This window comes from Ewingella allii (assembly GCF_044430645.1).
Classification (GTDB): domain Bacteria; phylum Pseudomonadota; class Gammaproteobacteria; order Enterobacterales; family Enterobacteriaceae; genus Ewingella; species Ewingella allii.
This window is the reverse complement of sequence record NZ_JAWUDN010000001.1, coordinates 573,713-689,055: the sequence shown is the minus strand read 5'-3', so window position 1 is coordinate 689,055 and position 115,343 is coordinate 573,713. Positions and strand designations below refer to the sequence as shown.

Genomic DNA, 115,343 nt, shown 5'->3' with positions numbered 1-115,343 from the left:
CATCTCCAGCCTGCGCCGCATGTTGCTCAACTGGCCGCAGCCTCCCGAACATCTTTATGAAACGCTGGAAACCTTGATTGAGGCGCTGCGTGATCCGGAAAGCAACAAATACAAAATTGCCCGCATCCTCAGCCAAATCAAGCCGCACGACACCTCCGACTACCGTTATCAGGCGTTTTGGAAAAGGCTGCGCGACTTCTGCTGGCTCTATCTGCATAACGAGCGCTGGCTGCGTCGGGTGGAAAACACCAACGCGGCGCAGGTGGAATTCTTGCAGCCGCCGCGCGCCAGCCGCCTCACCGAGCACACCGACACCTACGAAGCGGCCTATAACGGCTTGCGTACCTTCCTGTGTATCGTGATTGCCTGTGCGTTTTGGATGAGCACCCAGTGGAGCTCCGGCACCTCGGCGGTGGCGCTGACCGCCGTCAGCTGCGTGCTCTACTCCTCCACCGCATCGCCAATCAGCAGCATTACTCTGCTGATTAAATCTCTGCTGTTGCTGTTTGTCGGCTGCTTCATTCTTAAGTTCGGGTTGATGATCCAGCTGAATGACTTCTGGGTGTTCTGCGCCTTTTTGCTACCGATTTTAGTCACCATGCAGATGATGAAATTGCAGTACAAAAAGTACGCCGGGCTGTGGGGACAACTGCTGGTGTTCAGCGGCTCATTTTTGGCGGTGACTAACCCGCCGAGCTACGACTACGGCGCGTTTATCAATGATGGGATTGGCCGGATCGTCGGCGTGATGCTGGCAGGCGTGGCTTTCCAAGTGCTGCGACCAAGCTCGGATAAACGCAAAAGTCGGCGCATTATCCGCGCCCTGCGCCGGGACTTCATCGACCAGCTAAGTCGCAAGCCGCAGCTGAGCCATTTGCAGTTTGAATCGCTGATTTATCATCGCATCAACCAGCTCAATCAAAGTAAAGATCAGGTTTCGCGGACTTGGCTGCTGCGTTGGGGCGTGGTGCTGCTCAATTGCAGCCATATCGTCTGGCAGCTGCGCGAGTGGGAGATTCGCTCGGACCCGCTTTCTGCGGTGCGGGATGTCTGCATTCACTGCCTGAAAGGCATCATGACCGAACGCGGCGTCAGCCATACGGTGCTGGATTCAAGTTTGGCGGAGTTATCGCGGATCAGCGAATCCTTGGCGCATCATCCTGATGAATCAGCGCGGGAACTGGCGGGGATTATTTGGCGATTGTATTGCTCGCTGTCACAGCTACAGCAGGCGATTTCTATCGAAGAAGTGGCGGCTGAGAATAATAGTTCACAGCCGACACAGGCATAACTCAGAGGCAATGGCGCTGTGGCAAAACGCCGCTACAGCGCCAAGGAAAAGCATTAATTAAGGTACATCGTAGCCCAAAGCCGCCTTGCGAATACGGAACCACTGCTGGCGCGTCATCTCCAAGGACAATGACTTCCACGCCGACTTCACGCGGTCGATTTTGCCAGAGCCAATAATTGGCAGCGGCTGAGACGGCAGGCGCAGCACCCACGCATAGACCACCTGCTCAATACTGTCCGCGCCAATCTCTTCGGCGACCTGTTGCAGCTCATCGCGCAGCGGCTGGAACTCAGCGTCGCTAAACAGACGGCCGCCGCCCAGACAGGACCAGGCCATTGGCTTGATGCGAAGCTGTTGGCAAAGATCTAAAGAGCCGTCGAGAATGGCTGGCTGATGGATTGGGGAGATCTCAAGCTGATTGGTCACTAGCGCGAACGGCAGGCGTGACTGCAACAGGGTGAACTGCGCCGGGGTGAAGTTCGACACGCCGAAATGCTTCACCTTGCCGCTTTTGTGCAAGCTGGTGAAGGCTTCTGCTACTTCGTCGGCATCCATTAACGGGTCCGGGCGGTGGATCAGCAATAGGTCCAGACGGTCGGTGTGCAGATTGGTCAGTGACTTCTCGGCGCGCTCAATAATGTATTGGCTGTCGGTGATGTAGTGGCCGATTTTATTCGCCGGGTCCGCCTTGGTGGCGATACCGCATTTGCTCACCAGCTCCATCTTTTCACGCAGCGCGGGCTTGAGGCGCATTGCCTCGCCAAAAGCCGCTTCACAGGCATAGCCGCCATAAATATCCGCGTGGTCCGCCGTGGTGATGCCCAGCTCAACGTGCTCTTCAATAAAGCTCAGCAGCTGTTGCGGGGTCATATTCCACTCCATCAGACGCCAGTACCCGCTAATCATGCGCGAGAATTCCGGGCCTTGGGTGGAGAGTAAGGTACGAGGATCCATGTTATTACCTCTATCGATAGGTTATTGAGTTAATAGTTGAAAGCTGAATAGTTTAAGCATACAGAATTGGCAGCGGCCTGTATTGATCTCCGCCACGCGAGCAAGTTGAAAGGTGAGCTGGTGCTAAAAATTAAAAAAGAGTGGGCTGTTCGGGCTGGGCGTCGTCATCGGGTTTCTTGGCGGCGCGCTGCAAACGCAACAGGCGCTGATGACACAGGCGCAGCACGTGGCGCTTTTCAGTGTCCGTCATGGTCATCCAGCCAAAACGCTCTTCGCGGCTGCGCAGGCAACCACGGCAGAAGCCGCGATTATCTGCCTGGCAGATACCACGGCACGGGCTGGGAATGTCAAAAAACTCTAACTGTTGAGCCACAGCGACTCCCTATCGAGCATTGAACTCTTATTGAAGACGCTTTAACGCATTCCCGCAACCCCCATTTACCCGGCGCCGGATTGCCCGGCGTCGCGCCAACGTGTCAAAATGTGCTCTACTCCACATTTAAGATTGACCTAGACTGATCGGTCTAATACTCTCAGCAGCATGAACAAGATGACACATTCACATTGCGATACACGCGAACATTTATTGGCAACCGGCCAGGAACTCAGTTTACGACTGGGCTTTAACGGCATGGGGCTGACTGAACTGCTGAAAAAGGCCGAAGTGCCTAAAGGCTCGTTCTATCACCATTTTCGCTCGAAAGAGGCCTTTGGTGAGGCAATGATTCAGCGTTATTACGACAGTTATGATGCGCATCTGCTGGCTATGTTCAGCGCGCCGCAGGGGAATCAGCGTCAACATCTGCTGAACTATTACGCGCAGACTATTACCAACTTCTGCGCCAGCGAGAATCACAATGCCTGTCTGGCGGTGAAGCTGTCGGCAGAGGTCAGTGACCTGTCAGAGCCTATGCGTCATGCCCTGGAACAAGGCACCGTGCGGGTGGTGGGTCGCTTAAAAGATGCGGTGGAAAAAGGCATTGCCGAAGGGTCGCTTCAGGTGCCGTTCTCCCCGGCAGCCACGGCGTCAGCGCTCTACTCTATGTGGCTGGGTGCGTCATTGCTGGCTAAGATCAAACGCTCTGTCACCCCGCTGGCTACTGCGGTAGAAACGATAGAAACTTTTTTGCAGGTTCCGAATAAGTCCTGATTGTCTTAAGACAGTCAGGGTAATGCGTCAACGGCGCGGTGAGTTGCCGCGCAGAAAACTTAATCAGGTCGAATTTTTGACCTCTTTTTTAAGATATGAATCAGACCGACCAGTCTATTACTCAGGAGTTTTAGAAAATGACCAAGCTTTTTACCCCGATTGTTGTCGGAAATAAAACCTTACCGAATCGCGTATTCATGGCTCCACTGACTCGTCTGCGTAGCATTGAGCCGGGTGATATCCCTACCCCACTGATGGGTGAATATTATGGCCAACGCCACACTTCAGGTTTGATCATCACTGAAGCGACTCAGGTTTCATTCCAGGCGAAAGGCTATGCTGGCGCACCGGGCCTGCACACCCCAGAGCAGACTGCTGCATGGAAAAAAATCGTGGCTGGCGTGCATGCCAAAGGCGGCCATATCGCCGTTCAATTGTGGCACACCGGCCGTATTTCGCACAACGATGTGCAGCCAGACCACCAAACTCCGGTGTCGGCCTCGGCTATCAATGCCAACACCCGTACCAGCCTGCGTGATGCACAGGGCAACGCCGTTCGCGTTGACACCCCGACGCCACGCGCGCTGGAACTGAGCGAAATCCCAGGCATCATCAATGATTTCCGCCACGCAGCGGCCTGCTCTCGTGAAGCAGATTTCGACTACATCGAACTGCACGCCGCGCACGGCTACCTGTTGCACCAGTTCATGGCTCCGGCTTCTAACAACCGTACCGACCAGTACGGCGGCAGCATCGAAAACCGCACCCGCCTGACGCTGGAAGTGGTTGATGCCGCTATCGAAGAGATTGGCGCAGAGCGCGTGGGTATTCGTATTTCTCCACTCGGCCCGTTCAACGGTCTGGACAATGGCGAAGATCAAGAACAAGCCGCGCTGTACCTGCTCGATGAGCTGAACAAACGCAATCTGGCATACCTGCACATTTCTGAACCAGACTGGGCAGGTGGCAAGCCTTACTCTGACGAGTTCCGTGCAGCGATCCGCGCCCACTATAAAGGCGTGATTGTCGGCGCGGGTGCTTACACCGCAGAGAAAGGCGAAGACCTGATTGAAAAAGGTTTCATTGACGCCGTGGCGTTTGGCCGCAGCTACATTGCAAACCCAGACTTGGTTGAACGTCTGAGAAACCATGCACCACTGAACGAACCACAGCCAGAGACTTTCTACGGCGGCGGCGCTCAGGGTTACACTGACTACCCGACGTTATAAAAACCGCGAGTCGCAATAAAAACGGCGAGTTCTTATAAAACGAAGAGTAACTAACGGGTTGGTTTAAAAGCCATTAGTGCAAAAAATCGACCCTTGCGGCAGCCGCCCCTCCGGCTGCCGCTTTTTTTGCCTGAATAGCGAATATCAGTTAGTCTGTTATCTATTACTTACCCCTGCATTCAGAGGAATTTATGCGCTTACTTCATACCATGCTTCGCGTTGGCGACCTGCAACGCTCAATCAGTTTCTATACCGATGTTTTGGGCATGCGCCTGCTGCGTACCAGCGAAAATACTGAATACAAATACTCTCTGGCCTTTGTTGGTTATACCGATGAAAGCGAAGGTGCAGTGATCGAACTGACTTACAACTGGGGCGTCGAAAGCTATGATCTCGGCACGGCCTATGGTCATATCGCTCTTGGCGTAGATAACGTTGCCCAGACTTGCGAAGACATTCGTAAAGCCGGTGGTAACGTGACGCGCGAAGCCGGCCCGGTGAAAGGCGGTTCTACCATCATCGCTTTCGTCGAAGACCCGGACGGCTACAAAATCGAGCTGATCGAATCTAAACATGCGGGTCAAGGTCTGGGTCACTAATCCCGCCTTCCGCTATCAAGGGCGCATAAGCGCCCTTTTTTGTTGCCCTTTTTTCCTCCCCTCCTGCAACTGACAGAAAAATTTGTCATAATGCCGGCTGAATTCGATGAAGATAAGAAACTAATGGCCGAGAATAGTGACATTAACGCCCTGAGAGGCCGATTTCGTGGTTTTTATCCCGTAGTTATCGATGTTGAAACCGCAGGATTTAACGCCCAGACCGATGCGCTGCTAGAAATTGCCGCCATTACGTTAAAGATGGATGACGAGGGTTGGCTGGAGAGCGACGAAACGTTGCATTTCCACGTCGAGCCTTTCGAGGGTTCCATTCTGGTACCGGAGGCGCTGGCCTTTAACGGCATAGACCCGACCAACCCCCTGCGCGGCGCGGTGAGCGAATATGATGCGCTACACGCGATTTTCAAAGCCATTCGCAAGGGAATGAAAGAGCAGAACTGCAATCGGGCGATCATCGTGGCGCACAATGCCAACTTCGATCACAGCTTCCTGATGGCTGCCGCAGAGCGCGCCGGGCTGAAACGCAACCCTTTCCACCCTTTTGCCACTTTCGATACCGCCGCACTCAGCGGATTGGTGCTCGGACAGACGGTGTTGGCGAAAGCCTGTATCAGCGCCGGCATGGTGTTCGACAGCAGCCAGGCGCACTCGGCGCTGTATGACACCGAGCAGACGGCCAAGCTGTTCTGTGAACTGGTAAACCGCTGGAAGCGTCTTGGTGGCTGGCCACTGCCGGTGGGCGATGAGACTGCAGCGCCGAGCGAGACAGACAGTCAGGCTGAATAAGTGGGCTTGGCGGAATTCGACAGATAAAAAAAGAGCGGCTCAGATGGCCGCTCTTTTTATTTGCTCTGCTATTACAGCGGGAGCCTGAAATTACTCAGGTTGCTGCTCTTCAGAAGATTTGTATTTCTCAGCAGTTTCTTTGATCAGCTGCTGTAGCTCACCGCGCTGGTACATTTCAATCACGATGTCGCAACCGCCAACCAGCTCGCCGTCTACCCACAGCTGCGGGAAGGTTGGCCAGTTAGCATATTTTGGCATTTCAGCACGGATATCTGGGTTTTGCAGGATATCAACGTAAGCGAAACGCTCACCACAGGCAGAAAGAGCCTGAACCGCCTGAGCAGAGAAACCGCAGCTTGGCAGCTTAGGTGAACCTTTCATGTACAGAAGGATTGGGTTTTCGGAAACCTGCTTCTGGATCTTTTCAATAGTTGGTGTGGTCATTTCTTGCTTCCTCAAGCCAAAGCTGGCTGTCACGGTCATTACTCATTATGCGCAGGCTGCTTATGGGAACCCGCAGCCTTTGTCGCTTGTCTTCTATTGTAACGATGGCTGGCATGGGATAAAAACGCCATTTTTTGCAGGGTTTTTCTCCACTGCGCCATGCATTATTCAACTGCCTGTGCCATTTTTATTAAAATGCCTCACAGGTCGCAAAAATAAACAGTCATTCAGAATAACATTTTTGCCTAACAAATTTAACTGCCGAATGAGCCTTCCGCACGGCATAGAGCATTATTTCAACTCACTGAAATATGGTGCTTTTAAAACCGTTTAATGACTATTTTCTCAGCATTTAAAATGCTATTAACTTTTTCTCACAATATGATCTAGAATCGAGGCATTTCGTGCTGTTTTGTCCGGTTCATTTGGGCAATACTCTGACATCTATGATGTTTAACTTTGGGCCAATATTGGTAACGACGCCATGCGTTTATTGATTACGCTTTCCGTACTGCTATTTACCCAGCTATTTCTTAATTTGGCGCACGCAGCGCCAAACGCTAACGTTTCCGCCGATCATAAGAAAAGCCACGTGAGTCAGGCTAAACCCGATGAGCGCCGAAAGCGAAAAGCCGTGGCCAAGACCAGTAAAAAGTCCAAGGCAGAGCCGGTAAAAGAAGAAAAAACCAAAACCAGTAAAACGAAAGAATCGAAAGAAACGAAAAAGGCCGCACCGGCCAAGCTTGCTCACCATCAGCGAGCTGAAAAGAAAATCACCAAAGTCGCGTTACGCAAAACCGAAACCAAAAAAGAAAGTCGAACGCTGGCCAAGAACGAAACCAAAAAGAACGGCAAAAAAGCTTACGGGCGTCACCGAGGTGACAAAGACGTTCTGGCAAAAAACAGTAAACCCATAACATTAAGCGCCGCGCACAAAAAACGTTACCAACACGCGCAGCAAACAGCGATGACCAAGTTGATGCATCAGGTTGGCAAACCTTATCGCTGGGGTGGGACTTCACCGAATACCGGATTTGATTGCAGTGGTTTAGTGTATTACGCCTATAAAGATTTGATTCGCATTAAAATGCCGCGCACCGCTAACGAAATGTACCACCTTCGTGACGCGGCGCCGGTTAAACGCGGTGAACTGGAGAGTGGCGATTTAGTCTTCTTCAGGATCAGCAAGCGCGGCGCAGCAGACCACGTGGGCGTGTATCTCGGCAACGGCAAGTTTATCCAGTCACCGCGAACCGGTGAAGATATTAAAATCACCTCCTTGGGTGACGATTACTGGCAAGATCACTATGTTGGCGCGCGTCGCGTCATGACGCCTAAAACGATTCGTTAAGTCGGCCCCACCGCTAATCAGTCACTGAATAGCATTTAACGAAACGCTTATGAAATTGTTGAGTCAAATTCGAGCACAGCAAGACGAAAACAAAAAGGGCGATCCCAGTGATGGGGTCGCCCTTTTCTCTATTTATTTAACTTTTCTAACTAGAACCGAACACGGTTTAACGCGCCTAAGCCCTACTCGGAATGAGAGGATTAGTGCATTACCGCCGTGAAGCTAAAGGCCAAAATCATTGCCAATGCGCCGACTGTCGTGATCAATGCGAATTTCAGATTGCTGTCCATGAAAACTCCTTGTGGATCAAATGCGGCCACGCCGTAAGCCATACAGTTTGTGTGCCAAAGCAGTTTCTCACAGTTTCCCGCTAAAATCTCGTGATCATTCCCTGCCTTAACAAGACTTTTTACTTCCCCTTTTCCGCGATATAAGAGAAAATTCGCGGTTACCACGCTGCGTGCCGGTCGATTCATCCCGATGTTCTTTCAGACAGCTGTCCTTTTCTGAAAAACCCACCAACGATTTCACTGCGCTTTTATTGTTCAGCAGTCAAATCCACGCAAGCAAACGATTAACATAATGCTAACGTGCCAGAGCACGTCGGTACAGGAGTCATTCTTTTCATGGCAACGATAAAAGATGTCGCAAAGCGGGCTGGCGTTTCCACCACTACCGTGTCGCACGTCATCAATAAAACACGTTTCGTCGCCGAAGAAACTAAAGCCGCCGTGCAGACTGCCATTAAAGAGCTGCACTACTCGCCTAGCGCCGTGGCTCGCAGCCTCAAGGTTAATAACACCAAGTCTATCGGCTTGTTGGCAACCTCCAGCGAAGCGCCCTACTTCGCCGAAGTTATCGAAGCCGTTGAAAATAGCTGCTTCGCCAAAGGCTATACGCTGATTTTATGTAACTCGCACAATAACCTCGATAAGCAACAGGCCTATCTGGCGATGCTGGCGCAAAAGCGCGTCGACGGCTTATTGGTGATGTGCGCCGAATACCCGGACGCCCTGTTGGACATGCTCGAAGAGTATCGCTCCATCCCTATGGTGGTGATGGACTGGGGCGAAGCGCGCAAGAATTTCACCGACAGCATTATTGATAACGCCTTTGAAGGCGGCTACATGGCCGGGCGCTATCTGATTGAACGCGGTCATCGCGATATCGGCGTGATCCCCGGCCAGCTAGCCCGCAACACCGGCGGCGGTCGCTTCCAGGGCTTCGTCAAAGCCTTAACCGAAGCCAATATTCCGCTGCGCGAAGAGTGGGTAGTGCAAGGGGATTTCGAGCCGGAATCCGGCTATCAGGCGATGCACAAGATTTTGATGCAGAAGCAGCGCCCGACCGCCGTTTTCTGCGGCGGCGACGTGATGGCGATGGGGGCAATCTGTGCCGCTGACGAAATGGGCCTGCGCGTGCCGCAAGACATTTCGGTGATCGGCTATGATAACGTGCGTAACGCGCGCTACTTTTCTCCAGCCCTGACCACCATCCACCAGCCGAAAGAGCGTCTGGGCGAGATGGCCTTCACCATGCTGCTCGACCGTATTGTCAGCAAGCGCGAAGAGTCGCAAACCATCGAGGTTCATCCGAAACTGGTTGAGCGCCGCTCAGTGGCCGACGGCCCGTATCGCGACTATCGTCGTTAATAGCGCGCCGCGAATAAAATAGTGAACCGACCAACGCCTGCTCCCATGCAGGCGTTTTTAATTGCGCAACCACTCCTGATTCATGGTTTCACTGTCGCCGAGATAGTCCAGCAGCCACGCCAGCGCGGGCGACTGATTGCTTTGGTCCCACGTCAGGCAGCAGGCGCTTTCCGGGAAATCCGTAGCCAGTTGCAAAACGCGAAGCTTATCCTGCTCGAGCCATTTATCCACCATATGGACGGGCATCATGCCGACACACAGCCCCGCGCACAGGCACTCAATGGCGCAGGTCCAGTCCGGCACCACCAGCCGACGCTGATTATCCAAGGTCCAGGTATCGCGCTTGGGTAAGCTACGCGAGGTGTCTTCCAGACATAGCGCGGGGTACTCTCGCAGCTGGTCGTCAATCAGCGGCGCGGGCAACGCCGCCAGCGGATGGCTCGGGCTGACCACGCAGTGCCAATCCATAAAGCCCATGTCGCGAAAGCTAAAACGCCCGCCGGTGGGCACCGCGCGGGTGGCGCCGATGGCGACGTCAGCGCGGCCATCAACCAGCGCATCCCACACGCCGTTGAACACTTCGGAATGAATAATCAGCTCGGTGTCCGGGAAGGTGCGATAGAAATCCGTCACTAGCCGCCGCGCCCTTTCTGGCTTAACTATACGGTCAACCGCCACGCTGAGCTGGCCGCGCCAGCCATTTGCCACCTGCTGGCACTGGCGGCGGGTCGCCATCATTTTTTTGATAAGCAACCGCGCATCCTCGACAAAAACCTGCCCGGCCGGGGTTAATTCCACATCGCGATGGCGGCGCTCAAACAGCGGCACGGCCAGCCACTGTTCCAGTTGGCGGACGGTATAACTCACCGCCGAGGGCACGCGGTGCAGCTCCACGGCTGCCGCGCTAAAACTGCCGGTGCGCGCCACGGCGTCTACCACTTCTAACGAGTATTCTGACCACATTTCATTCGCCCCCGGCTTGCTTTCAATATTTTTGATAGAACACTGCAAATATTAGCGTTTCACAACGCCTTTACCAAACACTTAAACTTCTCAGGAGTTTTCCTGCATTTGTTTGCCACCACGTAACGTCATTGATACATCGCATCTAAGAAGAGAAAAATGAAACCCTCCTTTGGATTTATGCTCTACCTCGCCGGGCTGAGTATGCTGGGCTTTTTAGCCACCGATATGTACCTGCCTGCATTCAGCGCGATGCAAACCTCCTTAGTCACCACGCCGGGCCTGATCAGCGCCAGCCTCAGTATCTTCTTAGGCGGCTTTGCCATTGGCCAACTGGTCTGGGGGCCACTCTCCGATCGCATGGGTCGCCGCCCGGTACTGATTGCCGGACTGACGCTGTTCGCGCTGGGCTGTCTGGGGATGCTGTGGGTTGAAAATATTTATCTGCTGCTCGGTCTGCGCTTCCTGCAAGCCATCGGCGTGTGTGCTGCGGCAGTGAGCTGGCAGGCGCTGGTGGTTGATCGCTACTCGTCTGAAGTGGCGAAACGCACCTTTGCGACTATCATGCCGCTGGTCGCGCTCTCTCCAGCGCTCGCCCCGCTGCTTGGTGCATGGGTGCTTAACCATTTCGACTGGCAGGCCATTTTTGCCCTGCTGTTGGCCGTCGGCGTGCTGTTGCTGGCCTTCTCTTTCCGCATTAAAGAAGCCAAAAAAGCCAGTGGCGAGAAAAAGGCTGACAACATCAGCTTCTTCCGCCTGATGGCTTCGCCAGCGTTTAGCGGCAACGTGATGATTTACGCTGCGTGTTCGGCCGGTTTCTTTGCGTGGCTGACGGGTTCACCCTTTATTTTGAGTGATATGGGTTACACGCCGGGAGTGATTGGTCTGAGCTATGTTCCGCAGACAATTGCATTTTTGGTGGGGGGCTTCGGCTGCCGTTTGCTGATCGCCAAAATTGACGGCAACCGCATTCTGCCTTGGCTGCTGGCGGGTTACACCCTGAGCGTCGTGGCGCTTTATCTGGTGGCAGCCCTGACTCACGCCACGCTAATCACCCTGCTCATTCCCTTCTGTTTAATGGCTTTGGTGAATGGTGCGTGCTATCCAATTGTTGTAGCAAATGCATTAATGTCATTTCCTGCTAATACAGGCAAGGCTGCTGCACTGCAAAATACACTACAATTAGGTTTGTGTTTTGTTGCCAGCCTGTTGGTTTCCACTTTTATTGCCCTGCCACTTCTGGCCACGGTGACGGTAATGCTTGGCACCGTTGTCTTGGTTGGACTGGGATTTTTTATGGCCAAAAAAGGTGAGAAACAGGCGACTGCGGTAGCGGTAGCTGCCGGAGGAGAATTATCGCGAAACGATGCTTAACATGCTAACGGATCGTCATAATTACCCTCTGTAACAATCACTTAAAGTATATGCTCGCCCCGCACGATTTATTATTGAGAATGCGGAAAGGCGGGCATATACTCAATCGAACCTAAAAAAATAACATTTTACCAAAACTTTTATCACAACTTGTTGTCGATGCGGGGAGTGCATCACACTTTATAAAATGGATTTTTCACCCATACTCTTGGTGGCAGTGGGTGTTCTTCTAATTATTTCCTCTGTTCATAGTCGCATATCAGACAAGGCGGATTAACCGTCTGTTCTCATAATGACCTGCATAAATTGCCTAATATTTTCTTGGCAGGTTAATAAGTCAGAAGAGAAAGTGATGGAGAAGCTATGAGTTCATCGTGTGTAGAAGACCTGAGTATTCAAGATAATCAATGGTATCGCATCGCCAATGAAATGCTCGGGATGGCCGATATCCAGATTAATGGTACTCGACCTTTTGATATAAAAGTAAAAAACCCTGATTTCTTCAAGCGTGTTTTACAGGAAGGTTCTTTGGGTCTGGGCGAAAGCTATATGGACGGCTGGTGGGAATGCGAACGTCTTGATATGTTCTTCCAGCGGGTCATTAACGCCGGTCTTGAGACTAAACTCCCGCGCCATTTTAAAGATACACTCCGCATTGCAGCCGCACGGCTAACCAATCTTCAATCCAGAAAACGCGCCTGGATTGTGGGCAAAGAGCATTACGACTTGGGCAACGACTTGTTCAGTCTGATGTTAGACCCCTATATGCAATATTCCTGCGGTTACTGGAAAGACGCGACCACGCTCGAACAGGCTCAGGAAGCAAAATTAAAAATGATTTGCGATAAGCTGCAATTGAAGCCGGGCATGCGCTTGCTCGACATCGGCTGTGGTTGGGGTGGGCTTTCGGAATTCGCAGCGAAAAATTACGGCGTTAGCGTTGTTGGAGTCACTATCTCTGCTGAGCAACAAAAAATGGCACAAGAGCGCTGCAAGGGCCTCGACGTCACTATTTTGCTGCAAGACTACCGCGACCTGAACGATCAGTTTGATCGTATTGTGTCCGTGGGCATGTTCGAACACGTGGGTCCGAAGAATTATCAGACTTACTTTAACGTGGCGAAACGCAATATTAAGCCAGACGGGTTATTCCTTCTGCATACTATTGGTTCGAATAAAACCGACCTTAACGTTGACCCGTGGATCGATAAGTATATTTTCCCTAATGGCTGCTTGCCTTCCGTTCAGCAAATCGCGCAAACCAGTGAATCACTGTTTGTGATGGAAGATTGGCACAACATCGGGGCGGATTACGACAGGACGCTGATGGCGTGGTATGAACGTTTCCAGCAGGCATGGCCTTCTCTGGCAGAACGTTACGGCGATCGCTTCTACAGAATGTTTACTTATTATCTTAATGCCTGTGCCGGCGCCTTCCGCGCCCGTGACATTCAGTTGTGGCAGGTGGTGTTCAGCGCGCAAGGCGTCGAAGGCGGTATTCGCGTTCCACGCTAAGTAACAGACGAAAAAAAGCCGGACAGTGAAGAGCTGCCCGGCTTTTTTATTGCGCTATTTTTTATTTTATAAATTAGTGCTCTTGCTGTTCGGCCAGCGCCTGCGCGGTAGCCATCGCGGCTTCGCGGCTTGCCAACACGCGCTCAACGGTGTCAACGATCGCCTGGGTCTGCGGGTCGATTTCAATATTGATTTTATCCCCCAGACGTTTCGCGCCTAAGGTGGTTCTTTGCAGCGTTTCAGGAATTAGATGCACGCAGAAACGGGTTTTGGTCACTTCACCGACGGTCAGGCTAATGCCATCAATGCCAATGAAACCTTTATGCAGCACATATTTCATTAAATCTTCGTGAGGCATGCGGAACCAGATTTGACGGTTATTTTCTGAGGTCAGAATTTTCGCCACTTCAGCCGTACAAATAATATGCCCCGACATTAAGTGGCCGCCGATTTCATCATCAAATCGCGCTGCGCGCTCGAGATTTACCTCGGCACCGGGCTGCAAATCACCCAGATTGGTCAGGCGCAGCGTCTCTTTAACCAAGTCGAAGCTCACCAGATCCCCCTTAACTTCCGTGACGGTAAGGCAACAACCATTGTGAGCAACCGACGCGCCAAGCTCGAGGTTGTCCAGCATATGGGCTGGCATTTTGACAACGTGGGTACGGAAGTTAGGTTTTTCATCGATGGACACTAGCGTTCCTGTGCCCTGAACAATACCGGTAAACATAGGTCATGCCTCATTAAATGCTTGTCTCTTATCCGTCAGTTTGCCGCAGAATTGAAGGAAAGCCAAATCAATGAATCTAAAATATCAACCCGATGTAAAAGCGCATTATTTAACTCGACATTAACAGCTTTATTGCTTAAAAAATCTTAAGATGTACAATCTTCGGGCTATTTCCCGCTATTTTAGCGTCATGTTTTCCATGACGTTTTCTTAATTTAATCACTGTCCAACGTGGTTGGAGTTTCGGCAATACAGCACGTGAAGCGCCTTTGGGAATGTTTATAGGAAATATTCCCCTCTCCGGTGTACGGCTCTCGACGCGATAACTTCAGGAACGAAGGATTAACCATATAAAGGTGTATACGTGCAGAAGTACCTTACAGAAGCGCGTGTCTTATTAGCGCTCGCTGTTCCCGTCATCTTTGCTCAAATTGCTCAAACCGCAATGGGCGTGGTGGACACCATCATGGCTGGCTCGGTCAGCGCAACGGACATGGCCGCGGTGGCCGTCGGTACCTCTATCTGGCTGCCAGCCATCTTATTGGGGCATGGCCTGGTGCTGGCGCTTAGCCCGACCGTGGCCCATCTCAACGGGGCCGGCCGACGGGATAAAATTGCCCATCAGGTACAGCAAGGTTTTTGGCTGGCGGCGGGCGTGTCGGTGCTGATCATGGCCGTCATCTATAATTGCGAGCACATCATCGGCCTGATGCATAACGTGGATGAAGAGCTGAAAGAGAAAGCCATTGGTTACTTGCATGCCATCATGTGGGGCGCGCCGGGCTACCTGTTCTTCCAAGTGCTGCGCGTGCAGTGCGAAGGGTTGTCGAAAACCAAGCCGGGGATGATCTTTGGTTTCGTTGGGCTAATGGTCAATATTCCGCTCAACTACATCTTCATCTATGGTCACTTTGGCGCACCGGCGCTGGGCGGCGTTGGCTGCGGCGTGGCGACAGGCACGGTCTACTGGGTGATGTTCCTGATGATGCGTTACTACGTGAAGCATGCTTACTTCATGAAGGACATTGTAGCGCAGAGCCGTTTTGCCAAGCCGGATTGGGCCACCCTTAAACGCTTAACCTCGCTGGGCCTGCCAATTGGTTTAGCGCTGTTTTTCGAAGTGACGCTGTTCGCCATCGTCGCGCTGCTGGTTTCTCCACTGGGCATTGTCGCCGTGGCAAGTCACCAGATAGCCCTAAGCCTAGGCTCGCTGATGTTCGTCATTCCGCTCTCTTTGGGCATGGCGACCACCATCCGCGTGGGTTCGCGCCTGGGCGAGTCCTCGGTGGAAGGGGCCCGCGTGTCAGCCCGCACCAGTATTTTCACCGGGGTGGTGATTGCCTGCTTCACGGCGTCTCTCTCGGTGATTTTCCGTGAACAGATCGCCGCGCTGTATAACGACAGCCCGGAGGTGGTGGCGCTAGCCTCCAGCCTGATGCTGCTGGCGGCGGTTTATCAGATCTCAGATGCCATTCAGGTGATCGGCACTGGCGTACTGCGCGGCTATAAAGACACGCGTTCTATCTTCTACATTACTTTTGTTGCCTACTGGGTGCTGGGGCTGCCGATTGGCTACACGCTGGGTCTGACCGACTGGGTAGTGCCGCGAATGGGGCCAAGTGGTTTCTGGTGGGGCTTTATTATCGGGCTGACCTTCGCGGCGGTGATGGTGTCGCTGCGGATTCGCTGGATCCAGAACCAATCTTCATTCGTCATTTTGGATAAAGCGCGCCGATAATCTGCTTTGCAGCACAACTTAGCCGCCGGACAACCGTTTCCGGCGGCTAAGCCTGCCAGCATTAATGTTTAAAAAATCAACGCAATGAACATTAGCGCACCACTCAGTCACAATATCGTCGTAAAATGTTTTTTTTCCCTTGCCAGTCATCGGGTAGGTCGCTAATATTCGTCCCCGCTGCCGCACTGGCAGACAGAAAACGATGCGTCCGTAGCTCAGTTGGTTAGAGCACCACCTTGACATGGTGGGGGTCGGTGGTTCGAGTCCACTCGGACGCACCAGATGAACACTCCTTCTCTCCATAACTTTGCAGTCACGTCTTCTTCGTATTCAAATCCCAACATTGTTCAATTTCAGTATTAGATCCTAGAACCCAAGCCACTCGTTAGCCTTTATCCTGCTCAAAATAGTACCTATAGTGATTTCTCCCCTGCCCGTTTCGGCGATTTGCGCAACGAACGCCTCTCAGATGCCAGAAGCTTGCGCAGCGTCATGTTTTTTATTTTGTTTCCCGCCGCTTACCCCCTATAATACGCACCGTCTCTTCGATTGAATGGTTTCAGCCCCTTGATCTGTCGATATCGTACGTATAAAAGCAGCACCTTACCCAAGACGATGATTAATCGTACAGAAAGCCATGCCTTGGCTGAACTTTACACACCATTTCTTCTCCAGTCGCCTACGCTTAGTATTGTTTTGAATCAACCAGGCACCACCCAAATTTCTCGTGGGCAGCAGCGCTGCCGGGCGAACATATTCCCAATCCATCACAACTTGTAGATAAAATCGTCATGAAAAAGACCAAAATTGTTTGTACCATCGGCCCAAAAACCGAATCTGAAGAAATGCTGACCAAACTGCTTGATGCAGGCATGAACGTTATGCGTTTGAACTTCTCTCACGGTGATTACGAAGAACACGGTCAGCGCATCAAGAACATCCGCAACGTTATGGCTAAAACTGGTCATAAAGCGGGCATCCTGCTGGACACCAAAGGTCCAGAAATCCGCACCATGAAACTGGAAGGCGGCAAAGACGCTGTGCTGGTTGCTGGTCAGACTTACACCTTTACTACTGACCAATCCGTGATCGGTAACAGCGAGCGCGTAGCGGTAACTTACGCGGGTTTCGCAGCAGACCTGAAAATCGGTAACACCATTCTGGTTGATGACGGCCTGATCGGTATGGAAGTGACCAACGTCACTGAAACCGAAGTAACCTGTAAAGTGCTGAACAACGGCGACCTTGGCGAAAACAAAGGCGTTAACCTGCCGGGCGTTTCTATCGCTCTGCCAGCTCTGGCTGAAAAAGACAAACGTGACTTGATCTTCGGTTGCGAGCAAAACGTTGATTTCGTTGCAGCTTCTTTCATTCGTAAACGTTCTGACGTGCTGGAAATTCGCGAACACCTGAAAGCACACGGTGGCGAGCACATCCAGATCATCTCTAAAATCGAAAACCAAGAAGGTCTGAACAACTTCGACGAAATCCTCGAAGCTTCTGACGGCATCATGGTTGCTCGTGGCGACCTGGGCGTTGAGATCCCAGTTGAAGAAGTTATCTTCGCGCAGAAGATGATGATTGAGAAATGTAACCGCGCGCGTAAAGTCGTTATCACTGCGACCCAAATGCTCGATTCCATGATCAAAAACCCACGCCCTACTCGCGCAGAAGCGGGTGACGTGGCTAACGCCATCATCGACGGTACTGACGCAGTCATGCTGTCTGGCGAAAGTGCGAAAGGTAAATATCCGCTGGAAGCCGTGACTATCATGGCAACCATCTGTGACCGTACCGACCGCGTGATGCAAAGCCGTATCGACGGTCAGAATGAAAACCGCAAACTGCGCATCACCGAAGCCGTTTGCCGTGGTGCCGTTGAAACCGCTGAGAAGCTGGACGCGCCTCTGATTGTTGTCGCAACTAGCGGCGGTAAATCAGCCAAAGCCGTGCGTAAATACTTCCCACACGCCACTATTCTGGCTCTGACCACTAACGAAGTGACCGCACGTCAACTGATCCTGACTAAAGGCGTGATCACTCAGCTGGTCAAAGAAATCGCTTCTACTGATGACTTCTACCGCATCGGTAAAGAAGCGGCGCTGGAAAGCGGTCTGGCTCAGAAAGGTGATGTTGTGGTGATGGTTTCTGGCGCGCTGGTTCAGAGCGGCACAACCAATACTGCATCGGTACACGTTGTCTAATTAGAAAAGTGACATCGCTTTCTGCCAAAACGCCGCGTAATGCGGCGTTTTTTATTGGCTGCAATGTAAATAATTAGACAAGACAGTAAAAACAGCTAACAAATAAATGGGACAAGTCTCATGGAATCCAGCTGTTTTCGCTGCATTTTTTAACTTTTTCGCAAAAAAAGATGCTTCTTTGAGCGAACGATCAAAATAAAGCGATTGCGAGCAAAAATTTATTCTCATTAGAAAAAGGTTTGTGTAATACTTGTAACGCTACATGGAGATTAACTTAATCTAGAGGGTTTTATAATGAATCGCACTAAACTGGTACTGGGCGCTGTAATCCTGGCTTCTACTATGCTGGCTGGTTGTTCAAGCAATGCTAAAATCGACCAACTGTCTTCAGACGTTTCTACTCTGAACTCTAAAGTTGACCAACTGAGCAACGACGTGAACGCAATCCGTTCTGACGTTCAAGCAGCTAAAGACGATGCAGCTCGCGCTAACCAACGTCTGGACAACCAAGCTCACGCTTACAAGAAGTAATATTACTTCAATAGTTAAATGGCGCACTCAGTGCGCCATTTTTTTTGCCTGTCGTTCAGCATCTCTCCGCTCCCCTCTTCCACATCTGACATTCCCCGTCTAAATACCCTTAAAACTCGCCACAGCACCTTCTACCAGACGAACATAAAAAAAGGAGCTGGTATCAGCTCCTTAATATGCAATGCCTCTCTGGGCCGTACAGCGCGATTATTGGTTATCGGCGGTCTGGTAAGACTGAGCCTGAGTAATAGAAGCACCTTGCGGCTGTGGTGCTTGTGATGACGGCGCTTCTTGCGCTGAGTCAGCATCAGTGCCGTGACTCACAATCACCGGCATACCCGAGCGGCGCTCGATGGCCTGCTTCACAACATCTTCATTAGTCTCTTTATTCTTGATGAACTTCTTCTCTGCGGCGGTCAGCGCAATCGGCTTGGTCTGCGGATCGTCCTTGTCGGTGTGCGACAGCGGCTGGTGCACCTCGATATAACGCTTACCGTCCGGCTCAACCGCCACTTTGATTGGCTGATTGATTATCTGCACGCGCGTGCCTTTCGGCACCATGTTGAACAGCGCTTCGATATCGTCCGGGCGCAGGCGGATGCAGCCCGAGCTGACGCGCATACCGATACCAAAGTTGGCATTGGTGCCGTGGATCAGATATTGCCCGGTGCCCGCGGACAGGCGCATGGCGAACAGCCCCATCGGATTATCCGGCCCGGCTGGCACCATGCCCGGCAGCTTAATGCCGTCTTTCAAGTAAGCTTTACGGATGTTGGCGGTCGGTGTCCAGGTTGGATTGGGGATCTTCTGGCTGACCGAAGTCACCATTTCCGGCGTATTACGCCCTAATTGGCCAATACCTATTGGCAGCACGATCACCTTATCCTCCCCTTTCGGGTAGTAATAAAGGCGCAGCTCGGCAAGGTTTACCACAATGCCTTCGCGCTTGGTGTCGGGAAGCAGCATCTGCGATGGAATGGTCAGCACCGTGCCCGGCTTCGGCAAATAAGGGTCGGTGCCCGGGTTTGCTTCCAGCATTCCAATCAAACCAATCTGATATTTGGCGGCTGCCGCTTCGAGAGGTTTGCCATCGTTTGGCACAACGTAGGTGGTGTTCTCACCGATAAGGCGGCTGTTATCCGGCGGCAGCGGATATTCTGCGGCGTTGGCCGCGCCGGTTCCGGCTGTTAGATAGCCAGCGAATAACATCCCCATCAGGGGTAATACACGTTTCATACTCATTCCTACTGATGATTATCGTAAGGGTTGAAACCCGATGCCAAGGCAGGTGCGCAGGCATCAACTTCCTGTTGAGTTTTAATAGTAGCAATGCCTGAAGTAAAGGCAATTAAAACGCTTAAAATCAAAGCGTTACAAAAGCTCGACGGAATGAAAATTAAGGCAAGAGAAGCGTTTTAAGCAGCTGAATTATCAGAATTAAATGGCAAGGGAGGATGAGATGAAGGAAGAAATAACGTTGCTCATTAGCAGAACATTCCTAACGAGCAACGTGTCGTGATTAGCTCAATTGCTGGGCATTAGCACGAATAGCGCGGATCATCGCTTCAAGCCCTTGCGAGCGGGAAGGCGTAAGATGCTGGCTCAACTCAAGGGCAGTGAAGAAAGGACGCACGTCCAGTTCCACCACTTCCTGCGCTGTCAGACCTTGGTACAGGCTGAAGACAATCGCCAACAGTCCTTTAACAATGGCCGCATCGCTATCACCCGCGAAGCTCAGCTCACCCGCCTCGTTAGTCTGCATTACAATCCAGACTTGGCTTTGGCAGCCGGAGATCAGGTTTTTATCTTGGCGATGTTCATCGGCCAGCGCGGGTAATTGTCCACCCAGTTCAATCACGTACAGGTATTTCTCTTCCCAGTTCGGGCACCGGGAAAAGTTTTTCACTAATTTGTCTTTATCTGGCAAAGCCATAAAAATAGATCCTGATAATAGACTGCGGATTAACCCAGCAGACGATGAATGCGTTGCAGCCCGGCGACCAAGCGATCGACTTCTTCGCGAGTATTGTACATGGCGAGCGACGCCCGGCACATGGCCGGCACACCGTAAAATGACATCAATGGCATGGCGCAGTGGTGGCCGGTACGGATAGCAATACCGTATTGGTCAAGGAAGCTGCCGACATCGTAGGCGTGGTGCTTGCCCAAGTTGAAAGCGATTACGCCGGAGCGAATTGCCGGGCCATAGATGACAATATCAGGGATCTGAGCCATAGCTTCGAGTGCATAACTCATCAGCGACTGCTCGTAATCATGGATCTCAGCAATGCCCAGGTCAGTGACGTAGCTCATTGCCGCACCCAGCCCCATGATGCCAGCCGTGTTTGGCGTACCCGCCTCAAAGCGCCAAGGCGCTGCGGCAAAGGTGGTGCCTTCGGTTAGGCTGACGTGTTTGATCATCGAACCGCCGCCTTCCCACGGTGGCATTTGATCAAGCAGGGCTTTCTTGCCATACAAAATACCAATGCCGGACGGCCCGTAGAGCTTGTGACCAGACCAGACATAGAAGTCGCAATCCAGCGCCTGCACGTCCACGGTGTGGTGCATTACGGCCTGTGCGCCATCAACCAATACCGTCAGTCCGGCTGCTTTAGCCTGCGGAATGATAGTTTCGATTGGGTTCACCGTGCCCAGCACGTTAGAGACGTGGGCCAGCGCCAGCAGCTTAGTGCGCGGTGTGATCAGCGTTTCTAGCTCCGACAGATCCAGCTCGCCGTTTGGCGTTAAGTGCCAGACGTCGATATGCAGATCGCGCTCTTTTGCCAGCATCTGCCATGGAACGATGTTCGCATGGTGCTCCATCTCAGTGATGATGATGCGATCACCGGCATGCAGCAACGCGCGGCCAAAGGTGTTGGCGACCAGATTAATGGCTTCGGTCGAACCTTTGACGAACACGATCTCTTCGGCAGAAGCCGCATTGATGAACTCCGCCGCTTGCTGGCGAACATTTTCCATCTGCTCGGTGGCTTCAGCACTTAACGTATGAATGCCGCGGTGAACCGCGGCATAGCCATGCTGGTAGAATTCAAGTTCGCGCTCGATAACCTGGCGAGGTTTCTGCGCGCTGGCCGCGCTATCAAGGTAGGCCAGCGGCTGGCCGTTAACTTCACGGCTTAGCAGAGGGAAATCGTTACGTACTCTTTCCAGTGGAAAACTCATTACTCACCTCGATTTAGTCGGCCAGCAATACGGGCAATGACTACATCGCGCAGGGTTTCGTTTTCGATGGCTTCGGTCAATTCAGCCGCGAAAGCAAAGATAATCATATGCTGTGCGTCCTGGCCGCTGATACCACGCGCGCGCAGGTAGAAAAGCTGTTCGTCATCGATACGGCCCACTGTCGCACCGTGGCTACATTTCACATCATCGGCATAAATTTCCAACTGAGGTTTGGTGTCCACTTCAGCCTGTTTGCTCAGCAGCAGGTTGTTGTTGGTCATTTTACCGTCAGTTTTCAGCGCATGTTTTGCCACTTTAATCATGCCGTTAAACACGGCCTTAGCGCGGTCACGCACAATCACTTTATGCAGCTGATTGCTGTTGCAATAGCCTTTGTTGTGTTCGAGATAAGTACGGGTATCGGCAATTTCTGCGTCAACCGGCAATACCAGACTATTGATGTCCAGATTGCTGTTTTCACCGTTAAGCTGCGCGCTGGTGTTGTTACGGGTCAGACCCGCACCCAGCAAGAAGCTGTGGCTGGCAACGCGTGCGTCACGGCCAATCACTAAATCATTGTGCGAGAAGTGGAAGCTCGCCTGGCTTTCAAAAGCCAGTTTGTAGTGAGTGAAATCCGCGTTGTCGCCAACGTTCACGGTCATACGTGAGCCGGTGAAATGACCTTTGTCACTCAGGCTAACGTAGTGCTCGATCACTTCAGCATTGGCGCCGCTTTCAATCGCCAAGTGGTAACGATGGTGAACGGTATTAATCTCACGTGCCTGCTCGCGACCGCTGCTGACATGCAGCAAATAGAGTGGTTTATCTGCTTGTTTACCGGCAGGCAAACGCACAGACAGGCCGTCTTGCGCCAGACTTTCGGTCAGGTGCAGGAAGACTTCTGACTCAATCGGCTCAGGCAGAGTCTGCTGAACGGACGGGCTCAGTTTTTCAATTTCAAACGCGCCAGTTTGCACATCGCTAAGGTCAGCATCAAAGCGACCATCGACGAACACCAGGCGGTAAGCATCCAGCGGCAAAGCCAGCACCTTCAACTCTTCAGCGCTCAACGCCTGTGGCTGCGGAGCAAAGAATTGATTACCGAGCAAAGAGGAAACCGGAGTGTACTTCCAGTTTTCAAGCTTGGCGTGTGGAAAACCAATACGCAGAACTTGCTGCCAGTGCGCATGTGCGTGGGCAGAGTTCTCGCCGCCTGCGCTTTCGAACAGGCGATACAACTGTTGCATGGCGTGCGAACTGCCCGCCGCAGGTACGTTACTCTTGGTCTGTAAGCCAGCCATAACCCTGCTCCTCTAACTGTTTAACCAAGGTAAAATCGCCGGATTTAACAATGCGGCCCTGCCACAAAACGTGCACGTAGTCAGGCTTGATGTAGTCGAGGATACGCTGGTAGTGGGTCACGATAACGAATGAACGTTTGCCGTCACGCAGGCTGTTAACGCCGTCAGAAACAATTTTCAGCGCATCGATATCCAGACCTGAGTCGGTTTCATCAAGGATACACAGATTTGGCTCAAGAGCCGCCATCTGCAAGATATCGTTACGTTTTTTCTCACCGCCGGAGAAGCCGACGTTGACAGAACGGGTCAGCAAATCTTCTGGCATTTTCAGCATGGCGATTTTTTCTTCGATGAAATCAGCGAAGTCAAAACGGTCCATTGGTGCCTGACCGCGGTACTTGCGTACGGCGTTAACGGCGGTTTGCAGGAAGAAGTGGTTGGTGACGCCAGGAATTTCAACCGGGTACTGGAAGGCCATGAACACGCCTTCGCCTGCCCGCTCTTCTGGGTCTAAGTCCAGCAGGTCTTTACCGTTGAATTCAACAGTACCGTCGGTGACTTCGTAGTCCTCGCGTCCGGCCAGCGTCGCGGAAAGCGTACTTTTACCGGAGCCGTTCGGGCCCATAATAGCGTGCACTTCCCCTGGTTTGATCTCGAGATCAAGCCCTTTAAGAATTTCCTTTTCTTCGACACGGACTTTTAAATTCTTGATGCTTAACATACGTATCCTTGAGTTTGCGCCTGCGCGCTCATAATTCTGTGGTTCTTTCACTGGTTCAGTCGTTCAATTTCCAGCGCTCGTCTAAATCGTCTTCTCACGGGAAAGAAGTGGGTGGACGAGCGGGAAAAGCGTCAGTTCTCTTTATATAGCGTTGTTATATAAGAGAAAGAGAATCACCCGACGCTGTGCTCAAGGCTGATAGCCAGAAGCTTCTGGGCCTCAACGGCAAACTCCAGCGGCAGCTCAGAGAAGACATCCTTACAGAAGCCATTAACAATCATCGAAATCGCATCGTCTTCGCTGATACCACGTTGTAAGCAGTAGAACAGCTGGTCGTCGCCGATTTTCGAAGTTGTTGCTTCGTGCTCAAGCTGGGCAGTGTTATTGCGCACTTCCACATAAGGGAAAGTGTGCGCGGCGCTGTCAGGGCCGATGAGCATGGAGTCACACTGAGTAAAGTTACGGGCATTCTCGGCAGTTGGCAGAATCTTCACCAGACCGCGATAGCTGTTCTGGCTGTGACCGGCTGAGATACCTTTAGAAATAATGGTCGACTTGGTGTTTTTACCAATGTGGATCATTTTGGTACCCGTATCTGCCTGCTGCTTGCCGCTGGTCAGCGCCACGGAGAAGAATTCCCCGATTGAGTTATCCCCTTTAAGGATAACGCTCGGGTATTTCCACGTGATCGCGGAGCCAGTTTCAGACTGCGTCCAAGACATTTTTGAACCTGAACCTTCGCACAGTGCGCGTTTGGTCACGAAGTTCAGTATCCCGCCGCTGCTGTCTTTGCTGCCGGAGAACCAGTTCTGCACGGTGGAATATTTCACTTCAGCATCTTTATGCAGAATGACTTCAACCACCGCCGCGTGCAGCTGATAGGTGTCGCGCACCGGGGCAGAACAGCCCTCGATGTAGCTCACATAGCTGCCTTCATCGGCAATCAGAATGGTGCGTTCGAACTGGCCGGTTTTCGCCGCGTTAATACGGAAATAGGTGGACAGTTCCATCGGGCAGCGCACGCCTTTTGGTACATAAACGAAAGTACCGTCAGACGCCACGGCGGCATTCAGTGCAGCAAAGAAGTTATCTTGCGCAGGCACCACGGTACCGAGGTACTTGCGTACCAGATCCGGGTATTCATGAATGGCTTCGCCGAAGGAGCAGAAAATCACGCCCGATTCAGACAGCTTTTCACGGTAAGTGGTGGAGACGGAAACGGAGTCAAAGATGGCGTCGACCGCCACTTCTTTGCCTTCACGCACCGGAACACCCAGCTGTTCGAAGGCTTTCTCAACTTCGCTGGTCAGGTAATTTTTGCCGTCAACGGCAGGCACGCCCAGCGCATCGGCCGGCGGCTGCTGCGTGGCACCCGGCTGAGAACCACAGGTATCGTCACAGCTGCCGCAGGAAGGTGCGGAGTAGTAGCTGTAATCCTGATAATCGAGGGGCGTGTAGTACGCTTTCAACCAGTGTGGCTCTTCCATTTTCAGCCAAGCATGATAAGCCTGCAGACGGAACTCCAGCATCCACTCAGGCTCATTGCGCTTCGCGGAAATGGCACGCACCACATCTTCGTTGATGCCAGATGCTAATTCATCGGTTGCCAGCTGAGTGAAGAACCCTTCCTTGTATTTCGTCTCCTCGCCGACCCAAGACTGCACATTGTCTGGAATTTCTACGTTGCTTCGTGACATGTTGGTTACATCGCTTCGTTTACAATAATGTTAGACACCAAAGCTCTCGCCACACCCGCAGGCATGTTGAGCTTTAGGATTATTGAATTTAAATATCTGATTCAGTCCTTCGCGGACGAAATCCACCTCGGTGCCATCAATGAAAGGCATTGCCTTCAACGGGATGAACAACTTGGCACCATCGTGTTCAAACACCAGATCATCGCCGGCTGGCTGCTTAGTCAGATCGAGGACATACGCGAAACCTGCGCAGCCTGACTGCTTCACAGAGAGCTGTAGCCCTTTAACTTCTGGATCTTGGTTGATGAGCGTTTTGACCTGCTTAGCCGCAGAGTCAGTCAACGTCACACCTTTCCAAATGTTCTCATCTAAAGAGAACGTGCCGACTGTTTCAGTTTGCATCTGTCCTACCTCATCGTTTCAGGGTCATAGACAAGACCTATTGTGCCTATTCTAGTGATAACAGGTATCACTTCAACCTCTTGTTTTAAGAGGGTATAGCGATTTAGCGTGAGGAACTTCACTCTACGCTTACGCTTTCCAAGGCTGGCCGCTGGCGGGTCTTCAACACCGCGACCATCAACTAATTGAATAAGTTGTCAATTTTTTGTTAAAAAAAATCTAATTGCCGATTTTCAATCGGAAAAAATAATGTTCCTGATCACTATTATAAAACATTCATCGGAAATACCTATTTATGAATTCGTTCTTTTATAGTCAGGAAATGCCTTTTTTCGCCCCTATTTCCGCACTTTTAACAGGGATATTCCGCTTATTTATAGGTCTACAAATCGATAAATAAAAATCCACTGGCTGATTGATCACCCGCCGCTTTGCAAATATGATAAGTTCCACTTTGATAATGGTTATCATTCACAAAATTGGACTGCTGCTAATGACTCAATCGGTTAATGCATGGCTGCAAACTAAAATCGACGAATACAAATTCAGCGTGCGTGATGCCACGGTAGATTTTTATATGGCGGAAGCCGCGCTGCAAAGAGTCGACGCCGAAATCAGCCAGCTCAAGCGCTTCAATAGTATCTGTCTGGACATGGCGAACATGTGCCTGCAAAACGGTGATGACCACAGCTACCTTCACGCGCTGTGTAAATTACATAACCGACTTATTTTAGAAATAAATACCGCCCACCGTAATGAGCTATTCCGCGTGCAGAGTTATCACTTTGCTCGCCATACGTTGAAACTGATTTGTCACTATTATGCCATGATGGGCATCTGGGAAAAAGCGACAGCCTTTCAAACTGACTTTGTTAAACGCGTCCCTTTTCAGCTTTAAAGACATTTCAATCGATTAGCCGCCAGGCTTGTCGCAAATAAAAGGCAGACATAGGGAAATATGTCTGCCTGATGCACTTCCATTAACATTTCAGTCGATCAATCGATGATCATCGTGGTTAGCCGCGAAATGCAGCACAGCCTCTCCTGCTCATCGAAAATTTCAATCTGCCACACCTGATTGCGCCTGCCGGTGTGCAGGGCGCGGCACACGCCCTTCACCCTGCCCTTGGTTGCCGAGCGCAGGTGGTTGGCGTTGATCTCGACGCCCACCACTTTCTGCTCGCCCTCGCTGCACAGGTAGCCCGCCATCGAACCCATCGACTCCGCCAGCACCACGGAAGCGCCGCCGTGCAACAGGCCGAACGGCTGGGTGGTCCTTTGGTCGACAGGCATGGTGGCCTCAAGATGGTCGTCAGCCAGCAGCGTGAACTCAATGCCCACGTGCCCGACCATGCAGCCCTGCCCGCTGGCGTTTAGCGCCTCAAGGGTGGTTTGCCGTTTCCACAATGTCATAGGGTTTCCTTTCCGTTAAGGGATCATTTCCAGCAAGGCTTGCAAAGGATGCCGCAGCCCATTGCCTTCAATACGTTTTACCTGACTGCGGCACGAATAGCCGGTCGCCAGACAGCGCTGGCGCGGCAGACGCTGTAAGGATTGGTGCCATGACAGCTCGTAAATACCTAGCGAGTTTTGAATATTCTTGCTCTCGTGGCCGTAAGTCCCCGCCATGCCGCAGCAGCCGACGCTGACGTTTTCCAGCTTGGCGCCGTAGCGGGCGAAAATATCCCCCCACTGCTTGCCGCTGGTTGGCAGCGCCGTGCTTTCCGTACAGTGGCCGAACAGATACCAAGACTCGCCGCTTTGCTGCTGCTCCGGGCGATCCGCCAGCAAGGTGCTCAGCCACTCGTGGACCAATTGCACCTCAAACGAGCCGCGAGCTTCGCCCAGGATCTCTTTGTATTCATCGCGATAGCAAAGCACCAAGGCAGGATCGACCCCCACCAGCGGCATGCCCAACTGCGCCACGCGGTTGAGGAAGATGGAAGTTTTCTTGGCGGTTTTGGCGAAACGCTGCAAGAAGCCTTTGATGTGCTGCGCCTTGCCGTTCGGTGAAAACGGCAGCAAGACGGGCTTCAAGCCCAGCTTCTCTACTAGCCGCACGAAATCGGCCACCACCTGTGCATCGTAATAGCTGGTGAAGGGGTCCTGCACAATCAGTACATACTGGTTGCGCTGGGAAGGACTAATTTTCTCCAACTGCTCCAGCGTCATGGTGGTCGCGTTATGCCCCAGCAGCTGTTGGCGCAGGGTTGGCGTAGATAGCAGCGGCAGATCGACCATGCCGATGCTTTTGCGACTCATCTCTCGCACCCAAGGCTGGCTAAAGAAGAAGTTGAACACCTTCGGCACCTTCGCCATCAGCGGCGTATAGCTTTCCACTCCAGCGACCAAATGGTCACGCATCGGGCGAAGATAGCGCGTGTGGTAGAGCTGCAAGAAGCGCGAGCGGAAGCCCGGCACGTCGATTTTTATCGGGCACTGGGTCGAGCAAGCCTTACAGGCCAGACAGCCGGACATCGCCTCTTTCACTTCATGAGAGAAATCGTACTCGCCCTTATTGGCATGCCAGGTATTGCGCGTCCGGTCGATAAGCCCGCGGAAGCTCACTCCTTGCTGCGGCAAGGCATTTTCCAGCGCCAGCGGATCTACGCCCTGCTCTGCCAGTAGGCGCAGCCATTCGCGCACCAGCCCGGCACGGCCTTTCGGCGAGTGAATGCGGCTGCCGGTAATTTTCATTGACGGGCACATCGGGCTTTTCACATCAAAGTTAAAGCACAGGCCGTTGCCGTTACACTCCATTGCGCCACGGAAGGACTGGCGAACCTCGAGAGGAATCCGTCGATCAAAGGTGCCGCGCTTGACCGCGTCCACTTTCATCATCGGCTCGTCGTTGTCTAAAGGCGCACAAATCTTGCCGGGGTTGAGCCGATTGTCCGGGTCGAAGACCGATTTAATGCGGCGCAGCTCGTGGAACAGCTCTTCGCCGAAGAACGCCGGGCTGTATTCGGCGCGGAAGCCTTTACCATGCTCGCCCCACAACAGGCCGCCGTATTTGGCAGTTAACGCCACTACTTGGTCAGAAATCTGCTTCAGCAGGACTTCTTGTTGCGGGTCACACATATCCAGAGCCGGGCGGACGTGAAGCACCCCGGCGTCGACGTGGCCGAACATGCCGTAACTCAGGTTATGGCTGTCGAGCAGTGCGCGGAATTCAACAATATAGTCAGCCAGATGCTGCGGCGGCACGCAGGTGTCTTCGGCAAACGGCAGCGGCTTGGCCTGCCCTTTGGCATTCCCTAGCAGGCCGACGGCCTTTTTGCGCATATTGTAAATACGCTCAATGCCCGGCAGGTCGGCGCAAATCTGATAGCCAATCACCCCGGCTTCGCCGTCGCTGATTAAACTGTCGAGACGTTCACAAAGCGATTCAACCTGACGCTCGATCAACACGCCGTCATCACCTGCGAACTCGACAATATTCAGCCCCTGCATGTCTTTGCCGGGGACGTCGGTAATGTAGTCACGCACGGTGTGCCAGACGATATCTTCCCGCGCCAGATTCAGCACTTTGGAGTCGACCGTTTCCACCGACAGGGCATTGGCCTCAACCATCAGCGGCGCATTGCGCAGCGCGGAGTTGAAAGAGTCATATTTAATATTGACCAGACGGCGCACTTTCGGGATTGGCGTGATGTTCAGCCGCGCTTCGGTGATAAAGGCCAGCGATCCTTCTGAACCCGTGAGGATGCGAGTCAGGTTGAAGTTTTGCAGGTCGTCGCTTAATACGTGGCGCAAGTCATAACCGGTGAGGAAGCGGTTAAGTTTGGGGAATTTTTCGATAACCAGCGCGCGGTTGTCGCGGCAGCTATCTAACACGGTGCGATAAATCCGACCAATCACCGAATTCTCTTCACCCAGCTTGTCAGCCAGCGCCGTCGGCATGGAGGTGGTGTCGAGCATCTCGCCGCCAATCACAATCGCCCGCAGCCCGAGAACGTGGTCTGAGGTTTTGCCATACACCAGTGAACCCTGACCCGAAGCGTCGGTGTTGATCATGCCACCCAGCGTCGCGCGGTTACTGGTCGACAGCTCAGGGGAGAAGAAATAGCCGAGTGGGCGCAAATAGTCATTCAGCTGGTCTTTAATCACCCCCGCTTCAACCTTCACCCAGCCCTGCTCGACGTTAACATCTAGGATGCGATTCATATGACGGGACATATCAACCACAATTCCCCGGTTTAACGACTGGCCGTTGGTGCCAGTACCACCGCCGCGCGGGGTGAATACCAGAGATTTAAAACGCTCCTGCCCGGCGAGACGCGCCAATAAGGCCACGTCAGAGGTCGCCATCGGGAACAGCACGGCATCCGGCAATAACTGATAGACGCTATTGTCGGTCGCCATCGTCAATCTATCGGCGTAGCTGGTTGTCACATCGCCGGTGAACCCGTCTTTTTTTAACGCTTCCAAAAAATCGAGCACCAGTTGAATGACGCCGGGTGCCTGTGAAATCTGTGGGATCATTTATTTCGACTCTATTTTGTTGTTGTTTGCCGGGCCCTGTTCATTACCCAACATAAAAACTAACATACTTCGTTTTCAAGCGCTTCGTCTGCGTAAGGTTGACTATAATCATCCACCGATAGCGCCTGCGCGCACAGATGTCTGGCGCAACAAAAAGTGCGATCTATTGTCCAAAAATGAAGAAATGCTCCATGCTTATCCAGTTATGAAAAGCAGTATTTGTCCGTAATATGTGGGCTTAAGCCTTGTTTTTACTATGAGAACCAAGAATGAATCTCCCGATGAAGCGTTATGATTTACCTCAAATTATGTTTGGGGTGCTGTTTATTGCTCTGATGACGGTGGCCAGTATTTGGGTTGTTCAACCCTTTATTTTAGGCTTTGCTTGGGCTGGCATGGTGGTTATCGCCACCTGGCCGTTAATGATCAAATTGCAAAGATTGCTCTGGGGTAAGCGTTTTCTGGCGGTGATAGTGATGACGCTGCTGTTAATTCTGCTTTTCGTTTTACCTATCGCGCTGCTGGTCAGCAGCGCGATTGAAAATGGTACACCACTGGTCGAACTCGCCAGCAACCCTTCAAGCCTGCATATGCCGGACTTTAAATGGCTACAGGCTATCCCGCTGGTGGGACACAAGCTCTACAGCGGCTGGCACTCGCTGATTAACGGCGGCGGTAGCGCGTTGATGGGTAAGGTTCAGCCATATGTCGGTCAGACTGCCTCGTGGTTTGTCACTCAGGCCGGACATTTGGGTCGCTTCATCGTCCACTGTTCTCTGATGCTGCTATTCAGCGCCCTGCTTTATAGCCGTGGCGAACAGGTTGGCATGGGCATCCGCCACTTTGCCATCCGCCTGGCAGCCGATCGCGGCGACGCGGCGGTTATCCTTGCGGGTCAAGCCATCCGTGCTGTCGCGCTGGGCGTGGTAGTTACTGCGATTGTGCAGTCCGTATTGGGCGGCATTGGTTTAGCCATCGCCGGTATTCCTTACGCTACCGTGCTGACCGTGGTGATGTTCGTTTGCTGCGTAGCGCAAATCGGGCCACTGCTGGTGCTGATCCCGGCAATCGTCTGGCTGTACTGGACCGGCGACAATACCTGGGGGACAGTGCTGCTGGTGTGGAGCTGTGTGGTGGGTTCACTCGACAACGTGCTGCGTCCGGTCCTCATCCGAATGGGCGCTGACTTACCGATGCTGCTGATTCTATCAGGGGTTATCGGTGGCTTGTTCGCCTTCGGCATGATTGGTCTGTTTATCGGTCCGGTCGTTCTGGCAGTCTCTTATCGCCTGATTTCCTTATGGGTTAACGAAGCGCCAGAACCTGAGAAAAATATCGATCAGGTGGTAAAAGCGCTCGACGAGTAAGACTTAAAAACGCCGCCTGCACGCGCTTTAAGCAAGCGTTTTGCAGGTGGCATTTTCTCTTCTTTTATCCCCTCGCAATAAAACTTCCGCGCAATTTCTCTTTGGCATTTTTCTCATTCATAAACCCAGTTAATTAGTTAACTATCGAAATAATTACTATTAAGAGTATTCTTACAGACTGAAAGACTATGCAACCCTAGTATTGTTAACAGTTTGGATTTCAACCTCCTGATTTATATGCAAGCTTTCCCCTAGCTGGCATAAAACGAAATTGCTGTGTGTAGTCTTTGCCTGTCTCCAATGACGGGCCTTTTTTTGTCCATCATTCAGCAAATCGCTCGAAAAACCCTCCTCTTATTTACCCCCACTGATCCCTTATTTTGCCCCTTTGGCCATAAAAAAAGCCGTGGCTTAGGGCCACGGCTTATAAGTGTTGGGTGTTCAGCAATACTTGCCGATTATTTCTTTTCTGCCAGCGCCAGCCAGGTTTGCACTACGGTGTCTGGGTTAAGGGACAAGCTGTCGATCCCCTCCTCCATTAACCATTGCGCGAAGTCCTGATGGTCAGAAGGCCCCTGCCCGCAGATACCCACGTATTTGCCCTGTTTCTTGGCGGCTTTAATTGCCATCGACAGCAGTGCCTTGACTGCCTCGTTGCGCTCGTCAAAGAGTTCAGACACCACGCCAGAATCTCGGTCAAGGCCCAAAGTCAGCTGGGTCATGTCGTTAGAGCCGATTGAGAAGCCGTCGAAGTGCTCGAGGAATTGCTCAGCCAGCAAGGCGTTGGAAGGGATCTCACACATCATGATCACTTTCAGGGCATTTTCGCCACGTTTCAGACCTTGCCGCGCCAGCTCGGCCACTACGGCTTCAGCCTGCGCCACGGTACGCACAAACGGGATCATCACTTCAACGTTCGTGAGATCCATATCGTTACGCACTCGCTTCATGGCTTCACACTCGAGGGCGAAGCAGTCGCGGAAGTTGTCCGACACATAGCGGCCCGCGCCACGGAAGCCCAGCATCGGGTTCTCTTCGTGTGGCTCGTACTTCTCGCCACCCACCAGATTGGCGTATTCGTTAGACTTAAAGTCAGACAGACGCACAATCACGCGTTTTGGCCAGAAGGCAGCGCCAAGGGTGGCGATCCCTTCCGTCAAACGCGCCACGTAGTATTCACGCGGGCTATCGTAACCTTGGATAAGCTTGCTGATCTCTTCCTGCAATGCCGGTTCCTGCTGGTCGAATTCCAGCAAGGCTTTTGGATGCACGCCGATCATGCGGTTGATGATGAACTCAAGACGCGCCAGCCCCACCCCTTCATTCGGCAGACAGGCAAAGTCGAAGGCGCGGTCAGGGTTACCGATGTTCATCATGATTTTCAGCGGCAGCTCTGGCAGTTCGTTAACTTCCGAACTTTGCACGCTGAAGTCCAGCTCATCTTCGTAGACATAGCCGGTGTCGCCTTCGGAGCAAGATACCGTAACTTTCTGGTTCTCTTTTAGCCTCTCAGTGGCGTCGCCGCAGCCTACCACCGCCGGAATGCCCAGTTCGCGGGCAATAATAGCCGCATGGCAGGTACGCCCGCCGCGATTGGTGACAATCGCCGAGGCTTTCTTCATGATCGGTTCCCAATCGGGATCGGTCATGTCAGTGACCAAAATGTCACCGGCTTTAACATGGTGCATTTCGCTGATGTCATGGATGATTTTCACCGGACCCGCGCCAATGCGATGCCCGATAGCACGCCCTTCCACCAACACTTTGCTGCTGCCATTGAGCTGGTAGCGCTCCATCACCTGCCCGTTAGAACGGACGGTCTCTGGGCGTGCCTGCACAATGTAGAGTTTGTTATTGTGACCATCCTTGGCCCACTCGATATCCATCGGCCGGCCATAGTGTTTTTCAATTAATAATGCCTGACGCGCTAACGCCTGAATCTCTTCATCGGTCAGCGAGAAGCGATCGCTTAGCTCAGCGGGCACATCTTCAATCTGCACCTGCTTGCCGTGCTCTTGGCTGTCGGCATAGACCATGCGGATCTTTTTTGACCCCATGGTGCGGCGCACGATGGCCGGTTTGTTTTTGGCAAGCGTTGGTTTGTGGACGTAGAACTCGTCAGGGTTCACCGCGCCCTGCACCACCATCTCGCCCAACCCGTAGGCGGACGTGATGAACACCACCTGATCAAAACCGGACTCAGTATCAATGGTGAACATCACGCCTGCGGCGGCCAAATCAGAACGCACCATGCGCTGAACCCCGGCGGATAGCGCCACGCCGCGATGGTCATAGCCCTGATGCACGCGATAAGAGATCGCACGATCATTAAATAAGGATGCATACACGTGCTTGATGGCCGTCAAAATGGCATCAAAGCCCTGTACGTTAAGAAAGGTTTCCTGCTGGCCAGCAAACGACGCGTCTGGCATATCTTCGGCAGTGGCGGAAGAGCGCACGGCGAAGGAGGCGTCTTTTTCACCTTCAGACAATTGCTGATAGGCCTGGCGGATATCTTTTTCCAGCTCTGGCTGGAAAGGTGTTTCCACAATCCACTGACGGATCTGCGCGCCGGCTTTGGTCAACTGGGCAATGTCGTCCACATCAATGCTATCGAGCAAATCGTGGATGCGCGTGTTGACGCCGCTCTGGTCCAAAAAGTCATTAAAGGCTTTTGAACTGGTCGCAAAGCCATTGGGTACGGATACGCCCAAATCAGACAGATTGGTGATCATTTCCCCCAAGGACGCATTCTTACCCCCGACCTTGTCAACGTCGTTCATACCTAACTGGTTGTACCAGATAACATTGCGTAAATCGGGTTCGAGATTGGCCATGAAACAATCCTTTCTTAATTTCAATAGGCTGCTGACGAATAAGCAGACTAATAGTTGATGTACGGAAATTGGCGTATTACTGAAAAACGGTCAGTTATTTCAGACTAGCATAGAGAACAATAATCTTTGGACAGGTGAATCGATCCAGCAACTGAAACTATTTCTGTTTAAGAAAATTCCAAAGCTGGCACCATCCAGCTTGCTGTAAAAAACCAGTAATTCCTTACAAATCAGGAAGACATGCAACACACTCTCCTCTTGCCAACCACCTTACGCCTAATGCTGAATCTCTGCTGAAGCAAATCAAAACTCTGCGTAACACCTCGGAAAAAATAAAATGTCATTTCATTTTTCTCAGTCAATTTGCGCAATATCTCGCAAAGTTTGCGCAATAAAATTCTTCTGCTTTTTATTTCCACCCAATAAGACTATTACTGTTTATCTAATGCGAAAGATAAATGAAAATGCTGGCTGAGCGAGCTTGCCGAATTAACGAAATTCAGGAGTTTGATGTGGATAGATGTGTATTTTACATTTCGGATGGTACTGCCATTACGGCGGAAGTGTTGGGGCACGCGGTCCTTTCTCAATTCCCGGTTAATGCGACAACCTTCTCGCTGCCCTTTGTGGAGAATGAAGGGCGAGCCAAGGCCGTCTGCCAGCAAATCAATGATATCTATGCAAAGACCGGCGCTCGTCCGCTGGTCTTCTATTCCATTATCTCGCGCGAAGTGCGCGATATTATTGCCAGCAGTGAAGGCTTTTGTCAGGACATCGTGCAGTCATTGGTTGCGCCATTGCAAAATGAGCTAGGCGTTGAACCTACGCCCGTTGCCAATCGTACTCACGGCCTGACGGCCAGCAACATCACTAAGTATGACGCCCGTATCGCGGCCATTGACTACACGTTGGCCCACGATGACGGCATATCACTACGCAATTTAGATCAGGCTCAGGTCATTTTGTTGGGCGTATCACGCTGTGGCAAAACCCCCACCAGCCTCTATTTAGCCTTACAGTTTGGTATTCGCGCGGCAAACTACCCGTTTACCGCCGATGACATGGACAACATTCAGCTTCCTCCGGCCCTTAAGCCTCATATGCATAAGCTGTTTGGCTTGACCATCAACCCGGAGCGCCTCTCCGCGATTCGTCAGGAACGCGTGGAGAACAGCCGCTATGCTTCGCTGCGCCAATGCCGAATGGAAGTGTCAGAAGTTGAAGCCCTGTTCCGCAAAAATCAAATACGTTATCTGAACAGTACAAACTATTCGGTAGAAGAGATTTCGGCCAAAATAATGGACAGTTTCGGCATGAGCCGCCGGATGTTTTAAGAGCTTTTAATGACGTAGACGGCATAACCTGCCGTCTACAGTTGAAATCATCTAGTTTTGCGTTATTGTGATCGCCATCACTTCCCGGTATTCCTGCCGTAGCGAAGAAACACATTTCGAGAATCACATGTCACAAACAGATGAACTGCGTACGACGCGCATCGACAGCCTGATCACACCTCAGGCACTGGCAGAAAAACTGCCAGTTTCCTCGTCGGTCGCCAACAGCGTGACAACGTCACGTAAGCGAATTGAACAGATAATTTCCGGTGAAGATCCCCGTCTTTTAGTGGTCGTCGGCCCCTGCTCTATTCACGATATCGAAGCTGCCATTGACTATGCCGGGAAGCTCAACGTTCTGCGTGAACGTTATAAAGACCGACTGGAAATCGTCATGCGCACCTATTTTGAAAAACCGCGCACCGTGGTCGGCTGGAAAGGATTGATCTCCGATCCCGAGCTGAACGGGACTTTCCGCGTCAACCACGGCATCGAGCTGGCGCGCAAAGTGCTGTTGGCGGTGAATGAGTTGGGAATGCCCACGGCCACTGAGTTCCTCGATATGGTGATCGGCCAGTATATTGCCGACCTGATTAGCTGGGGAGCTATTGGCGCACGCACCACCGAGAGCCAGATTCACCGTGAAATGGCGTCAGCTCTCTCTTGCCCGGTAGGCTTTAAAAATGGCACTGACGGCAACACACGCATCGCCATCGACGCAATCCGAGCTTCTCGCGCCAGCCATATGTTCCTCTCTCCGGACAAAACCGGGCAGATGACTATCTACCGCACCTCGGGCAACCCTTATGGTCACGTGATTATGCGCGGTGGGAAAACGCCAAACTACCACGCGGCCGATCTTCAGGAAGCCTGCCGCAATCTGGCCGAGTTCGATTTGCCTCAGCGTTTAGTGGTCGATTTTAGCCACGGCAACTGCCAGAAGCAGCACCGCCGCCAGTTGGACGTGGCTGAAGACGTCTGCCAGCAGATCCGCGCAGGTTCAACTGCCATTGCCGGCATTATGGCGGAAAGCTTCCTTGAAGAAGGCACCCAGCCGATTGTCGCAGGCCAGCCTCTCACCTATGGCAAGTCGATCACTGACCCTTGTCTGAACTGGGAAGATACTGAGACCTTGATCAACATGCTGGCCGAGGCGGTGGATAGCCGTTTTTGATAGTTATCCCAATTATCTGCGCTAAGTCACGCAAAAGGGCAACTCAGTTTGCCCTTTTCAATGAGCAAATTTTATCCCCACGGTAGAATATCTTTCGCCCCGCCCGCTGATTTTCCTCACAGTTTTTACCTTTCCCCTCCCCTAAATAGGGTTAACCCTCAGATAACTGACGATTTAACATCAGATTTCTCTTGATGTGTTGTGTCAATGATTTGATAATGATTCTCACATTGATATTAATTGCTATTAACATCTGTAACTATGAATGACAAAACTCAACCCATTTCGCCTCATGCTATCGGCAACTCGCCACTGGATAGCCATGGGGAAAATACCGAGGGTGCAATCTGCATTTCGAGTGCAGATCTGCTGGGTGATGCTGGCGTAGCGACCATTATCCATCAAGGGCAACGCTACCAACTGCGTCAGACCAAGGCCGGAAAACTGATACTGACTAAATAACCGGTTTACCCTTTTAACTTACCCGCCAGCCACCCAGGTCTAAGGATCAAGGCAGCCAGCAAATCTTATTGATATGTGAAAACATACGGAGAATTGCCCCATGCTTCATACCCTTACCACACGGCTGCGTTTTTCAACTTTGAGCCTGGCGATTGCCTGCGCTCTGCCGCTGGTAGCCCAAGCCGACACCACGCCTGCCCCAGCAAAAGACAGCAAAACCACGGCTGATTCCAACAAGAAAGTGTCTGAAGACACCATGACCGTTGCTGCAACAGGTAACCCACGCGACAGCTTTGAAGCCCCTATGATGGTGACCGTCATTGATGGCACCAGCGCGGAAAGCCTGACTTCCTCTTCTTCCGCCGACATGCTGCGCCGCGTTCCGGGCCTGAGCATTTCCGGCACAGGTCGTACGAATGGGCAAGATATTTCGCTGCGCGGCTATGACCGTCGCGGAGTACTGACCCTGGTCGACGGCATTCGTCAGGGAACCGACACCGGCCACCTCAACAGCACCTTTATTGATCCGGGCTTGATTAAGCGCGTAGAAGTGGTGCGCGGCCCGTCGGCCTTGCTGTACGGCAGCGGCGCACTGGGCGGCGTGGTCTCTTATGAAACCGTTGACGCCGCTGATTTGTTGATGCCGGGACAAGACATGGGTTATCGCGTATTCGGCACCGGCGCGACGGGCGACCATAGCCTTGGCATGGGTGCCAGTACCTATGGCAAAACTGATAATTTCGACGGTTTGCTCTCTTTCGGCACTCGCGACGTGGGTGATATCAAGCAGAGTGACGACTTCAATGCGCCTAACGATGAGAACATCGGTAATGTGTTGGCGAAAGGCACCTGGCAGCTCGACCCGGCCCAGTCTCTGAGTGCAAATCTGCGTTACTACAATAACAACGCGAAAGAGCCAAAAAACCCGCAAACCCCGGCAGTCTCTAGCGGCAACGTGTGGACCGATCGCTCAACCATTCAGCGCGACGCCCAGCTGAGCTACAACCTGAAGCCGGAAGATCAGAACTGGCTCGATGCCAAAGCCACTGCTTACTATTCGGATATCAATATCAATGCGCGCCCTGAGGGCACGCCGGAAGAGAAGCGCAAGCAAACTACCAAAGGCGCTAAGCTCGAAAACCGCTCTCGTGTGTTCACTGACAGCTTCGCCGCGAACTTGCTGACCTACGGCACGGAGGCTTATAAGCAGGAACAGACCCCAGGCGGCGCGACCACCAGCTTCCCGCAGGCGGATATCAACTTTGCTTCCGGCTGGTTGCAGGACGAAATCACCCTGCGCGACCTGCCGGTTTCCATTCTGGCCGGCACTCGTTATGACAACTATCGTGGCAGCAGCGATGGCTATGCGGACGTTGACGCCGACAAGTGGTCATCCCGTGGCGCATTAACCGTTAACCCGACCGACTGGCTAATGGTGTTCGGCTCCTACGCGCAGGCCTTCCGCGCCCCAACTATGGGCGAAATGTACAACGACTCGGTGCATTTCAGCATCCCAATGGGCCGAACCACCATCGTCAACAATTGGGTGCCGAACCCCAATCTGAAACCTGAAACCAACGCCACGCAGGAATACGGTTTCGGTCTGCGTTTCAACGACTTGATGATGGCCAATGATGATTTGCAATTCAAAGCCAGCTACTTCGATACCAACGCCAAGGATTACATCACCACGGCGGTAAACATGAAGCTTGGCGTTGGGCGCACCGGGCCTTACTGCATCGATTGCAGCACCTACTCCACCAATATCGACCGCGCAAAGCTGTGGGGTTGGGATGCCATGATGAGCTACAAAACTGATCTGTTCTCCTGGGACGTGGCCTACAACCGGACTCGCGGTAAAGATGAAGCCACCGGCGACTGGATTGACAGCATCAACCCAGACACCTTGACCAGCAGCCTCGACGTGCCTATCGCGCAGTCCGCCTTCTCTCTCGGCTGGGTGGGCACCTTTGTTGAACGCTCAACCCACGTCAATACCGGCACGGCGCAGCAGGCGGGCTACGCCATCAATGACTTCTATGTGAGCTATAAAGGTCAGGACAGTTGGAAAGGCATGACCACCGCCGTCGTGCTGGGCAACGCCTTCGACAAAGAATCCTATTCACCACAGGGCATTCCACAAGACGGCCGCAACGCTAAGTTGTTCGTCAGCTATCAGTGGTAATGGCACTGTAAGGCCCCCCTAAAATCGCCCGGCCTCGTTCCGGGCGCTATCAATAAAAAAGATGAGGAGAGAGCAATGAGTTCATTAAATTACCAGAGTTATCTGCAAGCTAAAGAAGCGAATCCGGGCAAGTATGCTCGCGATCTGGCGGAGATGATGGGGATCAGCGAAGCGGAACTGACCTCCCTGCGCGTTAGCCATGATGCGGGTCGTATGGATGTTGATGCCAGAACCTTACTGACCGCCCTTGAAAAAGTCGGCGTGACCAAATCCATCACCCGCAATGAGTTTGCCGTCCATGAGCAAATGGGCCGCTATGAGAACCAGCACCTGAACGGCCACGCCGGTCTGATCCTCAATCCGCGTGAACTGGATTTGCGACTGTTCCTTCAGCACTGGCAGCATATTTTCTGCATGACCGAGAGCCACCCGAAAGGCGACCGTCATAGCATTCAATTCTTTGATGCTCAGGGCAACGCGGTGCACAAAGTCTATACCACCGACGAAACCGACATGGACGCGTGGCATGCGCTGATTGCGCAATATCGCAGCGCTGAAAACCCGGCTCTTGAGCTGGTTCCTGCGGTGAAGGCCGAAGTGAAAACGCAAGCAGCCAGTGGCGATATCGACAGCGAATGGCGCGCCATGACTGACGTTCACCAGTTCTTCCAGTTGCTGAAACGCCACAACCTCAGCCGCCAGCAGGCATTCAAGGCCGTTGGCGATGACCTGGCTTATCGCGTGGATAACGGTTCATTGGCAAATATCCTCGAAGCCGCCCGCGACCAGCAGAATGAAATTATGATTTTCATCGGCAATGCGGGCTGTGTGCAGATCTTCACCGGCCAGATCAAAAGCGTCCGCCCGCACGGTGAGTGGATCAATATCTTCAACTCGCGCTTCACCATGCATCTGATTGAAAGCGCCATCGCCGAAAGCTGGGTGACCCGCAAACCGACCAAAGACGGTTTTGTCACCAGCCTTGAGCTGTTCGCAGCAGACGGCACGCAAATCGCGCAACTTTACGGCCAACGCACCGAAGGCCAGCCAGAGCAGAACCAGTGGCGTGAACAAGTGGCCGCACTGAGCAGCGAGGGCGTCGCAGCATGAAACGTCGGTTGAGTGCATGGGCGATCGCGCTGGCCGGGGCCTGTTCCCCACTGGCGCACGCGGCAGAGCGTTTGGTGAGTATAGGCGGCGACGTGACTGAAATTGTGTATGCGCTAGGCGCAGGCGATGAAGTGGTGGCGCGTGACAGCACCAGTTTGCATCCCGAGCAGGTAAAAAAGCTGCCGAACGTCGGCTATATGCGCCAGCTTAACGCGGAAGGCATTTTGGCGATGAAGCCAAGCGTAGTGCTGAGCAGCGAGCTGGCCGAGCCTTCTCTGGTCTTGCAGCAGGTAGCGCAGAACGGCGTCAAAGTGGTACGCATCCCGGGCAATACCACGCTGGACACCGTGCCGCAAAAGATTGAAGTAATTGCCGATGCCCTCAACCGCCAGCAAGAAGGCGAGAAACTGATTGCCACCTACCGCCAGAAACTGGCGGTAGTGCCTAACAGCCCTCTGCCAGTGAAAATACTGTTTGTGATGAATCACGGCGGTACCAATGCTTTGGCCGCCGGTCAGAATACGGCCGCAGATGCCATGATCACCGCCGCTGGCGCGCAAAACGCCATGCAAGGTTTCTCCCGTTATCGCCCTCTCGCGCAGGAAGGTATTATTGCCAGCGCGCCAGACATTTTGATGGTAACCACTGACGGCATGAAGTCGCTGGGCGGCCTTGAACAAGTGTGGAAATTACCCGGCGTTGCCTTAACGCCCGCCGGTAAAAACCACCGCGTGCTGGTCCTTGACGATATGGCGCTGCTCGGTTTTGGCCTCGAAACGCCCGACGTATTGATTAAAATTCGTCAGGCCGCGGAACAGGTAAAATAATGAGCACCATGACCACCCTCGCCCACTCACGCGTCAGTACCCCGGTGCGGGTACTGGCGGGTCTGGCGATCATTCTGCTGATCTTAGCCGCCATCGCCATGAACGCCGGGGCGCTCTCCGTGCCACTGCGCAGTGTATTCAGCCGACATATGGATGACGGGCTTTGGCAAATATGGGTGACCATCCGCCTGCCCCGCGTGCTGCTGGCGGTGCTGGTAGGCTGCGCGCTGGCCTGTTCGGGCGCGGTGATGCAAGGGCTGTTTCGCAATCCACTAGCGGACCCTGGCCTACTTGGCATCAGCAGCGGCGCGGCCCTGTTTGTCGCCATGTCAATTGTGCTACCCATGTCGCTGCCGCCAATCATCGCGCTTTATGGGCAGATGTTCGCTGCCTTCGCGGGCAGCGTGGTGGTGTCGGTGATTGTGTTTACCCTCAGTCGCTTCGGCCACGGCAATTTGTCCCGGCTGCTGTTGGCCGGGATCGCCATCAACGCCATCTGTGGCGCTATGGTTAGCGTGCTGACCTACGTCAGTGATGACCAGCAGCTGCGCCAGTTCTCCCTGTGGATGATGGGCAGTCTGGGGCAGGCGCAGTGGCCGACGCTGATTGTCGCTGCAACCCTTATTCTTCCAGCCTGTGTTGCGTCCTTCTTGCTGTCGCGTCGCCTGAACCTGCTGCAGCTAGGCGATGAAGATGCCCATTACCTCGGGGTGAATGTTCGCCGCACCCAGCTACAACTGCTGTTGATTAGCGCCCTGCTAGTGGGTGTCGCCGTGGCGGTGACTGGGGTGATTGGCTTTATCGGGCTGGTTATCCCTCATCTGCTGCGTCTACGGGTGGGTGCGGATCATCGCTGGTTGTTACCCGGCTCGGCTCTCGGCGGCGCCTGTTTGCTGCTGCTGGCGGACACGCTGGCGCGAACGCTGGTCGCCCCGGCGGAAATGCCCGTCGGGCTGTTAACCAGCCTGATTGGCGGCCCCTATTTCCTATGGTTGATTTTGCGTCCGGGGACACCGCGATGAGCCACTCTCAAACCAGCCTGCGCGCTGAAAACCTGCGGCTCACCGCCGGGCCGCGCTGCCTGATCGATGATGTTTCGCTGCAACTCAATAGTGGTGAAGTGGTGGCGCTGATTGGCCCCAACGGCGCGGGCAAGTCCACCCTGCTGCGTTTACTCACCGGCTTCTTACAGGCCGATGCAGGGTATTGCGAATTAGCCGGGAAAGCCCTCTCCGACTGGGCACCGCAGGAGCTGGCCCGCAAGCGCGCGGTGATGCGCCAAAGTAGCGAGTTAGCCTTTAACTTCAGCGTGCGCCAAGTGATTAACCTCGGGCGCGCCCCCCACGCCAAGGGGCACCACGCGCAGGCGATGCAGCAGGTGATGGAGCAAACCGACTGCCTGACGCTGGCGGACAGAAATTACCGCGAGCTGTCCGGCGGCGAACAGCAGCGAGTGCAGCTCGCCAGAGTGTTGGTGCAGCTTTGGCAGCCGACTCCCACTCCGCGCTGGCTGTTTCTGGATGAGCCAACTTCGGCCCTTGACCTCTATCACCAGCAGCACACCTTACGATTGCTGCGCAGGCTGACTCGCGAAAGCCCGCTGGCGGTATGTTGCGTGCTGCATGATTTGAACCTCGCCGCGCTCTACGCCGATCGCATTGTGCTGCTGCACGAAGGCAGAGTGGTGGCCTCCGGTACCCCGACGGACGTGCTAACCGTCAAGACGCTGGGCCAGTGGTATCACGCGGATCTCGGGGTGAATTTGCATCCTGAAAGCCCTGTTCCTCAGGTGTTTTTGCGCCAATAGCCGACTCGCCAAAGTATGAATATAAAAAGGGTTCAGCATGCTGAACCCTTTTTTATGGCGACTTGCCCGCAGATGTTAACTAGAGCAGGAAACCTCCAGATGCTTGCCCCAGTCCGGCGGCAGCGCGGCCATGGCGTCATACTGCGGCGCATCGCTGTAAGGATCTCGCAGCGCCTGATGCAGTTGAGACAGCACGCTGATGTCGTCGTGCTCGGCTCGCTCAATCGCCTGTTGCGCCAGATAGTTACGCAAAATCACCCGCGGGTTAGATTGCTTCATCGCCTGTTGGCGCTCGGCGTCGCTTTGCTCTTCCAGCTGTAGGCGTTGGCGATATTGCTGATACCAACTGTCGAAGCCTTGACGGTCGATAAACTCATCGCGCAGCGGCGACAGCGACTGTTGCTGCTCCACCTCACTCAGCAGGCGGAAGGTGCGGGTGTAATCCCGCCCCTCTTTCGCCATCATGCTCAGCAGCCCGGTCAGCAAATCATTATCCTGTTTATTTTCAGTGAAGAACCCAAGTTTGCCGCGCATCAGCTGACCGTACGCCTTCATCAGTGCAGGCTCATAGGCATTTACCGCCCCTTGCAACTGCTCGGCGCTCATCAATCCCGACAGCGTCTGGGCCAGACGGTGTAAGTTCCAATAAGCCACCGCCGGTTGGTTATCAAAGCTGTAGCGCCCCTGATAGTCGGAGTGATTACAGATGAAATTCGGCTGATAGTCGTCGAGGAAGCCATAGGGGCCGAAGTCGATGGTCAGGCCGAGGATCGACATGTTATCCGTGTTCATCACGCCGTGGGAAAAGCCGACGCTCTGCCACTGGGCAATCAGTTTTGCCGTGCGCTCCACCACCTCTTGCAGCCACAGCGCGTAACGCGTCGACGGGTCGCTTTCGCTCTCCAGCAGGTGCGGCCAGTGGTGGGAAATAACATAATCCGCCAGCTGTTTCACCTGGTCGGGCTGCTTGCGATAATAGAAATGCTCGAAATGGCCGAAGCGGATATGGCTTTCCGCCACGCGCATCAGCATCGCCCCGCGCTCTGCCTGTTCGCGAAATACCGGCTCATCGCTGGTCACGATAGTCAGCGCGCGCGTTGTCGGAATGGAGAGATGATGCAGCGCCTCGGACGCTAAAAACTCGCGAACCACCGAGCGCAGCACCGCGCGGCCGTCGCCCATGCGGGAATAGGGCGTCAAACCGGCGCCTTTTAAATGCCAGTCAAAGCGGCGGCCGTCAGCCAGCACCTGCTCGCCAAGCAGAATGCCGCGCCCGTCGCCAAGCTGCCCGGCCCACACGCCAAACTGATGGCCGCTGTAGACCTGCGCCAGCGGCTTCATGCCGGGGAAGAAGGCCTCGCCCGTCCAGAATGGGCGGTGCTCAGCATTAAACAGGCTTTCATCCAGCCCCAATTCTTGGGCCAGAGGTTCACTGTGATAGAGCAGTTTTGCGCCTTGCAGCGGCGTCGGTTGCAGCGCGGTATAAAAACCCGCCAGCTGGTCCGCATAGTGGTGTTCAAACTGTGGCATAAATCCCCCTTTCTTTCAGTGTAGAACTGCCTGCGGGTGATTAACACGGAGTAAAAACAGGGAGATTAGGCTCCGGCAGGCAAAGAAAAACCCAGTAAAGCCTAATTTACTGGGTTTGGACGCATCTTATCTTTGATGATGGCGTTGTCTATTAATGAAATTGAGGGGGGCTCTCGAGCAAGGTGTCCAGCGCTGCGGCTTCAACACCCGGCCAAAGCATGCCCTTCATGCCCTGAACCTCAGTTTTATTTAACGCCTCAAAATACTCGCTACTGTCTAAGCCGTCGATCACCACATTGCGGCAGAATCTATTAAGATTTCTTAACAATGAGGGCAAAATAATGGTGAAATTTTCGCCTTGGTATAACTCCCAGAACAACGCCCTATCCAGTTTTACCCAGGTGAAAATATGGTCGAAAATCGGTGCCATATTGGCATTACCCGATCCCATTCCATCGAGCCAAAGGGTGAAATTATTTTTCAATGCCACTAATTGGGCATTCTTTTTGCCAGCAGAGAGTTGTGGAAAAGACTCATTGATACTGAGATGAATAAAGCTCAACTGCTTAAATTCATCACGTAATTCATCATTATCAATAATAATATTGGCTAACTTTTCTTCTACAGTAATATTGAGGATCACCTGATTTTTCTCAAACCAGGACGCATGTTCTTTTGCAAAGGCCACTTGTTCGGACAAAAAACGAGAGAGTTGCTGTGTGTTTAATAAGTTCAAAACCAGTTCAGTCGGCATAATAAGCTTGCTGTCTGTGCTCGCAAAACGACAAATTAATTCAACGGCTAATAGTTTGCCCTTGTTTGAATATATCGGCTGGCACAAATAGTTGCTGCTAAAGGCCGTATCGAATTGTATTTTCATTTTTTTCCAAAACATCAACGGCACTACACATTGATTAATAACTTTGTTGTATACCAATCAAACCAGAATGATGTTCTGACTCTATCAGCCGGTAATCACTCTTATTATCGATACCAAAAAAGTGCCTGTCTGGTGTTAAGTCTGCTGCTAAGTTCCCGCTTTACATCATGAAACTGATTTTAGAATTATACCCCCATATAACAGTCTGTTTATAAATGTTAGGGGGGTGAAACAGGGCGTTACACTTCAATCTTATCGTTAGCGAACATTAAGCGCAACTTAGGAAATGAACCCTCTTTTAGTGAGTTGCTCAGCAAAAAGAAGGCTTATTAGAATGATTGTTTTTACTGAATGCAGCTGACCAGCCACCGCTGCAATTCACTTAATTCTGCCTGAAGAGCCGGATAGCGCTGAATGATGCGTCGGCAGACGTTTTCTACCTCGGTTGGACGATACGGCGTATCAACCAGTTCAACCGCCAATTCGTTCAATGGCGCGGGGTGTAGGCTGTCGGTGAACACCTGTGCACGGCTAATATGGCCTTTTAATACATCAAAGTGGATATCCACGCCGCCCCAAACAAAACGCTCATTGAGCAGATGGCTAAAGGCCGGCGCTTTGCCGAAATTCCATTCCCAACTGCTCTGTTTGGCGAACTGTGCCTCGAAGCCGGGTAGATCCGGGAAAACATCAGGAGAGATGATTTCCGGCTCCACTTCCACGCCGTACCAATCAAAGAATGAGTCAATAATGGCGTCACACACCTGCTGATGATTTATCTCAGGAATTAACTCATTGAGATTAGCCACCCGCGAGCGCACCGAAGTGATGCCCTTGGCTTGCAACTTTTTGGGGTCAGGATTGAGGTAGTCGGCCAGACGGCTGAGATCGGCGCTGAGCAGCAGCGTACCGTGGTGGAAACCGCGATCCTGCGTCTCTTTATAGGCTGAGCCGGAGATCTTGCGCTCGCCGTCCGCCGTTTGCGCCACCAGATCATTGCGGCCTGAGGCACTGGCGTTGACGCCCAGCGCGTTCAGCGCATTGAGGATAATGGCGGTGGAGACACTTTTGTCGTATTCCGGCTTGCCGGCCATAAAGGTGAAACAGGTATTGCCTAAGTCATGAAACACCGCCCCGCCGCCGCTGCTGCGACGCGCCAGGCGAATCCCATCCTGCTCCATCCGGCGAGTATTGCACTCCTTCCACGGGTTTTGGGCCTGCCCGATGACCACCGTCTCGGCATTACGCCACAGAAAGAGAATCCGCTGGCTGGTCATCTGCCGGAAAATACAGTCCTCAACGGCAAGGTTAAACCAGGGATCATAAGAGTCGGAAAGCAGCAATCTGATAGGTTTCATCACGTTTCATCCTGAAAGAGTTTCACCCGATGATATCAGCAAAAAAGCCGATCAAATACGCAGAGCCTGCGAGGGAATAGACAATAAACATCAAAAGATACCGCGAAATCTTCCACAACATTCCGCAAAATCATTCGAGTTGCGTCAAGGCGGCAACTGAACGAAGCCAAGGAGCTTACATAAGTAAGTGACTTGGCTTCGCGAGGGCAGCCAACGCAGGAGCAGCTTGAAGGATGAAGCGGAATTTTAGATGCGGCGAGCCTGCCAATACACCTTTCGCCAATAAACATTATTTAGCGATGATCGCGTCACACCCTGACTGGTGGAGGCGTGAATAAACTGGTCGCCGGTGTCGTAGATGCCGACGTGCAGGCCGTTTTCACCACTGCCGGTTTTGAAGAACACCAAATCTCCCGGCAGCAGTTCGTCTCGGGAGACTTTAGTGCCAATTTCAGTTTGCGCGCTGGTGGTGCGAGGTAACACCATGCCGAAGCGATCGCGGAAGGTGCGGAAGACAAATCCAGAACAGTCGACGCCGCTAGGTTGCAGGCCACCATAGCGATAAGGCGCGCCCCGCCACTGGCTGAGCTGATCGTTGAGCTGCGCCACCACGGCAATGGAGTCGGATAACTTGCCGCTCGGCGGCGGCGCGTGGCTACTACAACCATTGAGTACCAGAGCAGCTAATACCAGCAGAGAATACAAGGTTCCGGTGGTCCAACGCATGGCAGTCCTTCCTTTCGGGATGACGGTCAAACGATATCAACAGGCAGAACGGTCCCTGTCAGATGTCGCCTTGCTCTAAGAGCAGGTTATTAGAGGATAAAAAGAATCTAACGCTATTTTATCCGTCATCCAATCGAAAATCGCAAATTCATTGGAATTTATCGCTTTCAGTGTGGCTGCTCGCTCGGCTTGCTGTGGATCAACCAGACGCCAAACATCACCAGTATCCCGCCGCAGGTTTTCAATAAATGGACGTTTTCATTGAACCAGGGCAGTGTTACCGCAGCCAGATAGACCAACGCATAGCTTAGGCTGAGCAAGGTATAGGCGCGGTGCAACGGTAAAATTCGCAGCGCGAAGAACCAGCAGAGCATGGAAAAGGCATAACACATGATGCCAATTGTCACCGCCGCCAGTGCCGTCAGGTTATTGAAAATAATAGAAAGTCGCAGCTCTGACAGTGAGAACAACGGGATTTGCACCATTCCCCACTTCAATAAGAGTTGCGCGAGCGTCACTAGCAGCAGGCTGCCGACGCCCCAGCTGTATCCACGCTTGGTATCTGCACGGGTCATGCGTTAATACTCATTAAGGCTATCCCCAGCATGATGAACCCGACGCCCAACCAGTGGCGGCGGTCAACATGCTCTTTGAAAATCCAGCGTGCGCACAGGGTGATCAGCACGAAATTCAGGCTTAACATGGGATAAGCAATGCTGAGAGGAATTTGTTGCAGCACGCGCAGCCAGAACAACATGGCCAAGCCGAGTAAGGCAATAGCCAAGATGAACCAGCGTATGGCAGGTTTGAAGGAGTCGCCGCCGACCTGTGCCGCCTGCTTCTGACAAAGCTGCCCGGCACAGGTCAGTATGCTGACCACTAAGACGAAGAAGTAACCAGTCATGGCAACTTACGGTAGAAGAGTAAGGCCAGGCGATTCATCTGCACTCGCTGGTCGGCCTGCGGCAATTCAGACGTCGTGCTGATTTTGCTGTCGAGTTTGATCACCACTGAGACATCCCCCTGCTGGCGAGCCGCTTGCAGCCACGCCGGGAAGTTTGCAGCACTGATGTAATGCCCTTCCGCGTCGGGATAGCCCAGGCCGTATTCCACTTCGCCCTTCTCGTCATACATCAGAATGTCGCTGCGCTTGAGAGTCCAGGCCAGGCCTGTCGCCACGCCAACGTTATCCGCCAGAACATAACGGCTATGCTGAAGTAAGGCAAGATTGGTATCCATAAAGGCCTGTGGCTGCTTGGAATCCACCACTTTTTGCGGGATCGCCTGTCCCACTAGCAGCGCCAGCACCACCGGGCAAACGGCGGCCCAGTACCAGCGGTCACGCAGCGAGGTCAGACTCAGCGCCCCGGCCAAGGCCCAAGGCACAAAGCACAGAATGCCGATGGCAACGCGCGAGTGCTCTTCTGGCGTATACACCGGTTTGATGTGCAGAGGCGTCAGGCCGGAAATCGCCACCACGGCCAGCACGGTGATAACACCAAAAATGATGTTAATAATGCCGTTGGCTTTTAGCGCACGCAGCCTGCCGGAGAGGCGGATCTGCTCGAGGTGATCGGCCATCAGCAGCGCCAGCGGCGCAAAGCACGGCAGGATGTATGTCGGCAATTTGCCTTTCGCCACGCTGAAGAAGATCAGTGGCATCAAGGCCCAGCTTAGCAGGAAGAACAGCTCCGGGCGCATCACGCGCTTGGTCCAGCCGCTGATTAATGCTCCAGGCAGCAGCCCCATCCAAGGTAAAGCCCCTAAAAACAGCACCGGAATGTAGTACCAGAACGGCGCTTTATGCTGGGCATTCTGCTCGGCGAAGCGCTGAATATGTTCCACCCAGAAGAAGTAGTTCCAGTAGTCAGGCTCGCGCAGAGCAATCGCCAGCACCCATGGCAGGCTTAGCACTAGCGCACTCAGCACCGCCAGCGGCCCCCAGCCAAACAGGGTTTTGAAGCGTTGTTCACGAACAATGATCGGCAGTACGGCAATAACCGGCAGCGCCAGCGCCAGAAAACCTTTGGTCATAAAGCCCATACCGCAGGCCAAACCGAGGGCGATCCAGCTGCCGACTTTTTGCTTAGTGGTGACGGCCTGCATACAGAAGTAGCTGGCAACCATCGCGGCGGTCATCCACAAGGTGATCATCGGGTCGAGAACGCTGTAGGTTCCGATGCTGAACACCAGTGTGAAAGAGAGATAAATCAGGGCAGCAATGCATGCCTTCTGGCGGTTACGCCACATCAGCATCGCCAGCCAGCCAATCAGCAAGGTGCTGAGCAGCGTACAAAAGACCGAGCCGAAACGTACGGCAAAATTGGTTTCGCCGAAGATCATCTGGCTAATATTGTTGAACCAATAGCCCGCCACCGGCTTTTCGAAATAGCGTAATCCCAACAGATGAGGCACCACCCAATCGCCGCGCTGCAACATCTCGCGGCTGATTTCGGCATAACGCGTTTCATCAGGCTGCCACAGTAAACGAGTATTCAGAGGCACTAAATAGACCAGCGCGAAGAACACTAACAGTACGGTGCTCCACACACCTTTGTACGCTTTGGACATCAGGAAAGACCTTCTTTCTGGCAACCTAACCACCCTTCCCGTCCTGGGAAGGTTGAACGAACGACGCGGCCCACCGGCAAGGTGCTCAGGTCAGCGGGCAGTAACTCGCCCATGGCGCAGAACTGAATGCCTTCTTGCGCAGCGCGCGTCAGTAAATCGTCAAACATGTCTGCCAGCGACATCCCTTCCACTTCGGCGTGGATGGTGTACACCGGCACGCCATCGTCTTGCTTAATGGCGTCGAGAATAAAATCGTTAAAGGTCGCGGTAGTCACCTCACTGCCGATCACTTCGTCATACGTCGGTAAAGTGACAGGTATTTGCACCGTCCCCGTTTGGCCGTTTTCCAATAAGGGCAGGAAGGGAAACTTACCCCGACAGTCGCTGTTGTAGCGAAAACCAAAGGTCTGTTTCACATCGACAACCCGTTGGTCAGCGCGCCAGCCCGCCACCGCAGAGCAATCAACCGGGCGTCCGATGCTGCGCTGCAAAGCATCCAGGCCGAGGCGAATTTGCTTCTCCAGCTGTGGCTTTGACCATTTGCCGACTTTCGCCTGCCACCCTTGGTGATCCCACGCGTGCAGCCCCACTTCGTGGCCCTGCTCGGCGGTCTGTTTCATCAATGGCGCGAAATCGCGATAGATTTGCTTACCCGGCCACGCCGTGCCCGCCAGCAAAATATCCAGTCCGTAAAGGGAAGCGGCATTGGAGCGCAGCATTTTCCACAGAAAGCGCGGACGCAAAAGGCGCCATAAATGACGCCCCATATTGTCCGGACCTAAGCTGAAGAAAAAGCTGGCAGTAACATTGTGCTTCGCAAGAACTCGCAGTAACTGAGGGACACCCTTTCGGGTGCCGCTCCAGGTATCGACATCAATTCGTAATCCGACTTTTTTCATGCAGCCTTACCGTTATGCCTGATTGTTGTCTGGATTAACCGAACGCAGGAAGAAATCGAGGGTTTTTTCGACGGTTTTATCCATCGCGATTTCAGGGGTCCAGCCCAGCAAACGCTTGGCATTCTTGATGCTCGGCGTGCGGTGCTCAACGTCCTGATAACCTTTGCCGTAGTAAGTGCTGCTTTCCACGGATTTGAAACCGGCAAACGGCGGGAACTGGTCACGCAGTGGGTGAGCTTCAAAGCTACGCAGCAGCATCTCGGCCAACTCGCGAATACTGGCTTCGTTGGTTGGGTTACCGATGTTGATGATTTGGCCATCACAGCGATCTTCTTTGTTCTCGACGATGCGGAACAGCGCCTCAATACCGTCAGTGATGTCGGTAAAGGTACGTTTTTGCTCGCCACCGTCAACCAGCTTGATGGGAGAACCTTCAACCAGGTTGAGGATCAGCTGAGTAATGGCGCGTGAGCTGCCGATACGGGCTGCATCCAGGTTGTCCAGACGCGGACCCATCCAGTTAAATGGACGGAACAGGGTGAAGCGCAGCCCCTCTTTCACGCCGTAAGCCCAGATAACGCGGTCCAGCAGCTGCTTAGACACCGAGTAGATCCAGCGCTGTTTGTTGATTGGGCCAACAATCAGGCGAGAAGTATCTTCGTCGAACTCTTTATCGTCACACATGCCATACACTTCAGAAGTGGATGGGAAGATGATGCGTTTTTTGTATTTCACGCAGTCACGAACGATTTTCAGGTTCTCTTCGAAGTCCAGTTCGAACACGCGCAGTGGGTTACGGGTGTATTCGATTGGCGTTGCGATCGCCACCAGCGGCAGGATCACGTCACATTTCTTGATGTGATACTCGATCCACTCGGAGTGAATGCTGATATCGCCTTCAACGAAGTGGAAGTGCGGGTTATCCATGAAGCGGCTCACGGCATCAGAGCTGATGTCCAGACCGAAAATTTCATAGTTATCTTCGCGCAGCAGGCGCTCGCTCAGGTGGTTACCGATGAAGCCGTTAACCCCTAAGATCAGCACGCGAGTGCGGCGTTTCATCACCGCCGTTGGCAGCGAGCTGAGTTTAACGTCAGGCATGATGCCCAGTTCCAGCGCCAGGCGAGAACCTTGAACGTAGAGACCGGATTCACTCTGGCCCGCCAGAATTTCCAGCGCGCCTTCGCCACAAGCCACTGCCAGCGGATCGCTGGACAGCACGGTGCCCGGCTGTTTGTCGTGGGCGGTGGCCAGCGGACGTGAACGCCAGATAGTCATTTTACGCTGACCGAGGTAAGTGAAAGCACCCGGGTAAGGTTCGGTCACGGCACGGATCAGGTTATTGATTTCAGTCGCAGATTTGTGCCAGTGGATCTCACCGTCAGCGGCGGTACGGCGGCCGAAGTAGCTCGCTTGAGACTCATCTTGCGGAGTCAGCGTCACGTTGCCCTGCTTGATTTTTGGCAGGACGTCGGTCAACAGCACTTTTGCCGCGTCACGCACTTTGGCATGCAGCGTCAGCGCGATATCGTCGCTGCTGATTGGCACCGCCAGCTGGCCCACGATGTCACCCGCGTCAGGGCGTTTAACCATCTTATGCAGGGTCACGCCTGTCTCGCTTTCGCCTTTCAGTAGCGCCCAGTTAACCGGCGCGCGGCCACGGTAGCGAGGCAGCAGAGAGCCGTGCAGGTTGAAAGCGCCCTGCGGTGCCAGCGACAGCACTTCTTCGCTGAGCATGTTGCGGTAGTAGAAGGAGAAAATCACGTCGGGCTGCAATTCACGGATACGATCAACCCACAGAGGGTGATTCACATCTTCCGGTGCATAAACCGGCAGGTTCAAACCCGCGCCCACGCGGGCTACGGAAGAGAAAAAGTTATTTTCGTCTGGCGAATCAGTATGAGTAAATACTGCTTGTACGTCATAACCCGCGTCAACTAAGGCCTGAAGCCCCACGCAACCAATATCATGGTAGGCAAATACAATCGCTTTCATTACTCTTCTTCCTGGCTGTTTTCGTCAGAACGTATTCCAACGACTTTTTGAACAAAATAACGGGGACGCGCACGAACATCATTGTAGATACGCCCGATGTATTCACCGAGTAATCCCATACCCACGAACTGTGCACCAATAAACATAAATAAGACGGCAAAGAGCGTGAAGACGCCTTCAGCGGCCCAAACTGGACCATGAATCAAACGCATGAGGATCAGGAAGACCGCCAGCACGAATCCAAACAGCGCGATGGCGCTGCCCACTACGCTGAGCATACGCAACGGTGTGGTGGTCAAACAGGTGATTAGGTCGTACATCAGGTTGATGAGTTTCATCAGGCTGTACTTAGAATCGCCAAATTCGCGTTCCGAGTGCTGCACCGGGATTTCCACCGTTTTGCGCGCAAAGGTATTGGCCAAAATAGGGATAAAAGTGCTGCGCTCGTGGCAGTGCAACATGGCTTCGATGATGTGGCGGCGGTAAGCGCGGAGCATGCAGCCATAGTCACCCATGGATTTACCGGTGGCGCGCTGGATCATCATGTTGATAACCTTTGAGGCGGACTTGCGGAACCAGGAGTCGCGGCGATTAGCACGCACGGTACCCACCACGTCATAACCTTCTTCGGCTTTGGCCACCAGACGCGGGATCTCTTCCGGCGGATTCTGTAAGTCAGCGTCCAGAGTGATAACCAAATCGCCCGATATGTGGCTAAAACCGGCCATGATCGCCGAGTGCTGGCCGTAGTTACGGTTAAGTAGCACCGCAACGACACAGTTTTCAGGGACTTCAGCCGCTTCGGTTAGCATTTCGGCTGAACGGTCGCTGCTGCCATCATCGATTAAAATAATTTCATATTTTTGAGTCAGTTGGCGGCACGCTGCTTGGGTACGCGACAGCAGTGCTGGAAGACTCTCTTCTTCGTTATAGACCGGAATAACGATCGAAACTTTACGAATGGGTTCAAATTGCGCCACTACTGCTTCTCCAGAAGTGAAAAAAGGGCTGCAACAACGCGATCAACATCGCTGTCCTGCATATCGGGGAACAGAGGTAAGCTGCACAGGCGCTCGCTGTTCCATTCAGTATTCGGCAGGCTAAGTTCTGGATAACGCTCGCGATAATACTTTTGCGTGTGGGCCGCACGGAAATGCAGTCCGGTGCCGATACCCTTGGCTTTTAAACGCTCCATCAACTGGTCGCGGCTAAAGCCTAAACGATCGGTGTCGACGCGGATCATAAACAGGTGCCAGGCGTGCAGGTGCGGGTAGTCAGGGGATTTCATCGGGATGAAAGGTGAACCCTGCAGCTTCTCTAAATAGAGATTCGCCAGCTCGGTGCGTCGGGCATTGATCTCAGGCAGACGGCGCAGTTGCACCACGGCAATCGCGGCCTGAATGTCAGAAAGATTGTATTTGAAGCCCGGCTCAATCACTTCGGCCTGCGGCTTACGCCCCTGCACCTCACGATCAAAGGCATCGACCACCAGACCATGGAACTTAAGCGCGCGCACTTTGGCTGCCAGCTCGTCGTCGTCAGTGGCCACTAAACCACCCTCGGCGCAGGTCATGTTTTTAATGGCGTGGAAAGAGAAAATGGCCGTGCCCTGCGAACCCACCCAGCGATCGCGATAACGCGTGCCTGCCGCGTGCGCCGCATCTTCTACAATGGCGATGCCGTGCTGTTTAGCCAGAGCATAAATAGGGTCGAGATCCAACGGGGCGCCCGCGTAATGCACAGGAATAATCGCTTTGGTGCGTGGGGTAATTGCCGCCGCGACGTCGTCTGCGTTGATCATTAACGTATCAGGGTCAACGTCAATCATAACCGGCTCTGCACCAAGCAGAACAATCATGTTCAGGGTGGAAACCCAAGTTTGAGAAGGGGTAATGACTTCATCGCCAGGGCCAATGCCCAAGGCCATCAGGGTGACGTGCATCCCCCCCGTTGCCGATGCGACGGCGATAGCATGCTTACATCCGAAGGTCGCCGCAAAATCCTGTTCGAGCTGGTTCGCCTGTGGCCCTGTGGTGATCCAACCAGAGCGCAGAACCTGACTCACAGCCTCAATTTCTTCCTCACCCATTGACGGGCGAGAGAAAGGCAAAAAATTTTCCATGACACTATCCCAATCCCAAAGAGGTAATAACTCAGTTCAGACTCTAAAGCGGTTTGATTTAACAATAATTAAACGCCGAGCCGAAATAATCGGAAACATTGCCAACACAAGCTTAATTTAACCTTAAGGCGCGTCAAGTTATCTGTAAAGAAAATAGGAAAAATGTGAATCAACCGATATATTCGATAATGAATAGAGTAACTATTTCAGTCACATAGCGGGAGTTATTAAGAATTCTGAAAAATTAAATACGCTATTTCTTAAGACTCAGCAGGGAAAATTATTGTTAGCCCGCGATCTATTATTGGAGAGCAATAATATTGTAAACAAGCATTACTTAAATAATAAGTTTGTCATATTAAGATGAATTAATGTGCAATAACGGCAGGCACCGCGCTCAGCCAGCGCTGATTTCCAACGTTATGCATTTGAAAATCCACGCTAAATACTTTAGAAAGCCTTTGAGGCTGCATAATGTCCGTACATTCTCCTGACGCCACCACCTGCCCCGCTTTCATCAGCCAAACCCGGCGGGCATGGTGCAAGGTATGGTTGAGGTCATGGTCGCTCAGAATGGCAATTCTGCCACTGGCGCAATAGTGATCGATAAGGCCGTCCAGTGCTTGCTGTTGAGCCACATCAAGGCTATTGGTCGGCTCATCTAACAATAAGAGTTGGCTTTGCGGATTGAGCGTCGGCCAGACCTGTAACAAAGTCGCCGCCAGCCTGACCCGCTGCCATTCACCGCCAGAAAGCCGTGTTACCGCGCGCTGGAGCTTATCATCTAAATGCAACTCGCGGGTTAAAAGCGTGATAGTGCCTTCGACCAATTTAGCCTCGGCCATGGCGGGCTGATGCAGGGACAAATACTGGAACACCGGCATCATGGATATCGGTGCAGACTGCTGACACAGATACCCTCTCCGCCTTGCCAATTCTGCCCCGGACAGGGTATCTAAAGGTTTTCCTGAAAGGCTGACGCTCCCTGCTCCCTGCAGCAAGCCCGCCATGCGGGCCAACAGGCTGCTTTTCCCCGCGCCGTTCGGCCCGATAATGTGGACGCGGCTGCCAGCCTCCACTTGAGTGGAAAAAGCCCGCAGCCGCTCGGCTACGCTCAGGTTATTGCATTCCAGCATCAGCGTTTCGGCCCCAAAGTTACTTGGTTAATGCTTGTTTAACTGCACTAACCAGCTGGGCATCTTCCGGAGTCATGTCTGGCGCGAAACGCTGGATCACTTCGCCATCGCGGCTCACCAGAAATTTTTCGAAGTTCCACAGAATGTTGCCTGGTTGCGCCGGGGCGCGACCTTTGCTGGTCATACGCGCCAAGAACTCGCTACCCTCTGGCTCTACGGCCTTCGGCTGGGCAGAGATCAAAGCCTTATACAGCGGGTGACGGTTCTCGCCATTCACCTCAAGCTTGCTGAACATCGGGAATTTCACGCCAAACTGGGTGGTACAGAAGCTGTGGATCTCTTCTTCCGTGCCCGGCTCTTGCGCGCCAAACTCATTACACGGGAAGCCTAAGACTTCAAAACCTTGATCGTGGAACTCTTCATACAGCTTTTCCAGTCCCTCATACTGCTTGGTCAGGCCGCACTCGGAGGCCACATTCACCACCAGCAGCACGGAGCCTTTAAACTCACCCAGCGTGGTTTTTTCGCCATTAATTTTCTTCAGTTCAACGTCAAAAATTGCATTACTCATGATTATTTCCCGTTATGATTTGCAGGTTTAGTGACTCGTTTTTCTTCAAAATCTATTCGATTTAGGCGGACTTAAGCAGCAGCCAGATAAAAAGCGGCGCACCCAATGTCGCCGTGACGACGCCAATTGGCAGTTCGGTCGAATAAAGCGCGATGCGCGCCAGCACGTCGGCAAGCAGCAGAACGCTGCCCCCGGCTAAGGCGCAAGCAGGTAATAAATGTCTTTGATCGGTGATGCCACACAGCCGCAATATATGAGGGATCACTAAGCCAACAAAGCCGATCACCCCGGCCAGCGCGACGCTCAGCCCCACCACCCAGCCGACGGCGAGCACCAGCAGGTTGCGCCACACGGCGACGGGTAAGCCTAATTGCTGCGCCTGCGCTAAGCCCAGCGACAGCAGATTCAGCGATTTACCTTGGGCAATCATCCATATCAGAGCCGGAAGTAACATCAGCCCCAGCCAATATTGCCGCCAGTCTATCCCGCCGAAGCCGCCCATCATCCAGTACATCAACTGGCGTAAATCCAGATTACTGCTGAAGTAGACCGACCAGGTCATCACGGCGCTGCACACGATGCCAATAGCAATGCCAATCAACAGCAGACGGGCATTGGCTAACAGCCTTTTGCTGGCGAAATAGAGCAGGATGAAGGTGGTGATCAGCGCCCCGGCGATGGCGGCCAGGCTTAAAATCCAAACGGGAGTTAACCCATTGCCCAGCATCACGCACAGCACCAGCGCCACGCCTGCGCCGTTGGCAACGCCCAGCAAGCCTGGCTCGGCCAGCGGGTTTTCAAACAGCGCCTGCATCACCGCCCCGGCTACCGCCAGCGCACTTCCGACCAGAATCACTGCCAGCGCGCGAGGTAAACGCAGTTGCCAGACAAACAGCTGGTTTTGAGCATCAAACCATTCACTCGGCCAAAGCCACTTCTCACCGGCGCACAGGCTGAAAATAAACACCAGCAGCAGAAACCCCCCAAGCCCTCCTAGCCGCGCATAGGCGTGGCGACGCTGTTGGGACTCAAGCTGGCGAAAGGTGGGATTGTGGTTTAGCAAAGAGACATTATCCTGAGGCGATACACGGCACTCGGCCATCAATAAGTGAAAGCTATCCTACCGATATTAGTCGCTTAGCTCTATAGCCGCCTGCACGACGGCCTGTGCTTTTTCTTCAGCAGATAAAAACCAATAAAAAAGCCGATAACATAATCATGTTATCGGCTTTAATGGCGATTCGCTCAGAGTGTGCGGATTAGGCGTTCAGCAACTTCTGCCCCGTGCTGTCGACCAGCGCCAGCAACACCTGAATGTCTTCCAGCGTGACGGTTGGGTTCAGTAGAGTCAGTTTCAGGCAGGTTATGCCATTTGACTCAGTGACGCCCACATTGGCGCGGCCAGAATCTAACAGCGCATCACCAATGCGTTGGTTCAGCAGTGCAATCGCTTCGTCGCCCGCACCGGCCAACTGCTCTGGGCGGTAACGGAACAGCACGCTGGCTAACTGCGGCTTCATCACCAACTCAAGGGAAGGCTGCTCGGTAACATACTGAGCCACTTCCTGAGCCAGCGTCACGCCGTGGTCGATGATTTCAGCGTATTGCTTCTGACCCAAGGCTTCCAGACCCATCCACAGTTTCAACGCGTCGAAACGACGGGTGGTCTGCAAGGATTTGGACACCAGATTCGGCACGCCCTGCGCTTCGTCAAATTCTGAGTTCAGGTAAGCCGCCTGATAGCGCATCAGTTCGTAATGGCGAGCTTCTTTGAGCAAGAACGCGCCACAGCTGATGGTCTGGAAGAACTGCTTGTGGAAGTCCAGAGTAATGGAGTCCACCAGCTCAATGCCGTCCAGATAGTCGCGATACTTCTCGGACAGCAACAGCGCGCCGCCCCAGGCTGCATCGACGTGAACCCAGATCTGCTGCTCGGCAGCCAGCTCGGCAATAGCACGCAGCGGATCGATAGCGCCCGCATCGGTGGTACCTGCGGTCGCCACGATAGCCAGAACCTGTTCGCCGTTGGCTTTCGCCTGCGCCAGCTTGTCGCGCAAATCGTTAAGATCCATGCGCGCAAACTCATCGGTTTTCACTAAGGTCACGGACTGATAGCCCAGACCCAGCAGCGCCATGTTTTTCTGCACGGAGAAGTGGGCATTCTCAGAACAGAAGACTTTGATTTTACGCAGATTGCCGACTAAACCATCCTGCTGGATGGAGTGGCCCTGACGAGCGAAGAAGGCGTCGCGCGCCAACATCAGGCCCATCAGGTTACTTTGGGTGCCGCCGCTGGTGAATACACCGGCGTCGCCAGCCTGATAACCGACTTGGGTGCGCAGCCATTCGATCAGCTTCATCTCAATGATGGTGGCTGACGGGCTTTGGTCCCAAGAGTCCATGCTCTGGTTGGTGGCGTTAATCAACACTTCCGCAGCTTGGCTAACCACCAGACTTGGACAATGCAAATGCGCCACGCACTGTGGGTGATGCACGGACAGACTGTCTTTTAAGAAATACTCGATCGCACGTTCAATCGCTGCCTGATTGCCAAGGCCTTCAGGGTTGAAATCCAGCGTGATACGTTCACGCAGTTCAGCGACCGTTTTGCCCTGATACATTTTAGGCTGCTGTAGCCACTGCACCACGGCCGCGCTGCTCTGCGCAATGGCCTGCTGGTAAGCCTCGGTGCTCTGCACCGAGGACGCCAGAATTGGGTTTAACTTGGACATTGTGTTCAACTGCTCCATTTAGACAGGCTTGATGCCAGCGGCTAACAAGGCCTGTTCAAATTTATCCAAGAATACGCCCAGCTCTTCGTTAGTGATCAACAAAGAAGGCAACAGGCGCAGAACGCAACCGTTACGGCCGCCACGTTCCAGAATCAAGCCTGCTTCGAAGCATTTTTTCTGTAGCAATGCGGACAACTGTCCGTCTGCCGGGTAGCAACCCATGTGGTCCTGAGGCTCGTTTGGCTTAACAATTTCGATACCCATCATCAGGCCCAGACCACGAACGTGACCAATCACCGGGTAGCGTTTTTGCATTTCGGCCAATCTTTCTTTCAGCCATTCGCCCTGCGCAGCCACTTTGTCAGCCACTTTCTGGTCTTTGAGGATCTTCAGCGTGGTCAGGCCGGTAGCCATCGCCAGCTGGTTGCCACGGAAAGTCCCGGTATGGTGGCCCGGCTCCCACGCGTCAAACTGCTTCTTGATACCCAGAACGGCCAATGGCAGACCGCCGCCCACGGCTTTCGACATCACGATGATGTCTGGCTCAATGCCAGCGTGTTCGAAGGCGAAGAACTTACCGGTACGGGCAAAGCCAGCCTGAACTTCGTCGAGGATCAGCAGAATGCCATGCTCTTGAGTCACTTTACGAATGCGCTGCAACCACTCAACCGGAGCCGGGTTAACCCCACCCTCGCCTTGAACAGCTTCCAGAATGACCGCCGCAGGTTTGCGCACGCCACTCTCAACGTCATTGATCAGGTTTTCGAAGTAGTAGGTTAATGCTTTCACGCCAGCATCGCCGCCGATACCCAGCGGGCAGCGGTATAGGTGCGGGTAAGGCATAAACTGAACTTCTGGCATCATGCCGTTAACCGCTTCTTTCGGAGACAGGTTACCCGTCACCGCCAGCGCACCGTGGGTCATCCCATGGTAGCCGCCAGAGAAACTGATCACGCCGCTGCGGCCAGTGTGTTTCTTAGCTAACTTCAGCGCAGCTTCAACCGCATCGGCACCCGATGGGCCAGTGAACTGCAGGCAGTACTCTTTACCCTCTCCCGGCAACAGCGACAGCAGGTATTCTGAGAACTGATCTTTCAACGGCGTTGTCAGATCGAGAGTATGTAACGGCAAGCCGCTGGTAATGACATTTTGTATGCTTTGCAACACATCCGGATGGTTATGTCCTAAGGCTAGCGTTCCCGCGCCAGCAAGGCAGTCAAGATATTGATTGTTCTCAACATCGGTGATCCAAACCCCTAGGGCCTTCGCAATTGCAAACGGCAATTTGCGTGGATAGCTCCTAACATTCGATTCAAATTCAGCTTGTCTCGCTAAATAGGCTTCATTGTTTCCGTTTAATGAATTCGCACCAAAATTATCAATACGGACTTTATCCGTCATCATATCTCTCCTACAACTGGGGGTTATCGCTAACGCCAAAGTTGAATAAATGAATAAAAAATTAATCACAGTGTGTAAAACGCGGCCAATATATGGCTTTTTACTCCTCGGCTCAATAATTTATTTTGTTAAGGTTTGTTTATAATTTTTATCATAGGAATCAATAAATTGGCCGTTAATTGACCATGTTAAATCTGATAACGCGCTGAGGCGTCCATTCAACGGCTATAAAAAGGCATTTCAATCAGCAAGATGGCGGCCTTAAAGGGTTTATAACTCAGGGATTAAAACGGGGATTTGAGAGGAAAAACGGGAGAAAAAAGCACAAAAAAGCATCTTTTGTAGCCGGTACCGCGTACCGGCTAAGTGATGAGAGATTAACCTCGAGCTCCCTGTGGCGGAAGTGGCTGATGATTATCATCGCGACGGTCGTCAGGATGCGGCCTGCCGTGGTCATAGGGCTGACCGTGTTGATAGTGAACGGGTCTTGGCGGCGGGGGCGGTGCTGGCTGCCAACGGTCGCCGCGCCAGTACATCCCGCGATTGTTACGCTCGCCGACATAATGCCCCTGATGAGCATGCCACCACTGAGGCGCTCGCCAGTCGTAGCCGTCCCAGTAGTATCCACGATGGTCTTGGTCGCCAATGTGCAGCGTCACCCCCGGCGTGTTGATATCAACCACCACGTTGGCCTGCGCAACCACGGGTAAGGCCAGTACACAGCATAAGAGTAAGAATGATTTATTCATGGTATCCGCCTTATTAGTTTGCGTCGTGCTCAGGGCAAAACTTATAACAAGGGGAATAAATTAGGCTATCGGATAACAGGAGTTTTGCGGTTAACTTTCTTCTTGCTTACTCAATTAAAACAAATGTATCTCACGGCAAATAAATCATTAAATCGCCCATGGATAACTCGACAAATATTATAGTGGCCTTAACAGATCTTAACGTTAGCCTGACAACAATCTGATGACTATCTATTTATACTGAGAGCGTTTATTCAGATAGAGGATATTTCCATGCGTAGAATATTAGCTTTCGTTGGCATCACTCTGGTTGTCATAAGCCTTAGCGGCTGCATCTTCCCCGGCCCTTACGACCACGGCGGCTACCATGGTGGTTATCATCGCGGTTACTACGGGCATCCTTATTAGTAGTATTTTTTATTAAGTCATTACTCACTGGCATGAGTAAAAAACACAATGATTATTTTTCATCAAGGGACTTCGGTCCCTTTTTGTTTGTTTGATTTTTTATTTCTTCAACCAGCAAACAAATTTAAATAAACGATCAAGACCGATGAAATTAATCTATCAGACTATTCCTGAAGGCTAAAGCCTCTTAACGTTATTTTTTCAAACTCTAATTAAAATCTTTAAAAATGGCAGTCAGGAAAAGAAGGATGTGGACTTTGACAGGTAAAGCATAAAAAAAAGGCCGCTTTCGCGACCTTTTTGTCCAACTCACTTACTCTTTAGGAGTGGCATTCTCAACCCGGCTTTTCAACTTCTGCCCCGGACGGAAAGTCACCACACGGCGCGCCGTGATAGGAATATCTTCGCCGGTTTTCGGGTTACGTCCCGGACGTTGGTTTTTGTCACGCAGATCGAAATTGCCAAAACCAGACAATTTAACTTGTTCGCCATTCTCCAAAGCGCGACGCACTTCTTCGAAAAACAGTTCGACCAGGTCTTTGGCATCCCGTTTGCTAAGCCCAAGCTTCTCAAACAGGTGTTCTGACATTTCAGCTTTAGTAAGCGCCATAGGTTCAATCCCTCAAGGATGCTTGGAATCGCTGTTTTAGAGCCTCTACGCATTTTGCAACGGTAGCGGCGATCTCCTCTTCTTCCAGTGTACGAGCGGTATCCTGCAATACCAGACTGATGGCCAAGCTTTTATAGCCTTCAGTCACGCCCTTCCCACGGTACACGTCAAATAAGTTTACGCCAACTACCTGATTTGCGCCAACTTTCTTACACTCTGCCAAAATATCGTCTGCGGCAACGTTTTCAGCCACGACAACAGCGATGTCACGACGGTTAGCTGGGAAGCGAGAAACCTCCTTCGCATCAGGCAGCACGCGGTCTGCGACCTTATTCCACAGCATTTCGAACACCACTGTGCGACCGTTTAGATCCAGCTTACGTTCCAGCTCTGGGTGTACTACACCAATAAAACCAATACGTTCGCCGCGTAAATAAATTGCTGCACTCTGTCCCGGATGCAGTGCTGGATTCACTTCAGCTTTAAACTGAACGTCATCCAATTTGCCGGTAAGCTCAAGAATCGCTTCAAGATCACCTTTCAAATCGTAGTAGTCAACCGCCTGACGCGCCAGATCCCAATGCTCTTCATTTTTGTTACCTGCGATCACACCAGACAGCATGACGTCCTGACGGATACCCAAATCAGCTTGTGTATCAGGAACAAAGCGCAGGCCACTTTCAAAAATACGCACGCGGTTCTGCTGGCGATTCTGGTTATAAACCACTGAAGTCAGCAGGCCAGTCCACAGAGAAAGGCGCATGGCTGACATTTCTACCGAGATTGGGCTTGGCAGAATCAGGGCTTCTTCGCCCGGATGCAGTAAATTCTGAATTTTCGGATCAACGAAGCTGTAGGTGATCGCTTCCTGGAAACCGCGATCCACCAGCAGGTTTTTCACCCGCTTCAGGGACAAATCGGCTTCGCGATGCTTGGTCATTTCCAGATTAGCCTTAACCGGCACGTCAGGAATGTTGTTGTAGCCATACACGCGGGCCACTTCCTCGACCAAATCTTCTTCGATTTGCATATCAAAACGCCAGCTTGGCGCAACCGCCGTCCAGCTTGCGCCGTGATGCTCTACTTTGCAGCCAAGACGAGTCAGGATGTCGGTAACCTGTGTGTCTTCAACGTGATGACCAATCAGGCGATCCAGTTTTTCACGACGCAGCTCAATAGTGGCCGCTTTTGGCAGGTCTTTTTCAGAGGTGACATCGATAACCGGTCCAGCCTCACCACCACAAATCTCCAGCAGCAGCGCAGTGGCGCGCGCCATGGCTTTGAATTGCAGCTGTGGATCAACACCACGCTCGTAGCGATGGGATGCATCAGTATGCAGACCCTGACGGCGGGCGCGGCCGGTGATGGACAGCGGGTTGAAGAAGGCGCTTTCGAGCAGGACGTCCTGCGTCTCTTCGTTTACACCGGAGTGCTCACCACCGAAAATGCCGCCCATGGCTAAGGCTTTCTCGTGGTCAGCAATCACCAGCGTGTCGTCATTCAGCTTGGCTTCGGTGCCATCAAGCAGTGTCAGCGCTTCATCTTTCTTCGCCAGACGCACAACGATGCCGCCCTGAATGCGATTGAGGTCGAAGGCGTGCATTGGCTGGCCAAGTTCCAGCAGCACGTAGTTGGTGATATCAACCACTGGGTCAATGGAACGAATGCCACAACGACGCAGCTTTTCACGCATCCACAGTGGCGTAGCGGCTTTAACATTAATGCCTTTAACTACGCGGCCAAGATAGCGCGGGCAGGCTTCGGTTGCCTGCACGTCAATTGGCAGCACGTCGCTGATGGTGGCAGCCACAGGCGACATATCCGGCTCGGTCAGAGCGAGCTGGTTAATCACCGCGACGTCGCGCGCCACGCCGATGATGCCCAGACAGTCGGCACGGTTTGGGGTCACGCTGATTTCAATGGTGTTGTCATCCAGTTTGAGGAATTCACGGATGTCAGTACCGATAGGCGCGTCCAGTGGCAGCTCAATGATGCCGTCATGGTCGTCGGAAATGCCCAACTCGGAGAAGGAGCACAGCATGCCTTCTGAAGGCTCACCGCGCAGTTTCGCAGCTTTGATTTTGAAGTCGCCCGGCAATACCGCGCCGACGGTGGCTACAGCAACTTTCAGACCCTGACGGCAGTTCGGGGCGCCACAAACGATGTCTAGCAGGCGATCGCCGCCGACGTTTACTTTTGTCACGCGCAGTTTATCGGCGTTAGGATGCTGGCCACACTCGACCACTTCACCCACGACAACGCCGTTAAAGGCACCGGCGACAGGCTCAACGCCGTCGACTTCTAGCCCGGCCATGGTGATCTGGTCGGATAATGCTTCGCTGCTGATGGCTGGGTTTACCCATTCACGCAACCAAAGTTCGCTGAATTTCATGTGATATTCCCGCCTTACTTAAACTGTTTGAGGAAACGCAGATCGTTTTCGAAGAAAGCGCGCAAATCGGTTACGCCATAGCGCAGCATGGTCAGACGCTCCATGCCCATACCGAATGCGAAGCCCGAATAGATTTCTGGATCGATACCTACGTTGCGCAGCACGTTTGGATGCACCATCCCGCAACCCAGTACTTCCAGCCATTTGCCGTTTTTGCCCATGACGTCAACTTCAGCGGAAGGCTCGGTGAATGGGAAGTAAGACGGGCGGAAACGAATCTGCAGATCAGCTTCAAAGAAGTTATTCAGGAAGTCGTGCAGCGTCCCTTTCAGGTTGCTGAAGCTAATGTCTTTATCAACGATCAGCCCTTCCATCTGGTGGAACATCGGGGTGTGAGTCTGGTCGTAGTCGTTACGATATACGCGGCCCGGCGCAATAATGCGGATCGGCGGCTGCTGGCCTTTCATGGTACGAATTTGTACGCCAGAAGTTTGGGTGCGCAGCAGGCGGGTAGCGTCGAACCAGAAGGTGTCATGGTCGGCACGCGCCGGGTGGTGGCCTGGAATATTCAAGGCGTCGAAGTTGTGATAGTCATCTTCGATTTCAGGGCCGGTGGCGACCGAAAAACCTAACTCGCCAAAGAAAGTTTCAATACGGTCAATGGTGCGGGTCACTGGGTGTAAACCGCCATTTTCGATACGACGGCCCGGCAGTGAAACGTCGATGGTTTCTTCTGCCAGACGGGCGTTCATCGCCGCTGACTCAAGCTCGTTCTTACGCGCATTCAGCGCTTCCTGAACTTCTTGCTTCGCCTGGTTAATGACTGCACCTGCTGCTGGGCGTTCTTCAGCAGGTAATTCGCTCAGCGTTTTCATCTGGAGCGTAAAATGGCCCTTCTTACCCAAATATTCGACGCGCACTGTTTCTAATGCGGCAATATCCTGAGCACTCTCTACGGCGGCCTTGGCACTGGCGACCAGTTCTGCGAGATGTGGCATTGCTTTCCTCTTCTTCTGGCTTATATGGCCGGATGTGAAATAACCGGTAATTTATCAGGGGCGCGCGTTAAGCCCTGAACCTTAGTAAATAAAGAACAGATACAAAAAAGCCTCCACGAGGGAGGCTTAGGCGCTACTTTTCGTTTCTTCTCTTACGCGCGAAAGCCTTCCTGAATCAGGCGCTAAAGTAAAAAAAGAAACGGAAAATAGCAGTGTTCATGCTTGCGTTACCTTGTTGATGCTCAGTTTTCTGGAGTTAATGCCACACTGTGAGATGACAACTTGACTGATTATAAACAAAAAAGAGGGAGCAAGCTCCCTCTTTTTAGCTGACTTACGCCAGAGCTGCTTTCGCTTTTTCTACCAGTGCGCTGAACGCGAACTTATCGAAAACTGCGATATCAGCCAAAATCTTACGGTCAATTTCAATAGAAGCTTTTTTCAAGCCGTTAATGAATTTGCTGTAAGACATGTCGTTCTGACGAGCTGCTGCGTTGATACGCGCGATCCACAGCTGACGGAACTGACGTTTCTTTTGACGACGGTCACGGTAAGCGTATTGACCAGCTTTGATAACAGCCTGGAATGCAACACGATATACGCGCGAACGGGCACCGTAGTAACCTTTCGCCTGCTTTAAAATTTTCTTGTGACGTGCACGTGCAATCACACCACGTTTTACGCGAGCCATATGCTCTCCTGAGTATTATTCTTGATTAAAAAAAGTGTATTTATGCGTACGGCAGACATGCAGAGACCAGACCCAAATCGTTCTTGGATACCAGGCCTTTTGGACGCAAGTGACGTTTACGCTTAGTAGCTTTTTTGGTCAGAATATGACGCAGGTTAGCGTGCTTACGCTTAAAACCACCGTTAGCGGTTTTTTTGAAGCGTTTAGCGGCGCCACGTACTGTTTTGATCTTTGGCATTTTAAATTCCACTTCGCATTGTTAATTACATGAATCAGAAAGGCGAACTAAACCCACGCAGCGCAAGCACTGCGCGGGGGAAGTTACTTGGAAGCCTTACTGTTTCTTCTTAGGTGCGAGCACCATGATCATCTGACGGCCTTCGATCTTCGTAGGGAAGGATTCGACAACGGCCAATTCAGAATCTTCACACAGGTCTTTACGGACGCGGTTAAGCACTTCCATACCGATCTGTTGGTGCGCCATCTCACGCCCACGGAACCGCAGGGTGATTTTGGCTTTATCGCCATCTTCCAGAAAGCGAATCAGGTTGCGTAGTTTGACCTGATAGTCGCCATCATCGGTACCAGGTCGGAATTTGATTTCCTTAACCTGAATAACTTTTTGCTTCTTCTTCTGCTCTTTGGTCGACTTGCTCTTCTCGTAGAGGAATTTGCCGTAATCCATGATTCGACAAACTGGCGGTTCGGCATTCGGACTGATTTCTACTAAATCGACGCCCGCTTCCTCAGCTTTTTCAAGAGCTTCATTCAGACTGACAATACCAATCTGCTCGCCATCGACGCCGGTGAGGCGAACTTCTTGCGCGCGAATCTCTTTGTTAATGCGATTAGGACGCGCCGGTTGAACTCGTTTTCCGCCTTTAATACTTTATTCCTCCAGTTGATGAAGACTTCTGCTGCGGATTTCCGCCAGCAGTTTGTCAACGACTTCGCTAACGTCCATGCTTCCCAAGTCTTTTCCGCGGCGGGTACGAACGGCAACTTTGCCTGCTTCGACCTCTTTATCGCCACAAACCAACATATAAGGGACACGGCGTAGCGTGTGTTCGCGAATTTTAAAGCCAATCTTCTCATTTCTCAAGTCGGCTTTAACGCGAATGCCTGCATCTTGCAGTTTTTTAGTTAATTCTTCGACATAGGCAGCTTGTGTATCGGTAATATTCATTACCACTACCTGAACCGGAGCAATCCACGTTGGGAAGAAACCTGCATACTCTTCGGTAAGAATACCGATGAAGCGTTCCATAGAGCCCAAAATTGCTCGGTGAATCATTACTGGCACTTGACGATCGTTGCTTTCGCCGATGTAAGACGCGTTCAAGCGACCCGGTAATGAAAAGTCGAGTTGCACGGTACCACACTGCCACGCACGATCCAAACAATCATGCAAGGTGAATTCAATTTTCGGACCATAAAACGCGCCTTCGCCCGGTTGATATTCGAATTCAATCTTGTTTTCAGTCAGTGCAGCAGCCAAGTCATCCTCGGCTTTAGTCCACATTTCGTCAGTACCGATGCGCTTCTCAGGACGGGTGGAAAGTTTCACCACAATCTTTTCGAAACCAAAAGTGCTGTACATGTCGTAAACCATGCGAATACAGCTGTTTACTTCGTCACGGACCTGCTCTTCAGTACAGAAGATGTGCGCATCATCCTGAGTAAAGCCACGAACGCGCATCAGGCCGTGCAATGCGCCAGATGGCTCATTACGGTGACAGCTACCGAACTCAGCCATACGCAATGGCAGGTCGCGGTAGGATTTCAAACCTTGGTTGAAGATCTGCACGTGGCCTGGGCAGTTCATCGGTTTGATGCAATACTCACGGTTCTCGGAAGAGGTGGTGAACATCGCGTCTTTATAGTTATCCCAGTGACCTGTTTTTTCCCACAGTACGCGGTCCATCATGAATGGGCCTTTGACTTCCTGATAGTCGTAAGACTTCAGTTTCATGCGCACGAAGGCTTCCAGCTCGCGGAAAATAGTCCAACCGTCGTTGTGCCAGAACACCATGCCTGGCGCTTCTTCCTGCATGTGGTACAGGTCAAGCTGCTTACCAATTTTACGGTGGTCTCGTTTGCTGGCTTCTTCAAGGCGTTGCAGATAAGCATTTAACTGCTTCTTCTCAGCCCACGCGGTGCCGTAGATGCGTTGCAGCATTTTGTTTTTGCTGTCGCCACGCCAGTAAGCACCGGAGGTTTTCTGCAGTTTGAAGTGATGGCAGAAACGCATATTTGGCACGTGCGGACCGCGGCACATGTCGACGTATTCTTCATGGTGATACAAGCCTGGCTGGTCATCATGACTGATGTTCTCATCCAGAATTGCCACTTTGTATTGCTCGCCACGGCTTGCAAAAGTATCGCGCGCTTCCTGCCAGCTGACTTTCTTTTTAATTACGTCGTAATTCTTTTCAGCCAACTCGTGCATACGCTTTTCAAGCAGATCGAGGTCTTCCTGAGTCAGCGTGCGATCGATATCAACGTCGTAATAGAAACCGTTGTCGATAACTGGACCAATGGCCATTTTGGTGTTCGGCCACAATTGTTTGATTGCGTGACCTAACAAGTGCGCACAGGAGTGACGCAGGATTTCCAAACCGGCTTCGTCTTTGGCAGTGATGATCGCTAACTGTGCGTCCTGAGTAATGAGATCCGTTGCATCAACCAATTCGCCGTTTACGCGGCCAGCGATACAGGCTTTCGCCAGACCTGGACCGATATCAAGGGCGACATCAAGGGGAGAAACGGGAGCATCAAACGAACGCTGACTTCCGTCAGGAAGAGTAATAACTGGCATGTTAATTCCTTATCTACAGTGGTGCCCCACACGACAGAGCACATATAGAAAATATTTGGGTTTAAATTCATTTAGTTAGTTACGCTATTCAGCTCTACTTTGCCGAATACATGCACCTGTAAGGCCCCGACTTCATTGCCTCAAGATGCGACGTAAAAAACGCCAGCCAGTGTAACATTCGTAAAGCGCAGTTTTCCAGCAACCTTGGTTGCTTAATGGTGCTATTTTTCGTGTAATTATCTGCACAGCACTCATATTGAAAGGATGTTGAAAATGGATGGAAAATCATGACCGAAATTGCCCAATTATTTAAAGCCGTAGGACTGGGCTTAGTGATTCTGTTGCCGCTGGCTAACCCCCTGACCACTGTCGCGCTGCTGCTAGGTCTGTCGGGCAATATGACCACACAGGAGCGCAACCAGCAGTCGCTGATGGCCTCCGTTTACGTGTTCGCCATTATGACCGTGGCGTTTTATGCCGGTCAGTTGGTGATGAATACCTTCGGGATTTCCATTCCGGGGCTGCGTATCGCCGGGGGGCTGATTGTCGCCTTTATCGGTTTTCGCATGCTATTTCCTCAGCCACACGCTGAAGAGAAGACCATGGTGGAAAATAAAACCGAGGAGATGAAGAAGCAGGACTCGCCAAACATCGCCTTTGTACCGCTCGCCATGCCAAGCACCGCCGGGCCGGGGACCATTGCGATGATCATCAGCAGCGCCTCTGCCATCAAAGACGGGGTGGACTTCCCTGAGTGGGTGATTGCCATCGCGCCAGTGCTGACCTTCTTCCTCATCGGCCTGATCCTGTGGCTCTGTTTAAGAAGCTCTGGGGCGATTATGCGTCTGGTGGGGAAAAGCGGGATTGAAGCGATTTCGCGTCTGATGGGGTTCTTGCTGGTGTGTATGGGCGTTCAGTTTGGCATTAACGGCATTCTGGAGATTATTTCACACTACCCGCCAGCAGCCTGATTGGGCTTCTGACGGATAGAATGAACAGTGCTTATCTCATGGCCAGATAAGCGTTGTTCACTTTCCACAGGTAGCGAGGGGCCTGCGGAGCTGGGTGTTTTTGCTGCACGTGTTCGTAGAACTGTTGTGGCGTCATCTGATTAATCTTGGCTACAGCGTAAGTTCTGTCGCTGGAGAAGGTTCTCAGTAGTGCCCCTGCACCGTTTACATAAGCCACTGTTGTTGCATAACGCCGCGTTTGTGGGTCGCTGATACCCGCCAACTGTTGCTGCAACATGCTTAGGTAAGCTGTACCTAAATCGATATTCACCGCGGGATCTTTCAACTCATGGGTGCTGGGTTGCCCGTAGCGCCCTTTCATCCGGTAAGCATCACGCCCTGCCGTCGATGCTTTTAACTGCATCAGGCCAATCGCGTTAGACTTACTGACCACCGTCGGATTAAAACCTGACTCAACCTGAATAATCGCCTTTACCAATGTTTCATCAACACCATAGGTATTTGCCGCCTGGTGTATCACACTGCCGTAGGGTCCTTCATGCATCATGGACGTATCCGGTAATGCGGCCGGCGGATTCAGAAAGTGAGTCCGTTGTACCGGCGTTTCTTTAGCGCAACCCGCTAATAAAAGCGCGGCCATCAAATAAAGAATGTTTGGTTTCACGTTATGCCTCTCGCGACTTTGACGAAAGCCAGCATATACATCTTCTTCGCACACCTGAATATATTTTTAGTCTATGCTGAATAATGTTCTGTTAAACAAAGGTATTAGGAAAGAGTCGATAAGATAATTCTGCTTATATATGCACTAATAGCGTCACTAATTCCTAATTTCATATTCTCTTTGTGACAAATAGATGAAGCAGATCACGCGTATTTACTTCACAACCTGATTTTGCTGTGGGCCAGATCGGGTTTTTCAAGTGAGAAAGACGCTAACTTAATGAATAATCAGGCCAGTCAGAAGGGGTGATTCCATGTGGCAAGCCGTTAATCGTTTGTTAAGTGAACATCTTGGTAGCGCCGAAATCCGTGAACGGGTTGAGCTTCCCGGGGGTGAAATCCACCCAGCGTGGCGACTCAGTTATGGAGACAGGGATATCTTCGTGAAATGTAATTCACGCGAGATGCTGCCCATTTTTGCCGCCGAGGCTGACCAACTCGCCTTACTCGCTCGCAGTAAAACGGTGAAAGTGCCTGAGGTGTATGGCGTGGGCAGCGACCGTGATTACAGCTTCCTCTTACTTGAATATCTCCCTCTTAAACCCTTGGATCAGCACAGTGCTTACCTGCTAGGCCAGCAGCTGTCGGCCCTGCACCAGTGGAGCGAACAACTCCAGTTCGGGCTTGATTTTGATAACGAGCTGGCAACACTGCCCCAGCCCAATAGCTGGCAAAAACGCTGGTCGAGCTTCTTTGCCGAGCAGAGAATTGGCTGGCAGTTACAGCTAGCCGCCGAGAAAGGCATGGTGTTTGGCAATATCGAAGATATTACGGAAAAGGTTCGCGCCCGGCTGCATAACCACCAGCCGCAGCCCTCTTTGCTGCACGGCGACCTGTGGCCGCACAACTGCGCTTTATCCGAGGGTGGCCCGGTAATTTTCGACCCGGCCTGCTACTGGGGAGATCGCGAATGCGATTTTGCCATGCTGCCTTTATATCCCAATGTCCCCAGCTATATTTACGATGGATATCAAAGCCGTACTCCCCTTCCCGACGATTTCACCCTTCGCCAGCCGGTTTACCAATTATATTATCTGCTCAATCGCAGTAATCTTTTTGGCGGTCAACATCTGGTGGTGGCGCAACGGGCAATTGAACGATTAATGCAGAGCGACGGGGCATAATAAAAGAGCCTGAATCTATGACGGATTCAGGCTCATTGTTTGCCGCTTAATACTGACCTTGCGAATTAATTCTCAGGCAATTAAACCTAATAATTTGAGAATGAAATAGGCAATCACTGCCAGAATAATCGGCAGGATATAAAGTGGGAAATATTGCACAAAAATCGTGTGTCGCGGTAAGACGATGCGCTCTTCGATTTGCTGCTTAGTGCGCCCTTCGCCCTCTTTCGCCTGCTCCAAAATCAGCTGATCCTGAATGCCTTCGCGAATATGTTTAACCTGGCGTGACATGCGCGCACCTGAAGCCTGTAGCGCCAGACCGACAAAAATCAGCCAGTAGATAATAAAGAACACGATGTTAGCCGTGGTGAGGCCCTGCCCGAGCACCGGAACCGGCGAGTTGTACCAAAACATATTCAAGAACGAGGTGTTGAAACGCACCATATCGACCATGACATGGACGAAATCCAACATCACCGCGTTAATCCCCTGCTGGGCTTTACTGTGCTCATAGACAAAGTTCAGCAATGAAATGATGGTCGACAGTAATGCGGGAATGAAAACCACCCAACCCAAGATCCGCTTTAGTACGGCAACGCGCCCGGCCTGTTGATACGTCATGAATTCCCCTTGTGAAGACGTCTCAGATATCGACTAAGTCTACCCGCAGATTAGGAGTGTCGCCCACTGTTTTAATGGCTTAGACACAAAGTCAGACAATATTTCCGTTTACCGGGCGCGATGTATCTGACTTCTGCCCTGAGCCAACGAGTGATAGAGTGGCGAAAACCTCAACCATGGAGAGAAAAACAATGGCGTACTCGCGTCCTATTGCTGCGGCAATATTTGATATGGATGGTCTGCTGATCGACTCTGAACCCCTGTGGACACAGGCCGAGCTGGATATTTTTGGCGATTTGGGATTAGACCTGTCGCAGCGCCATTTGCTGCCTGACACGCTGGGTTTGCGCATCGATCAGGTAGTGCGGATGTGGTATCAGGCCATGCCTTGGCAGGGGCCGACGCAGGAGGAAGTGACGCAGCGCGTGATTGCTCGCGCCATCGAACTGGTGGAACAGACCCGCCCGCTGCTGCCCGGCGTCACCCACGCCTTAGAGCTGTGCCGCGATCAGGGGCTGAAAATTGGTTTAGCTTCGGCTTCTCCGCTGCACATGCTGGATAAAGTGCTAGAGATGTTTAACCTTACCGGCTACTTCCAAATCCGCGCCTCCGCCGAGCACCTGCCTTACAGCAAGCCGCACCCTGAAGTCTATATTCAGGCAGCCGGCCAGTTGCAGGTTGACCCGCTGAACTGCGTCACGCTGGAAGACTCCTTTAATGGCATGATTGCCACTAAGGCCGCCCGCATGCGATCTATCGTGGTGCCAGACCATGAGTTCAGTGAAGACCCGCGCTGGGCGCTGGCTGACATTAAACTCTCCTCCCTTGAGCAGCTGCGCGCCGAGCATATTCGCTAAATATTATAGTTTTACAGAAAGTCCGCGCGCTTGGGTGAAAAGGTGTCAATCAGCACACTGCCTTGCTCAAGCGCCACCACGCCGTGCATCTCGTGCTTCACCGCCCGGTACGCATCCCCGACGCCCAGGATCTTCTTCTCGCCTTCTATCTCCACTTCAAAGCTGCCCGCCGCCACATAAGCAATCTGGTCATGAATATCATGCTTGTGCGCCACGCCAATTGCCCCTTTGTCGAAGTGCACCGCGACCATCATCAGGTCATCGCTCCAGGTCATGATTTTGCGTTTCACGCCGTGCCCAAGCTCTTCCCATGGGGTTTCTTCATCTATAAAGAACGTTTTCATCGCAGCGCCTTTTGGTAGGAATTAAAGAGGGAAAGCGAGCCTTAACGGCTCAAACCTGAAAATCATTCTACTCGCCCTTCTCTAAGGCTCGAGGATCAGTTTCGATAATCTTGACCTCCCTCATAAAATAAATAAAACATCATTTCATTTTTATTGAATTCATATGCCAATGACTTTATGCTGCACAGACCAAGGACGAGCCGGCGATTTGATCTTTGTGGTGATGTCACTGCCACGCGTCACCTCAGTCAGCGCCGACAACTCCTTCCTTCATTGCACTTACCACGCACGAGAGGCACCGACATGCAAGTCCGTCAAAGCATCCATAGCGACCACGCCAAACAGCTCGACACCGCGGGATTACGTCGCGAATTTCTGATTGAGAAAATCTTCGAAAAAAACAACTACACCATGACGTACAGCCATATCGACCGCATTATTGTCGGCGGCGTGATGCCGATTGATGCCAAGGTGTCGGTGGGTGACGAAGTGGGCAAGCAGCTTGGTGTGAGCTATTTCCTTGAGCGCCGAGAGCTTGGGGTGATTAACATTGGCGGTCCGGGCCTGATTGTGGTCGATGGCACCACCTATGAGATTGGTAACGAAGAAGCCCTGTATGTCGGCAAAGGGGCGCGAAACGTTGAGTTCAGCAGCCTCGACCCGGCCAAGCCTGCCAAGTTCTATTACAACAGCGCCCCGGCCCACACCACCTTTCCGAACAAGAAAATCACGCTGGCCGAGGCTTCTCCGCAGACCATCGGCGACCCGGCCACCAGCAACCGTCGCACCATCAATAAGTTTATCGTTCCTGACGTGCTGGAAACCTGCCAGCTGACCATGGGCCTGACCAAGCTTGAGCAAGGCAGCCTGTGGAACACCATGCCCTGCCACACCCACGAGCGCCGGATGGAAGTCTATTTCTACTTTGATATGGACGAAGAAACCGCCGTATTCCACATGATGGGCCAGCCGCAGGAGACGCGTCATCTGCTGGTGCACAATGAACAGGCCGTGATCTCCCCAAGTTGGTCGATTCACGCCGGCGTGGGCACCAAGCGCTATACCTTTATCTGGGGCATGGTGGGTGAGAATCAGGTATTTGATGACATGGACCACGTGAAGGTCAGCGAACTGCGCTAATCGGCCAGCAGAGATATCTTTCGGCCGAGCGCCGTTGTTAAAAGAGAAAAGACTATGATCCTTAATGCATTTGATTTGGCAGGAAAAGTCGCGCTAGTGACCGGCTGTAATACCGGGCTTGGACAGGGTATGGCGATAGGTTTGGCGCAGGCGGGCTGTGATATTGTCGGCGTCAATCTGAGTTCACCCGATGAAACCGCCGAAAAAGTGACGGCGCTGGGCCGCCGTTTTCTGGATCTTCGCGCCGATCTGGGCAGCATCGAAGGTATCCCGGAGCTGATTGAAAAAGCCGTCGGCGAGTTCGGGCATCTGGATATTCTGGTCAACAACGCCGGGATTATTCGCCGCGAAGACGCCATCGAGTTCAGCGAGAAGAACTGGGATGACGTGATGAACGTCAACAGTAAGACGCTGTTCTTTATGTCGCAGGCCGTGGCGCGCCAGTTCATCAAACAGGGACACGGCGGCAAAATCATTAATATCGCCTCCATGCTCTCTTATCAGGGCGGTATTCGCGTGCCGTCCTACACGGCGTCAAAAAGCGCGGTCATGGGGATCACTCGCCTGATGGCTAATGAGTGGGCCAAGCACGGCATCAACGTGAATGCCATTGCGCCGGGCTATATGGCGACCAACAACACCGAGCAGCTGCGCGCCGACGAAGGTCGCAGTAAAGAGATTCTGGAGCGGATTCCGGCGGGCCGCTGGGGTGTGCCCGAGGACGTGATGGGGCCGGTGGTCTTCCTGGCGTCAAAAGCCTCTGACTACGTGAATGGTTACACCGTGGCGGTTGATGGCGGCTGGCTGGCGCGTTAATCTCTGAGATTCGCACTAAAAAGACGCCTAAAATGGCGTCTTTTTTATTATATATCAAATAGTTGACAATTCGTTACAGGGTAACTCTTCCCTGATTGTGACAGTTTCACTTATACTGGATAAAATAACAGTTATTAAGTTCGGAAGCGTCATGACGGCGGAAGGCCATCTCATATTTTCAATCGCCTGTGCGGTATTCGCCAAAAAAGCGCAGCTCTCTCCAGAGCTGGCGCACGGGGACTGGTGGCATATTATCCCAGCCTCGCTGCTGACGTCACTGCTGCCCGACATTGATCACCCAAAATCGCTAATAGGCCAGCGGCTTAAGTGGGTTTCCGCGCCCATTGCCCGAGTCTTTGGGCATCGGGGGTTCACCCATAGCCTGTTGGCGGTGGTCGGCGGCATTTTCCTGATGCGTACCCATTTCCCTCATGATTGGGTGATCCCTATCGACGCCTTCCACGGCATGATTATAGGCTACCTCAGCCATATACTGGCGGACATGCTGACCCCTGCCGGAGTACCTCTGCTGTGGCCTTGCCGCTGGCGTTTTCGCCTGCCGCTGATCAATAGCCAGAAAGGCAACCAGCTGGAGCGCACATTATGTTTACTCTTGGTGGGCTTCACCCTGTTCTGGCCCGACTGGACGCCCATTATTGGTGCAATCAAGCCGGAGTCATTTAGCAAATTATTGAACCTGATCACCTAAAATCGCGCATAAAACAACCGCAAAAGGCATATTTAAGCCGTTTTTAGCTCATAAAGTTATAAAGCATTCTTTTTGGATATAAATCCCCCTCCAAATGAACTGTTATTCTATGCCCCAACGCTATGGGATGGTGCATTCCCCGCATTGGGGACATCAAAAAGCAAAACATAATTAGAAATTTGGAGATCTGGGTATGAATCTTCCGCTCGTGATTAACGTGGTGGTCTTCGTCGCCCTCCTTCTACTTTTGGCGCAAACCCGCCACAAGCAGTGGAGTCTGGCAAAAAAAGTACTGGTCGGTTTGGTGATTGGCGTAGTGTTTGGTCTGGCATTACAGCTGATTTACGGCTCTGACAACCCAGTACTGAAAACCTCTATTACCTGGTTCAATATCGTCGGGAATGGTTATGTGCAGCTGCTGCAAATGATCGTTATGCCGCTGGTATTTGTGTCCATTCTGAGTGCGGTTGCCAAGCTGCATAACGCCTCTTCACTGGGTAAAATCAGCTTCCTGACTATCGGCACGCTGTTGTTCACCACGCTTATCGCAGCCTTGGTAGGTGTGTTTGTCACCGGCCTGTTCGGCCTGACCGCGAACGGTCTGGTGCAGGGTGCTCAAGAAACGGCTCGTCTGTCTGCGCTGCAAAGCAACTATGTGGGTAAAGTCGCTGACTTGACCATGCCGCAGCTGATCCTGTCCTTCATTCCGAAAAACCCGTTTGCCGATTTAACTGGCGCAAGCCCGACGTCGATCATCAGCGTGGTTATCTTCGCTGCCTTTGTTGGCGTTGCTGCCCTGCAACTGGTTAAAGATGACCAAGAGAAAGGCCCGCGCGTGCTGGCGTTCATCGACACTCTGCAAGCCTGGGTGATGAAACTGGTTCGTCTGGTAATGAAGCTGACTCCATACGGCGTGCTGGCCCTGATGACCAAAGTGGTTGCCGGCTCTAACGTGCAGGATATCGTGAAGCTGGGTAGCTTCGTGGTGGCCTCCTATTTGGGTCTGGCCATTATGTTTGTGGTTCACGCGGTGCTGCTCTCTTTCACCGGCATTAACCCAGCGAAATTCTTCCGCAAAGTATGGCCGGTGCTGACGTTTGCCTTCACCAGCCGTTCTAGCGCTGCTTCTATTCCGCTGAGCGTTGAAGCGCAAACGCGTCGTCTGGGTATTCCTGAATCAATCGCCAGCTTCGCGGCGTCCTTTGGTGCCACCATTGGTCAAAACGGCTGTGCGGGTCTCTATCCGACCATGCTCGCGGTGATGGTTGCGCCAACCGTGGGCATTAACCCGTTTGACCCAATGTGGATCGCAACCCTCGTCGGTATCGTGACCCTCAGCTCTGCCGGTGTTGCTGGCGTGGGCGGCGGTGCAACCTTCGCGGCGCTGATCGTGCTGCCAGCGATGGGCCTGCCGGTAACGCTGGTTGCCCTGCTGATTTCAGTCGAACCGTTGATTGATATGGGTCGTACCGCGCTGAACGTCAGCGGCTCAATGACTGCCGGTACCATCACCAGCCAGTTGCTGCGCCAGACTGATAAGTCCGTATTGGACGCCGATGAGAACGCCGAACTGGCTCATCGCTAATTCAGTATTGACCCACTAGCCCCATAAAAAAGGCCGCGACGGATAACGTTGCGGCCTTTTTGTATTTCAGACACTTAGTGCTTAAAACGCGGTTTCCAGCGCATCCGTGACGCAGTAGTTGTCATCCACCAGCGGCAGGTAGCGCCATTTATCAAAGGCGGTGCATGGATGGGAAATGCCGCACCCGACCCAATCTCCCGGCTGGAGCTTCTCATCCTCCGGCAGCAGCAAATAGGCATGCTGGTCGTTCACGTCACTGATAGTCAAATGGCTGGCCGCGCGCGGCTCGCTGCCGTCGGTATTGCGGATCCACAGCGGGTTTGGCAAATCTTGGTCAAAAGGCACGTCGCGACGGCCAAAATCCACAAAAGCCAGTCCCGGCTCGGGGCGAGACAGCACCCTGCCCCAGATTTCCAATGACGCTTCGAAATGGTGGGTTGCGCCCGGCTGGGCAAAGGGCGCTATGCGCGAATAGAGTCCGCTGTCGTGGGCCATGTAGGCACCCGAGCGGATCAGCGGCGTGATCGGCAGAGGCAAGCTGGCCGCCGTGAAGCAGGACGTCACCACGTCAAACCACGCCCCGCCCCCCGCGCTAAGAATAATGTTGTCACTGGCGAACAGCTGCTTGTCGGCCAATCGCGCCGCCGTGGCGATCATCATTTCGCAATAGGCGTTCACTCGCGCAATGCCCGCCGCGTCGCGCCCTGCGCCCAGTGCGCCTTCATACCCCGCCACGCCGACCAGCCGCAGTTGGCTGCTGGCAGCAATGGCTTCGGCGATGCTAACTGCCTCCTCCTGCGACCGACAGCCGGTACGGCCGCCGCTGACTGACATCTCCAACAGCACGGAGATCTGGCTGTCACCCAGATTCTGCTCCAGCAGCTTCACGCCTTGTAGCGAATCGACATAACAGAGGAAGCCGTGGTCGGGATGATCCTGCTGCCACTGGCCGATCCAGCGGATCCCCGCCGGGTCCACCAGCTCATTGGCTAAAAACACGTTGCGAATACCGAACTGGCGCAGTGCGCGCACCTGAGCCGGGGTTGCCGCCCCCAGCCCCCAAGCCCCGCCTTCGCTAATGGCGCGGCGAAGCACGCACGGCGACATCGATGTTTTGCCGTGCGCCGCCAGCGTCACGCCATTCTCCCGGCAGAAAGCCGCCAGCTGGCGCAAATTATTTTCTAACGCCGACTGCTTCATGATCATCAGCGGCGAAAAGACCTTATCGCTACTTAATACCGCGGTGCCCTGTGGCAGAGGGGCATCGCCCGCGCCCGCTACTGATTTAAAGCGCGGAGCGGCCTGCTGTGGGTCAAGCTGGCCGTCGGCCCGCAATGGAAATTGAACAGACATGCTTCCTCCGATTAGTGCTCAAGCACGCGGGATAAGAATTGCTGGGTACGCTGATTTTGTGGATTAACAAAAATCTGCTCCGGGGTGCCCTGCTCGGCAATCCCCCCTTGGTCCATAAACACCACGCGGTCGGCGGTTTTACGCGCAAAGCCCATCTCATGGGTCACCACCACCATGGTCATGCCCTCGCGGGCCAGACTGCGCATCACTTCCATGACTTCGCCCACCAGCTCTGGGTCGAGTGCCGACGTGGCTTCATCGAAGAACATGATTTTGGGTTCGACCGCCAGCGCACGGGCGATCGCCACGCGCTGCTGCTGGCCGCCGGAGAGCTGGGCCGGATAATGGTGTGAACGCTCGGACAGACCGACGCGCGCCAGCGCCGCCATGCCGCGCTTGTTGGCTTCGGCCACGGAGAGCTTTTGCGCCTTAATCAGCGCCAGCGTGACATTGCCCAGCGCGGTTTTGTGTGGGAACAGGTTGAATTGCTGGAACACCATGCCGACGTGGCCGCAGATCTCGCGGGAGCGCTTCTTGTCATGCAGCGGCACATTGTTGACCCAGATTTCGCCACTGTCGGCGGTTTCCAGACCACTCATGATGCGCAGCACGGTACTTTTTCCGGAGCCAGAAGCACCAATCAGCACCAGCACCTCGCCCAGTGAGACGTCCAGACTGATCTCTTTCAGCACTTGGGTAGAGCCGAACGATTTCGTCACATTATTCAGCGTAATGGCGGGTTTACTCATGATAACTGACTCCTGGTTTGATGATGTTGAACCCAACGCGAAAGCGGGAAGCAGACCGCGAAATAGAGCAAGGAAACAAGGCCGTAAATCACCACCGGCTGGCCGATGCGGTCGACAATCGCCTGACCTTGGTGCATCAGCTCGGACATGCCAATCATGCTGACAATCGACGTATCTTTAATCAGAGACAGATATTGGCCGACGAGCGGCGGCAGCACGATGCCACGGGTTTGTGGCAGAACCACGCTCATAAAGGTTTGGCGTTTCGACAGGCCGAGGATCCATGAGACTTCCCACTGGCCTTTCGGCACGGCTTCAATCCCGCCGCGAAACACTTCGGCGATATAAGCCCCTTGGTAAATACTCAGGCCCAGAATGCCCGCCGCGAACAGGTTGATGTCATAGCCGAAGTAGGCCACGCCAAAATAGATAAACATCAGGGTTATCAGCACCGGCGTGCCGCGAAACAGCTCGGTATAGAGCACGGCGATCTGCTTGGCTATCGGCAGATTACTGGTGCGCAATACCGCCGCCAGCAGGCCGAGCAAGGTGCTGCCGATAATGGCCGCCACCGAGAGCATTAAAGTGATCCCCAAGCCTTGCAGCAAGATGGGTAGAGAACTGGTGATTAAATCGCTCATGAGGTTTTCCCTCCTTTCGCTGTAGGGGTCAGCCATTTCATCGGCTGCCACCATGCGGCTCTTTTACTCGAGGTCACCAGCGCCGGATGGAATAACTTCCGCCCCGCCACACTCCCAAGCCACGAGAAAATATTGCTAAACAGTAGATAGATGACCGTCACGATGCTGAAGGTCTGGATATAGAGCAACGTGCGGGCGTTAATCACCGTGGCCGTGCCGGTCAGTTCCGGCAGCGCGATGGCCGACAGCAGCGAAGTACCCAGCAGCAGCTGGATCAGGTTGTTAATGATGGCTGGCCATACTGCCCGCGCGGCCTGGGGCAGCACCACGCTGATAAACACCTGACTTTTCGGAATACCCAGCACCCACGCGGCCTCTAGCTGACCTTTCGGCACTGACTGAATACCCGCACGAAAGGTTTCTGAAAGATAAGCCCCGACGTTAATCCCCAGCGCCAATACGCCTGCGGTGAAGGCACTCATGGTGATGCCCATGGAAGGCAGGCCGAAGAAAATGATGAATATCTGCAATAACACCGGCGTGTTACGGATAAATTCGACATAGCAGTGGCTTATCCAGCGCACCACCGCCAGACGGGATGACTTCGCCAACGCCGAGATAAGTCCCAGCGCTAAGGCCAGCGCAAAGGCGATAATAGTGACTTGCAGGGTCAGCCACGCGGCGGAAAGAAACGTATCGCCATAGCGCCACAGGGTCAGCCATTGATAACTCATGGTCCTACTCCTTCGAGTGGCGCGGCATCAGCTGCCGCGCCCTTTACTATCAATATTGTGGGTTCAGCGGGTAGCGAGGTTTGCTGCCAAACCATTTCTGATACAGCGTGGCGTTGTCGCCAGAGGCGTTAATCTCGAAGAGGAACTCATTCAAATAGTTAGCCCACACCTGATCGCCCTGTTTCACGGCAAAGGCGTTGTACTCAAGAGGCACCAGCGCCTCATTGGTCACGGCCAGGGTTGGGTCGAGCTTGGCCTGATACGCCAGGAAGTTGTTATCTTCAATCATGGCGTCGGCCTGACCCTGTTTCACCGCCAGAATGGCAGCCTGCGAGGAGTCATATTCCTGGATATTGACTTTAATACCCAGATTGCGCACTTCATCGCCGTTGGTTGAGCCTTTCACCGTCGCGATAGTTTTACCCGCCATATCATGGGCAGATTGAATACCGCTATTTTTGCGCACCAACATTGCCTCGCTCGCCACCACGTAAGGGTTGGTGAAGGTAATTTCTTTAGCGCGATCAAGGTTGCGCGTGAAGTTACAGAACACCACGTCGACTTTATTGGTTTGCAGATTTGGAATTCGGTTGGCGCTGGTGGTATTGACCATTTCCAGCTTAACGCCCATCTCTTTGGCGAGGGCTTTGGCTAAATCAACGTCATAGCCGTCCGGGTTATTATCTTTATCGTAGAAACCGAATGGCGCGAAACTCAGGCAGTCGCCAACTCGCAGCGTGCCGCGCTGAAGGACGGTTTGCAGGGCGGATTGTGGCGCAGCGCCGGCTGCTTTTTTATCGTCGGTCGGCGTACAGCCTGCCAGAATGAGCAATGCCAAGGTGGTGGCAGCGGCTTTGACACTTACTTTCAGCGATGTTGTATTCATTTTTTCTCTCTTTATATAAATGGAGACTGATATGAAAAATAATTTCACAGAAAAATGAAAAGCAGGTGAGAATAAATACTGTCCCGGTGCGGTCGTAGTATTAAATAAATCGATAGCCAAATTTAATTGAAATAATTATTTACGATCAGAGCGGAAGCATTTCATATCGACTTCTACTTTACAGTCCACAACTAAATCTTGAACGCTACAAATACGGGCTGGAGGATGACCTTTAAATATCTCACTAAATACTTTGTTAAATGAACTGAAATAGCGCGCGTCAGTTAATACCGCCGTGACATGCACCACATCCTCTACCTGATAACCCGCTTCGCGCATGATGGTTAAGCAGTTGTCGAAGGCCAGTTGGGTCTGTTCAATGATGCCACCCTCGACGACTTCGCCGTCAATCATCGGCGTCTGGCCGGAGATATATAACCAGCCATCGGCCTCTACGGCCCGTGCGAAGGGGAGTTTCTGGCCGCCAGTGCCTGTTCCACCTTCTACACCGTAACGTTTAATCGCCATGCATTACTGCTCCTGTGTGGGAAAATGCTGTGCCTGCATCGGCACATCAACTGTCCGATATACCGGACATCAATCTCTGATACCGGACGAGCTCAGATTTGCATAGGAAATGAGCTTTTGCAATATGCACTGGATTAATTAGTTTTCGGCGATGTGTTCTGAGTCTCATAAATAAAACTTTCACACTGCGCCTTTGGATGAGAATGTGATCTTTATCTTATTTCTTCTGCCGCCATTAATTGCAGCGCGCTAAAGTGGGGCACCAAAATAGAACAGGTTATTTCTCTTTAAATAGATATCAGGATTAATTCTTTAACGCTGGGGATGGGTTAAATTCATTGGGCCGTGTATGATGCGTTGAATATATTCCGTCCGCACCATTACCACAGGGGAGTTGGCTTATGCCAGATGAGAAAGTATCGCGGGCGCGCGGTGTTGACAGGGTTATCGATATTTTTCGCCAATTGCATATTGCCGGCAGGCCCATGGCGATGCGGGATCTGATTGAAGCGACCGGGGCTCCACGCTCGAGCGTCTATGACTTAGTGAGCCTGTTGGGTGACGCTGGCCTACTGGAGTTAGATGCCGACGGCGCGGTATTTTTCGGCCGCGAGATGCACTATTACGGTGCAGACTACATGGCGCACAATGACTTGATCCGCCGGGCTCATCAGTTGATGGTAGAGATTGTGGCGCGCCATGGAGAAACCGTTCAACTCTGTATGTTGGAAGGCAATAAATACACCGTGGTGCTCTCAGAAAGTAACGCGCATCCGTTCAAAATCACCTCAGATATCGGCGTGCGAGTGCCCATTACCTGGACAGCGACCGGGCGCTTGCTGCTGAGCAACTGGTCGGATAGCGATATTCTCAAGCTGATCCCGGAAGAAGACTACCAGCTCGCCAATGGTCAGATTCTGGATAAACAGACGTTTCTCAACGAGATCCACTACGCGGGGCATTTGGGATACTGCATGACGGAAGGCCTATCAGAGAGCTTTACCTGCTGCATGGCCGCGCCAATTCGCTCTCGCGGGGGGCAGGCGGTGGCCGCCATCTGCTTTATGGTCAGTCGCGACACGCCAGAGGAGCGCCGCCAGATGCTGCTGAAAGAGCTGATCGACGCCGGGCGTAAGCTCTCTGACTTAACTTAATTTGCCTAGTGGGTGGCCGTCTCCCCTAACCTGGTTTAGCACGAGTAAGGGGAGCCAGCGGATTAGAACGGGTAGTCGTGGTAGCCCAGTTGCTGGGAGATGTTGCGCGCCGCAGTATGCAGCATGCTGACATAATCGTTTTTGCTCTCTTCAGAGAAACGAATGGTCGGGAAGGAGATACTTAAACCAGCCGTCACCACGCCGAAACGGTCAAACACCGGCACGGCGATACAACGCAGCCCCTGCTCCTGCTCTTCAATATCTTCGCCAAAGCCCTGCTCGCGAACCTTCACCAGCGCGTTACGCAGCGCGTCTGCATCAAGCAGCGTGTTTTCGGTACTGCGGGTAAATTCCATTTCTGACAACAATGAATCCACTTCGCTTCGCTCACCCCACGCCAGCAGCACTTTACCAATGGCGGTGCTGTGCAGTGGGTTGCGGCGACCAATGCGAGAATGCATGCGCAGGTTGTACATGGAATCGATTTTATGAATATAAACGATGCCAATGCCGTCCTCATCCAGTGCGCCGAGATGAATGGTTTCGCGGGTTAAGCGAGACAGCTCGCGCATTTGAATATCCGCGCTACGAATAAGATCGACGTTCTGCAACGCCTTCGCGCCCAGCTCAAATAACTTCAAGGTGAGAGAATATTTCTCAGACTCGCCTTCCTGAGCCACATAACCTAGCGATTTCATCGTCTGCAAAAAGCGATAGACGGTACTTTTCGACATCATCACGCGTTGCGAAAGTTCAGTAATACCAATCTCTCTTTCTTCTCCCAGCGCCTGCAAAATGCCAAAAACTTTCAGAACTGAGGAGACGGAATCCGGTTGTTTATCAAGATCTGCGTTAGCCATAACTCTCTTACCTGCCCGCTTTAGTTTTGTTTCAAAAAAAATAGAACACAGTTTTCATTATAATGGCAAGCTTTTAACAACCGCAATCATCCAGAAGAAAAGCTGAGGTTTGGCGCTAAATATTTCATAACTTTTCTTACAATATTACTAAGGATTCATAATAATCGCGGTTGGCACTACAGAGTCATTAGCGTGATAATATTTCCTCTTATTATTACCCCTAATGCCGACACTCATTCATGACACTCACGCCAAATGACGGGCTTCCCGTTCCTCAACGCTATGGGGCGATTCTGGCTATCGCTCTCGGCATTACTGTTTCCGTGCTGGATGGCGCGATTGCTAATGTCGCACTGCCGACCATTGCGAAAGATTTGAATGCCAGCCCGGCGTCCTCAATTTGGGTGGTCAATGCCTACCAGCTCGCAGTAACGATCTCGCTGCTGTCGTTGGCGTCATTGGGGGATATTTTTGGCTATCGCCGTATTTATCAGACCGGATTACTGGTCTTCAGCATTACATCGCTGTTTTGCGCCCTGTCGGACTCGCTGACCACCCTGACCATCGCGCGCATATTGCAGGGGTTTGGTGCGGCGGCGATCATGAGTGTTAACACTGCGCTAATCCGTATTATTTACCCGCAGCGCTTTCTCGGGCGAGGAATGGGGATCAACGCGCTGATCGTGGCGGTTTCTTCGGCGGCCGGGCCAACCGTGGCGGCGGGTATTCTGTCTATTGCCTCGTGGCAGTGGCTGTTTGCCATCAACCTGCCGATTGGTATCGCCGCGCTGGCGCTGGGGCTGAAGTTCCTGCCAGCCAACAGCACCAAAAGTCAGGGCCAGCGTTTCGACTTCACCAGTAGCCTGATGAACGCCCTGACCTTCGGTCTGCTGATCACCGCCATCAGCGGCTTCGCTCAGGGGCAAAATCGCCTGTTGGTGCTGGCTGAAGTGGTGGCGATGATGATCATCGGCTGGTTTTTCGTGCGCCGCCAGCTGTCGCGCCCTTTCCCACTGCTGCCGGTCGATTTACTGCGCATTCCGATTTTCGCTATGTCGCTCGGCACCTCGCTGTGCTCATTCAGCGCGCAGATGCTGGCCTTCGTGTCGCTGCCGTTCTTCTTGCAAAATACGCTGGGGCTGGATTCCGTCTCTACCGGCCTGCTGCTCACCCCTTGGCCTCTGGCCACTATGGTGATGGCGCCAATTTCTGGCCGACTGGTGGAACGTTTCCATCCGGGGATGCTCGGCGGTATCGGGCTGATTGTACTGTCATTCGGCCTTTATTCGCTCTCACTTCTGCCACATGACCCGTCTAATCTGAATATCGTGTGGCGCATGTTTATCTGTGGTGCCGGATTCGGTCTGTTCCAGTCGCCAAACAACCACACCATTATCACCTCTGCGCCGCGCAACCGCAGCGGCGGGGCAAGTGGGCTGCTGGGCACGGCGCGTCTGCTGGGGCAGACCACCGGCGCGGCGCTGGTAGCGTTGATGTTCAACCTATTCCCCGACCACGGCACTCACGCCTCGCTGATCCTTGCAGGAACGTTGGCGGGCGGCGGCGCGCTGGTCAGCTTTATGCGTATGACCCAGCAAACGGCCAGTCAGAAGGAAGCCGCTGAGAAATCTTAACCGTGCAGGTTCAACAATTCGCAGACATAAAAAAACCCGGCCATTTGAGCCGGGTTTTTCTTTAGCGAGTCACCAAGAGTTATTACTTAATGTACTGGCCGCTGCGTAACGCTTCGATACGCTTATCCAATGCCGGGTGCGACATGAACAGCTCGCTGAACGACTTGGATTTACCGTTAATGCAGAACGCCATCATGCTACCCGCCTCTTGCGGCTCATGGCTGGTTTTCAAACGCTGCAGCGCGGCAATCATCTTCTCCCGGCCAACCAGTTTAGCGGAACCGGCGTCGGCGTAGAACTCACGGTGACGCGAGAACCACATAGTAATGATGCTGGCCAAGATACCGAATACCAGTTCAAGCACGGTGGCAACCGCGAAGTAAATCATCGGGTTACCGCCGTTGCTCTCTTCCCCATCACGGTTGCCGGAAAGGAAACCAGACGCCACCTGAGCAATCAGGCGAGAAATAAAGATAACGAAGGTATTCACGATACCCTGAATCAGCGTCATGGTGACCATGTCGCCGTTGGAAATATGGCTGATCTCGTGGGCGATAACCGCTTCGGCTTCGTCCTGGCTCATGCTTTGCAGCAGGCCGGTACTGACGGCAACCAGAGATGAGTCACGGCGTGCGCCGGTAGCAAAGGCGTTGATGTCCGGCGCGTGATAAATCGCCACCTGTGGCATGGCAATGCCTGCCTGCTGAGACTGGCGACGCACGGTTTCAACCAACCAGCGCTCGGTTTCGTTACGCGGCTGTTCGATGACTTCGCCGCCAACCGAACGTAACGCCATCCATTTAGACATCAGTAAGGATACGAAGGAGCCACCGAACCCGAACAGACCGGCCATGATCATCAGACCTTGCACGCTGCTTGACTGAATGCCCGTAAGGCTCAGCACCAGACCGAAAATCAGCATGACCGCCAGGTTAGTTAACAGGAACAACCCTATACGCATCATAAAATGTCACTTCCTCATTGTTGTTTCGTTTTTTATTGTCAGGTGAAAATCGACAAAACTCATCGACCTGCCTAGATCCTATGGGCTTATGGTGCAGATTCAAGAGTCGGGCGCCGTTATGCCCCTAAAATCACAATACTTTACAAATTGCAGCGTTTGCTCTCATTTATTTATCCACAATTGTGCATATTCACAGCGCCACGGGTTCGCTGCGGCTCGCCCCGTCGCTGGATCACAGGCAATAAAAAAGCGCACCGGAGTGCGCTTTTCGTGTCGACCGAAGTCAGGACTTATTTGCTGGCAGCGGGGGCTTTGTCGCCCTGCTCTTTCAGTAGCTTAGCCAGTTCAACGGCAATGTTGTCAGCTTCATCAAGGTAAGGGTCTGGAGCGACATAATCTTTAGGTAACTCATCCAAAGATTTCAGCGGCTTCTTACCTTCACGTTTGAAACGTTCGTTCAGACGAGCCAGGCGCGTTGCATCATCCTCTTTGTCTTCTTTATCACGCTGGGCGTAGTTCAGAGAGACGGTATCACGCTTGTCTTTCAACGCTTTGTAGCGCGCGATATCTTGCTGGATGTACTGGAACTCTGGGTCTTTGGCGATACGTGCATCGTGATCTTTCAGCAGTTCAGGAACGAAAGGTTTCAGATCGCCGGTCTTGGTGTAGGTGGCAGCACTGATGCTATCCCACGGCAAGGCGTTATCTTCAAACTTCTCGCCTGTTTCAATCGCTTCAATCCCGGTAGGCATCAGAATGTCAGGAGTTACGCCCTCACGCTGAGTACTGCCGCCGTTGATGCGATAGAACTTCTGAATGGTGTACTGAACAGAGCCTAGCGCAGGCCACTCAGGGCGCAGCATCTGGTCATAAATACGGTTTAGAGAACGGTATTGCTGCACAGTACCTTTACCGAAAGTCGGTTCACCCACAATCAGAGCACGGCCGTAATCCTGCATTGCAGCGGCAAAAATCTCTGACGCAGAGGCACTGAAGCGGTCAACCAGCACCACCAGTGGGCCTTTGTAGTAAACAACGCCGTCGGTATCGCTATCCTGACGAATGCGACCATTGTTATCACGCACCTGCACGACCGGGCCGCTTGGAATAAACAGGCCAGACAGGGACACGGCTTCGGTCAATGCACCGCCGCCGTTAGTACGCAAATCGATAACCAGGCTGCTGACATCCTGCTTGGCCATTTTTTGCAGCTGCACTTTGACATCATCAGTCAGGCCAACGTAGAAGCCCGGGATATCCATCACGGCGACTTTTTCGTTTCCAACTTTCTTGATTGTCATCTTAACGGCGCGGTCTTCCAGACGGATTTTCTCGCGGGTCAAAATAACAGTACGGGTTTTGGTACCTTTACCAGCAGGCAGGATTTCGAGACGAACTTTACTGCCCTTCGCGCCTTTGATCAGAGCGACGACGTCGTCGAGACGCCAGCCAATCACATCAACCACGCCTTTGCTGGTGGCTACCTGTCCAACGCCGACGATACGGTCACCCACTGCGATAGCTTTGCTTTTGGCCGCCGGGCCGCCTGCTACCATCGAGTTGATCACGGTGTAATCATCGTCGCCTTGCAACACCGCACCAATACCTTCCAGAGACAGGCTCATTTCAGTATTGAATTGCTCGGTGCTGCGTGGAGACAGATAGTTAGTATGTGGGTCGATTTCATGCGCGAAGGCATTCATCACCAACTGGAAAACATCTTCGCTGTTGCTCTGGGTGAGACGCTTCATCGCAAAACGATAGCGTTTCGTCAGCACATCACGAATTTCCTGATCGGTCTTCCCGGTCAGCTTGAGGTTCAGCTCGTCATATTTGACTTTGGCATCCCACAGACTGTCCAACTCGGCTTTATCTTTCGGCCAAGGGGCTTTTGCGCGATCAAGATTGATGGTGTCGTTGCCCGTGAAATTCATTGGGCGCGCCAGCACTTCCAACGCATAGGTATAGCGTTCGAAACGGCGTTTTTGAGCCAGATTGAACAGCGCGTAAGGCGTATTCAGTTGACCCGTTTTGAGTTCCTCACCCAGCGTGCTGCGTTTATCAGCGAACTGAGCTACGTCGGAGGCCATCAAAACGTTATGGCCATAATCGAGCATGTTGAGGTAACGGTCGAAAATCTTAGCGGAGAAATCTGCATTAAGGTCAAATTGACGATAATGCGAACGGGTAAAGCGTGCCGTAACACGCTCGCTTACCGTTGCGTCCTGAGGCTCTTGTGTCAGTTGCTTGAGCTGGTCGATAGTCACCGGGGCACTATCGTTCGCATAACTGGTGTTAACCAGACTGGCTCCTGACAACAAAAGACCTGCAATAACGCTTAATCTGACAAATTTGTTCATGCCTGAGTTGGCCTCCGTATCAGAACTGCAAGTGTTCTGCGCGCACGATCATCGCCAGACCCGTAGAGAGCTGAACTCGAACACCGTCTTTGGCAATTTCCAAAACGGTGGCGTCCATAGCACTCTGACCGGCTCTCACTTTGATCTCTTGGCCAATTTGCAGTTTTGAGATATCTGTGACTGGCACCTGACGCGGTTCACGTTTTTCCTCACGCGGTGGGCGAGGTGCACGTGGTTTGCGATTTTCTTGACCAGCTACAGCAGCAGGCGCGTTTTCACGGCGCGGCGCAGGTTTTTTAGCAGCCGGACGTGGACGACGTGGTTCGGCTTCACCCGCTTCACGACGCTTAGCCTGTTGTTCAGCACGTTGTGCTTGAACACGAGCTTTCGCTTCTTCTAATTGTTTACGGGCATGTTCGACGTGCTGTTCTTCCAGCTCACCACATGCATTACCGTCAAGGTCAACGCGCTGTGCGCCAACTTTAACGCCGTACAAATAACGCCAGCTTGAGGTATATAGACGCAGAGCAGAGCGCAGCTGAGTTTTACTCAGATTCTCTTCGCCTTGCACGCGCTCGACCAAATCCGCAAAAATACCGATCTTTAAAGGACGAGCTTCGCCTTCGGCGCTAAAACAGAGCGGGAAACGCTCGGCCAAAAAGGCAATGACTTCTTTACTACTGTTCAACTTAGGTTGATTTTCCATGAAATTTCCTGATTACAACGGGTTTGCCAACCGGCGCAGGCATGAACAGGCGTCATTATAATGACGCCACCGTTAAATGCCACGTTATCCGTAGATCAACTTGCGATCAGATTGACATATTTTGCTGCATCGCTGTTTTGCAGATGCTGGCAAAGCCCGGCTACTAACTCTGTTAGCCCTTGTTCATCCGCTTCGTCGAAGCGTTGATAGACGGTGCTATCGATGTCCAGGACGCCAATCACTGTGCCATTAACGCTAATCGGTAAGACGATTTCTGCGTTACTTGCTGCGTCACAGGCGATATGTCCGGGGAACGCATGCACGTCACCGACGCGCTGCACGGCATTTTCAGCCACGGCAGTCCCACAAACGCCCTTTCCTACCGGGATGCGCACGCAGGCAATTTTGCCTTGAAAAGGTCCAAGCACCAGTGTGGAACCATCCATAAGATAGAATCCAGCCCAGTTAACCCCTTCAAGACGCTCATAAAGTAAGGCGCTGGCATTCGACAGAGTAGCAATAAAATTGTTCTCTCCGGCGATAAGCGCGTTCAGATCACGTTTTAATTCCGCGTAGAATTCTTGTTTATTCATGTAATAACCAATAATGACCCAAGGGCAGTCAGCCGATATGTTGTGCTTAACCCCTATAAAATAAGCATTAAATACTCATCTGAACAAGGTTAATCCTATGTCACTTCAAAAAGACTGACCTACAATGACTGTTTGCCGACCGCATAATACGTTATTTTGTTAAAAATACCTGACAGATCTTAACATCCCTGCCCTGTAGAGCATTTCAGGGTAAGTACAATGATAACAACAGGCAAATCTACACTCAGGCTCTATGAAAATACGCACATTGTCAGGACCTTTACCGCAGGCACGCTATCAGCGTTGTAATGAATGCGATTACCTCTTTTCTATTCCTGACCTGAAGAAAACGCAAACTGCGCATTGTCCGCGCTGCAATGCCAAGGTGGAAAAAGGCCGGGTCTGCTCCCTGTCGCGTCTCATTATTATCGCCATTAGCATCTTGGTGCTGATGCCGTTCGCCTTCACCGAGCCATTAATCAGCATCCGTCTGCTGGGGACCCGCATTGATGCCAGCCTGTTCGAAGGTATCTGGCAGATGTCGAGCCAAGGCTCGCCGCTTACCGCCAGCATGGTCGCCTTCTGTACCATTGGCGCGCCGGTCACTTTAGCCGGTTCTATCCTTTATCTGCACTTTGGCAGCCGTTTGGGGATGAACCTCAAGCCGGTGCTATTGATGCTCGATAGGCTTAAAGACTGGGTGATGCTCGACATCTATCTGGTCGGCATGGCGGTGGCTAGCATCAAAGTGAAAGAGTACGCCGACATCGACGTTGGCCCGGCGCTGCTGGCTTATCTAATGATGACCGTGCTGGTGACGATGACGCTGATCAACCTGAATATCGAGCAGCTTTGGGAGGAGTTCTATCCGCAGCCGCGCCCGAAAGGTCAGCCCTCCACCTTTAAGCTCTGCCTGTCGTGCAAATTTACCGGCCACGCCGATAACAAAGGCCGCTGCCCGAGGTGCCACGTGCCGATGACGGTGCGTTACAAACATAGCCTGCAGAAGACCTGGGCGGCGCTGATTGCCGCCATGGTGTTCCTGTTGCCGGCGAACCTGATGCCGATTTCGATTATTTATCTCAATGGGCAACGCACCGAAGACACGATATTCTCCGGCGTGGTTTCACTGGCGACCTCCGGTAACGTGCCGATTGCCGCCATCGTCTTTATTGCCAGCGTTCTGGTACCTTTCACCAAGGTTATTGTGATGCTGACTTTACTGTTGAGTATTCATTTTAAGGCGATTCAAGGATTGAAAACGCGGATACGCTTACTGCGGGTAGTGACCTGGATTGGTCGCTGGTCGATGCTTGATCTGTTTGTCATTTCCTTGATGATGTCGTTGGTTAACCGTGACCAACTGTTGTCATTTACAATGGGACCGGCGGCCTTCTTCTTTGGGACCTCCGTGATCCTTACAATACTTGCCGTAGAATGGCTTGATAGCCGCTTGATTTGGGATGCACATGCAACAGGAAACGCCGAATACACCGACTGAAGCGCGGGTTAAAAACAGACGCCGGATATCGCCTTTCTGGCTTCTGCCTTTTATTGCCTTATTGATAGCGGGCTGGCTTATCTACAGCAACTATCAGGAAAGAGGCACCACCGTTACCATTGATTTCCAGTCTGCCGCCGGGATTGTCGCGGGGCGAACCCCTGTGCGCTATCAGGGGGTGGAAGTCGGCACCGTCGAGTCAATCAGTCTGAGCAAAGACCTGCGCACCATTATGGTCAAGGTCAGCATCAAGAGCGACCTGTCGGACTCCTTGCGCGATGGCACCCAGTTCTGGCTGGTCACGCCTAAGGCCTCACTGGCCGGGGTTTCTGGTCTGGATGCCTTAGTTGGCGGTAACTACATCGGCATGATGCCGGGCAGCGGTAAAGAGAAAGATCACTTCGTCGCGCTGGATACGCAGCCGAAATATCGCCTGAATACCGGCGAGTTGATGATTCATCTCCACGCGCGGGATCTTGGCTCCCTGAGCAACGGCTCGCTGGTTTACTACCGTAAAATTCCGGTGGGTAAAGTCTATGATTACGATATCGAAGCCGGAAACGATGGCGTCACTATCGACGTTCTGATTGAGCGCCGTTTCGCCCATTTGGTGAAAGACACCAGCCGCTTCTGGAATGTCTCCGGCTTTAAAGGCGATTTCAGCCTCAGCGGCGCGAAAGTTGAGATGGAAAGCCTCGCCGCGCTGGTCAACGGAGCTATCGCACTCGACTCGCCGATTGATGGCAATTCGGCCAAACAAGAGCAGTCCTACGAGCTATACCCTGATTTGGCGCAGAGCCAGCGCGGGGTAGAGATCGACCTCGACTTACCCAACGGCGACGGGCTGAAAGAGGACCGCACCCCACTGATGTACCAGGGTTTGCAAGTCGGTACCCTGACCAAAGTGACCCTTCAACCAGACAACAAGGTAACGGGGAAACTCACGGTTGATCCGTCGGTGATTGACATGATGCGCACCGGCACGCGCATTGAGATGAATAGCCCGAAAATCAGCCTGAGCAATGCCAAGCTGAGCCAACTGCTGACCGGCAACACGCTGGAGCTGATCCCGGGCGAAGGCCAGCCGCAGAAGCACTTCACCGTGCTCGACAGCAATCAGCGCCTGCTGCAAGACCCGGGCGTGTTGCAAATTCAGCTTAATGCCCCAGAAACCTTTGGTATTGATGCCGGGCAGCCGGTGATACTTCACGGCATCGCCGTCGGCCAAATCCTTGACCGCAAAATGACCGATGAAGGGATTGTGTTTAACATCGCGATAAAGCCTGAATACAAAGGCCTGTTGCACAAAGACAGTAAATTCGTGGTCAACAGCCGCGTTGATGTCAAATTAGGCATCGACGGCATGGAAGTGCTAGGCGCCAGTGCCCAAGAGTGGGTTGACGGCGGCGTGCGCATTATTCCGGGCGGTAAAGGCGAGCCGGCGAAAAAATACCCGCTCTTCAGTAACGCTGAAAAAGCCGCCGAAGGCATTCAAGGGGAGCAGCCGGGCGCCACGCTGACGCTCACCGCCAAGAGCCTGCCGGACGTGCAGGCAGGTTCCGTGGTGCTGTATCGCAAATTCCAGGTTGGGCAAATTGTGGATGTCACGCCAAAAGCCAACGACTTTGACATCGACGTCTATATCCGCCCTGAATACCGTAAGTTACTCACTGACAAGAGTATTTTCTGGGCCGAGGGTGGCGCGAAAGTACAGCTGAATGGCAGCGGATTGACCGTCCAAGCTTCGCCGCTCGACCGCGCGCTGAAAGGTGCGATCAGCTTCGATAACAATGAAGGCGTCACGCTGAGCAAAGGCGCGAAACGCGTATTGTATGAGTCAGAAACCGCCGCGCGCGCCGTAGGCAGCCAAATCACACTGAATACTTACGACGCCAGCAAGCTCTCTGCCGGAATGCCAATTCGCTACCTAGGTATCAACATTGGTCAGGTTGAGTCGCTGAAGCTCGAGTCAAAACTGAATCAAGTCTCAGCCAAAGCCGTGCTCTACCCTGAGTATGTCGACACCTTCGCCCGCATGGGGACGCGATTCTCTATCGTTTCACCGGAAATTTCCGCCGGCGGGGTTAGCAATCTCGACACCCTATTGCAGCCTTACATCAATGTGGAAGCAGGCAAAGGCCCGGCCTCGCGCACCTTCGACCTGCAAGAATCGACCATCACCGATTCCCGTTACACCGATGGCTTGGGCATCGTGATGGATGCTGCCGAGGTAGGTTCGCTACAAATCGGCACGCCAGTGCTGTTCCGCGGTATCGAAGTGGGCACCGTGACCGGTTTCTATCTGGGCGCGATGGCTGACCGGGTTAACGTCACGCTGCGTATCAGCAAGAAGTATCAGTATCTGGTGCGCGACAACAGCGTGTTCTGGCTGGCTTCGGGCTATAACCTGCAGTTTGGGCTGACAGGAGGAATGCTGAAAAGCGGCACCTTCCAGCAGTTCATTCGCGGCGGTATTGCCTTCGCTACACCGCCGTCCACGCCGGTGGCACCAAAAGCCGGAGCGGGCCGCCACTTCCTGCTTAATCCCGAAGAGCCGAAAGATTGGCAGAAATGGGGCACGGCGATCCCGAAAAACTAAGTTTCGCCGCGTGATGTGATAAGGCCGCCTTCGGGTGGCCTTTTTGTTGCTGCACCGCGCCTCGTCGGAACATGGTAAACTTGCGCCAATTTGATTTTCCGTTTCCTCTGCGACGAGACCTTCCTTTGTCCAAACCAACTCAATTTGTGGCGAAATTGCCACCCGCGTTCCTTGATGCAACCCGTGAAATCATGCCAGCCTCTCTGAGCATGGACGACTTTATTGCCGCCTGTAATCAGCCGCTGCGCCCCAGCCTGCGGGTTAACACGCTAAAAATCAGCGTCGACGACTTCCTTGCGCTGGCAGCCAGCTACCAGTGGGAGCTGACGCCGGTGCCCTGGTGCGCCGAAGGCTTCTGGATTGTCCGTCAGGGCGATGATGAAACCCGTCTGGGTAACGCGCTGGCGCACCTCGCCGGGCTGTTTTACATTCAGGAAGCCAGCTCCATGCTGCCGGTTACTGCCCTGTTTGCCAACGACACCCAGCCGACGCTGGTGATGGACGTGGCGTCTGCGCCCGGCTCCAAAACCACGCAAATCGCCGCGTTAATGAATAATCAGGGCGGCATCGTCGCCAACGAATATTCCGCCAGCCGGGTGAAGGTTCTGCATGCCAATATCAGCCGCTGCGGCGTGGCAAACACCGCCCTCACCCATTTCGACGGACGGGTGTTTGGTGCGGCGCTGCCAGAAACCTTCGACGCCATCTTGCTCGACGCTCCCTGTTCGGGCGAAGGCGTGGTGCGTAAAGACCCGGATGCCATGAGTAACTGGTCACCAGAGAGCGTTGTCGAGATTGCCGCCACCCAGCGCGAACTGATTAACAGCGCCTTCCACGCCCTTAAGCCGGGCGGCACCTTGGTTTATTCCACCTGCACCTTGAACGCGCAGGAAAATCAGCAGGTCTGCCAATGGCTGTTGGATGAATATCCAGATGCCGTGGAAGTCGAGTCGCTGGCCGACCTGTTCGACGGCGCGCAGAAGGCGCTGACCGCCGAGGGGTATCTGCACGTTTTCCCACAAGTTTATGACAGCGAAGGCTTTTTCGTTGCACGTCTGCGCAAAACGGCTTCGATTGACCGCCTGCCAACGCCGGGCTACAAAGTGGGGAAATTCCCCTTCTTCCCCCTGTCGCGCAAAGAGAGCGCCGAGGTGGTCGCCGCAGCGCAAAAGTCCGGCATTGTTTGGTCCGACCATGAGATGGCCATTTGGGAGCGAGATAAAGAGCTGTGGCTTTTCCCGCGCGTGCTCGAGCCGCTATTCGGCAAAGTGCGTTTTTCAAGGATTGGCATGAAGCTGGCCGAGCGTTTCTCCAAAGGCTTCCGCTGGCAGCATGAAGCCGTTGTCGCGCTGACCACAGGCTCTGGCGATAGCCAATTTGCCATTGACGATGAGCTGGCACAGGCGTGGTTCCGGGGCGTGGATATTTACCCGCCCGACTCTCCAACCCACGATGAATGCATCGTGACCTGGCAGAATCAGCCACTTGGGCTGGCAAAACGCATCGGCAGCAGAATAAAAAACAGCTTACCGCGTGAACTGGTGCGCGATGGTGCTATTCGCCCTCATAAGTGAGCATTAGTCCACCATTAATAGCACTCAGCTATTAGCAATAACTTGAGTTATTTTTAATGCGCTCGTCAATTACAATTAACTTATTTGATTGACGGGCTTACGTATATCCTCAATTTTTTGTTGGAATTAGTAGTAGGAATATTCCTAATCAGGCATGTATTATTGCGCTCATGAATGACACTTCTGGAAATATTATTTCCAGATATGAAGCATATAGCCCGTGTCGAGTAAAGTTTTGCCAGTCGGAGAAGTATCATGGCGGATGAAATACAGTTCCAGTCAGCAGAAGGTCATCTTCTGCGAGAAATGGCCAGCCTTCGCGATATCATTGACAACAACTCTGACTGGATCTGGGAAGTCGATACTCAAGGCAGATACGTTTTTTCCTCGAATAAATGCCAAGAGTTCCTCGGCGTGCCGCCTGAACATGTGTTGGGTAAAACGCCTTTTGACTTCATGCCGGCCGACGAGGCCATCCGCGTCAGCGGGCAGTTTGCCGCGATTGCCGCTCGCCGCGCCCCTTTCGGCGGCTTGCTGAATAGAAATATTCGCGCCGACGGCAGTGAAATCATTCTTGAGAGTAGCGGCATACCGCTGTTTGATTCAGCAGGTGAATTCCGCGGCTATCGCGGCATCGACCGCAACCTGACCAATCTCGATCAAGCCCCCGGACAGCGCCTATTCCAGCTGGAAACCATCTATTCCAACGCCCCAGTTGGCCTGTGCTTTATCGATTTGCAGATGCGTTATGTGACGGTCAATGACGCTATGGCGAACATTATTGGCCTGCAGCCTTATGAGGCCATTGGCCGCAAAGTCGGCGTTTTTCTGCCGGGTCTTGCTCCTTTACTGACCAACGCGCTCGAGTTGGCTCAGCGCAATGAAGCTACGCCCGACCGCGAGTTCTCTCTGCCCGGCAACAATCAGATTTTCTTCGTAAGAATTAAAGCGGCTTATGATGTCCAGAATCAGCTGAGCGGCCTTTCCGTCGCCATGACGGATATCACCAGCCTGAAACGCATGGAGCGCGCACTGCGTGAGAGCCAAGAGCATTATCGCAACATGGTGGAGCTGAACCCGCAGATCCCATGGACCGCCGACCCTTCCGGCCTGCTTAATGACGTCAGTTCGCGCTTCCAGCGCATTACGGGCATGACGCGACAGGATATTCTGGCGGATAAATGGATCCAGAGTATGCACATTGAAGACCGCCGTGGCGCCGTGCAAACCTGGGAACAGTGCCTGAAAACGGGTGCGCCGCTGGATATCGAAGTGCGGTTTTGTCATGTCGATCGCGGCTGGAACTGGATGCGCATCCGCGCGGCGGCAAGCTATGCGCCCGATGGCTCCATTCAACGCTGGTACGGCACGGCAGAAGACGTTCACGAACGTAAACTGCTGGAGCTGAAACTGGTGAAAGCCAATCGTCGATTGGAAATCCAGGCCCGCACCGATCCTTTAACCAAACTGCCTAATCGCCGCGAATTTAAAAAAGTGCTCAGCCACGAGTACATGCGCGCTAAACGTAACAATAGCCCGCTGACGGTGGTGATGATTGATATCGACTACTTTAAGAATTTCAATGACCACTATGGCCATTTGTCCGGTGACGCCTGTCTGCGACTGGTTGCCCGCACCCTGCGAAAAGCGCTGAAACGCAATACGGATGTGATCACCCGTTTTGGCGGCGAAGAGTTTGCAGCTATCTTGCCGGATACCGATTTAAAAGGCGCATGGATCGTGGCGCGTCAAATCATGGAAGCCATTGAAACACTGGGCATTAAGCATAGCTTCAGTGAATTCAATCGCGTCACCATTAGTCAGGGTATTGCTACGTTTACGCCACGGGAAAACCCGGACATTGACGATCAATCGGATATCGTCAGCGCGGCAGACCAAGCCCTCTATATTTCCAAAAATAATGGCCGCAACCAAATTAACGCCATGCCTATCTCTGCTCGCCATACCCCCCTTTAATTAACAGATAAAAGTGTGACTCTATCAGAGATATATTTTGTCGAATGAGTCACACTTCCGCATCATTACATTCATCTTGAATTGCCAATATAATAAAAGTAGTGATACCGTCCTCGCGTAGAAAATGGATTGTTACTGCCAACGCAGGCAAAACCTAAACCTCATGAATTATTCATTAAAAGAATAAATTCGTGGTTTAGGTTTTTTTTTGCATTTAACACCACAGTTCTTTCAATTATATATTTTTACATATACATCAGGGATGCAGCATATGAATAAATTATTTATTACCTCAACCTCTATGGCTCTTTTACTATTAGCTTTACCACCCTGCCAGGCTCAAGGATGGGAAAAGGGTAACTTTCATTCTGAGAAAATAGATCTGCCTTATCAGCTTTATACTCCCGAAAAGACCTCCTCTTTATTGCCCTTAGTGATCTATTTACACGGTACCGGGCAGGCGGGCACTGACAATCAGGCGCAGCTTTACCAAGGGGAAAATATTGGGCCAGATTATTTTACCAGCCCCGCCAACCAGTCACTGCAGGCCACCTACGTGTTAGCCCCACAAACCCCGATGGCCATCCGCTGGGCCAGCACCACTCTGGCCGAGTATGACTTTATGAAAACGCCGATCACTGCCTCGATGGAAAATTTATTGGCGCTGATTGATAAAACCGTTGCCCAGTATCCCGTCGATAAAAACCGGATTTATTTGGCAGGCCTGTCCCGTGGCGGTCAAGGCGTTTGGTATGCGGCACTGCTACGTCCCGAATATTTCGCCGCTATCGCCCCTATTGCCGGAGCAGGCAGCCCGGAGTACGCGCAGAAATTAATTAAATTACCAGTCTGGGTATTTCACGGCACCGACGATGAAGTTACCGATGTCAATTACAGCCGCAATATGGTTGATAGCATAATTAAACTCGGGGGCAGCACGCGCTATATCCGTTACAGCGAAATAGAGGGCGGCGATCACCAATCCTCTTGGTTAACCGCCCATCAAAATAGTGATTTATGGCAGTGGATGTCTAAGCAAAATAAAAGCAATCACACTTCACCCGTTATTACTAAGTAACAGAGTCGACTAATAAGGAGAGCCGTATGTATCTAAGGACGCATAAATTAAATGCTTTTGTACTTTGTATGACCTTCATGAATCCACTTTGTTATGCGGATGATAATGAAATTCCGGCCATTGAAGATAAAGCCGCCAAGCCCTGGGCTTCGAAAACGCTAGGTTTTGAACCTTCTCCACAGGAGGGGCTGCTAGGGGATTGGCTGGGGGTGAAACCTGCATTGAAAGACCATGGATTCAAATACACCCTCGGCTACCTGAGTCAAAGCGCCTACAACATTGATGGCGGCTATGACCAAAGCGGCAAGCTGGCGTATATCGACCAGTTCTGGCTGATGTTCAAACAGGATTTAGAAGCCTTAACCGGCATTCCCGACGCCACCATTGACGGCAACATAGTTAACCGCAACCACGACTCCAACCTTACCCGCGACCGTACTCAGGACCCGCGCAGCGGCTTTACCGATATTGCTCAGGAAAGCTGGGGCGGCGGTTCGATCACGCGTCTTGGCTGGCTGACCTTCAGCCGAAGCTTTATGGACCGTAAACTCAGTTGGCGGGTTGGCTTAATGAATAAGCAGCTCGATTTCGATCAAATCATTCCCTGCGATTTTCAAACTCTCGGACTATGTGGTGGCAAGTCGGCCAGTGGCGGCATGTGGTACAACTGGAATGTTCACTACTGGGGCACCTCGCTTAAGTACAAGTTTGATAGCGGGATTACGCTGAAAACCGGTTTGTATGAACAAAACCCCGAAACCAATAGCCGGGGCCATGCATGGAGTATCTCGACCACCGGCAGCCGTGGGGTGGTAGTCCCACTGGAAGTCGAATGGCGTACGCGGGCCATCAACCAACTCCCCGGTGCCTACAATCTCGGGGTTATTTACACCAATGCCGGCCAGAGAGATCTCTATAAAGGCAAAAATGGCGGCCCCGGCGCTACCGATCCCGATGGCTATGATGAGATCCAGCAGAACTGGTATCTCTATGCAGGCCTTAACCAGCAAGTTACCCAGCACGAAAGTGATGCAGACCGCGGCATGAGCGTCTACGCCAGCCTTGGCCTTGCCGATCAGCGCGCCTTGCCGATGCACTACAAAACCTCAGTGGGTTTGCGTTATCGCGGGCTATTTGATGCTCGCCCAGAAGATATGATTGGTTTGGGCATCGGGCGCTATGTCCCTGGGGACCATCTGAAAGACAATCGCCGCTACCTTAATCAACTGAGCGGCGTCACGGATGTGAACTCACCCCAATATCGTCCAGTACCGGGCGTTTCGCTAACGGGTGAGGTTTTCTATCGCTGGAAACCTATCCAATGGCTTGAGCTGCAACCCGGCGTGCAGTATTGGCACAATCCGGGTGGCATTAAGCAGACCTCTGACGCGTGGGTCGGTGCCTTAAAAGCCGTGGCCTACTTCTGATCTCCCCTTCCCTCGGGCCAGCAATTAGCCGGCCTGATTTGGTTTAATTTCCCCGAGCTAGAAAATTCTTATGGCACTTTCAAGCCGCTCAGCTATTCTCAATATATGGCCTCAACTGGTCATACCTCCTCTTGCGCATTCTAACCTTCACCAGTTAAGGAGTACCTTATGGGGAAATCAGTAATACGAATCGGTAGTTATGAAATAGATGACGCGCAGTTATCTACGCCTGAAGCCAAAGGCGGGGACAAGGTTTTCATTCCCTGCAAATCGGACCCGGATTTATGTATGCAGCTGGATGCCTGGGATGATCACACCAGCGTCCCAGCTATTCTCGATGGCCGACACTCGGTGCTGTATAAAGAAAAATACGATAAAGAAAAAGATGAATGGATTATGCGTCTTGAGTAAAAAACATGGCGAACGGCATTCAGTTCGCCATGTTTCATTGTTAGAAGTCAGCGCTGTTACAGCTGATTATTAGAAGGTTTCCACCAACGCAAATTTCATTAATAACAATGGCATATTTGGTGAAAACAGATCGTACTCCTCAAAGAAACGCTGATGCTCTTTACGCCAGTAAGCCAGCGTTCTATCACCTTCGCCCTCCTCAAAAGCATGCTGCTCAGTGACTAAATCGAATGGCACCTGCTTCACTTCTGTCAACTTTACGGCACAAACCGGATTGTTACGGCCATCGACGACAACGAAGATTTCGCCCGCTTCTGGCTCCGGCTCATCATCAAGATTGGCGCAGGTTGCGGTCTTCACGCCATCGATAACCAGCTTCGCCATTGCGTCTGCCTGAGCCTCGGTATCGCCAAAAGACCAACGCTCTGCGGCTATGTATTTTTGTGGGATTTGAGGGATCATGTTTTATCCTTTTTCATTAAAGGGTGCGCGTTAAACGTACACATTATTTTTTACTTTCGGCTGCTGGAGCAGTGCAGGTATTGGGAAGCTCCGCTGGCCATTGGCGCGTGCTGCCTGCGCCGTACAACACGTGTATGCCACATTCGATATCCACCCGCGCCAAAGGTTTGCCACTGGTGTCTAGCATCATTGATGTATCACCGGTAGAAACAATGGCTACGCCGCTGTCGAAAGCAGAAACCGAGTCAAACACTGGAGGAATAACAAAGTGTCCCGCTGCGTTAATAAAGCCGTAGTGGTTGTCCACCTTGGCGAAGGCCAAATCATTTATCGGTAATCCAAGATCGGCATAGCTGACGTCAGGCAACACTTTACCCTGTCCATCAATCCACACCTTTTGTCCGTCGTCACGCGTCAGAACTGCACGACCATTGCTGATGACACTGGCTTTGCCCTGTACCGCCAAAGCCAACTTGCCGGTGTTATCAACATAGCGCGTAGTGGCAACATCATCCTGAGCATCATAAGAAATCGGCATATCGCTGGCTAATGGCCAGTGCCACTGCCCCGCAGGCATCTGCGCCACGCGAGTACCCGCGTTATCAATCAGTTCGGTACCCTGCTCGCTGCTACGCAAAGCCCGGTCTTTCACAAAAGCAGAGCTTTTCGACGCCAACGTGGGTTCTATTTGCCAAGCGCCCTGTGCCGACAAATAGCCCTCTTGCGGCTGGCGAGACAGCTTTATCCAGTCGCCCACGGCGGTGATTTGCGTCTGTTGCTCATGCAGTTCGACATTGCCCTGACTGCTCAGCAACCAGGACTGCCCGCCCGTCGCCGTCGCCAAAATGCGGCCATCCTTGAATTGCGTGACATCAAGCCCGGTGGTCGGAGCAATACGCTGCTTGATATCGGTCCCTATAATCGAGGCTAAAACCGAGGTTTCAGGTTGGTCAGCGACCACAGGCTTAGTAAGCAACCAGAGCGCGGGATTGATGCGCTCGGCTTTGGCATACTTAGCCTCAACCACCAGCTTACCGCTCTGATCAACTAGCCCCCACAGGCCGTTTGGCAATTGCACAGCGGCCTGCTGACCGGCGTAGGTATCGACATTTTTATAAGCTGGCGAAGAGATAACCTGCTGGCTGAGGACGTCGTAAATCCCCCAAAGAGCACCTTCAGAAGCCGTCTCGCGGAAACGGAACCAGCCGTTACCGATAGACTCAAGCTCAAAGGCATCAGGCAGATTGAAATGCTTGCCGTTGGTATCAATGGCGGTCAGTTTGCCATTCAAATAATCCAACGCATAACCCTGTACGAATGGCGAGATATTGTCTTCGGTCAGCGGAACACGCACTTTCCCCTGCTCGTCGACGATGCCGGTACCCTGCGCGGTTTTCACAATAAATTGCTGGGAAATATCACCTTTCGGGTCAGCAGTGACTTCGGCTGCGGCGGGCTGAATGTCCAGCCACTTGCTATCAATCTGCAATGAACCGTCGGCACGCATAAAACCTGCGCCGGTTTTTGAAGAGGAGTCAGGGCGAATCAGGGCGATTGGCGCCGTCTCGGACGCGGCGTTACCGCGCAATGGCTCAAGACGGTAGCCTTCCAGAGCAGAGTTGTTCTTCTGGCCAATCAGCGCCTTGCCGTTGCTATCCACGATATTGATAACTTTTCCCTGCTTGTTTTTAAGCCACAGGTTGCCGTTAATTACGTCGCTGTCAGCAATTTGCCCAAGCCAGGCCACATTTTGCGCGCCGCCAATCATGCCGCCAGAGGCGGAGATAATGGCATTCACTTTCGGTGAGCCATCTTTGACGGTCAGCAGGAAATCACCCATATCTTGAATCAGCGGCACACTTCCCGCAGGCAGGCTCAAGATGGCTTTTTTACCCGGCACATAGACGTCAACCGACTCTTTCCCCTGAGCCGACAGAACATAATTGCTCTGATAGATCAGCGAATTCGCTTGCTGTTCATCAAAAGACGCCACCACCACGCTGCTGTTATCCAATAGTTTTACGTCATCCGCCGTTTGTGCCAGCCAAAACTCTGGCGTCACGGCTTTAACGGAGAGATATTTTTGCGTATCCGTAGTGCCATCGGCGCGAATCAGCGTGATGCCATCCTCGCCAGTCGCTAGGGCTAAATGCTGATTATTGGCATCTAACTGAATGTTTTTAAACTGAGGTTTAAGCCGCCATTCGAGGTTTTGATCTGCAATACCAAAGCCCTCAATGCCGCGCGCGATAAACAGCTGGTTTTTACCAAACGGCTGCAAAATTTCCATCTTATCGCTGGCAACGTGGCGCGACTCGTCGGGGGCGAGAAGCACTGTTTTATAGTCCAAACGCAGACGCGCAGGCTCACCATCGCTTAACGCCGCCGTATCCACCAAGTCATCTAGCGGCTGGCCGACTTGGCCACCTTTACGATCGATAATTTGCGCTTTGCCATTGACCTTCACGACGGCCAAACCTGACTGGGTAAAGTTCTCAGCCTGGTCGAAAGTCGGTTTGATTATCCAGTTACCGCTGGTGTCGATGAATCCCCATTTTCCCTCTTGTTCGACTTTCGCCGCACCAAAGTGGAAATCGCCAACACTATCGAACACCGGCTTAATAACCAGCTGGCCTTGAGCATCAAGGAAGCCCCAACGGTTGCCAGTTAGCGCGGCTGGCGAAGGCGAAGCGGCGGGCTGAGGTTCAGAGGCGGCAGGCGGGTTCGCAGCCTCCTCTGGCTGGGCCGGATTTTCGACTAAGAGCTGTTGGGCTGCGGGCAGTTTAACCGCCGCGCGACCTTCACGAACATTGCGGATGCAGAGATTTTGCGTTGCAGGTAAAGCGAGCTCTGCCAGATGCGAGGCATCCGCCGGGTTAGCGTCAGCAAAACAGGCATTACTTGGCTCGGCCAGAGCCGGATAAGCAAACCCGACCATAGCCATCATGCTGCCAGTATAAACCGCGCCGCGAATCGCCGCGCGCAGGGAAATACGGCCAACTCTGTCGGTCATTGACCACTCCCATTGGCGCAAGTCACCGGCTTCAGCGGCCAGAACTGGTGCCCTTTGGCATCAGTAATGATGCGCTGATTACAGTGCACTTCGAGCTGCGCCAGCACGTTTCCATTAGTATTAAGCAACTGCGCCTGACCTTTCATTCCTGCCCATGCACGCTTTTCACTAAAGTCTTCAGCCCATTCAAACTCAGGCACCACGGCAAAGCGCCCGGCCAGATTGATATAACCAAAGTTCGCACCATAGGTCGCCTGTTTCATGGCTTTCGCCAGGCCATCATTCATGCCGCCAATCTTGTCGAAATAGGAGCCGATCACTTTCTTGCCATTCGAGTCAATCAGGCCGAAAAGACCGTTAGTGTCTTTAAATGGCACCGTCCCTTCGCTGGCGTCGTTGACCTGCACGCTACTTAGCCCCGGATAACGCTGAACTTCGTGACCTGAGTTATCAAACAGCACCGTTTCGCCGGTGGCATTATCGTTGAGCACCAACCGTGCCATCGAGGAGAGAGGTTCAGCTGCTTCAAAGCCTTCCAGCGGCTCGCCACCCGAAGTATCAATCAGCATGACATGATTATCGCTGACTGCACTGGCCCAATCCTGTGGCTGAACAAAATTCAGCGCGGCGGAATAGAGAGGCTGAACTTGCCATTGGCCCTGACTATCAATGGCGCCGAAGCGCGGGCCAAATCCAAGCAGCACCCACTCGTTATCGATATTAACGGATGAAGGGATAATTGCCTTGCTAACCGCAGCGCGCCCATCGTTGTCGATTAAAGCAACACCGCCCTCGGCAGGCTGTACCAGCCAATGTTCTTTGCCCACGTTTAGCGGCTTACCAAGCAAGTTGCTGGCGACCGACTGTCCATTAGCGGCATTAAACAAGCTGAAATGCTGCTGAGTGTTCGCTGCATCATTCGGCTGGTCATCGTCGGAGATGCTAAACATGGCATCGCCAATATATTGTGGCTTGCCTGAGCGTTCTTGGTCAGGAGCAATCGCCCATTGGCCGGCGCGTTTAATCACGCCCCAGCCGCCATCGGCTCTTGCCACGGCATAACCCTCTTTAAAGTCATCGACTTCAAAGAACTGCGGCGCGGCTAATACACTTTTGCTTTGAATGTCCCACAGGCCCCAGCGACGATCTTTGCCTTCACCTTCCGCCGTCAGCAGTACGCCGGAACTAATACGCTGACCGCTCTGCAAAATATTGTCTGGCGCATCGATGACGTTGCCGTGACTATCGATAATGCGTTTGCTTTCAGGCTTATTGTCTTCAGTCGTCGCCCAGCTGTAATCACCGGTGAACGGGGTAATTTGCGCGAAGGTTGGCTGAATCGCCCATTTGCCATCGGCATCAATGGCGCCCATTTTATGATTCTCGGTTTGCACCAACAGCGGCGCATGGCGAATATCGCCTTCAATGCTTGCCCACTGCGGATCGGAGAACACTTCGCCTTGCGACGTTAAGATCGCGACAGATTTTTTGGCGTCATTCGGTTTGAGTAGTGCCCAAGGTAACCCCTGTGCTTGTGCATTTTGCTCGCCATTACCATTGCCTAACTCATGGGCACCTAAAGGCTGAACCTGATAATCACGCAGTGCATTCAGCACGGAATCCGCCAGAAGACCGACGCCATTACTGTTATAAACCTGCACAACTTGAGGCGTTTTACCCTCAGTTTGGCTAACCCACAGGTTGCCATTTTGCAGCAGTAACTGCGGCTTGGTGGCTTTAACATTGACGATTTGATTCTGTGGGCCGATAAGGGTTACCCCTTTGCTGCCTTTAGCGACTAACCAGTCGCCCCAGTCTTGCAAGTCTTCAGCCTGATCGGCGGCAAGATCCTGAACTTTCTCCAGGGTACTGCTGAGCAGTTGATGACCGCCGTTATCAGTGGTGACTAACCAACTGCCTGATTTCAGGGCATGTACGGCTTTGTATTTTTCTTTGCTGACCGCAACGCCTTGTTTATCAAGGAATGCCCAATCAGTTTTATCTTTAACAGCAATAATATCGCCATTGAGCACCGGCGCATTGCGTGTTTTCAATACCATTGGATCAACGGCCCATTCGCCATTCTGATCAAGATATCCCCAGTAGCCGCTGTCGGCAGTATCACGCTTCTGAGCTGGAATCAGTCCTGACTGCGGCTCTTGAAGCGCCATCACGTCATCGGGTAATGCGAGGGATTTGCTGGTCTCAGCATTCCACAGCGCAGGGGGAACCTGAGTCTGAACGCTCGCCAGCGCCTGTCCTTTGACAAAACCCTCACTGTCTAGCGATGCACCAAATGGCAGGGTCTGAATCACCGCGCCTTTGCGGTCAATCAGCGCCAGACGATTATCGATGACCACCAACGCAGTACCGGCGGCATTAAAATCCGTCGCGCGGGTAAAGCGAGGTTCAATCACCCAGTGGCCTTTCTTATCTATATAGCCAAAGAGATCGTCTTTCTTCGCCGCGGCAATATCATTAGAGAAGCCGCTGACTTCGCGGAACTGAGGTTCAATGACCATATGGCCGGTGAGATCGACATAACCCCACAGCCCTTGGGCATCGCGCGAGGCGCCCATCAAGACCGGAGATAAACCTTGTTGGAAAGGCAATTGGCACTTTTCAGCGGTTTTGGAATTACTGCACGCCCGCAACCACGCATCGTCTGCGTGGGCCGGCAAGCTAAAAGTAGCATTCAGAACTATCGCTAAGGCGCTGAAGTTTCTGAGATGTTTGAGTGTGTCGGAGCAAATCATCCGATTCCCTTATGACAAGATAATAAGAAAGTTTAGCGCACATAACCCTGATGATTTCGCTAGTGACGCGTTAAACGGTAAAAATCCGTGAATAATCAAGTTCAATGGTACTTACACGCTACGGCGTACAGGGTGTCAGCTTGTGAGATAAAAAGCAGCTATTTTATTGCCTCAACCCGCATCAATACACTTAATAACGGCACTTCTGCCTGAAAACTCAACGTTATTTTAGGATTTATTTTCGCGTTGCTTTTGCACATTTATGGATTGAACACTTCACAGCTGAAAATGTGTCCATAAAAACCTCTATTTACACCTTTCCAGCGTCCGGCGAGGCTCAATTTCCGTCTGCACAATCGTAGAAAAAACCACCATCGGCGTCCATCCCTGATTCACCCGTTTCCAAGAAACCTCGAAAAAAATATTAACCGTTACATCAGTTACATAGCGTTATTAGATTGAACATTCCAACAATTGAAAAAGAGTCGAAATAGCTCAGTTTGCTTATTGCCATCCCCCCTACCAGACTGCATTCTGTATTTCGAGCATCACCGCCGCTCGGCCCCAAGCCGATCTCTTTTCCATCAGACTGAATGACGCCATGAATAATAAAAATTTTTGTACCGTGGCCGACGTGGCCGACCTTGAGGCTGGCCTACGTGAGATTCGCCAGCACCTGCATCAACACCCGGAACTCTCCAACGAAGAGGCCAAAACTGCCGATTTCGTTGCCAAAGAACTCAGCCAACTCGGCTATCACGTCACCATGGGCGTGGGCGGGCACGGCGTCGTTGGCACGATGAAACGCGGCACGGGCAGTCGCACCATAGGCATTCGTGCGGATATGGACGCCCTGCCTATTAATGAAGAGACCGGCGCGGCCTATGCCAGCCAGACTTCCGGCGTGATGCATGCCTGCGGCCACGACGGCCACACCACCATGCTGTTAGGTGCCGCCAAGCAGTTGGCCCGCAGCAAAAACTTCTCTGGCACGGTGCACCTTATCTTCCAGCCAGCCGAAGAGATTGGTTTCAACAGTGGCGCGCAACGCATGCTTGAGGAGGGCCTGTTCGAGCGCTTCCCTTGCGATGCGGTCTACGGGCTGCACAACCATCCGGGCTATCCGGCAGATAAAATGATGTTCCGCGCCGGGCCATTTATGGCGGCGTGTGACACGGTGAATATCACCATTCGCGGCAAAGGCGGCCATGCCGCGCGCCCACATATGACCGTAGACCCTATTCTGGTCGCCAGCAGCTTGGTGGTGGCGCTGCAAACCGTGGTTTCGCGCAATATCGATCCGAACGAAACCGCCGTCGTCACCATTGGTTCGCTGCACGCCGGCCACGCGTCTAACGTCATACCTGAGACTGCCCGTATTGAAATGAGCGTGCGCTCTTTCGACGCCGGAGTGCGCAAAATTCTTGAAGATCGCATCCGTTCTTTAGCCGAGCTGCATAGCGCGGGCTATGGCGCGGTGGCGGAGATTGAGTATGTTCCAGGCTATCCGGTGCTGGTGAATCATGCGCAGGAAACTGCCTTCGCCTTAGAGGTGGCTAAAGAGCTGCTTGGGGAAGAGAACGTGGTGGATAACTTGCCGCCTATTTCTGGCAGCGAGGACTTTGCTTACTTCTTGCAGAACAAGCCGGGCTGCTTCTTGCGCTTGGGCAATGGCAATAGCGCAGTACTGCACAACCCAGCCTATGATTTCAACGACGACAGTCTGACCATCGGCGCGGCTTACTGGACGCGTTTAGTCGAGCGCTATCTAACTGAGAACATTGACTAATTCAGAAGGTTAGCGGCAAAAACCAAACCAGCGCATGCCTAAGTGGAAGTGATTGGCGTGCGCTGCGTTATAGTCAGGCCCGATGGAGTTACCAAAGTAAGGGCAGCTGCGATTGAACATATCGCGGATAAAACTGCCGCTGGCGTCATCCTGCTTCCAGGCTTTTAGCACCGTGATATTTCTGCCATCGGCAAGTCGGAACCCCGCGACATCCAAGGCTTCCGCCGTGGCATGTTCGCTTAACCGCCCTTCTGCACGATGATAAACATTGCGACAGGCATAGCTGCCAAGATGGTCAATTCGAGTCAGCCCGGCTCCCAGCTGTGCTTCGGACTGAGGTTTCGTGACCTGCGAAACAAACATCGCGCTACTCAGCGCCAATCTACAACTCGCCAAAAAGCTTGAGCTTAGAGAAACAGAACCGAATTTCTGCACCCTCACCGGAGACTCCAACGGACAGTTCCCGTGTGTACTGGCAACCCGCGTAAAACTAATCGCCCCCTCCTGTTCCGCGCTATCAAGCACCGCCAAACAAGCCTCAGGATCATTATCTAACCGACGGAGTTTGTACTTGGTAATAACATTCGGCGGATCGTTAACAGACAACGGCGTAAAAGGGTTATAGCGCGAAGGCACCCTCTCCGTGATCCAAGGCGCCGCATACAGCAGAGCGACCAAGAAAATAATGAGGACAACCACGTACTTCATCAGCAAGATCCTTATGGTTGTGGGTTTGGAGTGCAGCTAGAAGGGGGAGTTTTGGGGTAATTTTAGTGTATGGGTGGGGTTTGTGGGGAAAATGAATAGCCCGGACTTTTTTAACTCCTGATGGTTTGACCAAAAATTTGTTACGGCGATAAATGCCTCTGGAATTAAGTTTAAAGATAGCCCATCTACTTTTCATGAAATTAGGAGTATAGATGGCAGGTTGTACGAGATGGAGAAAGGGAAGGAATTTGCGATGAAATTGCTGGGCATAAATCTGAAAAAATGACAGCCAAGTACCTCGATACCAGAGGGAAAGAATACGCAATTCTGTAAAAGATCGAATACAGAATTTCATGTGATTGTTGTTTTTCCTGAAAATAACTCTTTAAAATCAATAACCAAAAAAAGACCGAATACTTATACAAACCATTAAAATCAATAAGTTAATCAGAACAGTGGCGATAGAGTGGCGGTTTATTTCTCATCATGATTAGCGATAAGCGAACTCAGATTTTGTAAAAAATCAATATGCATTGATTATGTCCCCGTACTTAATAGCCGAGAAGTCCATTTCTCGCTCAATGCTGCCTGATGAGTGTCTAGCAACAGGTGAATGTCAAAGTGGACATAATATTGTATTAATTATTTGGAGACTGTTCAATAAATTTTATTAGAAAGATTTAACCATCAACATCTGATTCATCTTCAGGCATCTGTAGTGTGCTTTCGAAGCTGAATTCAGGTACCGGTACAACCCTTCCGTCAGAGTTAATAAATTTTTTTATAAAATGTTTGTTTTTACAAGCCCTACAAGTGAATTCTGACTCAGCATCTATTTCGCACAGTAGGATGCTATGTTTAGTGCCACATTTAAAACATGGAATACGCGCATACTGGAATGATTCAACTTCTTCCGACGATGACAATCGAATAACTGCATAGTTTTTACAGCCTGCATTTTGACAGTTCAGTTTGTTATTTTTTTTGAGATAGTCATTTGTAAATAAAATATCTTGACCACACTTCTCACATTTTATTTTGTTATAACCACGACTAAACGTAATTAAATTAAAATCACAAAGCTTACTAAGCTCCACTTGGATTTTATGTAATTTCCCCTTGTCGATTGCGAAGTTTTGTTTTTTTATGGTAGGTTGATGCAGATAACTTCCTAATGTGTTGTACCATTTATTCAAATCCTGATATTTGATATTTTTATATTTCACAGTTATATTTTCAATTTCCTCCCCACTTATTTGCACTTCCAAATCCATATCTGCCGCATCTTCAAACATGCATAAGGATTTTATAGCTTGCGGGGGTTGCCAAGTATTAATAACTGACTCGGGAATTTTACCTAAACTAGCTTTTAGCTGGTTATAAACATGACATTCAATAGCAAGTCTTAGTTCTAATGCACAATATCTTAAGGAAGAGTTATCCCCTTGCTGGTATAAATAACTAGCCTTTTGTAGATGTTCTTTAAAGTTATAAGTCATAGACAGTTCTCCTTAACTTGTTGGAAGCAATGATGCTTGTAGTTCCAGCCTTTAATTATTCCAACAATGCGATGAACCGAAGTGTTGCATCAGGAATAAATTGAATTTAAAAACAAGGAAAAATTCGATCGTAAAAAAATATTTATCATTTCATACACCGGCCTCCACCTGTTGACCTCAAGTTAGATGATCTGCTCCTCATGGATTAACATCCCTCTCAGAGTCCCTTTTTCGCTAATAGCGGACAAAGCGAAAAATTTCTATCACCCTCATACCAAACTACCGAAATATTACTTCTGTTGATAGAAAAAGCTGACAATTTGCATATCCCGGTACCAGGCTTAATTGCTGCTATGATGGATTCGCTCAGGATCATGTTAATCATGCCAAAATTGTTTTTCTGAGTAGAGTAGGACCTCAGTACAAGTTAGAGCTTTGCCTGTTTTTTGACACTTCCCCTGCCGCATCTAACAAGGTGAGCATTTGTTGGTCAGTTAGTTCTCGGCCATCCTTGATTGCGTTTCTAATTACTGACATCTCGAGTCCACTCTCCGAATACAGTTTTTTAACCTCATTGCTCAGTTGTTGAATAGAGCTACTATCGTCAATCATAAAAAACCGCTCCAACACTGATAATGATTTAACTGTTAAGTCCTGAATTTTTCCTTGCTCATCTCTATATAAAGATATTGATCTTTTTAGAATATCCAACTCGTCTAAAAGTGATTGTTTTGACACTTCCAGCTCTTGAGTTACCAACGCCTCACGTTTACCACGCTCAATTTGTGCTTGAATGTCAGCATCAATTTTAGCGTTTTCAGTTTCTACTGCCCTATCGGATTGAACTCTAAGTTTTGATAACTTTATTGCATCTTTAAAATCGTCTGATTTGGTCAAAAATACATTATCTCTGTGCTTATCATCTGCCCACTTATGTGCCTTAGAGAGTAGCCATTGTGCATAAGGTGTAACGACAGCTAAAAGTCCTCCAGCCAAGACGGGGGAAATAATGAAGTGAAGATAAAAATAGTTTTGCGAGAGAATGTAATCAATTCGGAACTTTACAGGAGAATCGCTCATAAACAGCATTGCTAAGTTCGGCCAATTAAACCAGAACCAAGCCAAAATTATGAACCCCCATAGAGGGCTTTTAATCCTTTCTTCTAATACCTTTTTAACTGACTCAGCCAAACCGTCGCTCATTTTAAAGTCCCTGAAATTGGATTTTTTCTTATCATAGTCCTTCAGCTCTTTTTAGGTACTATCTAAAGGTATTTTAAGTACCCCTACAACGAACCATTCATCCTCAGAACTTCCTTTATCCTTTAAATACAATTTATCCTTTTAACTTTTACCCTATGCCATGCTGCAAGTGGCCCGGTCAGTGTGAGAAGCAAACACAACCAGCAACTTGTTGCGTTAGTCAATTTGCAGCCTGTCATATCCATCAAACGCTCTTCTACATAGCATTTTTTAATATAACTACTACTAATCCTTTTGCTATCACTTCATTTGTTGAACATTCAAACTCGCCATCCTGCCCAATGACGCGCAGCTTATTCCCAAGACGCTTAGAAACTGCGTACACATCTAAGGTGCCATCGATATCTAAAAGCGATGATCCATTTGATAACTCATTAACACCCATTTCAATCAGCCAAGATGATTTACCGTTACGTACATAGTGCAAGTTGTCAAGTTGTCAAGTTGTCAAGTTGTCAAGTTGTCAAGTTTAATGCCATCAGGGACAAATGACCGATCCATGTAGCAAAAACCATCATCATCAAGTTTACCTGCCATAAGTATTTTTTTAGGGATCGTCGGTATTTCAGAGTTTACAGGTTCTTAGTGCGATTCAGTTTTCATCTCACCTGTCGCGAGCCATTCAAGTGAAGCACCACTGTCTAATGCGCAGGTAATCACTACATCGCCAGGAAAATATTCTCTACGAACCCACGTGCTAATCGTTCCCGTAGAAATCTCTAAATATTCACTCAATTCTTTCTGAGTCGAGAAACCGTAAGCGTCCAAAATTCGTTTTAAAACTGCCTTTCCACCCGTCGATAACATTTTCTTTAATAGTGACTTACCACGGTCGGCTCTTGTGCTTGTCGTAATATGAGTATTTTTGATATTTGCATTTGCAACCCCCCCACTAACTAGCCACTTGAGATCGGCTCCAGTATCTAATGCGCATTTGATGATGGCATTGCCAGGAACACTGTCTCTCTGCATCCAAGCACTGACGTTTCCAGGAGGGATCTCCAGACACACAGCAAGTTCTTTCTGTGTTGTTACCCCATAAGAGGAAGATAAGCGTTAAAGTACTTCCGACGCATTAGGTTTAGATTCAGACATTGCCCACCTAAAAAATACAAAAGCATTTTACAAATCTATGTTTGTATTCTGAAGTGACAACACACCACATGTTACACAGTAGAACTCAAACGACAGAAAGGAGATTTTGCTTTATGTCTCATCAGAATGCA

104 protein-coding genes, 1 tRNA gene, 1 other RNA gene and 1 other annotated feature (2 of these 107 running past the window's edge) are annotated in these 115,343 nt (G+C 52.2%); of the genes, 43 read left to right on the top strand and 63 right to left on the bottom strand.

The genetic code is table 11. The features are described 5' to 3' along the window. Positions 1-1,291 carry the 3' portion of an FUSC family protein gene (locus SBO83_RS03355; protein WP_396130445.1) on the top strand. It extends 761 nt beyond the left edge of the window, so 1,291 of the gene's 2,052 nt are visible here — the last part of the coding sequence; the start codon falls outside the window, past its left edge; its stop codon occupies positions 1,289-1,291. 57 nt (positions 1,292-1,348) lie between these two features. Here SBO83_RS03355 and SBO83_RS03350 read toward each other — a convergent pair whose 3' ends face one another. Together SBO83_RS03350 and SBO83_RS03345 are read right to left on the bottom strand one after the other, a co-directional pair. Next, positions 1,349-2,245 (bottom strand): aldo/keto reductase, encoded by an 897-nt coding sequence (locus SBO83_RS03350; RefSeq protein ID WP_396130444.1) that lies wholly within the window; start codon positions 2,243-2,245, stop codon positions 1,349-1,351. 130 nt (positions 2,246-2,375) lie between these two features. Continuing rightward, the gene (locus tag SBO83_RS03345) at positions 2,376-2,618 is read right to left on the bottom strand and encodes a DUF1289 domain-containing protein (protein ID WP_034791122.1); all 243 of its coding nucleotides are present in this window, start codon (positions 2,616-2,618) and stop codon (positions 2,376-2,378) included. Positions 2,619-2,786: 168 nt separating this feature from the next. Here SBO83_RS03345 and SBO83_RS03340 point away from each other — a divergent pair, with 168 nt between their 5' ends. From SBO83_RS03340 to rnt, 4 genes are all read left to right on the top strand, one after another. Then, positions 2,787-3,395: a TetR family transcriptional regulator C-terminal domain-containing protein gene (locus tag SBO83_RS03340; RefSeq protein WP_396130443.1), complete on the top strand. Its 609-nt coding sequence runs from the start codon at positions 2,787-2,789 to the stop codon at positions 3,393-3,395. Between the two features lie 137 nt (positions 3,396-3,532). Then, entirely contained in the window at positions 3,533-4,624 is a 1,092-nt protein-coding gene (locus SBO83_RS03335; protein WP_396130442.1) for an alkene reductase, read from the top strand. Positions 4,625-4,815: 191 nt separating this feature from the next. After that, positions 4,816-5,223, top strand: coding sequence for a lactoylglutathione lyase (gloA, locus tag SBO83_RS03330; RefSeq protein WP_353502410.1), 408 nt, complete (start codon positions 4,816-4,818; stop codon positions 5,221-5,223). A gap of 90 nt (positions 5,224-5,313) precedes the next feature. Next, positions 5,314-6,027, top strand: a complete 714-nt coding sequence (rnt, locus tag SBO83_RS03325; RefSeq protein ID WP_396130441.1) for a ribonuclease T — start codon at positions 5,314-5,316, stop codon at positions 6,025-6,027. 90 nt (positions 6,028-6,117) lie between these two features. On the opposite strand, the gene SBO83_RS03320 is transcribed toward rnt, so the two are convergent. Further along, complete coding sequence (locus SBO83_RS03320; RefSeq protein ID WP_353502412.1) at positions 6,118-6,471, bottom strand: Grx4 family monothiol glutaredoxin; 354 nt, start codon at positions 6,469-6,471, stop codon at positions 6,118-6,120. A gap of 484 nt (positions 6,472-6,955) precedes the next feature. Between SBO83_RS03320 and SBO83_RS03315 the strand changes: the two genes are divergently transcribed. Continuing rightward, a complete protein-coding gene (locus SBO83_RS03315) occupies positions 6,956-7,822 on the top strand; it encodes an NlpC/P60 family protein (protein WP_396130440.1) in 867 nt (288 codons plus the stop codon). A 200-nt stretch (positions 7,823-8,022) separates the two neighbouring features. Here SBO83_RS03315 and cydH read toward each other — a convergent pair whose 3' ends face one another. Next, the gene (gene cydH, locus SBO83_RS03310) at positions 8,023-8,298 is read right to left on the bottom strand and encodes a cytochrome bd-I oxidase subunit CydH (protein ID WP_353502414.1); all 276 of its coding nucleotides are present in this window, start codon (positions 8,296-8,298) and stop codon (positions 8,023-8,025) included. A 150-nt stretch (positions 8,299-8,448) separates the two neighbouring features. On the opposite strand from cydH, the gene purR reads away from it, so the two are divergent. Further along, a complete protein-coding gene (gene purR, locus SBO83_RS03305) occupies positions 8,449-9,474 on the top strand; it encodes an HTH-type transcriptional repressor PurR (protein ID WP_034791139.1) in 1,026 nt (341 codons plus the stop codon). 57 nt (positions 9,475-9,531) lie between these two features. On the opposite strand, the gene punR is transcribed toward purR, so the two are convergent. Beyond that, positions 9,532-10,437 carry a DNA-binding transcriptional activator PunR gene (gene punR, locus SBO83_RS03300; protein WP_396130439.1) on the bottom strand — a complete coding sequence of 302 codons (906 nt, stop codon included), beginning with the start codon at positions 10,435-10,437 and terminating at the stop codon, positions 9,532-9,534. 159 nt (positions 10,438-10,596) lie between these two features. Here punR and punC point away from each other — a divergent pair, with 159 nt between their 5' ends. Further along, positions 10,597-11,811: a purine nucleoside transporter PunC gene (gene punC / locus SBO83_RS03295; RefSeq protein WP_396130438.1), complete on the top strand. Its 1,215-nt coding sequence runs from the start codon at positions 10,597-10,599 to the stop codon at positions 11,809-11,811. A 363-nt stretch (positions 11,812-12,174) separates the two neighbouring features. After that, a complete protein-coding gene (gene cfa / locus SBO83_RS03290) occupies positions 12,175-13,326 on the top strand; it encodes a cyclopropane fatty acyl phospholipid synthase (protein WP_396130437.1) in 1,152 nt (383 codons plus the stop codon). Between the two features lie 73 nt (positions 13,327-13,399). Here cfa and SBO83_RS03285 read toward each other — a convergent pair whose 3' ends face one another. Beyond that, complete coding sequence (locus tag SBO83_RS03285; RefSeq protein ID WP_353502418.1) at positions 13,400-14,056, bottom strand: riboflavin synthase subunit alpha; 657 nt, start codon at positions 14,054-14,056, stop codon at positions 13,400-13,402. Between the two features lie 364 nt (positions 14,057-14,420). On the opposite strand from SBO83_RS03285, the gene SBO83_RS03280 reads away from it, so the two are divergent. From SBO83_RS03280 to SBO83_RS03265, 4 genes are all read left to right on the top strand, one after another. After that, positions 14,421-15,794, top strand: a complete 1,374-nt coding sequence (locus tag SBO83_RS03280; protein ID WP_353502419.1) for an MATE family efflux transporter — start codon at positions 14,421-14,423, stop codon at positions 15,792-15,794. Between the two features lie 204 nt (positions 15,795-15,998). After that, positions 15,999-16,075, top strand: a tRNA-Val gene (locus SBO83_RS03275). A 510-nt stretch (positions 16,076-16,585) separates the two neighbouring features. Continuing rightward, positions 16,586-17,998 carry a pyruvate kinase PykF gene (gene pykF / locus SBO83_RS03270; protein WP_396130436.1) on the top strand — a complete coding sequence of 471 codons (1,413 nt, stop codon included), beginning with the start codon at positions 16,586-16,588 and terminating at the stop codon, positions 17,996-17,998. Between the two features lie 294 nt (positions 17,999-18,292). After that, on the top strand, positions 18,293-18,529 hold the full coding sequence (locus SBO83_RS03265; protein ID WP_013576093.1) for a major outer membrane lipoprotein: 237 nt from the start codon (positions 18,293-18,295) through the stop codon (positions 18,527-18,529). 207 nt (positions 18,530-18,736) lie between these two features. On the opposite strand, the gene SBO83_RS03260 is transcribed toward SBO83_RS03265, so the two are convergent. The 7 genes from SBO83_RS03260 to sufA all read right to left on the bottom strand — a co-directional run bounded on the left by SBO83_RS03260 (position 18,737) and on the right by sufA (position 25,833). After that, entirely contained in the window at positions 18,737-19,765 is a 1,029-nt protein-coding gene (locus SBO83_RS03260) for a L,D-transpeptidase family protein (RefSeq protein ID WP_396130435.1), read from the bottom strand. A gap of 283 nt (positions 19,766-20,048) precedes the next feature. After that, positions 20,049-20,462 (bottom strand): cysteine desulfuration protein SufE, encoded by a 414-nt coding sequence (gene sufE / locus SBO83_RS03255; protein ID WP_034791146.1) that lies wholly within the window; start codon positions 20,460-20,462, stop codon positions 20,049-20,051. A 29-nt stretch (positions 20,463-20,491) separates the two neighbouring features. After that, a complete protein-coding gene (gene sufS, locus SBO83_RS03250) occupies positions 20,492-21,712 on the bottom strand; it encodes a cysteine desulfurase SufS (protein WP_100937247.1) in 1,221 nt (406 codons plus the stop codon). After that, complete coding sequence (sufD, locus tag SBO83_RS03245; protein ID WP_396130434.1) at positions 21,712-23,013, bottom strand: Fe-S cluster assembly protein SufD; 1,302 nt, start codon at positions 23,011-23,013, stop codon at positions 21,712-21,714. The genes sufS and sufD overlap by 1 nt, the downstream gene beginning before the upstream one ends. Next, a complete protein-coding gene (gene sufC, locus SBO83_RS03240; RefSeq protein ID WP_353502425.1) occupies positions 22,988-23,734 on the bottom strand; it encodes a Fe-S cluster assembly ATPase SufC in 747 nt (248 codons plus the stop codon). Before sufC ends, sufD begins: the two co-directional genes overlap by 26 nt. 173 nt (positions 23,735-23,907) lie before the next feature. Then, complete coding sequence (gene sufB, locus SBO83_RS03235; protein WP_396130433.1) at positions 23,908-25,431, bottom strand: Fe-S cluster assembly protein SufB; 1,524 nt, start codon at positions 25,429-25,431, stop codon at positions 23,908-23,910. Positions 25,432-25,461: 30 nt separating this feature from the next. Further along, entirely contained in the window at positions 25,462-25,833 is a 372-nt protein-coding gene (gene sufA, locus SBO83_RS03230; RefSeq protein ID WP_353502426.1) for a Fe-S cluster assembly scaffold SufA, read from the bottom strand. 493 nt (positions 25,834-26,326) lie between these two features. Between sufA and SBO83_RS03225 the strand changes: the two genes are divergently transcribed. Then, the gene (locus SBO83_RS03225; protein ID WP_396130432.1) at positions 26,327-26,731 is read left to right on the top strand and encodes a hypothetical protein; all 405 of its coding nucleotides are present in this window, start codon (positions 26,327-26,329) and stop codon (positions 26,729-26,731) included. Between the two features lie 98 nt (positions 26,732-26,829). Here the strand turns inward: SBO83_RS03225 and menI are convergent, their stop codons facing one another. Together menI and ydiJ are read right to left on the bottom strand one after the other, a co-directional pair. Further along, positions 26,830-27,246, bottom strand: coding sequence for a 1,4-dihydroxy-2-naphthoyl-CoA hydrolase (gene menI / locus SBO83_RS03220; protein WP_154145951.1), 417 nt, complete (start codon positions 27,244-27,246; stop codon positions 26,830-26,832). Positions 27,247-27,261: 15 nt separating this feature from the next. After that, positions 27,262-30,318, bottom strand: a complete 3,057-nt coding sequence (gene ydiJ / locus SBO83_RS03215) for a D-2-hydroxyglutarate dehydrogenase YdiJ (protein WP_396130431.1) — start codon at positions 30,316-30,318, stop codon at positions 27,262-27,264. A 269-nt stretch (positions 30,319-30,587) separates the two neighbouring features. On the opposite strand from ydiJ, the gene ydiK reads away from it, so the two are divergent. Further along, positions 30,588-31,685: an AI-2E family transporter YdiK gene (gene ydiK / locus SBO83_RS03210; protein ID WP_396130430.1), complete on the top strand. Its 1,098-nt coding sequence runs from the start codon at positions 30,588-30,590 to the stop codon at positions 31,683-31,685. 208 nt (positions 31,686-31,893) lie between these two features. Then, positions 31,894-32,004, top strand: an RNA gene (gene rprA, locus SBO83_RS03205) — antisense sRNA RprA. Between the two features lie 139 nt (positions 32,005-32,143). Here the strand turns inward: rprA and ppsA are convergent. Continuing rightward, positions 32,144-34,522 carry a phosphoenolpyruvate synthase gene (gene ppsA / locus SBO83_RS03200; RefSeq protein ID WP_396130429.1) on the bottom strand — a complete coding sequence of 793 codons (2,379 nt, stop codon included), beginning with the start codon at positions 34,520-34,522 and terminating at the stop codon, positions 32,144-32,146. 512 nt (positions 34,523-35,034) lie between these two features. Here ppsA and ppsR point away from each other — a divergent pair. From ppsR to SBO83_RS03160, 8 genes are all read left to right on the top strand, one after another. After that, positions 35,035-35,856 (top strand): posphoenolpyruvate synthetase regulatory kinase/phosphorylase PpsR, encoded by an 822-nt coding sequence (gene ppsR / locus SBO83_RS03195; RefSeq protein ID WP_353503985.1) that lies wholly within the window; start codon positions 35,035-35,037, stop codon positions 35,854-35,856. Between the two features lie 127 nt (positions 35,857-35,983). Further along, positions 35,984-37,030, top strand: coding sequence for a 3-deoxy-7-phosphoheptulonate synthase (locus SBO83_RS03190; protein ID WP_396130428.1), 1,047 nt, complete (start codon positions 35,984-35,986; stop codon positions 37,028-37,030). Positions 37,031-37,291: 261 nt separating this feature from the next. Then, positions 37,292-37,492: a hemin uptake protein HemP gene (hemP, locus tag SBO83_RS03185; RefSeq protein ID WP_353502431.1), complete on the top strand. Its 201-nt coding sequence runs from the start codon at positions 37,292-37,294 to the stop codon at positions 37,490-37,492. Between the two features lie 100 nt (positions 37,493-37,592). Beyond that, entirely contained in the window at positions 37,593-39,677 is a 2,085-nt protein-coding gene (locus SBO83_RS03180) for a TonB-dependent hemoglobin/transferrin/lactoferrin family receptor (protein WP_396130427.1), read from the top strand. A 75-nt stretch (positions 39,678-39,752) separates the two neighbouring features. After that, positions 39,753-40,787, top strand: coding sequence for a ChuX/HutX family heme-like substrate-binding protein (locus SBO83_RS03175; RefSeq protein ID WP_396130426.1), 1,035 nt, complete (start codon positions 39,753-39,755; stop codon positions 40,785-40,787). Further along, positions 40,784-41,614 carry an ABC transporter substrate-binding protein gene (locus SBO83_RS03170; protein WP_396130425.1) on the top strand — a complete coding sequence of 277 codons (831 nt, stop codon included), beginning with the start codon at positions 40,784-40,786 and terminating at the stop codon, positions 41,612-41,614. Before SBO83_RS03175 ends, SBO83_RS03170 begins: the two co-directional genes overlap by 4 nt. Further along, complete coding sequence (locus SBO83_RS03165) at positions 41,614-42,636, top strand: iron chelate uptake ABC transporter family permease subunit (RefSeq protein WP_396130424.1); 1,023 nt, start codon at positions 41,614-41,616, stop codon at positions 42,634-42,636. The genes SBO83_RS03170 and SBO83_RS03165 overlap by 1 nt, the downstream gene beginning before the upstream one ends. After that, positions 42,603-43,421: a heme ABC transporter ATP-binding protein gene (locus tag SBO83_RS03160; protein WP_396130423.1), complete on the top strand. Its 819-nt coding sequence runs from the start codon at positions 42,603-42,605 to the stop codon at positions 43,419-43,421. The genes SBO83_RS03165 and SBO83_RS03160 overlap by 34 nt, the downstream gene beginning before the upstream one ends. Positions 43,422-43,496: 75 nt before the next feature. On the opposite strand, the gene SBO83_RS03155 is transcribed toward SBO83_RS03160, so the two are convergent. The 17 genes from SBO83_RS03155 to SBO83_RS03075 all read right to left on the bottom strand — a co-directional run bounded on the left by SBO83_RS03155 (position 43,497) and on the right by SBO83_RS03075 (position 62,091). After that, positions 43,497-44,951, bottom strand: coding sequence for a protein adenylyltransferase SelO family protein (locus SBO83_RS03155; protein WP_396130422.1), 1,455 nt, complete (start codon positions 44,949-44,951; stop codon positions 43,497-43,499). Between the two features lie 151 nt (positions 44,952-45,102). Then, complete coding sequence (locus SBO83_RS03150; protein WP_396130421.1) at positions 45,103-45,831, bottom strand: EAL domain-containing protein; 729 nt, start codon at positions 45,829-45,831, stop codon at positions 45,103-45,105. A 344-nt stretch (positions 45,832-46,175) separates the two neighbouring features. Beyond that, positions 46,176-47,189 carry a lipoate--protein ligase A gene (locus tag SBO83_RS03145; RefSeq protein WP_396130922.1) on the bottom strand — a complete coding sequence of 338 codons (1,014 nt, stop codon included), beginning with the start codon at positions 47,187-47,189 and terminating at the stop codon, positions 46,176-46,178. A gap of 246 nt (positions 47,190-47,435) precedes the next feature. After that, complete coding sequence (locus SBO83_RS03140) at positions 47,436-47,915, bottom strand: NlpC/P60 family protein (protein WP_396130420.1); 480 nt, start codon at positions 47,913-47,915, stop codon at positions 47,436-47,438. A 167-nt stretch (positions 47,916-48,082) separates the two neighbouring features. Next, the gene (gene arnF, locus SBO83_RS03135) at positions 48,083-48,490 is read right to left on the bottom strand and encodes a 4-amino-4-deoxy-L-arabinose-phosphoundecaprenol flippase subunit ArnF (RefSeq protein WP_396130419.1); all 408 of its coding nucleotides are present in this window, start codon (positions 48,488-48,490) and stop codon (positions 48,083-48,085) included. Then, positions 48,487-48,819, bottom strand: a complete 333-nt coding sequence (gene arnE, locus SBO83_RS03130) for a 4-amino-4-deoxy-L-arabinose-phosphoundecaprenol flippase subunit ArnE (RefSeq protein ID WP_353502441.1) — start codon at positions 48,817-48,819, stop codon at positions 48,487-48,489. Before arnE ends, arnF begins: the two co-directional genes overlap by 4 nt. After that, a complete protein-coding gene (gene arnT, locus SBO83_RS03125) occupies positions 48,816-50,486 on the bottom strand; it encodes a lipid IV(A) 4-amino-4-deoxy-L-arabinosyltransferase (RefSeq protein WP_353502442.1) in 1,671 nt (556 codons plus the stop codon). Before arnT ends, arnE begins: the two co-directional genes overlap by 4 nt. Beyond that, positions 50,486-51,385, bottom strand: a complete 900-nt coding sequence (gene arnD, locus SBO83_RS03120; protein WP_396130418.1) for a 4-deoxy-4-formamido-L-arabinose-phosphoundecaprenol deformylase — start codon at positions 51,383-51,385, stop codon at positions 50,486-50,488. The genes arnT and arnD overlap by 1 nt, the downstream gene beginning before the upstream one ends. A 12-nt stretch (positions 51,386-51,397) precedes the next feature. Further along, complete coding sequence (arnA, locus tag SBO83_RS03115; RefSeq protein WP_396130417.1) at positions 51,398-53,380, bottom strand: bifunctional UDP-4-amino-4-deoxy-L-arabinose formyltransferase/UDP-glucuronic acid oxidase ArnA; 1,983 nt, start codon at positions 53,378-53,380, stop codon at positions 51,398-51,400. Continuing rightward, entirely contained in the window at positions 53,380-54,360 is a 981-nt protein-coding gene (arnC, locus tag SBO83_RS03110; protein WP_396130416.1) for an undecaprenyl-phosphate 4-deoxy-4-formamido-L-arabinose transferase, read from the bottom strand. Before arnC ends, arnA begins: the two co-directional genes overlap by 1 nt. Next, positions 54,360-55,502, bottom strand: coding sequence for a UDP-4-amino-4-deoxy-L-arabinose aminotransferase (arnB, locus tag SBO83_RS03105; RefSeq protein WP_396130415.1), 1,143 nt, complete (start codon positions 55,500-55,502; stop codon positions 54,360-54,362). Before arnB ends, arnC begins: the two co-directional genes overlap by 1 nt. Before the next feature lie 368 nt (positions 55,503-55,870). Then, entirely contained in the window at positions 55,871-56,638 is a 768-nt protein-coding gene (btuD, locus tag SBO83_RS03100; RefSeq protein ID WP_396130414.1) for a vitamin B12 ABC transporter ATP-binding protein BtuD, read from the bottom strand. A 19-nt stretch (positions 56,639-56,657) separates the two neighbouring features. After that, positions 56,658-57,209, bottom strand: a complete 552-nt coding sequence (locus tag SBO83_RS03095) for a glutathione peroxidase (protein ID WP_396130413.1) — start codon at positions 57,207-57,209, stop codon at positions 56,658-56,660. Between the two features lie 61 nt (positions 57,210-57,270). Further along, a complete protein-coding gene (gene btuC / locus SBO83_RS03090; protein ID WP_396130412.1) occupies positions 57,271-58,272 on the bottom strand; it encodes a vitamin B12 ABC transporter permease BtuC in 1,002 nt (333 codons plus the stop codon). Between the two features lie 196 nt (positions 58,273-58,468). After that, entirely contained in the window at positions 58,469-59,941 is a 1,473-nt protein-coding gene (locus tag SBO83_RS03085) for a pyridoxal-dependent decarboxylase (RefSeq protein WP_396130411.1), read from the bottom strand. Positions 59,942-59,959: 18 nt separating this feature from the next. Then, the gene (locus SBO83_RS03080; RefSeq protein WP_353503987.1) at positions 59,960-61,342 is read right to left on the bottom strand and encodes a diaminobutyrate--2-oxoglutarate transaminase; all 1,383 of its coding nucleotides are present in this window, start codon (positions 61,340-61,342) and stop codon (positions 59,960-59,962) included. Between the two features lie 377 nt (positions 61,343-61,719). Beyond that, a complete protein-coding gene (locus SBO83_RS03075) occupies positions 61,720-62,091 on the bottom strand; it encodes a DUF2502 domain-containing protein (protein ID WP_396130410.1) in 372 nt (123 codons plus the stop codon). Positions 62,092-62,364: 273 nt separating this feature from the next. Here SBO83_RS03075 and SBO83_RS03070 point away from each other — a divergent pair, with 273 nt between their 5' ends. Then, positions 62,365-62,499: a hypothetical protein gene (locus tag SBO83_RS03070; protein WP_396130409.1), complete on the top strand. Its 135-nt coding sequence runs from the start codon at positions 62,365-62,367 to the stop codon at positions 62,497-62,499. 313 nt (positions 62,500-62,812) lie between these two features. Here the strand turns inward: SBO83_RS03070 and ihfA are convergent, their stop codons facing one another. The 8 genes from ihfA to thrS all read right to left on the bottom strand — a co-directional run bounded on the left by ihfA (position 62,813) and on the right by thrS (position 70,008). Continuing rightward, positions 62,813-63,109, bottom strand: a complete 297-nt coding sequence (gene ihfA / locus SBO83_RS03065) for an integration host factor subunit alpha (protein ID WP_004717732.1) — start codon at positions 63,107-63,109, stop codon at positions 62,813-62,815. A gap of 4 nt (positions 63,110-63,113) precedes the next feature. Beyond that, complete coding sequence (gene pheT, locus SBO83_RS03060; protein ID WP_396130408.1) at positions 63,114-65,501, bottom strand: phenylalanine--tRNA ligase subunit beta; 2,388 nt, start codon at positions 65,499-65,501, stop codon at positions 63,114-63,116. Positions 65,502-65,515: 14 nt separating this feature from the next. After that, the gene (pheS, locus tag SBO83_RS03055; RefSeq protein WP_353502454.1) at positions 65,516-66,499 is read right to left on the bottom strand and encodes a phenylalanine--tRNA ligase subunit alpha; all 984 of its coding nucleotides are present in this window, start codon (positions 66,497-66,499) and stop codon (positions 65,516-65,518) included. A 100-nt stretch (positions 66,500-66,599) separates the two neighbouring features. Further along, positions 66,600-66,724, bottom strand: a sequence feature (Phe leader region). Beyond that, positions 66,675-66,719, bottom strand: coding sequence for a pheST operon leader peptide PheM (gene pheM, locus SBO83_RS03050; protein WP_133845469.1), 45 nt, complete (start codon positions 66,717-66,719; stop codon positions 66,675-66,677). It overlaps the preceding feature by 45 nt. A 109-nt stretch (positions 66,725-66,833) precedes the next feature. Next, positions 66,834-67,190: a 50S ribosomal protein L20 gene (rplT, locus tag SBO83_RS03045; RefSeq protein WP_034791189.1), complete on the bottom strand. Its 357-nt coding sequence runs from the start codon at positions 67,188-67,190 to the stop codon at positions 66,834-66,836. Between the two features lie 40 nt (positions 67,191-67,230). Next, positions 67,231-67,428: a 50S ribosomal protein L35 gene (gene rpmI / locus SBO83_RS03040; RefSeq protein ID WP_013576135.1), complete on the bottom strand. Its 198-nt coding sequence runs from the start codon at positions 67,426-67,428 to the stop codon at positions 67,231-67,233. 96 nt (positions 67,429-67,524) lie between these two features. Continuing rightward, the gene (infC, locus tag SBO83_RS03035) at positions 67,525-68,076 is read right to left on the bottom strand and encodes a translation initiation factor IF-3 (protein WP_013576136.1); all 552 of its coding nucleotides are present in this window, start codon (positions 68,074-68,076) and stop codon (positions 67,525-67,527) included. A gap of 3 nt (positions 68,077-68,079) precedes the next feature. Continuing rightward, entirely contained in the window at positions 68,080-70,008 is a 1,929-nt protein-coding gene (gene thrS, locus SBO83_RS03030) for a threonine--tRNA ligase (RefSeq protein WP_353502455.1), read from the bottom strand. Between the two features lie 287 nt (positions 70,009-70,295). Between thrS and SBO83_RS03025 the strand changes: the two genes are divergently transcribed. Next, on the top strand, positions 70,296-70,979 hold the full coding sequence (locus SBO83_RS03025; RefSeq protein WP_396130407.1) for a MarC family NAAT transporter: 684 nt from the start codon (positions 70,296-70,298) through the stop codon (positions 70,977-70,979). 31 nt (positions 70,980-71,010) lie between these two features. Here SBO83_RS03025 and SBO83_RS03020 read toward each other — a convergent pair whose 3' ends face one another. Then, a complete protein-coding gene (locus SBO83_RS03020) occupies positions 71,011-71,643 on the bottom strand; it encodes a transglycosylase SLT domain-containing protein (RefSeq protein ID WP_396130406.1) in 633 nt (210 codons plus the stop codon). Positions 71,644-71,956: 313 nt separating this feature from the next. Between SBO83_RS03020 and SBO83_RS03015 the strand changes: the two genes are divergently transcribed. Beyond that, entirely contained in the window at positions 71,957-72,826 is an 870-nt protein-coding gene (locus tag SBO83_RS03015; protein WP_353502457.1) for a fructosamine kinase family protein, read from the top strand. 72 nt (positions 72,827-72,898) lie between these two features. Here the strand turns inward: SBO83_RS03015 and SBO83_RS03010 are convergent, their stop codons facing one another. After that, positions 72,899-73,447, bottom strand: a complete 549-nt coding sequence (locus SBO83_RS03010) for a YniB family protein (protein ID WP_353502458.1) — start codon at positions 73,445-73,447, stop codon at positions 72,899-72,901. A gap of 191 nt (positions 73,448-73,638) precedes the next feature. Here SBO83_RS03010 and hxpB point away from each other — a divergent pair, with 191 nt between their 5' ends. Further along, positions 73,639-74,304, top strand: a complete 666-nt coding sequence (hxpB, locus tag SBO83_RS03005) for a hexitol phosphatase HxpB (RefSeq protein ID WP_353502459.1) — start codon at positions 73,639-73,641, stop codon at positions 74,302-74,304. Positions 74,305-74,315: 11 nt separating this feature from the next. Here the strand turns inward: hxpB and SBO83_RS03000 are convergent, their stop codons facing one another. Further along, positions 74,316-74,648, bottom strand: a complete 333-nt coding sequence (locus SBO83_RS03000; RefSeq protein WP_034791198.1) for a cupin domain-containing protein — start codon at positions 74,646-74,648, stop codon at positions 74,316-74,318. 303 nt (positions 74,649-74,951) lie between these two features. On the opposite strand from SBO83_RS03000, the gene kduI reads away from it, so the two are divergent. The 4 genes from kduI to SBO83_RS02980 all read left to right on the top strand — a co-directional run bounded on the left by kduI (position 74,952) and on the right by SBO83_RS02980 (position 78,898). After that, complete coding sequence (kduI, locus tag SBO83_RS02995; RefSeq protein WP_396130405.1) at positions 74,952-75,788, top strand: 5-dehydro-4-deoxy-D-glucuronate isomerase; 837 nt, start codon at positions 74,952-74,954, stop codon at positions 75,786-75,788. A gap of 54 nt (positions 75,789-75,842) precedes the next feature. Further along, positions 75,843-76,604, top strand: coding sequence for a 2-dehydro-3-deoxy-D-gluconate 5-dehydrogenase KduD (kduD, locus tag SBO83_RS02990; protein WP_353502461.1), 762 nt, complete (start codon positions 75,843-75,845; stop codon positions 76,602-76,604). Positions 76,605-76,755: 151 nt separating this feature from the next. Next, the gene (locus tag SBO83_RS02985; RefSeq protein WP_396130404.1) at positions 76,756-77,313 is read left to right on the top strand and encodes a metal-dependent hydrolase; all 558 of its coding nucleotides are present in this window, start codon (positions 76,756-76,758) and stop codon (positions 77,311-77,313) included. Between the two features lie 193 nt (positions 77,314-77,506). After that, positions 77,507-78,898, top strand: coding sequence for a cation:dicarboxylate symporter family transporter (locus tag SBO83_RS02980; RefSeq protein ID WP_396130403.1), 1,392 nt, complete (start codon positions 77,507-77,509; stop codon positions 78,896-78,898). Positions 78,899-78,979: 81 nt separating this feature from the next. Here SBO83_RS02980 and SBO83_RS02975 read toward each other — a convergent pair whose 3' ends face one another. The 6 genes from SBO83_RS02975 to SBO83_RS02950 form a co-directional block, all read right to left on the bottom strand. Further along, complete coding sequence (locus SBO83_RS02975; protein ID WP_396130402.1) at positions 78,980-80,251, bottom strand: alanine racemase; 1,272 nt, start codon at positions 80,249-80,251, stop codon at positions 78,980-78,982. Positions 80,252-80,262: 11 nt separating this feature from the next. Beyond that, positions 80,263-81,000 (bottom strand): ATP-binding cassette domain-containing protein, encoded by a 738-nt coding sequence (locus SBO83_RS02970; RefSeq protein WP_396130401.1) that lies wholly within the window; start codon positions 80,998-81,000, stop codon positions 80,263-80,265. After that, positions 80,997-81,641: an ABC transporter permease subunit gene (locus tag SBO83_RS02965; RefSeq protein WP_396130400.1), complete on the bottom strand. Its 645-nt coding sequence runs from the start codon at positions 81,639-81,641 to the stop codon at positions 80,997-80,999. Before SBO83_RS02965 ends, SBO83_RS02970 begins: the two co-directional genes overlap by 4 nt. Next, a complete protein-coding gene (locus tag SBO83_RS02960) occupies positions 81,638-82,375 on the bottom strand; it encodes an ABC transporter permease subunit (protein ID WP_396130399.1) in 738 nt (245 codons plus the stop codon). Before SBO83_RS02960 ends, SBO83_RS02965 begins: the two co-directional genes overlap by 4 nt. A 49-nt stretch (positions 82,376-82,424) precedes the next feature. Beyond that, entirely contained in the window at positions 82,425-83,261 is an 837-nt protein-coding gene (locus SBO83_RS02955; RefSeq protein ID WP_353502468.1) for an ABC transporter substrate-binding protein, read from the bottom strand. A 135-nt stretch (positions 83,262-83,396) separates the two neighbouring features. Beyond that, positions 83,397-83,789, bottom strand: coding sequence for a Rid family hydrolase (locus SBO83_RS02950; protein ID WP_396130398.1), 393 nt, complete (start codon positions 83,787-83,789; stop codon positions 83,397-83,399). 401 nt (positions 83,790-84,190) lie between these two features. Here SBO83_RS02950 and SBO83_RS02945 point away from each other — a divergent pair, with 401 nt between their 5' ends. Continuing rightward, positions 84,191-84,943 (top strand): IclR family transcriptional regulator, encoded by a 753-nt coding sequence (locus SBO83_RS02945; protein WP_353502470.1) that lies wholly within the window; start codon positions 84,191-84,193, stop codon positions 84,941-84,943. Positions 84,944-85,005: 62 nt separating this feature from the next. On the opposite strand, the gene kdgR is transcribed toward SBO83_RS02945, so the two are convergent. Beyond that, entirely contained in the window at positions 85,006-85,803 is a 798-nt protein-coding gene (kdgR, locus tag SBO83_RS02940) for a DNA-binding transcriptional regulator KdgR (protein WP_034791220.1), read from the bottom strand. Between the two features lie 239 nt (positions 85,804-86,042). On the opposite strand from kdgR, the gene SBO83_RS02935 reads away from it, so the two are divergent. Next, positions 86,043-87,437, top strand: coding sequence for an MFS transporter (locus SBO83_RS02935; RefSeq protein WP_396130397.1), 1,395 nt, complete (start codon positions 86,043-86,045; stop codon positions 87,435-87,437). A gap of 82 nt (positions 87,438-87,519) precedes the next feature. Here the strand turns inward: SBO83_RS02935 and htpX are convergent, their stop codons facing one another. The 4 genes from htpX to SBO83_RS02915 form a co-directional block, all read right to left on the bottom strand. Next, the gene (gene htpX, locus SBO83_RS02930; protein WP_353502472.1) at positions 87,520-88,401 is read right to left on the bottom strand and encodes a protease HtpX; all 882 of its coding nucleotides are present in this window, start codon (positions 88,399-88,401) and stop codon (positions 87,520-87,522) included. 290 nt (positions 88,402-88,691) lie between these two features. Next, on the bottom strand, positions 88,692-90,761 hold the full coding sequence (gene prc, locus SBO83_RS02925; protein WP_396130396.1) for a carboxy terminal-processing peptidase: 2,070 nt from the start codon (positions 90,759-90,761) through the stop codon (positions 88,692-88,694). A 19-nt stretch (positions 90,762-90,780) separates the two neighbouring features. Further along, positions 90,781-91,467, bottom strand: coding sequence for an RNA chaperone ProQ (gene proQ / locus SBO83_RS02920; protein WP_034791228.1), 687 nt, complete (start codon positions 91,465-91,467; stop codon positions 90,781-90,783). A gap of 95 nt (positions 91,468-91,562) precedes the next feature. Beyond that, entirely contained in the window at positions 91,563-92,060 is a 498-nt protein-coding gene (locus SBO83_RS02915; RefSeq protein ID WP_185690162.1) for a GAF domain-containing protein, read from the bottom strand. A 253-nt stretch (positions 92,061-92,313) separates the two neighbouring features. Here SBO83_RS02915 and yebS point away from each other — a divergent pair, with 253 nt between their 5' ends. From yebS to SBO83_RS02880, 7 genes are all read left to right on the top strand, one after another. Further along, positions 92,314-93,561 (top strand): membrane integrity lipid transport subunit YebS, encoded by a 1,248-nt coding sequence (gene yebS, locus SBO83_RS02910; RefSeq protein WP_396130395.1) that lies wholly within the window; start codon positions 92,314-92,316, stop codon positions 93,559-93,561. Next, positions 93,530-96,160 (top strand): PqiB family protein, encoded by a 2,631-nt coding sequence (locus tag SBO83_RS02905; protein WP_353502475.1) that lies wholly within the window; start codon positions 93,530-93,532, stop codon positions 96,158-96,160. Before yebS ends, SBO83_RS02905 begins: the two co-directional genes overlap by 32 nt. A 125-nt stretch (positions 96,161-96,285) precedes the next feature. Continuing rightward, positions 96,286-97,734 (top strand): 16S rRNA (cytosine(1407)-C(5))-methyltransferase RsmF, encoded by a 1,449-nt coding sequence (gene rsmF, locus SBO83_RS02900; RefSeq protein ID WP_396130394.1) that lies wholly within the window; start codon positions 96,286-96,288, stop codon positions 97,732-97,734. A 255-nt stretch (positions 97,735-97,989) separates the two neighbouring features. Beyond that, entirely contained in the window at positions 97,990-99,711 is a 1,722-nt protein-coding gene (locus SBO83_RS02895; RefSeq protein ID WP_396130393.1) for a diguanylate cyclase, read from the top strand. A gap of 271 nt (positions 99,712-99,982) precedes the next feature. Beyond that, the gene (locus SBO83_RS02890; RefSeq protein WP_396130392.1) at positions 99,983-100,789 is read left to right on the top strand and encodes a carboxylesterase family protein; all 807 of its coding nucleotides are present in this window, start codon (positions 99,983-99,985) and stop codon (positions 100,787-100,789) included. Positions 100,790-100,857: 68 nt separating this feature from the next. Continuing rightward, positions 100,858-102,216, top strand: a complete 1,359-nt coding sequence (locus SBO83_RS02885) for a carbohydrate porin (protein ID WP_396130921.1) — start codon at positions 100,858-100,860, stop codon at positions 102,214-102,216. A gap of 168 nt (positions 102,217-102,384) precedes the next feature. Further along, positions 102,385-102,627: a DUF1480 family protein gene (locus tag SBO83_RS02880; RefSeq protein ID WP_034791239.1), complete on the top strand. Its 243-nt coding sequence runs from the start codon at positions 102,385-102,387 to the stop codon at positions 102,625-102,627. 69 nt (positions 102,628-102,696) lie between these two features. Here SBO83_RS02880 and SBO83_RS02875 read toward each other — a convergent pair whose 3' ends face one another. Genes SBO83_RS02875 through SBO83_RS02865 form a run of 3 tightly spaced genes read right to left on the bottom strand, consistent with a single transcriptional unit; the run spans position 102,697 to position 108,681 of the window. Continuing rightward, the gene (locus tag SBO83_RS02875) at positions 102,697-103,086 is read right to left on the bottom strand and encodes an ASCH domain-containing protein (RefSeq protein ID WP_353503988.1); all 390 of its coding nucleotides are present in this window, start codon (positions 103,084-103,086) and stop codon (positions 102,697-102,699) included. A 46-nt stretch (positions 103,087-103,132) separates the two neighbouring features. Beyond that, a complete protein-coding gene (locus tag SBO83_RS02870; protein WP_396130391.1) occupies positions 103,133-106,102 on the bottom strand; it encodes a WG repeat-containing protein in 2,970 nt (989 codons plus the stop codon). Beyond that, on the bottom strand, positions 106,099-108,681 hold the full coding sequence (locus tag SBO83_RS02865; protein ID WP_396130390.1) for a WG repeat-containing protein: 2,583 nt from the start codon (positions 108,679-108,681) through the stop codon (positions 106,099-106,101). Before SBO83_RS02865 ends, SBO83_RS02870 begins: the two co-directional genes overlap by 4 nt. Positions 108,682-109,459: 778 nt before the next feature. On the opposite strand from SBO83_RS02865, the gene SBO83_RS02860 reads away from it, so the two are divergent. Continuing rightward, on the top strand, positions 109,460-110,647 hold the full coding sequence (locus SBO83_RS02860) for an amidohydrolase (protein ID WP_396130389.1): 1,188 nt from the start codon (positions 109,460-109,462) through the stop codon (positions 110,645-110,647). 9 nt (positions 110,648-110,656) lie between these two features. Here the strand turns inward: SBO83_RS02860 and SBO83_RS02855 are convergent, their stop codons facing one another. From SBO83_RS02855 to SBO83_RS02835, 5 genes are all read right to left on the bottom strand, one after another. Next, entirely contained in the window at positions 110,657-111,355 is a 699-nt protein-coding gene (locus SBO83_RS02855) for an extensin family protein (RefSeq protein ID WP_396130388.1), read from the bottom strand. Between the two features lie 680 nt (positions 111,356-112,035). Next, a complete protein-coding gene (locus SBO83_RS02850) occupies positions 112,036-112,854 on the bottom strand; it encodes a hypothetical protein (protein WP_396130387.1) in 819 nt (272 codons plus the stop codon). A gap of 417 nt (positions 112,855-113,271) precedes the next feature. Beyond that, positions 113,272-114,057, bottom strand: coding sequence for a hypothetical protein (locus tag SBO83_RS02845; protein ID WP_396130386.1), 786 nt, complete (start codon positions 114,055-114,057; stop codon positions 113,272-113,274). A gap of 256 nt (positions 114,058-114,313) precedes the next feature. Beyond that, positions 114,314-114,502, bottom strand: a complete 189-nt coding sequence (locus SBO83_RS02840; RefSeq protein WP_396130385.1) for a hypothetical protein — start codon at positions 114,500-114,502, stop codon at positions 114,314-114,316. A gap of 197 nt (positions 114,503-114,699) precedes the next feature. Beyond that, positions 114,700-115,128 carry a helix-turn-helix domain-containing protein gene (locus SBO83_RS02835; RefSeq protein WP_396130384.1) on the bottom strand — a complete coding sequence of 143 codons (429 nt, stop codon included), beginning with the start codon at positions 115,126-115,128 and terminating at the stop codon, positions 114,700-114,702. 197 nt (positions 115,129-115,325) lie between these two features. On the opposite strand from SBO83_RS02835, the gene SBO83_RS02830 reads away from it, so the two are divergent. Continuing rightward, positions 115,326-115,343, top strand: partial view of a hypothetical protein gene (locus SBO83_RS02830; protein ID WP_396130383.1) — the 5' end (the start) only. Its footprint extends 366 nt past the window's final position; only the first 18 of its 384 coding nucleotides appear in the window; it begins with the start codon at positions 115,326-115,328; the stop codon falls past the right edge of the window.

Bases quoted from the DNA above. Each gene is read 5' to 3' on its own strand.
- SBO83_RS03010 (WP_353502458.1), bottom strand. From the start codon at position 73,447: ATGACGTATCAACAGGCCGGGCGCGTTGCCGTACTAAAGCGGATCTTG.
- SBO83_RS02985 (WP_396130404.1), top strand. From the start codon at position 76,756: ATGACGGCGGAAGGCCATCTCATATTTTCAATCGCCTGTGCGGTATTC.
- cfa (WP_396130437.1), top strand. From the start codon at position 12,175: ATGAGTTCATCGTGTGTAGAAGACCTGAGTATTCAAGATAATCAATGG.
- ydiK (WP_396130430.1), top strand. From the start codon at position 30,588: ATGAATCTCCCGATGAAGCGTTATGATTTACCTCAAATTATGTTTGGG.
- rnt (WP_396130441.1), top strand. From the start codon at position 5,314: ATGCCGGCTGAATTCGATGAAGATAAGAAACTAATGGCCGAGAATAGT.
- SBO83_RS02915 (WP_185690162.1), bottom strand. From the start codon at position 92,060: ATGAATAAACAAGAATTCTACGCGGAATTAAAACGTGATCTGAACGCG.
- sufE (WP_034791146.1), bottom strand. From the start codon at position 20,462: ATGGCTTTGCCAGATAAAGACAAATTAGTGAAAAACTTTTCCCGGTGC.
- kdgR (WP_034791220.1), bottom strand. From the start codon at position 85,803: ATGGCTAACGCAGATCTTGATAAACAACCGGATTCCGTCTCCTCAGTT.
- SBO83_RS03160 (WP_396130423.1), top strand. From the start codon at position 42,603: ATGGTTGATTTTGCGTCCGGGGACACCGCGATGAGCCACTCTCAAACC.
- arnE (WP_353502441.1), bottom strand. From the start codon at position 48,819: ATGACTGGTTACTTCTTCGTCTTAGTGGTCAGCATACTGACCTGTGCC.
- SBO83_RS03015 (WP_353502457.1), top strand. From the start codon at position 71,957: ATGTGGCAAGCCGTTAATCGTTTGTTAAGTGAACATCTTGGTAGCGCC.
- SBO83_RS02860 (WP_396130389.1), top strand. From the start codon at position 109,460: ATGAATAATAAAAATTTTTGTACCGTGGCCGACGTGGCCGACCTTGAG.
- SBO83_RS02890 (WP_396130392.1), top strand. From the start codon at position 99,983: ATGAATAAATTATTTATTACCTCAACCTCTATGGCTCTTTTACTATTA.
- SBO83_RS03260 (WP_396130435.1), bottom strand. From the start codon at position 19,765: ATGAAACGTGTATTACCCCTGATGGGGATGTTATTCGCTGGCTATCTA.
- cydH (WP_353502414.1), bottom strand. From the start codon at position 8,298: ATGAATCGACCGGCACGCAGCGTGGTAACCGCGAATTTTCTCTTATAT.
- kduD (WP_353502461.1), top strand. From the start codon at position 75,843: ATGATCCTTAATGCATTTGATTTGGCAGGAAAAGTCGCGCTAGTGACC.
- yebS (WP_396130395.1), top strand. From the start codon at position 92,314: ATGAAAATACGCACATTGTCAGGACCTTTACCGCAGGCACGCTATCAG.
- arnD (WP_396130418.1), bottom strand. From the start codon at position 51,385: ATGAAAAAAGTCGGATTACGAATTGATGTCGATACCTGGAGCGGCACC.
- SBO83_RS02950 (WP_396130398.1), bottom strand. From the start codon at position 83,789: ATGGCGATTAAACGTTACGGTGTAGAAGGTGGAACAGGCACTGGCGGC.
- menI (WP_154145951.1), bottom strand. From the start codon at position 27,246: ATGACATTGTGGAAACGGCAAACCACCCTTGAGGCGCTAAACGCCAGC.
- SBO83_RS02945 (WP_353502470.1), top strand. From the start codon at position 84,191: ATGCCAGATGAGAAAGTATCGCGGGCGCGCGGTGTTGACAGGGTTATC.
- sufA (WP_353502426.1), bottom strand. From the start codon at position 25,833: ATGCAAACTGAAACAGTCGGCACGTTCTCTTTAGATGAGAACATTTGG.
- pheT (WP_396130408.1), bottom strand. From the start codon at position 65,501: ATGAAATTCAGCGAACTTTGGTTGCGTGAATGGGTAAACCCAGCCATC.
- arnA (WP_396130417.1), bottom strand. From the start codon at position 53,380: ATGAAAGCGATTGTATTTGCCTACCATGATATTGGTTGCGTGGGGCTT.
- proQ (WP_034791228.1), bottom strand. From the start codon at position 91,467: ATGGAAAATCAACCTAAGTTGAACAGTAGTAAAGAAGTCATTGCCTTT.
- SBO83_RS03180 (WP_396130427.1), top strand. From the start codon at position 37,593: ATGCTTCATACCCTTACCACACGGCTGCGTTTTTCAACTTTGAGCCTG.
- ydiJ (WP_396130431.1), bottom strand. From the start codon at position 30,318: ATGATCCCACAGATTTCACAGGCACCCGGCGTCATTCAACTGGTGCTC.
- SBO83_RS03320 (WP_353502412.1), bottom strand. From the start codon at position 6,471: ATGACCACACCAACTATTGAAAAGATCCAGAAGCAGGTTTCCGAAAAC.
- rplT (WP_034791189.1), bottom strand. From the start codon at position 67,190: ATGGCTCGCGTAAAACGTGGTGTGATTGCACGTGCACGTCACAAGAAA.
- SBO83_RS02975 (WP_396130402.1), bottom strand. From the start codon at position 80,251: ATGTCTGTTCAATTTCCATTGCGGGCCGACGGCCAGCTTGACCCACAG.
- thrS (WP_353502455.1), bottom strand. From the start codon at position 70,008: ATGCCAGTTATTACTCTTCCTGACGGAAGTCAGCGTTCGTTTGATGCT.
- SBO83_RS02870 (WP_396130391.1), bottom strand. From the start codon at position 106,102: ATGACCGACAGAGTTGGCCGTATTTCCCTGCGCGCGGCGATTCGCGGC.
- SBO83_RS02970 (WP_396130401.1), bottom strand. From the start codon at position 81,000: ATGAGTAAACCCGCCATTACGCTGAATAATGTGACGAAATCGTTCGGC.
- SBO83_RS03335 (WP_396130442.1), top strand. From the start codon at position 3,533: ATGACCAAGCTTTTTACCCCGATTGTTGTCGGAAATAAAACCTTACCG.
- SBO83_RS03315 (WP_396130440.1), top strand. From the start codon at position 6,956: ATGCGTTTATTGATTACGCTTTCCGTACTGCTATTTACCCAGCTATTT.
- SBO83_RS02955 (WP_353502468.1), bottom strand. From the start codon at position 83,261: ATGAATACAACATCGCTGAAAGTAAGTGTCAAAGCCGCTGCCACCACC.
- SBO83_RS03340 (WP_396130443.1), top strand. From the start codon at position 2,787: ATGAACAAGATGACACATTCACATTGCGATACACGCGAACATTTATTG.
- btuD (WP_396130414.1), bottom strand. From the start codon at position 56,638: ATGCTGGAATGCAATAACCTGAGCGTAGCCGAGCGGCTGCGGGCTTTT.
- hemP (WP_353502431.1), top strand. From the start codon at position 37,292: ATGAATGACAAAACTCAACCCATTTCGCCTCATGCTATCGGCAACTCG.
- SBO83_RS03225 (WP_396130432.1), top strand. From the start codon at position 26,327: ATGACTCAATCGGTTAATGCATGGCTGCAAACTAAAATCGACGAATAC.
- SBO83_RS02980 (WP_396130403.1), top strand. From the start codon at position 77,507: ATGAATCTTCCGCTCGTGATTAACGTGGTGGTCTTCGTCGCCCTCCTT.
- ihfA (WP_004717732.1), bottom strand. From the start codon at position 63,109: ATGGCGCTTACTAAAGCTGAAATGTCAGAACACCTGTTTGAGAAGCTT.
- arnT (WP_353502442.1), bottom strand. From the start codon at position 50,486: ATGTCCAAAGCGTACAAAGGTGTGTGGAGCACCGTACTGTTAGTGTTC.
- SBO83_RS03190 (WP_396130428.1), top strand. From the start codon at position 35,984: ATGTCACAAACAGATGAACTGCGTACGACGCGCATCGACAGCCTGATC.
- prc (WP_396130396.1), bottom strand. From the start codon at position 90,761: ATGAACAAATTTGTCAGATTAAGCGTTATTGCAGGTCTTTTGTTGTCA.
- SBO83_RS02965 (WP_396130400.1), bottom strand. From the start codon at position 81,641: ATGAGCGATTTAATCACCAGTTCTCTACCCATCTTGCTGCAAGGCTTG.
- sufD (WP_396130434.1), bottom strand. From the start codon at position 23,013: ATGGCTGGCTTACAGACCAAGAGTAACGTACCTGCGGCGGGCAGTTCG.
- sufB (WP_396130433.1), bottom strand. From the start codon at position 25,431: ATGTCACGAAGCAACGTAGAAATTCCAGACAATGTGCAGTCTTGGGTC.
- kduI (WP_396130405.1), top strand. From the start codon at position 74,952: ATGCAAGTCCGTCAAAGCATCCATAGCGACCACGCCAAACAGCTCGAC.
- hxpB (WP_353502459.1), top strand. From the start codon at position 73,639: ATGGCGTACTCGCGTCCTATTGCTGCGGCAATATTTGATATGGATGGT.
- arnF (WP_396130419.1), bottom strand. From the start codon at position 48,490: ATGACCCGTGCAGATACCAAGCGTGGATACAGCTGGGGCGTCGGCAGC.
- SBO83_RS03070 (WP_396130409.1), top strand. From the start codon at position 62,365: ATGCGTAGAATATTAGCTTTCGTTGGCATCACTCTGGTTGTCATAAGC.
- SBO83_RS03170 (WP_396130425.1), top strand. From the start codon at position 40,784: ATGAAACGTCGGTTGAGTGCATGGGCGATCGCGCTGGCCGGGGCCTGT.
- SBO83_RS02845 (WP_396130386.1), bottom strand. From the start codon at position 114,057: ATGAGCGACGGTTTGGCTGAGTCAGTTAAAAAGGTATTAGAAGAAAGG.
- SBO83_RS03350 (WP_396130444.1), bottom strand. From the start codon at position 2,245: ATGGATCCTCGTACCTTACTCTCCACCCAAGGCCCGGAATTCTCGCGC.
- SBO83_RS03175 (WP_396130426.1), top strand. From the start codon at position 39,753: ATGAGTTCATTAAATTACCAGAGTTATCTGCAAGCTAAAGAAGCGAAT.
- SBO83_RS03075 (WP_396130410.1), bottom strand. From the start codon at position 62,091: ATGAATAAATCATTCTTACTCTTATGCTGTGTACTGGCCTTACCCGTG.
- sufC (WP_353502425.1), bottom strand. From the start codon at position 23,734: ATGTTAAGCATCAAGAATTTAAAAGTCCGTGTCGAAGAAAAGGAAATT.
- SBO83_RS03155 (WP_396130422.1), bottom strand. From the start codon at position 44,951: ATGCCACAGTTTGAACACCACTATGCGGACCAGCTGGCGGGTTTTTAT.
- SBO83_RS02885 (WP_396130921.1), top strand. From the start codon at position 100,858: ATGACCTTCATGAATCCACTTTGTTATGCGGATGATAATGAAATTCCG.
- SBO83_RS03150 (WP_396130421.1), bottom strand. From the start codon at position 45,831: ATGAAAATACAATTCGATACGGCCTTTAGCAGCAACTATTTGTGCCAG.
- SBO83_RS03080 (WP_353503987.1), bottom strand. From the start codon at position 61,342: ATGACGGATAAAGTCCGTATTGATAATTTTGGTGCGAATTCATTAAAC.
- sufS (WP_100937247.1), bottom strand. From the start codon at position 21,712: ATGAGTTTTCCACTGGAAAGAGTACGTAACGATTTCCCTCTGCTAAGC.
- pheS (WP_353502454.1), bottom strand. From the start codon at position 66,499: ATGCCACATCTCGCAGAACTGGTCGCCAGTGCCAAGGCCGCCGTAGAG.
- SBO83_RS03025 (WP_396130407.1), top strand. From the start codon at position 70,296: ATGACCGAAATTGCCCAATTATTTAAAGCCGTAGGACTGGGCTTAGTG.
- ppsA (WP_396130429.1), bottom strand. From the start codon at position 34,522: ATGGCCAATCTCGAACCCGATTTACGCAATGTTATCTGGTACAACCAG.
- purR (WP_034791139.1), top strand. From the start codon at position 8,449: ATGGCAACGATAAAAGATGTCGCAAAGCGGGCTGGCGTTTCCACCACT.
- SBO83_RS03085 (WP_396130411.1), bottom strand. From the start codon at position 59,941: ATGTCCAAGTTAAACCCAATTCTGGCGTCCTCGGTGCAGAGCACCGAG.
- SBO83_RS03000 (WP_034791198.1), bottom strand. From the start codon at position 74,648: ATGAAAACGTTCTTTATAGATGAAGAAACCCCATGGGAAGAGCTTGGG.
- SBO83_RS03285 (WP_353502418.1), bottom strand. From the start codon at position 14,056: ATGTTTACCGGTATTGTTCAGGGCACAGGAACGCTAGTGTCCATCGAT.
- punR (WP_396130439.1), bottom strand. From the start codon at position 10,437: ATGTGGTCAGAATACTCGTTAGAAGTGGTAGACGCCGTGGCGCGCACC.
- SBO83_RS02895 (WP_396130393.1), top strand. From the start codon at position 97,990: ATGGCGGATGAAATACAGTTCCAGTCAGCAGAAGGTCATCTTCTGCGA.
- SBO83_RS03140 (WP_396130420.1), bottom strand. From the start codon at position 47,915: ATGCGTTGGACCACCGGAACCTTGTATTCTCTGCTGGTATTAGCTGCT.
- punC (WP_396130438.1), top strand. From the start codon at position 10,597: ATGAAACCCTCCTTTGGATTTATGCTCTACCTCGCCGGGCTGAGTATG.
- SBO83_RS02840 (WP_396130385.1), bottom strand. From the start codon at position 114,502: ATGGGTGTTAATGAGTTATCAAATGGATCATCGCTTTTAGATATCGAT.
- SBO83_RS03145 (WP_396130922.1), bottom strand. From the start codon at position 47,189: ATGAAACCTATCAGATTGCTGCTTTCCGACTCTTATGATCCCTGGTTT.
- SBO83_RS02855 (WP_396130388.1), bottom strand. From the start codon at position 111,355: ATGAAGTACGTGGTTGTCCTCATTATTTTCTTGGTCGCTCTGCTGTAT.
- SBO83_RS02850 (WP_396130387.1), bottom strand. From the start codon at position 112,854: ATGACTTATAACTTTAAAGAACATCTACAAAAGGCTAGTTATTTATAC.
- gloA (WP_353502410.1), top strand. From the start codon at position 4,816: ATGCGCTTACTTCATACCATGCTTCGCGTTGGCGACCTGCAACGCTCA.
- pykF (WP_396130436.1), top strand. From the start codon at position 16,586: ATGAAAAAGACCAAAATTGTTTGTACCATCGGCCCAAAAACCGAATCT.
- arnB (WP_396130415.1), bottom strand. From the start codon at position 55,502: ATGGAAAATTTTTTGCCTTTCTCTCGCCCGTCAATGGGTGAGGAAGAA.
- SBO83_RS02880 (WP_034791239.1), top strand. From the start codon at position 102,385: ATGGGGAAATCAGTAATACGAATCGGTAGTTATGAAATAGATGACGCG.
- SBO83_RS03265 (WP_013576093.1), top strand. From the start codon at position 18,293: ATGAATCGCACTAAACTGGTACTGGGCGCTGTAATCCTGGCTTCTACT.
- SBO83_RS02935 (WP_396130397.1), top strand. From the start codon at position 86,043: ATGACACTCACGCCAAATGACGGGCTTCCCGTTCCTCAACGCTATGGG.
- SBO83_RS02865 (WP_396130390.1), bottom strand. From the start codon at position 108,681: ATGGGCGCCTCGCGCGATGCCCAAGGGCTGTGGGGTTATGTCGATCTC.
- SBO83_RS03165 (WP_396130424.1), top strand. From the start codon at position 41,614: ATGAGCACCATGACCACCCTCGCCCACTCACGCGTCAGTACCCCGGTG.
- SBO83_RS02905 (WP_353502475.1), top strand. From the start codon at position 93,530: ATGCAACAGGAAACGCCGAATACACCGACTGAAGCGCGGGTTAAAAAC.
- SBO83_RS03095 (WP_396130413.1), bottom strand. From the start codon at position 57,209: ATGAGTAATGCAATTTTTGACGTTGAACTGAAGAAAATTAATGGCGAA.
- rpmI (WP_013576135.1), bottom strand. From the start codon at position 67,428: ATGCCAAAGATCAAAACAGTACGTGGCGCCGCTAAACGCTTCAAAAAA.
- htpX (WP_353502472.1), bottom strand. From the start codon at position 88,401: ATGATGCGTATAGGGTTGTTCCTGTTAACTAACCTGGCGGTCATGCTG.
- SBO83_RS02960 (WP_396130399.1), bottom strand. From the start codon at position 82,375: ATGAGTTATCAATGGCTGACCCTGTGGCGCTATGGCGATACGTTTCTT.